Annotated in this window: 74 protein-coding genes (1 of these 74 cut by a window edge); 36 read left to right on the plus strand and 38 right to left on the minus strand. The window is 60.0% G+C overall.

Translation table 11 applies throughout. The features are described 5' to 3' along the window. From ACP15L_RS13270 to ACP15L_RS13280, 3 genes are all read right to left on the minus strand, one after another. A protein-coding gene (locus ACP15L_RS13270) for an ABC transporter substrate-binding protein (RefSeq protein WP_425084518.1) crosses the window boundary here: on the minus strand, window positions 1-535 show its 5' portion. 1205 nt of this gene lie to the left of the window's left edge; the window shows 535 of its 1740 coding nt (coding positions 1-535); its start codon is at window positions 533-535; its stop codon lies beyond the left edge, outside the window. A 172-nt stretch (window positions 536-707) separates the two neighbouring features. Then, the gene (locus tag ACP15L_RS13275; RefSeq protein ID WP_425084519.1) at window positions 708-1418 is read right to left on the minus strand and encodes an aspartate/glutamate racemase family protein; all 711 of its coding nucleotides are present in this window, start codon (window positions 1416-1418) and stop codon (window positions 708-710) included. Window positions 1419-1492: 74 nt separating this feature from the next. Next, on the minus strand, window positions 1493-2419 hold the full coding sequence (locus ACP15L_RS13280) for a LysR family transcriptional regulator (RefSeq protein ID WP_425084520.1): 927 nt from the start codon (window positions 2417-2419) through the stop codon (window positions 1493-1495). A gap of 91 nt (window positions 2420-2510) precedes the next feature. Between ACP15L_RS13280 and ACP15L_RS13285 the strand changes: the two genes are divergently transcribed. From ACP15L_RS13285 to ACP15L_RS13350, 14 genes are all read left to right on the plus strand, one after another. Further along, a complete protein-coding gene (locus ACP15L_RS13285) occupies window positions 2511-3644 on the plus strand; it encodes an enolase C-terminal domain-like protein (protein WP_425084521.1) in 1134 nt (377 codons plus the stop codon). After that, window positions 3641-4891: an NAD(P)/FAD-dependent oxidoreductase gene (locus ACP15L_RS13290; protein WP_425084522.1), complete on the plus strand. Its 1251-nt coding sequence runs from the start codon at window positions 3641-3643 to the stop codon at window positions 4889-4891. The genes ACP15L_RS13285 and ACP15L_RS13290 overlap by 4 nt, the downstream gene beginning before the upstream one ends. Before the next feature lie 50 nt (window positions 4892-4941). Next, on the plus strand, window positions 4942-5922 hold the full coding sequence (locus ACP15L_RS13295) for a TRAP transporter substrate-binding protein (RefSeq protein ID WP_170378565.1): 981 nt from the start codon (window positions 4942-4944) through the stop codon (window positions 5920-5922). 78 nt (window positions 5923-6000) lie between these two features. Next, complete coding sequence (locus ACP15L_RS13300) at window positions 6001-6525, plus strand: TRAP transporter small permease (protein WP_419738744.1); 525 nt, start codon at window positions 6001-6003, stop codon at window positions 6523-6525. A gap of 4 nt (window positions 6526-6529) precedes the next feature. Next, window positions 6530-7843 carry a TRAP transporter large permease gene (locus tag ACP15L_RS13305; protein ID WP_170461618.1) on the plus strand — a complete coding sequence of 438 codons (1314 nt, stop codon included), beginning with the start codon at window positions 6530-6532 and terminating at the stop codon, window positions 7841-7843. Between the two features lie 6 nt (window positions 7844-7849). Further along, complete coding sequence (locus ACP15L_RS13310) at window positions 7850-8782, plus strand: hypothetical protein (RefSeq protein ID WP_425084523.1); 933 nt, start codon at window positions 7850-7852, stop codon at window positions 8780-8782. A gap of 147 nt (window positions 8783-8929) precedes the next feature. Then, complete coding sequence (locus tag ACP15L_RS13315; RefSeq protein WP_170467312.1) at window positions 8930-9514, plus strand: ANTAR domain-containing response regulator; 585 nt, start codon at window positions 8930-8932, stop codon at window positions 9512-9514. After that, window positions 9511-10680: an ABC transporter substrate-binding protein gene (locus ACP15L_RS13320; protein WP_425084524.1), complete on the plus strand. Its 1170-nt coding sequence runs from the start codon at window positions 9511-9513 to the stop codon at window positions 10678-10680. The genes ACP15L_RS13315 and ACP15L_RS13320 overlap by 4 nt, the downstream gene beginning before the upstream one ends. A gap of 270 nt (window positions 10681-10950) precedes the next feature. Continuing rightward, window positions 10951-12315 (plus strand): CmpA/NrtA family ABC transporter substrate-binding protein, encoded by a 1365-nt coding sequence (locus ACP15L_RS13325; RefSeq protein WP_170643261.1) that lies wholly within the window; start codon window positions 10951-10953, stop codon window positions 12313-12315. Between the two features lie 74 nt (window positions 12316-12389). Then, entirely contained in the window at window positions 12390-13472 is a 1083-nt protein-coding gene (locus ACP15L_RS13330; protein ID WP_170378572.1) for an ABC transporter permease, read from the plus strand. Window positions 13473-13477: 5 nt separating this feature from the next. Beyond that, complete coding sequence (locus ACP15L_RS13335; RefSeq protein ID WP_425084525.1) at window positions 13478-15157, plus strand: ABC transporter ATP-binding protein; 1680 nt, start codon at window positions 13478-13480, stop codon at window positions 15155-15157. 4 nt (window positions 15158-15161) lie between these two features. Next, the gene (gene nirB, locus ACP15L_RS13340) at window positions 15162-17597 is read left to right on the plus strand and encodes a nitrite reductase large subunit NirB (RefSeq protein WP_425084526.1); all 2436 of its coding nucleotides are present in this window, start codon (window positions 15162-15164) and stop codon (window positions 17595-17597) included. Then, complete coding sequence (gene nirD / locus ACP15L_RS13345) at window positions 17594-17926, plus strand: nitrite reductase small subunit NirD (RefSeq protein ID WP_425084527.1); 333 nt, start codon at window positions 17594-17596, stop codon at window positions 17924-17926. The genes nirB and nirD overlap by 4 nt, the downstream gene beginning before the upstream one ends. After that, entirely contained in the window at window positions 17926-20565 is a 2640-nt protein-coding gene (locus ACP15L_RS13350; protein WP_425084528.1) for a molybdopterin-dependent oxidoreductase, read from the plus strand. Before nirD ends, ACP15L_RS13350 begins: the two co-directional genes overlap by 1 nt. A 137-nt stretch (window positions 20566-20702) precedes the next feature. Here the strand turns inward: ACP15L_RS13350 and glnT are convergent, their stop codons facing one another. The 12 genes from glnT to ACP15L_RS13410 form a co-directional block, all read right to left on the minus strand. Further along, window positions 20703-22031, minus strand: a complete 1329-nt coding sequence (glnT, locus tag ACP15L_RS13355) for a type III glutamate--ammonia ligase (protein WP_425084529.1) — start codon at window positions 22029-22031, stop codon at window positions 20703-20705. 81 nt (window positions 22032-22112) lie between these two features. Next, window positions 22113-23441, minus strand: a complete 1329-nt coding sequence (locus tag ACP15L_RS13360; RefSeq protein ID WP_425084582.1) for an FMN-binding glutamate synthase family protein — start codon at window positions 23439-23441, stop codon at window positions 22113-22115. A 20-nt stretch (window positions 23442-23461) separates the two neighbouring features. Continuing rightward, entirely contained in the window at window positions 23462-24145 is a 684-nt protein-coding gene (locus ACP15L_RS13365; protein ID WP_425084530.1) for a protein GlxC, read from the minus strand. 1 nt (window position 24146) lies between these two features. Further along, window positions 24147-25070, minus strand: coding sequence for a class II glutamine amidotransferase (locus ACP15L_RS13370; protein WP_425084531.1), 924 nt, complete (start codon window positions 25068-25070; stop codon window positions 24147-24149). 206 nt (window positions 25071-25276) lie between these two features. Beyond that, window positions 25277-25900 (minus strand): helix-turn-helix domain-containing protein, encoded by a 624-nt coding sequence (locus ACP15L_RS13375; protein ID WP_425084532.1) that lies wholly within the window; start codon window positions 25898-25900, stop codon window positions 25277-25279. A 259-nt stretch (window positions 25901-26159) separates the two neighbouring features. Then, the gene (gene mvaD, locus ACP15L_RS13380; protein ID WP_425084533.1) at window positions 26160-27164 is read right to left on the minus strand and encodes a diphosphomevalonate decarboxylase; all 1005 of its coding nucleotides are present in this window, start codon (window positions 27162-27164) and stop codon (window positions 26160-26162) included. Next, entirely contained in the window at window positions 27157-28059 is a 903-nt protein-coding gene (locus tag ACP15L_RS13385) for a mevalonate kinase family protein (RefSeq protein WP_425084534.1), read from the minus strand. Before ACP15L_RS13385 ends, mvaD begins: the two co-directional genes overlap by 8 nt. After that, window positions 28056-29186 carry a mevalonate kinase family protein gene (locus tag ACP15L_RS13390; protein WP_425084535.1) on the minus strand — a complete coding sequence of 377 codons (1131 nt, stop codon included), beginning with the start codon at window positions 29184-29186 and terminating at the stop codon, window positions 28056-28058. Before ACP15L_RS13390 ends, ACP15L_RS13385 begins: the two co-directional genes overlap by 4 nt. After that, entirely contained in the window at window positions 29170-30336 is a 1167-nt protein-coding gene (locus ACP15L_RS13395; RefSeq protein ID WP_425084536.1) for a hydroxymethylglutaryl-CoA synthase, read from the minus strand. The genes ACP15L_RS13390 and ACP15L_RS13395 overlap by 17 nt, the downstream gene beginning before the upstream one ends. Beyond that, window positions 30330-31400 carry a type 2 isopentenyl-diphosphate Delta-isomerase gene (gene fni / locus ACP15L_RS13400; protein ID WP_170720049.1) on the minus strand — a complete coding sequence of 357 codons (1071 nt, stop codon included), beginning with the start codon at window positions 31398-31400 and terminating at the stop codon, window positions 30330-30332. The genes ACP15L_RS13395 and fni overlap by 7 nt, the downstream gene beginning before the upstream one ends. Next, window positions 31397-32431, minus strand: coding sequence for a hydroxymethylglutaryl-CoA reductase (locus ACP15L_RS13405; RefSeq protein WP_425084537.1), 1035 nt, complete (start codon window positions 32429-32431; stop codon window positions 31397-31399). Before ACP15L_RS13405 ends, fni begins: the two co-directional genes overlap by 4 nt. A 174-nt stretch (window positions 32432-32605) precedes the next feature. Next, complete coding sequence (locus ACP15L_RS13410) at window positions 32606-33364, minus strand: NAD(P)-binding domain-containing protein (RefSeq protein ID WP_425084538.1); 759 nt, start codon at window positions 33362-33364, stop codon at window positions 32606-32608. 165 nt (window positions 33365-33529) lie between these two features. Here ACP15L_RS13410 and ACP15L_RS13415 point away from each other — a divergent pair, with 165 nt between their 5' ends. The 8 genes from ACP15L_RS13415 to ACP15L_RS13450 all read left to right on the plus strand — a co-directional run bounded on the left by ACP15L_RS13415 (window position 33530) and on the right by ACP15L_RS13450 (window position 44484). Next, window positions 33530-34432, plus strand: coding sequence for a LysR family transcriptional regulator (locus tag ACP15L_RS13415; RefSeq protein WP_425084539.1), 903 nt, complete (start codon window positions 33530-33532; stop codon window positions 34430-34432). 99 nt (window positions 34433-34531) lie between these two features. Beyond that, window positions 34532-36616, plus strand: a complete 2085-nt coding sequence (locus ACP15L_RS13420) for a hydantoinase/oxoprolinase family protein (RefSeq protein ID WP_425084540.1) — start codon at window positions 34532-34534, stop codon at window positions 36614-36616. Beyond that, the gene (locus ACP15L_RS13425; protein WP_425084541.1) at window positions 36616-38325 is read left to right on the plus strand and encodes a hydantoinase B/oxoprolinase family protein; all 1710 of its coding nucleotides are present in this window, start codon (window positions 36616-36618) and stop codon (window positions 38323-38325) included. Before ACP15L_RS13420 ends, ACP15L_RS13425 begins: the two co-directional genes overlap by 1 nt. Beyond that, window positions 38322-39533 (plus strand): NAD(P)/FAD-dependent oxidoreductase, encoded by a 1212-nt coding sequence (locus ACP15L_RS13430; protein WP_425084542.1) that lies wholly within the window; start codon window positions 38322-38324, stop codon window positions 39531-39533. The genes ACP15L_RS13425 and ACP15L_RS13430 overlap by 4 nt, the downstream gene beginning before the upstream one ends. Further along, the gene (locus tag ACP15L_RS13435; RefSeq protein WP_425084543.1) at window positions 39533-40306 is read left to right on the plus strand and encodes an HpcH/HpaI aldolase family protein; all 774 of its coding nucleotides are present in this window, start codon (window positions 39533-39535) and stop codon (window positions 40304-40306) included. The genes ACP15L_RS13430 and ACP15L_RS13435 overlap by 1 nt, the downstream gene beginning before the upstream one ends. Continuing rightward, complete coding sequence (locus ACP15L_RS13440) at window positions 40303-41517, plus strand: pyridoxal phosphate-dependent aminotransferase (protein ID WP_425084544.1); 1215 nt, start codon at window positions 40303-40305, stop codon at window positions 41515-41517. The genes ACP15L_RS13435 and ACP15L_RS13440 overlap by 4 nt, the downstream gene beginning before the upstream one ends. Further along, window positions 41514-42353, plus strand: coding sequence for an NAD-dependent epimerase/dehydratase family protein (locus ACP15L_RS13445; RefSeq protein ID WP_425084545.1), 840 nt, complete (start codon window positions 41514-41516; stop codon window positions 42351-42353). The genes ACP15L_RS13440 and ACP15L_RS13445 overlap by 4 nt, the downstream gene beginning before the upstream one ends. Window positions 42354-42441: 88 nt before the next feature. Further along, window positions 42442-44484, plus strand: coding sequence for an FAD-dependent oxidoreductase (locus ACP15L_RS13450; RefSeq protein WP_425084546.1), 2043 nt, complete (start codon window positions 42442-42444; stop codon window positions 44482-44484). A gap of 94 nt (window positions 44485-44578) precedes the next feature. On the opposite strand, the gene ACP15L_RS13455 is transcribed toward ACP15L_RS13450, so the two are convergent. The 6 genes from ACP15L_RS13455 to ACP15L_RS13480 all read right to left on the minus strand — a co-directional run bounded on the left by ACP15L_RS13455 (window position 44579) and on the right by ACP15L_RS13480 (window position 52114). Then, the gene (locus tag ACP15L_RS13455) at window positions 44579-45586 is read right to left on the minus strand and encodes an Ldh family oxidoreductase (protein WP_425084547.1); all 1008 of its coding nucleotides are present in this window, start codon (window positions 45584-45586) and stop codon (window positions 44579-44581) included. A gap of 50 nt (window positions 45587-45636) precedes the next feature. Beyond that, window positions 45637-46287 carry a DUF3726 domain-containing protein gene (locus ACP15L_RS13460; RefSeq protein WP_425084548.1) on the minus strand — a complete coding sequence of 217 codons (651 nt, stop codon included), beginning with the start codon at window positions 46285-46287 and terminating at the stop codon, window positions 45637-45639. Continuing rightward, the gene (locus tag ACP15L_RS13465; protein ID WP_425084549.1) at window positions 46284-47975 is read right to left on the minus strand and encodes a hypothetical protein; all 1692 of its coding nucleotides are present in this window, start codon (window positions 47973-47975) and stop codon (window positions 46284-46286) included. The genes ACP15L_RS13460 and ACP15L_RS13465 overlap by 4 nt, the downstream gene beginning before the upstream one ends. A 93-nt stretch (window positions 47976-48068) precedes the next feature. Further along, window positions 48069-49616 (minus strand): BCCT family transporter, encoded by a 1548-nt coding sequence (locus ACP15L_RS13470; RefSeq protein ID WP_425084550.1) that lies wholly within the window; start codon window positions 49614-49616, stop codon window positions 48069-48071. Window positions 49617-49691: 75 nt separating this feature from the next. Next, entirely contained in the window at window positions 49692-50666 is a 975-nt protein-coding gene (locus ACP15L_RS13475; RefSeq protein ID WP_425084551.1) for a membrane dipeptidase, read from the minus strand. Next, window positions 50666-52114: an aldehyde dehydrogenase family protein gene (locus ACP15L_RS13480; protein WP_425084552.1), complete on the minus strand. Its 1449-nt coding sequence runs from the start codon at window positions 52112-52114 to the stop codon at window positions 50666-50668. Before ACP15L_RS13480 ends, ACP15L_RS13475 begins: the two co-directional genes overlap by 1 nt. Window positions 52115-52221: 107 nt before the next feature. On the opposite strand from ACP15L_RS13480, the gene ACP15L_RS13485 reads away from it, so the two are divergent. Both ACP15L_RS13485 and ACP15L_RS13490 read left to right on the plus strand, forming a co-directional pair. Continuing rightward, window positions 52222-53118, plus strand: a complete 897-nt coding sequence (locus ACP15L_RS13485) for a LysR family transcriptional regulator (protein ID WP_425084553.1) — start codon at window positions 52222-52224, stop codon at window positions 53116-53118. Then, entirely contained in the window at window positions 53115-54122 is a 1008-nt protein-coding gene (locus tag ACP15L_RS13490; RefSeq protein ID WP_425084554.1) for a GlxA family transcriptional regulator, read from the plus strand. Before ACP15L_RS13485 ends, ACP15L_RS13490 begins: the two co-directional genes overlap by 4 nt. Window positions 54123-54125: 3 nt before the next feature. Here ACP15L_RS13490 and ACP15L_RS13495 read toward each other — a convergent pair whose 3' ends face one another. Genes ACP15L_RS13495 through ACP15L_RS13515 form a run of 5 tightly spaced genes read right to left on the minus strand, consistent with a single transcriptional unit; the run spans window position 54126 to window position 59664 of the window. Beyond that, complete coding sequence (locus tag ACP15L_RS13495) at window positions 54126-54689, minus strand: sarcosine oxidase subunit gamma (RefSeq protein WP_425084555.1); 564 nt, start codon at window positions 54687-54689, stop codon at window positions 54126-54128. Beyond that, window positions 54682-57636, minus strand: coding sequence for a sarcosine oxidase subunit alpha family protein (locus ACP15L_RS13500; protein ID WP_425084556.1), 2955 nt, complete (start codon window positions 57634-57636; stop codon window positions 54682-54684). Before ACP15L_RS13500 ends, ACP15L_RS13495 begins: the two co-directional genes overlap by 8 nt. Beyond that, entirely contained in the window at window positions 57633-57923 is a 291-nt protein-coding gene (locus ACP15L_RS13505) for a sarcosine oxidase subunit delta (RefSeq protein ID WP_425084557.1), read from the minus strand. The genes ACP15L_RS13500 and ACP15L_RS13505 overlap by 4 nt, the downstream gene beginning before the upstream one ends. Then, window positions 57917-58402, minus strand: a complete 486-nt coding sequence (locus ACP15L_RS13510; RefSeq protein WP_425084558.1) for a pyridoxamine 5'-phosphate oxidase family protein — start codon at window positions 58400-58402, stop codon at window positions 57917-57919. Before ACP15L_RS13510 ends, ACP15L_RS13505 begins: the two co-directional genes overlap by 7 nt. 11 nt (window positions 58403-58413) lie before the next feature. After that, window positions 58414-59664: a sarcosine oxidase subunit beta family protein gene (locus ACP15L_RS13515; RefSeq protein ID WP_425084559.1), complete on the minus strand. Its 1251-nt coding sequence runs from the start codon at window positions 59662-59664 to the stop codon at window positions 58414-58416. 256 nt (window positions 59665-59920) lie between these two features. On the opposite strand from ACP15L_RS13515, the gene glmS reads away from it, so the two are divergent. The 5 genes from glmS to ACP15L_RS13540 are packed head-to-tail and all read left to right on the plus strand — an operon-like array spanning window position 59921 to window position 65146. Continuing rightward, complete coding sequence (gene glmS / locus ACP15L_RS13520; protein WP_425084560.1) at window positions 59921-60412, plus strand: methylaspartate mutase subunit S; 492 nt, start codon at window positions 59921-59923, stop codon at window positions 60410-60412. A 17-nt stretch (window positions 60413-60429) separates the two neighbouring features. Continuing rightward, window positions 60430-61896, plus strand: coding sequence for a methylaspartate mutase subunit E (locus tag ACP15L_RS13525; RefSeq protein WP_425084561.1), 1467 nt, complete (start codon window positions 60430-60432; stop codon window positions 61894-61896). 15 nt (window positions 61897-61911) lie between these two features. Beyond that, on the plus strand, window positions 61912-63159 hold the full coding sequence (locus tag ACP15L_RS13530; protein ID WP_425084562.1) for a methylaspartate ammonia-lyase: 1248 nt from the start codon (window positions 61912-61914) through the stop codon (window positions 63157-63159). Then, window positions 63156-64313: a CaiB/BaiF CoA transferase family protein gene (locus ACP15L_RS13535; protein WP_425084563.1), complete on the plus strand. Its 1158-nt coding sequence runs from the start codon at window positions 63156-63158 to the stop codon at window positions 64311-64313. Before ACP15L_RS13530 ends, ACP15L_RS13535 begins: the two co-directional genes overlap by 4 nt. Next, window positions 64310-65146, plus strand: a complete 837-nt coding sequence (locus ACP15L_RS13540) for an HpcH/HpaI aldolase/citrate lyase family protein (protein WP_425084564.1) — start codon at window positions 64310-64312, stop codon at window positions 65144-65146. The genes ACP15L_RS13535 and ACP15L_RS13540 overlap by 4 nt, the downstream gene beginning before the upstream one ends. On the opposite strand, the gene ACP15L_RS13545 is transcribed toward ACP15L_RS13540, so the two are convergent. The 6 genes from ACP15L_RS13545 to ACP15L_RS13570 all read right to left on the minus strand — a co-directional run bounded on the left by ACP15L_RS13545 (window position 65136) and on the right by ACP15L_RS13570 (window position 73977). Continuing rightward, window positions 65136-66080: a LysR family transcriptional regulator gene (locus ACP15L_RS13545; RefSeq protein WP_425084565.1), complete on the minus strand. Its 945-nt coding sequence runs from the start codon at window positions 66078-66080 to the stop codon at window positions 65136-65138. The two genes, ACP15L_RS13540 and ACP15L_RS13545, sit on opposite strands and share 11 nt — an antisense overlap. 15 nt (window positions 66081-66095) lie before the next feature. Next, window positions 66096-67691, minus strand: coding sequence for a FumA C-terminus/TtdB family hydratase beta subunit (locus ACP15L_RS13550; RefSeq protein ID WP_425084566.1), 1596 nt, complete (start codon window positions 67689-67691; stop codon window positions 66096-66098). A gap of 268 nt (window positions 67692-67959) precedes the next feature. Then, complete coding sequence (locus ACP15L_RS13555; RefSeq protein WP_425084567.1) at window positions 67960-70167, minus strand: PAS-domain containing protein; 2208 nt, start codon at window positions 70165-70167, stop codon at window positions 67960-67962. 3 nt (window positions 70168-70170) lie between these two features. Further along, a complete protein-coding gene (locus ACP15L_RS13560) occupies window positions 70171-71340 on the minus strand; it encodes an FIST N-terminal domain-containing protein (protein ID WP_425084568.1) in 1170 nt (389 codons plus the stop codon). Window positions 71341-71392: 52 nt separating this feature from the next. Continuing rightward, window positions 71393-72070, minus strand: coding sequence for a response regulator (locus ACP15L_RS13565; RefSeq protein ID WP_425084569.1), 678 nt, complete (start codon window positions 72068-72070; stop codon window positions 71393-71395). A 140-nt stretch (window positions 72071-72210) separates the two neighbouring features. After that, window positions 72211-73977 (minus strand): PQQ-dependent methanol/ethanol family dehydrogenase, encoded by a 1767-nt coding sequence (locus ACP15L_RS13570; RefSeq protein ID WP_425084570.1) that lies wholly within the window; start codon window positions 73975-73977, stop codon window positions 72211-72213. Window positions 73978-74150: 173 nt separating this feature from the next. Between ACP15L_RS13570 and ACP15L_RS13575 the strand changes: the two genes are divergently transcribed. Next, on the plus strand, window positions 74151-74708 hold the full coding sequence (locus ACP15L_RS13575) for a hypothetical protein (RefSeq protein WP_425084571.1): 558 nt from the start codon (window positions 74151-74153) through the stop codon (window positions 74706-74708). An 88-nt stretch (window positions 74709-74796) separates the two neighbouring features. On the opposite strand, the gene ACP15L_RS13580 is transcribed toward ACP15L_RS13575, so the two are convergent. The 6 genes from ACP15L_RS13580 to ACP15L_RS13605 form a co-directional block, all read right to left on the minus strand. After that, complete coding sequence (locus tag ACP15L_RS13580) at window positions 74797-75336, minus strand: sel1 repeat family protein (RefSeq protein ID WP_425084572.1); 540 nt, start codon at window positions 75334-75336, stop codon at window positions 74797-74799. Window positions 75337-75411: 75 nt separating this feature from the next. Continuing rightward, window positions 75412-76203: an ABC transporter permease gene (locus tag ACP15L_RS13585; protein ID WP_425084573.1), complete on the minus strand. Its 792-nt coding sequence runs from the start codon at window positions 76201-76203 to the stop codon at window positions 75412-75414. Beyond that, window positions 76200-76919 (minus strand): ABC transporter ATP-binding protein, encoded by a 720-nt coding sequence (locus tag ACP15L_RS13590; protein WP_425084574.1) that lies wholly within the window; start codon window positions 76917-76919, stop codon window positions 76200-76202. Before ACP15L_RS13590 ends, ACP15L_RS13585 begins: the two co-directional genes overlap by 4 nt. Further along, a complete protein-coding gene (locus tag ACP15L_RS13595) occupies window positions 76916-77365 on the minus strand; it encodes a hypothetical protein (protein WP_170675946.1) in 450 nt (149 codons plus the stop codon). Before ACP15L_RS13595 ends, ACP15L_RS13590 begins: the two co-directional genes overlap by 4 nt. Before the next feature lie 22 nt (window positions 77366-77387). After that, entirely contained in the window at window positions 77388-78350 is a 963-nt protein-coding gene (locus ACP15L_RS13600; RefSeq protein ID WP_170675947.1) for a YVTN family beta-propeller repeat protein, read from the minus strand. 5 nt (window positions 78351-78355) lie between these two features. Then, window positions 78356-79522 (minus strand): ABC transporter substrate-binding protein, encoded by a 1167-nt coding sequence (locus ACP15L_RS13605; RefSeq protein ID WP_425084575.1) that lies wholly within the window; start codon window positions 79520-79522, stop codon window positions 78356-78358. Between the two features lie 156 nt (window positions 79523-79678). Between ACP15L_RS13605 and pedF the strand changes: the two genes are divergently transcribed. The 6 genes from pedF to ACP15L_RS13635 all read left to right on the plus strand — a co-directional run bounded on the left by pedF (window position 79679) and on the right by ACP15L_RS13635 (window position 85666). Next, the gene (gene pedF / locus ACP15L_RS13610; RefSeq protein ID WP_170549083.1) at window positions 79679-80359 is read left to right on the plus strand and encodes a cytochrome c-550 PedF; all 681 of its coding nucleotides are present in this window, start codon (window positions 79679-79681) and stop codon (window positions 80357-80359) included. An 18-nt stretch (window positions 80360-80377) separates the two neighbouring features. Further along, window positions 80378-81274: a substrate-binding periplasmic protein gene (locus ACP15L_RS13615; RefSeq protein ID WP_425084576.1), complete on the plus strand. Its 897-nt coding sequence runs from the start codon at window positions 80378-80380 to the stop codon at window positions 81272-81274. Window positions 81275-81343: 69 nt separating this feature from the next. Further along, complete coding sequence (locus ACP15L_RS13620) at window positions 81344-81883, plus strand: CoxG family protein (protein WP_425084577.1); 540 nt, start codon at window positions 81344-81346, stop codon at window positions 81881-81883. A 27-nt stretch (window positions 81884-81910) separates the two neighbouring features. Beyond that, on the plus strand, window positions 81911-82393 hold the full coding sequence (locus tag ACP15L_RS13625) for a (2Fe-2S)-binding protein (RefSeq protein ID WP_425084578.1): 483 nt from the start codon (window positions 81911-81913) through the stop codon (window positions 82391-82393). A gap of 25 nt (window positions 82394-82418) precedes the next feature. Beyond that, window positions 82419-84779, plus strand: a complete 2361-nt coding sequence (locus tag ACP15L_RS13630) for a xanthine dehydrogenase family protein molybdopterin-binding subunit (RefSeq protein ID WP_425082681.1) — start codon at window positions 82419-82421, stop codon at window positions 84777-84779. Between the two features lie 95 nt (window positions 84780-84874). Further along, the gene (locus ACP15L_RS13635) at window positions 84875-85666 is read left to right on the plus strand and encodes an FAD binding domain-containing protein (RefSeq protein ID WP_425082682.1); all 792 of its coding nucleotides are present in this window, start codon (window positions 84875-84877) and stop codon (window positions 85664-85666) included. The last annotated feature ends 55 nt before the right edge of the window (window positions 85667-85721 follow it).

Raw genomic sequence — 85721 nt, forward strand, 5'->3', positions numbered from 1 at the left:
GCAACTGATACAGCTTGCCGTCAGGACCGGTGGTGAACTGAATGCCCATGAAGTCACCCAGATCCAGCGTCGGCGAGGTCGTCGCCGCCCAGTCGCCCGCCATCATGTCGGTCAGCGGATAGGCCAGTTGCAGGCGCGAGTGCGTCCCGATCAGGTCACTGTCATTGACGTAACCGTCATAGAGGTTCCGGCCCGTCTGCAGCTGGGTCTGAACGGCCTGAACCACTTCGCCCTCGCCGAGGATCTGGTGATTGACCTTGATCCCGGTGATCTCTTCGAACGCCTTGGTCAGCACCTCAGATTCATACGAGTGCGTTGGAATGCCTTCTGACAGAACGTTGATTTCCATGCCGGCATAAGGCTGTGCAGCTTCGATGAACCACTTCATCTCGCCCATCTGTTCGTCTTTCGACAGAGTCGATGGCTGGAATTCGTCGTCGATCCAACGTTGTGCTGCGGCTTCGTCGGCCCAAACGGGACCGTGCCCCGCAATGACGGCAGCCGCCGCCACTGCGGAAAGTAGATGTCTCCGCATCTGTTTCCTCCCAAAAACTATGGATTCCGGCGCGAACCGGATGGCAACCAACATCAGCGATTTACCGCGCATCTGTCAAACTAAATTTTTAGTAATTGACGCGAGGGCAGAAATATTTCGCCTTAACAGCTGTTATCGTTGAGTTTTCCCGACATATCGAAGTATCCTGATTTCAGAACCTTGGCGGCAAAAGACCGGATTGGAACCAGGTCACAAAGCTGACAATCGAGAAAACAGGCAGCCCCGTCGCGCTTTGGATATCGGCCGCATAGGGGCACATATTGGTGCATTCCAGAACGATTGCGCCCAGCTCAGGATGGTTTTTTTGCAGCCGCAAAGCCGCCTCGACATTGTCAGCGCGCGCCTTTTCGACATCCAGAGACTCCTCGTTTCCCAGAATCGCGCGCGTGAATTCCTGCCCCCCTTCCGTCGTCCCGATCGGCGTTCCTTCGGGCACCTGCGCTTTCCGCAAATGGTCCTCGGTTAGGGTTGAGGCCGAGATGGTCAGGACCCCAGCACGCTTTCCAGCTGGCAGAATGCGATTAACCATCTCAACCTGCATCAACGACGAGGTCACGACCGGAACCGAAACGGCCTCGGACAATTCTTGCTGGAACAAGGACAGAAAACCACAATTCGTGGTGATGCCGTCCGCGCCATCGCGAACAAGGTCACGGGCCGCATCGACAAACGCGCTCAACATGCCCTCGGCGCCGCGCCGCACAACAAGGTCAGGCGAGGCATCGCGCACGATCCGATACAGCACCGGAAACGGCCAGGTCGTTGCGTTACCCATGTCGCCCGGAATGCGCGGAAACCGCGCATCGAGCATCAAGATACCCACCGACGCCCCGTAGATGGATTTCCCCCCTTGTGCGATCATCTGCCCCTCCTCCTGAGTTCTGAGCGTCGAATTCGCCCGACAGTTTCACATCCTCATGCGACTTGCCAACAGCGTTATCCGATCGCCTGCCTTTCGTCTGGCACAGCGCCCTCGGCAAAGGTCTCAATCGAGGTCATCAACTGCGCCAGAAACGCCTGCCCGATGGCGGAGAGCGGGCGGCCTTTGGCGGTGATAACCGCAAGATCCAGCATCACGGGCGGCTGAAACGGCCGGGTTTGATAACCGGCCTCACCATCAAAAGAGACGGTGAAAGGGTCGATCATAGCCACACCCATGCCTTGTTTGACAAAGCTGAGCAGGTTCTCTGACAGGTGCGTGTGAATCTTGGTCCGCCAGTCGCACCCGGCTTTCTGAAACACCTCGCGCGTCCGACGGTGGGTTTGATGCTCCGGCCCCATCACAATGAAGGGCTCGTTTTCAAGCAGTTCCGGCGTCAGGAGCTCATGCGCGGCCAGAGGGCTGTTTTCGGGAAACGTCGCCAGCGTTTCAAACCGAAAAACCTTGGCGTTCAGGGTGTCGTGCAGAATGGGCATCTCGACGATGCCGATCTCGAACAGGCCCGACGTCACCCATTCCTGAATTTTCGACGAATATTGCGATTGAAAGCTGACAGACAGATTTTGGCGGGATTGAGAGAACCGCGCAATCTCGCGCGGCATGAAGCCGAAGGACAGCATATGCGGGGCGGCGACTTGCAATTGGCCTGGGTGTTTGTTTTGCAAATCCGTAACCGCCTGCGCCACGTGATCCAGCCCGCGCACCACGGTATCGACCTCACGATAGAGAAGCTCGGCCTCGGGCGTGGGCAGCAAGCGTCCTTTGGTGCGTTCGAACAAAGGCAAGCGCGCCTCGCGCTCTAGCTGAGACAGAAGGTTGCTGATGCCCGGCTGTGAAATCCCAAGCACTGACGCGGCGCCGGTGACCGTACCTGTCTCCATGATCGCGTGAAAAGCCTGTAACTGACGAAATCTGAGGGACATTAGATCATCACTTTTTCTGATAGTATAAGCAAGATATAGTATTTGAAATGATATTCCGGTCAAGGCAGGCTGCGTCCTGACCGGAGGTGGGATGTCTGATCTACAACAGAAAATTACGGGCTATGATCTGTGGCACCTTGCGCTGCCGGTGACATCGCGTCGGGATCACGGCATCGGCTCGGTAGAGGGCGCGTGCGAGGTCGTCATCCTCAGATTGACCACTGAGGACGGCACGCAAGGGTTTGGTGAGGCCTCACCCTGGTCGGTGTTTACCGGCACGCCCGAGGCAACGTTTGCCGCGCTGGACCGCTATCTGCGCCCGCTGGTTTTAGGCGCGCGCCTGTCCGACCGGGCCGCGATCATGGCCCAGACCGCCCACGCCGTCGCCCATTGCACCGAGGCCAAGGCCGCGTTGGAGACCGCGCTGCTGGACCTGACTGGCCGCATCTCCTCACTTCCGGTTTGGGCCTTGCTGGGCGGCAAGTGCCGTGATGCGATCCCGTTGAGCTGCTCTATCGCCAATCCTGACTTCGCGCAGGATATCGACCTGTTGGCGCGATTGCGCGACGACGGCGTTCGGATCGTGAAGCTCAAGACAGGGTTCAAGGATCACGCGTTCGACATCATGCGACTTGAATATCTGGCCCAGAACCACCCCGAAATGGCCGTCCGCGTGGACTACAATCAAGGCTTGAGCATCGAGGACGCCCCGGCACAGGTGCGCGACGTGGCACAGTTTCAACCCGACTTCATCGAACAACCCGTGCGGGCGCATCACTTTGGCATGATGGCGCAGTTGAAGCAGATGATCGACGTCCCTCTGCTGGCCGATGAAAGCGTCTTTGGCCCCGAGGATATGGAACGCGCCGCGCGTGAGGGGATTTGCGATGGCGTCTCGGTCAAGATCATGAAATCCGGCGGTTTGACGCGAGGCCAGACGGTCGCCCGCATCGCCGCCACCCATGGGCTGAGCGCTTATGGTGGCGACATGTTCGAAGCAGGCCTGGCCCATCTCGCCGGAACCCACATGATCGCCGCAACGCCCGAGATCACATTGGGCTGCGAATTCTATCAGGCCATCTATTTCCTGACCGAAGATATCCTCGAAACCCCTTTCGAGGTGCGGGACGGTCAAGTCATCGTGCCAGACGCCCCCGGACTGGGCGGGAGGCCGGACGTGACCAAGCTCAACCACTATGCGATTGCGAAATCGGGGGCAGCATGAGCGACAAGAAAACAATTGCCATCATCGGCGCCGGGATTGTCGGCGTCTCGGCCGCGGTCTGGCTGCAGCGGGATGGACATGATGTAATCCTGATTGATAAAGCAGGACCTGCTGAGGGGACGTCTCATGGCAATGGTGGGGTACTTGCCTCCTGCTCGATCGTTCCGGTGACAGTGCCGGGCCTGTTAGGCAAAGCCCCCCGCATGCTGTTCAGCCCATCTGAGCCGCTGTTCATGAAATGGGGCTATTTCCCCAAGCTTGTGCCTTGGCTGACCCGCTACCTGAGCCACGCAAAAGCTGACGAAGTAGACCGGATCGCCGCCGCCCTGACCCCGATCATTGGCGACAGTTTGAACGACCACAAGGCCCTGGCCGAGGGGACAGGGGCTGAAAAGTGGCTGGTGCCGTCGGACTATCTGTTCCTCTACCGCGATCGAGCCCATTTCGAAGGGGACGCCTTTGGGTGGGGCATCCGGCGCAAGCATGGGTTTCACTGGGATGAGCTCGAAGGGCAGGCCTTGCAGGACTATGACCCGGTCTTCAGCCACGACATCTCATTTGCCGCTCGGCTGGCGGATCACGGCCATATCACCGATCCGGGCCGCTATGTGAAAGACCTTGCCGCCCATGTCGAGGCCAATGGCGGGCGCATTCTGCGCGCCGAGGTTGAGGATGTCATCCGAGACGCGGGCAAAGTCACCGGCGTGCGCGCGGGCGGCGAGACCATCGCCTGCGACTCGGCCATCGTCAGCGCGGGCGTCTGGTCCGGGCCTTTGGCCAAACGGCTGGGCATCTCGGTCCCGCTCGAAAGCGAGCGTGGCTATCATCTGGAACTGGTTGGACCATCGGCCATGCCCCGCAGCCCGGTCATGGTGGCCTCTGGTAAATTTGTTGCAACACCGATGGATGGGCGCATACGGTTGGCGGGTATTGTCGAATTTGGCGGGCTGGACGCTCCGCCCTCACGCGCGCCGTTTGAATTGCTGCGCAAGAACGCCCGCGCAGCCTTGCCCGGCGTGACATGGAAGGAGGAAATAGAATGGATGGGGCACCGACCGGCCCCTGCGGACTCGATCCCGATCATCGGTGAGGTTCCCGGTATTTCCGGAGCCTACATGGGCTTTGGCCACCACCATATCGGCCTGACCGGCGGCCCAAAAACCGGCCGTTTGCTGGCTCAGATGATCGCAGGGCGCACGCCAAACACAGATACCAGCGTCTACGCGCCAGCACGGTTCGCAACATGAATAATTCGGCTCAAGAAGCCAGTCCAACGCATAACAATAGGGAGACTATCATGAAGAAACTCACCAGCCTTCTCGCGGCAACCGCATTGACCGCCGCCGCGGCTGCCCCCGCCATGGCCGAGAAATGGGACATGCCGATGGCCTATTCGGCCTCGAATTTCCATTCGGCGACGGGTGCTGAATTTGCCAAATGCGTAACAACCGGAACCGGCGGCGAGATCGAGATCGTGACCCACCCGTCGGGCTCGCTGTTCAAAGGCGCCGACATCAAGCGCGCTATCCAGACCGGGCAGGCTCCGATTGGTGAGCGCCTATTGTCCGGACACCAGAACGAAAATGCGCTGTTCGGCTTCGACTCGATCCCCTTCCTTGCCACGTCCTTCGATGACAGCGCCAAGCTGTGGGAAGCGGCCAAGCCCTCGATCGAGAGCCTGCTGGCCGAGCAAAACCTGACGCTGCTTTACGCCGTGCCTTGGCCGCCGCAGGGGCTGTATTTCAAGAATGAGGTGAACTCGGTCGCCGATATGAAAGGCATCAAGTTCCGGTCCTACAACAACGCCACCTCGCGTCTGGCCGAGCTGACGGGCATGCTGCCGGTGACGATTGAAGCCGCCGAGATCAGCCAGGCCTTTGCAACCGGCGTGGCGGACTCAATGGTGTCCTCCGGGTCGACCGGCTATGACCGCAAGGTCTGGGAAAGCCTGAACTATTTCTACGAAGTCGACGCCTGGCTGCCGCGCAACTACGTGATGGTCAATTCGGACGTCTGGTCGGGTGTGTCTGACGCCAACAAGAACGTCATCAAAGCCTGTGCGGAGCTGGCCGAGTATGCCGGTAACTGGCGCGCCAAGGAATATACCGGCTTCACACTGCAGGGTCTGCGCGACGGTGGCATGACGGTTGGCCCGGCCTCTGACCAGATGGTGGGTGAGCTAAAAGAAATCGGCGTCACCATGACCAACGAATGGCTTGAGGCTGCAGGCGACGAGGGCAAAGCCATCGTCGATGCGTTCAACGCCGCACAGCAATAACGCCAAATCGGGCGGCAGGTCCTTCTGCCGCCTGCACTATCTCAAAAAAACAAACCAAGCGGGGACAGTATGGCGGTTATGCGTGGGCTTCGGTCCGTTCTGGATTTCATTTATCAAGCCGCCGGAGTACTGGCCGCGCTGAGCCTCATCGCCATTTTGCTGCTGATCGTAGTGCAGATGCTGGCCCGCTGGACCGGAGAGGTCTTTCCCGGCGCGCCCGACTATGCCGGCTACGCAATGGCGGCCGCGTCCTTTCTGGCTTTCGCCAATGCACTGAACCGAGGCAGCCATATCCGTGTGTCCATTCTGTTGAATGCTGTTCCAGACGGGTTCAGGCGTGTTCTGGAGATCTGGTGTTTCGCCATCGGCACAGCGGTCATGTGGTATTTCTGCTGGTACGCCTACCGCTTTGTCTATTGGAGTTGGAAATTCAACGATGTCAGTCAGGGGCAGGACAGAACCGCCCTGTGGATTCCTCAGTCCGCCATGCTGATCGGCGCCGTGATCCTCGCCATCGCACTAACCGACCATCTGCTCCACGTGCTGTTCAAGGGGGATCACCGCATCACCCCCGATCTGGCCGACCAAAGCCAGGGGGAATGAGCGCATGGAAAACCTTTCGATCATCATCCTGTTCATCTTCGTCCTCTTCACCCTGCTGGGCACCGGCGTTTGGGTCGGCCTTGCCCTGATGGGCGTCGCCTGGGTCGGGATGGAGCTGTTCACGACCCGCCCCGTCGGCGATGTCATGATAACCACGATCTGGTCAGCGTCCTCATCTTGGACCCTAACCGCCCTGCCCATGTTCATCTGGATGGGGGAAATCCTGTACCGAACGCGATTATCCGAGGATATGTTCAAAGGACTTTCGCCTTGGATGGCCCCTCTGCCCGGCGGGTTGGTGCATACCAATATCGTCGGCTGCACGGTCTTCGCTGCGGTGTCCGGCTCATCTGCGGCCACGCTGACCACTGTGGGCAAAATGTCGATCCCGGAACTGCGCAAGCGCAATTACCCCGAACGTATGATCATCGGCACCCTGACCGGAGCGGCGACACTGGGCCTGATGATCCCGCCCTCACTGACGCTGATCGTTTATGGCGTCACGATCAATGAATCGATCACCAAACTGTTCTTTGCCGGCATCCTGCCCGGCCTCGTTTTAGCCGCGATGTTCATGGGCTATGTCGCGATCTATTCGAAACTAGGCAAGGACTGGCAACCCAACGTCGAAGCCAAGCTGAGCTTCCGCGAGAAAATCCACAACTCTCGCTTCCTGTTGCCGGTGATCCTGCTCATCACGGTGGTGATTGGCTCGATGTATCTGGGCTATGCCACTGCAACCGAAGCCGCCGCATTTGGCGTGATCGGAGGACTATTGCTGGCCGCCGGTCAAGGGTCGCTCAACTGGAAAACCTTCACCGAAAGCCTGATGGGCGCAACGCGCACCAGCGCGATGATTGCCCTGATCCTTGCAGGCGCGGCCTTCCTGTCACTGTCGATGGGCTTCACTGGCCTGCCCCGAGGCCTCGCCGACCTGATCGCCGGGTGGGAACTGACACGGTTCGAGCTGCTGATGGTGCTGCTGGTCTTCTACATCATACTGGGGTGTTTTCTGGACGGCATCTCGTCGGTCGTGTTGACCATGGCCGTGGTCGAGCCGATGATCCGCGATGCAGGGATTGACCTGATCTGGTTCGGCATCTTCATCGTTGTTGTCGTCGAGATGGCCCAGATCACGCCGCCCATCGGCTTCAACCTATTCGTGATGCAGGGCATGACCAACCACGAGATGAGCTATATCGCCCGCGCAGCCATTCCGATGTTCCTGATCATGGTGCTGATGGTCTTTGTTCTGATCTGGTTCCCTGAGCTGGCCACCTGGTTGCCCGAGAACCTGCGTCAGAGCCCCGGCGGGTAGCGCCGCTTGAACCCGCTACATCTGGCGGCTCGCAACGGCCCCATTGTACTGGTCGCGGGGCTGGTTGCCGGTCTGCTCTTGCCCGGCCTTGCCGAGCCGATGCACCCGCTTCTGCCGCCGCTCGTCATGTTGCTGCTGTTCGTGACCGTCCTGAGGATGGAGCCAAAAACACTCATTGGCTCGCTATCAGACCTGCACAGCGTGATCCGCACGATTGCGGCACTGCAACTTGCGGTACCGCTGACGCTTCTGGCCATTGGATACACGGCTGGCTGGATGAGTTCGCCGATCTTCCTGTCACTGCTCATCGTCGCCGCAGCGCCCTCGATTTCCGGCAGCCCGAACATGTGCCTGATGATGGGACACCCGGCAGAACACGCGGTGCGCCTTGTGGTGGTGGGAACCGCGCTTTTGCCCCTGACGGCGCTGCCCGTCTTCTGGCTCATGCCAGAGCTGGAGGATCTTCGCGCCGTCACCGGTGCCTCGGCCCGCTTGTTCCTGACCATCGCCGTTGCGGCCTCCGCTGCGATCGTCTTGCGCCTGACTGTCCTCAGAAACCCGTCCGCGTCCACGCTCAGTAGTCTTGAAGGGCTAGGCGCGATCACCCTGGCGGTCTTTGTCATCGGCCTGATGCCATCACTCAGCGCGACTGCCTTCGAGGCCCCCGGCATAGCGCTGTTTTGGGTCGCTTTTGCCTGCGTGATCAATTTCGGCGCTCAGGTCGTGATGTTCAGTCTATTGCGCAGGCGAAGCGCCGCAGCACAAGCAACGGCTATTTCCTTGATCGCAGGCAATCGCAATATTGCCCTGTTCTTTGTGGCTTTGCCGCCCGAGGTCATCGCCCCGATCATGGTCTTTATCGGAGCCTACCAGATTCCGATGTACCTGACCCCGACCCTGATGCGGCGACTGTATCGAAGGAACGCGTCTGACCCATAGGCTGTGCCAATAGCTGCGCCTGCGATTGCCCGAAGATTACGCACTCAGACGTTGTTCGCCCAAAAATTGATCTAAGATTGCAGTCACTTTGCAAGCGCAGCAATCGATCTGTTGCCAACCCCATGCAGCGCGCCCAACTGACTCCGTATGAGCCAGAACCTGACAGTCGTTGTCGTAGAACAAAACCAAGACCGGGCCTTTGCCATCGTGGATGCGCTGAAGGAGTCCGGCGATGTCGATGTGTTCGTGATCGGCAATGCCTCGGGATTGGCGCGCAAGATTGCCACCCACAGCCCCGATATCGTCCTAATTGATATCGACAATCCGTCGCGCGACATGCTCGAGGAATTGACGGTCGCTTCTGGCCCACTGGAGCGTCCAGTCGCCATGTTTGTGTCCGGAGCAGCCGGAGGTTTGGCAAAAGCCGCAGTTGAGGCAGGTGTCTCGGCCTACGTGGTCGACGGCCTTCAGGCCGAGCGGATCAAGCCGGTGATCGACACGGCCATCGCTCGGTTTCAGGTCCTTCGCCAGATGCGGACGGAACTGGCTGAAACCCGCCGCGCATTGGAAGAACGCAAGGTGATCGACCGCGCCAAGGGATTGCTGATGAAGGCCAAAGGCGTGCCCGAGGATGAGGCCTATGCCCTGCTCCGCAAAACAGCGATGAACCAGAACCGCAGGGTGGCCGAGGTCGCCGAGGCGTTGGTTACGGCCTCGGGGTTGCTGTCATGAGGACCGTCACCCTGCCCGTGGCCTACATGCCGCTGGTCGACGCCGCCCCATTGATCGTCGCGCGCGAGATGGGGTTCGACCACGCCGAGGGCGTTTCGCTGGATCTGCGCCCTGCCCCATCCTGGTCGTCCCTGCGCGACATGCTGGCCTTCGGGCATGTTGATGCCGCGCATCTGCTGTCTCCGGTTCCGGTCGCGATGGCCTTGGGTCTGGGCGGTATCGCAACCCCGCTATCGGCCGTGTCCGTGCTGTCGATGAATGGAACCGTGATTGGAATTGGTACGCAATTGGCCGGACGGCTGGCGCATCAGGGATATGGTTTTGATTTCGCCGATGCCGCCAAAGCCGGCGCAGCATTGGCAAAAGCCGCCGGAGACGTTTTGGTCTTTGGCGTCCCCTTCCCTTTCTCGATGCATGTCGAACTGTTGCGCTACTGGGTGGCGGGAACGCCGCTGGCCTCGAAAAAGGTCGAAATCCGCACCGTACCGCCGCCATTGATGGCGCAGGCCCTCGCCGGTGGAGAGATTGACGCCTTCTGCGTGGGTGAGCCATGGGGATCCTTCGCGGTCGACGACAATGTCGGTACCCTACTTCTACCGGGTCAGGCGATCTGGACTTGCGCACCGGAAAAGGTTCTCGCCGTGCGCAACGACTGGGCTGAGACCGAGCCGCATCTGCTCGGCAGCCTGATGCGGGCCGTGTGGCGCGCCGGGCGTTGGCTATCAAGTGAAAACAGCCGCACAACCGCGTCCGAGATGCTGTCCCGCAAATCCTATCTCAACGTCTCGCCCGAACTGATCGACCGCGCCCTGATGGGAGAGTTCACGATCTCCGCCCGCGGCGAACAGCGCCATGTTGACGGGTTCGTCGAGTTCTTTGATGGGGCCGCCACCTTCCCATGGCGCAGTCAGGCGAAATGGATGGCCCATCAATTGGCGCTGCGAAACGGGCTGGATGTCACAACCGCTGAGCGTCAGGCCGCCAAGGTCTTTCGCAGCGATCTTTATCGTCGTGAACTGCAGGGTTTGGGTGTGGAATCACCGGGCGCCTCGGAGAAACTGGAGGGCGCGCTACCCACCTCGACCGCTGTGGCCTCAACCCATGGCAGCCTGATTCTACCCCCGAATGTCTTTTTCGACCGGCGCATTTTCGAGCCGACCGGTTAAGATTGCCTAATTTTTTTGCAGTGCAGCATTCATCAACGCTGCATTGCAGAAAAAGTACCTCTGAAATGCCAAAAAAGGATGACGGCCCAAGCCCGAAAAGGCTTAATCGGGTCAACGGCAGGCAACGACGCCCACCGTAAGAATTCGCCCGCCGAAATGGGCATCCACCAAGAGCAGAGCCGCTCGACCACCCGCCAATCCTCCCGGCGGTGTGTGTCGGCGGCTTTTTTGTTTGCCCAAAGCGATTGGGCTGAACCGAAAGGGATCGAGATGAAGAAGCTACTTCTGGGCCTTGTTGCGTCTACCGCGCTTGTCTCTCCGGCATTGGCCGAGCTGGAACTGGAAAAAGACGAGCTGACCTTTGGCTTTATCAAGCTGACGGATATGGCCCCGTTGGCCGTCGCCTACGAACAGGGCTATTTCCTGGAAGAGGGCCTGTTCGTGACGTTGGAAGCGCAAGCCAACTGGAAAGTGCTACTGGACGGCGTGATCGGCGGGCAGCTGGACGGCGCGCATATGCTGGCAGGCCAGCCTTTGGCTGCAACTATCGGTTATGGGACCGAGGCGCATATCATCACGCCATTTTCGATGGATCTGAACGGCAACGGCATCACCGTCTCGAACGAGATTTGGGAAGAAATGAAGCCCAATATCCCAAAGATGGATGACGGCCGCCCGCAGCATCCGATCAGCGCCGAGGCGCTTGCGCCGGTTGTTGAGAAATACAAATCCGAAGGCAAGCCGTTCAACATGGGCATGGTCTTCCCGGTTTCGACCCACAACTACGAGCTGCGCTACTGGCTGGCCGCTGGCGGTCTGCATCCGGGATATTACAGCCCCGAAAACGTGACCGGCCAGATCGGGGCGGATGTTTTCCTGTCCGTAACGCCTCCGCCGCAAATGCCCGCCACGTTGGAAGCCGGTACGATCTACGGCTATTGCGTGGGCGAGCCTTGGAACCAGCAGGCCGTGTTCAAAGGTATCGGCGTCCCGGTCATTACCGACTATGAGCTTTGGAAGAACAACCCTGAAAAGGTCTTCGGCATCACAGCCGAGTTCGCCGAAGAGTACCCAAACACCACTCTGGCCGTGACCAAGGCGCTGATCCGCGCGGCACAGTGGCTGGATGAAAACGACAACGCCAACCGCCCCGAGGCGGTCGAGATCCTCAGCCGTCCGGAATATGTGGGCGCGGACTATGACGTTATCGCCAACTCGATGACCGGCACCTTCGAATATGAAAAAGGCGACAAGCGCGAGGTTCCCGATTTCAACGTGTTCTTCCGCTACAATGCGACCTACCCGTTCTACTCGGACGCGGTATGGTACCTGACCCAAATGCGCCGCTGGGGTCAGATCGCCGAGGCCAAGCCCGACAGCTGGTATGACGAAGTCGCCAAGTCAGTCTACAAGCCCGAGATCTACCTTGAAGCCGCGCGCCTGCTGGTTGACGAAGGTCTGGCGAACGAGGCTGATTTCCCCTGGGACAGCGACGGCTACAAAGCCCCGACCCCGGCCGAGGATATCATCGACGGTATCGCCTATGACGGCCGCACCCCCAACGCCTATCTCGAAAGCCTCTCCATCGGTCTGAAGGGCGAGCAGAAGATCGTCGGTTCCGACGTACAAGGCTAATTCCCCAAAACGCCGCGCCCGGCCCTCGTCGGGCGCGGACCCAAAAGTGCCCCGCCATCGCAAGGACACATCAGATGACAACGGTCGATCCCGAATTCAACGCAGACGCTGCCAGAGAGGAACGTCGCGCCCGCCTTTTCACCCGCATCAACGCAGCCGACAAATGGTTTCAGGTGTTGGGCCTTAGCTGGGCCACGCCCGTCCTGAAGGCCGCCGCAGGAGACAACCCACGCGCCCAGATGACCGAGATTTGGCGATTGTTGATCGTTCCCCTGCTGTCGATCTGTGCCTTTCTGCTGCTCTGGGCCACGCTGGCCCCGAAAGTACAGACTTCGCTTGGTGCGGTCCCCGGACCCGCGCAGGTTTGGAGCGAAATGGTCAGCCTGAACGAAGACGCACAGGCCAAGGCCGCCAAACGCGCCAAATTCGAAGCGATGGTCGAAAAGCGCAACCAAAAGTTCATTGATGCCGGTCAGCCCGAAAAGGTGAAGGAAGTCGCCTTTACCGGGGCACCTTCGTACTACCAACAGATCTGGACCTCGATAAAAACGGTGTTTTTCGGCTTTCTGATCGCCACAGTGGTCGCCGTGCCGCTTGGCATTGCCGCTGGTCTTTCCCCGACCGCCAATGCCGCGCTGAACCCGCTGATCCAGATTTTCAAACCGGTGTCTCCGCTGGCTTGGTTGCCGATCGTCACCATGATCGTCTCGGCCGTTTATGTCACCAATGACGGCTGGTTCGCGAAATCCTTCCTGATCTCGGCCATCACCGTGACACTCTGTTCGCTGTGGCCCACGCTGATCAATACATCGCTGGGTGTAGCCTCCATCGACAAGGACCTGGTGAATGTCTCCAAGGTGTTGAAAATGAACACCTATACCAAGATCACCAAACTGGTTTTGCCTTCTGCCCTGCCCCTGATCTTCACAGGCCTGCGCCTGTCGCTGGGCGTCGGCTGGATGGTCCTGATCGCGGCGGAGATGCTGGCGCAGAACCCCGGCTTGGGCAAGTTTGTCTGGGATGAGTTCCAGAACGGCTCGTCCAGCTCGCTCGCAAAGATCATGGTTGCGGTCTTCACCATCGGCATCATCGGTTTCCTGCTGGACCGGGTGATGTACGCACTGCAATCCCTGTTTACCTTCACGAATAACCGGTGATCGAGATGAGCATTCTGAGCTTCAAGAACGCCTCGAAATCCTTCGGTGAAGGCACCGCACGCACCGATGTGTTGAAAGGCATCGATCTGGACGTGCAAGAGGGTGAGTTTCTGGTGATCCTCGGCTTCTCGGGCACCGGCAAGACGACGCTGATCAACCTGATGGCTGGTCTGGATACGCCGACCAAGGGCGAGGTCACGTTCAAAGGCGCTCCGATCAAGGGGCCGGGCCCTGAGCGTGGTGTGATTTTCCAGAACTACTCGCTGATGCCATGGCTGACGGTCAGCGGCAATGTGGGGCTGGCGGTGGATACGGTCTTTCCGGGCCTCAGCAAACTCGAGAAAGCCGAGAAGGTCGCGCATTATGTGAAGATGGTGGGCCTCAGCCATGCCGCAACGCGCCGCCCTGCAGAACTGTCCGGCGGTATGCGCCAGCGAGTCAACGTGGCGCGCGCTTTGTCGATGAACCCCGAAGTTCTGCTGTTGGATGAGCCTTTGTCGGCGCTTGACGCGCTGACCCGCGCCAATCTGGCGGATGAGATCGAACATATTTGGGAGGCCGACAAAAAGACCTGCGTGCTGATCACCAACGATGTCGACGAGGCGATCATTCTGGCTGACCGCATCATTGCGCTGAACCCTGATGGGACTTTGGGACAGGAGTTCCGCGTGTCGATTCCCCGCCCACGCGATCGGGGTGCGATGAACAACGATGAGACCTTCAAACGCCTCAGGGCCGACGTCACCAAGTACCTGATGGATGTGGGGATCGAAGCCAAGGTCGAAGGCTCTCGTATCCTGCCGGATGTCACCCCAATCCACGGTGTTCCAACAGCGGTCGCCGAGGCGCAGAAGGGGATGATCGAGAACCGCTTCCTCGACTTCTCGCAGCTGCACAAAGTGTATCCGACGCCCAAAGGCCCTCTGACCGTGGTCGAGGATTTCGACCTGAAGATCGACAAGGGCGAGTTCATTTCGCTGATCGGCCATTCCGGCTGCGGTAAGTCCACGGTTTTGACTATGGCTGCGGGTCTGAACGACATCTCGAAAGGCGCGATCAAGTTGGATGGCCGTCACGTCGAAGGGGCTGACCCGGAACGCGCGGTGGTGTTCCAATCGCCAAACCTGTTCCCCTGGCTGTCTGCCAAGGAGAACGTCGCGATTGGCGTCGACAAGGTCTATCCCAAGGCCAGCATCGCCGAGCGGCAGGACGTGGTGGAGTACTATCTGGAACGCGTCGGTCTGGCTGACGCGATGGACAAATCCGCCTCCGACCTCTCGAACGGTATGAAGCAACGCGTCGGTATCGCCCGCGCCTTCGCCCTGTCCCCCAAGCTGCTGCTGCTGGACGAACCCTTCGGGATGCTCGACAGCCTTACGCGCTGGGAATTGCAGGAAGTGCTGATGGAGGTCTGGTCCCGCACCAAGGTCACCGCAATTTGCGTCACCCACGACGTGGATGAGGCAATCCTTCTGGCCGACCGCGTGGTGATGATGACCAACGGCCCGCAAGCGACGATCGGTAAGATCACCAAGGTCGACCTGCCGCGCCCGCGCACCCGCAAGGCCCTGTTGGAACATCCGGATTACTACGCCTACCGGCAGGAGGTCCTCGATTTCCTCGAAGAATACGAACATGGCGCCAAGCCAAAAACACCCGCCCCCAAGGCGATCGCAGCGGAGTGAAACTATGAAGCAAAGACTTGTTGTCATCGGCGCAGGGATGGCCTCGGGCCGGGTGCTGGAGCACCTGACCGACGCCGCGCCGGATGCGTTCGACATCACCCTGTTCAACGCCGAGCCGCGCGGGAACTACAACCGAATCATGCTCAGCCCGGTCCTGTCGGGCGAGAAAACCTATGAAGAGATCGTCACCCATGACGACACCTGGTATGCCGAACGCGGCATTTCCTGCCGCTTTGGCGAGCAGGTGGCCAAGATCGACCGTGAGATGAAGGTGGTCGAGGGCGTCAACGGACATGTGCCCTACGACAAGCTGATCATTGCGACAGGGTCAAATCCGTTCATCATCCCGCTACCCGGTCATGATCTGGACGGTGTGATCGCCTATCGCGATCTCGAAGACACCCAGCGGATGATGGGCATGGGTTCGGGCAACAAGGTTGTCGTCATCGGCGGTGGCCTGCTGGGGCTTGAGGCCGCTGCGGGCATGGCCGCGCATGGGGTCGACGTGACCGTGGTTCACATCATGGGTCACCTGATGGAGCGTCAGCTGGACGAAGCCGCAGGCTACCTGCTGAAGAAGTCGCTTGAAGACAAGGGCATCAAGATTTGCCTGCAGGCGAACTCCAAGGAAATCCTCGGGCAAGATGGCAAAGTCCGCGCGCTGCTTCTGGAAGACGGGACCGAATTGCCGTGTGACCTGCTAGTCATGGCCGTAGGGATCCGCCCGAACACGGCGCTGGCGCAAGAGGCTGGTCTGGCCACCGGGCGCGGTATCCATGTGGATGACCAGATGCTGACCTCGGACCCGGATGTCTACGCCGTGGGTGAATGCGTAGAACATGACGGGGCGGTCTTTGGCCTTGTCGCGCCGCTCTATGATCAGGCGAAAGTCGCCGCGCAGGCGCTGTTGGGCGAAGAAGCTACGTTTGTTCAGAAAACCCTTTCAACCAAGTTGAAAGTCACCGGTTGCGATTTGTTCAGCGCGGGTGATTTCGCAGACGCGTCAGGGCGTGAGGATATCGTATTCCGCGACCCCTCGCGCGGGGTCTACAAGCGGCTAGTCATCGAAGAAAATCGTCTGATCGGCGCGGTCATGTATGGCGACACTGCCGATGGCAGCTGGTTCTTCGGGCTGATCAAGGACGGCACCAGTATCGAAGACATGCGCGAGACGCTGATCTTCGGGCCTGCCTATCAGGGGGGCGACACTGCGGACCCTCTTTCAGCCGTTGCAGCATTGCCGCCTGAGGCGGAGATTTGCGGCTGCAACGGCGTATGCAAAGGTGACATTGTCGAAGCGATCAACGCGGGTGCCAGCGATCTGGGCACCGTGCGTGCAAGCACCAAGGCCAGCGCCTCGTGCGGGACATGCACGGGGCTGGTTGAGCAAGTTTTGCAGGTCACTCTGGGTGATGAGTTCCAAATGCCAACGGCGCAACCGATCTGCGGTTGCACCGACCTGACTCACGAGGATGTGCGACGACTGATCAAAGGGCAGGAGCTGAAAAGCCAGGCCGCCGTTTGGCAAGAGCTGGGCTGGACAACGCCGAATGGCTGCCATGTCTGCCGTCCGGCGATCAACTACTACCTGTTGGCCGACTGGCCGCTGGAATACCAAGACGACCCACAAAGCCGGTTCGTGAACGAGCGCAAGCATGCCAATATCCAAAAGGACGGCACATTCAGCGTCGTGCCTCGTATGTGGGGAGGCATCACCACCCCCGATGAATTGCGCGCGATCGCAGATGCGGCTGACAAATACGATGTGCCGACGGTCAAGGTTACGGGCGGTCAACGTATCGACCTGCTGGGCGTAAAGGGTGAGGACCTGCCTGCGATTTGGTCGGATTTGAATGGGGCCGGTCTGGTCTCTGGCCACGCCTATTCAAAGGGCCTCCGGACGGTCAAAACCTGCGTCGGCACCGATCATTGCCGCTTTGGCACGCAAGACAGCACTGGCCTCGGCATCAAGCTTGAGAAAATCCTCTGGGGCTCGTGGACCCCGCACAAGTTGAAATTGGCGGTGTCGGGGTGCCCGCGCAACTGCGCCGAGGCAACCTGCAAGGATATCGGTGTTGTCTGCGTGGACTCGGGCTATCAGATCAGCATCGGCGGGGCCGCAGGTATGGACGTCAAAGAGACCGAATTGCTCTGTCAGGTTCCCACCGAAGACGAAGCGATTGAAGTAGTGATAGCCGTCACTCAGGCCTATCGCGAAGGCGGCAAGTATCTGGACCGCTTGTATAAATGGCTGGGCAAGGTGGGCATGGACTGGGTCAAGGCTCAGGTCGTGGAGGACCGGGAGAACCGCGCCGCTCTGGTCGAACGGTTCGAACTGTCCCAAAGCATCTACCGGAAGGACCCGTGGGCGGAACACGTCAAGGACAAGGCGCAGACCTATGCGCCGATCGCAGATTTCACACTGGAGGCCGCGGAATGAGCTGGATCGACATCGGACATATCGAAGACGTCCCCCTGCGCGGCGCGCGTTTGGTGAAAACGCATATCGGCTGTATCGCGGTCTTCCGCACCGCCGAGGCCGAGGTATTCGCCGCCACCAACACCTGCCCCCACAAAGGCGGGCCGCTGTCCGAGGGCATCGTGCATGGGCAATCGGTCACCTGCCCCCTGCACAACTGGGTTTTCGACCTGAACACCGGCCAGGCACAGGGCGCTGACGAGGGGCAGATCGCCACCTATCCGGTGCGTCTCGAAGGCGGGCGTATCTTGTTGGATGCCAGCACAGTCTCTCACCGGAGCGCCGCCTGATGGACGGCACTGGCCTGCCCGAGGTCCGCTCGACCTGCGCTTATTGCGGGGTCGGCTGTGGCGTCCTGCTGCGCCCCGACGGGGCCGGAGGGCTGGCCGTACGCGGTGACCCGGACCACCCGGCCAATCATGGTCGGCTCTGCTCCAAGGGCTTGGCTTTGGGCGAGACCGTCGGCTTGGATCACCGCCTGCGAAACCCGCGCGTGTTTGGTGAGGATGTCAGCTGGGATGACGCCCTTGAACTGGTTGCGGATCGGTTCTCATCGGCGATCAAGGCGCACGGGCCGGACAGTGTTGCCTTCTACGTCTCGGGGCAATTGCTGACCGAGGACTACTATGTCGCCAACAAGCTGATGAAGGGGTTTATCGGGTCGGCGAATATCGACACCAATTCGCGGCTCTGCATGGCATCCACCGTGGCCGGGCACAAACGCGCTTTTGGCACAGATACCGTGCCCGGAACCTATGAGGATCTAGATCGGGCCGATCTGGTTGTTCTGGTCGGATCGAACCTCGCTTGGTGTCATCCGGTTCTCTATCAACGGCTCATGGCGGCACGTCAGGCGCGTGGGACCCGGATCATTGTGATCGACCCGCGCAGAACGGCGAGTTGCGATCAGGCCGATCTACACCTGCCTCTGGCACCGGGCAGTGACGTGGCCGTGTTCAACCATTTGCTTGGCCGCATTCACGAAACCGGAAAGGTCGACACGGGTTTTCTGAGCCACACGGCAGGGTTCACGGACGCACTTGCCACCGCGCAAAAGGACAACCCGGCGGTGACCGGTCTGGACCACAAAGACCTCGACGCCTTCTGTGACATGTGGATCGGGACGGAACGCGTGGTCACGATCTTCAGCCAGGGAGTCAATCAGTCCTCCAGCGGGACGGACAAGGTCAACGCGATCCTGAATTGCCATCTGGCCGCGGGCCGGATCGGTCGACCCGGCATGGGGCCATTTTCCGTCACCGGGCAGCCGAACGCCATGGGGGGGAGAGAGGTCGGTGGGCTCGCCAATATGCTCGCCTGTCATCTGGACATCGAAAACGAAAGCCACCGCACGGCGGTTCAGAAGTTCTGGGCTGCGCCAAATATGCCCAAGAAACCGGGGCTGAAAGCCGTCGATCTATTTCGAGAGATTGAGAAGGGACAGATCAAAGCCCTCTGGGTGATTCATACCAACCCCGCCGTCACCATGCCCGAGGCCGACCGGGTGCAGGCCGCCATCAAAGCCTGTCCCTTCACGGTTGTCAGCGACCTGACCGAACACACAGACACAGCCCGCGTCGCAGATGTGGTGTTGCCCGCAGCTGGATGGGCCGAGAAAAGCGGCACCGTCACCAATTCGGACCGCACGATCAGCCGCCAGCGCGCCGTCCTGACCCCTCCGGGCCATGCGCGGGCCGATTGGGATATCCTCGCCGAAGTGGGCCGCCGTATGGGATGGAAAGAGGCATTCGACTATACCTCGCCCGCGCAGATTTTCCGCGAATATGCCGCTTTGTCATCCATTGCCAAACCCTTTGGGCGCGATTTCGACATCTCTGGATATGTGGACCTGTCGGACGACGACTATGCCGAGCTGCAACCAACCCGCTGGCCGGTGACGCCGGACGGCACCGGAGGTAGATTCTTTGGCGACGGGCAGTTCTTCCACCCGGACGGCAAAGCCCGCCTGATCGCGGTCAGCCACAGACCACCCGAGGCGAAGACCTCTAAACGCTACCCGTTCCTATTGAACACCGGGCGTACGCGGGACCAATGGCACACCATGACCCGATCTGGCCTGTCACCACGCCTGTCGTCGCACCTTGCTGAGCCTTTCATTGAGGTTCACCCCGAAGATGCGGCTCGTCTCGGGCTAGACCCCGACAGCTTGGTCGAGGTAAAAAGCGCGGTCGGGGCTTGTATCTTCCGGTTAAAGACATCCGATGCCGTCGCGCCCAGACAGGTGTTTGCGCCGATCCACTGGACGGGCGAAACAGCCCCCTCGGCCCGTGTCGATGCATTGATGCCCGGCGTCACTGACCCGGTATCAGGCCAACCCGAAAGCAAAGCCGCCGCAGTGTCCCTGCACCCCATGAAGGCGGGTTGGTATGGTTTTGCAGTCTCCGCAACACCTCCGTCACCATCGGCAGAGTATCGGGCAACGGCGAAAACCGAAAACGGCTATAGAACAGAGCTGGCAGGCTATGAGATGCCCACCGACTGGGAGAAAACGGCCCGAGACTGGTTCCAACTGCCTGACGCCCTGTCCACATCGGTCGAAGACCCCAAGCGCGGGTCGTTCAGGATCGCCCTGTCAGACGGTCCGCGCGTTCTTGCCGTTCTCTATGTATCTCGGGAACCTGTGACCCTGATGAGGGAGTATCTCGCAACCCTGCCTGATGCCGAGGCTCATCAGCTCCTGTCCGGACGATCCGCAAATGGCGTCGAGGATGGCGGGCCAATCGTCTGCTCCTGTTTCGGGGTCGGACTCAATACGATCGTCCGGGCCATCGGTACCCAGAACATCGGTGATGTCGATGAAATCGGCAGGCTACTGCTGGCGGGCACAAACTGCGGCTCATGCCGCCCGGAACTGTCAGGATTGCTTGCCAAGCATTCGGTCCCGATCTTGCAGGACGTCGAACCTTAGGCGCAGGACCTATTCTGGGTCCTGTAATGCCGCCAATTTCTCCACACAGATAAGCATATTTGGCGCGTGGCCCTGTGCGCCAACGCCGTGGCCGAAAAGACCAAGGCCGCAGCATTTGCTGCGGCCTCTTTTTGCTCTCAGATATCGAGAGTATGTTGTTTTTCCCAGTTTGAGAAGTGGGATACAAACGAGTTCCACTCCTGATGCTTCATCTTCAGGAAAGCGCTTGAGAACTCCTGCCCCATCATTTCTTTCAACTCGGCGTCCTTGTCGTATTCGCGCAGGCCATCCAGCATGTTCAACGGCAGTTTGGGCGCGTCGGTGACCTTGTGGCCTTCGGCATACATGTCGATGTCATAGCGCGGTCCCGGATCAGCCTTTTTTCGGATGCCCGAAAGACCGGCGGCGATGATCACAGCCTGCAGCAGATACGGGTTCGCCGCCCCATCGGGCAGGCGCAGTTCGAATCTGCCCGGGCCGGGGACGCGCACCATATGAGTTCGGTTGTTGCCTGTCCATGTCACGGTGTTGGGCGCCCATGTGGCCCCTGACATGGTGCGCGGTGCATTGATGCGCTTGTAGCTGTTCACAGTCGGGTTGGTGATCGCAACCAGCGCGCTGGCATGTTTCATGATGCCGCCGAGGAAATACTTGCCTTGCTCGCCCAGACCGACCTCTCCGGTCGGGCCGTCGCCGTCGCCCGCAAAAACGTTGGTCTTCGCATCCGCGCCCGGCGCGTCCCAAACCGAGATATGGGCGTGGCAGCCATTGCCCGTCAGCCCCTCGACTGGCTTAGGCATAAAGGTGGCGCGTAGCCCATGCTTCTCGGCCACGGATTTGGTCATGAACTTGAAGAAGGAATGTTTGTCGGCGGTTCTGAGAACATCATCGAATTCCCAGTTCATTTCGAACTGGCCATTGGCGTCCTCGTGGTCGTTCTGATACGGCCCCCAGCCTAGTTCCAGCATGTAGTCGCAGATCTCGCGTACCACGTCATAGCGGCGCATCACGGCCTGCTGGTCATAGCAGGGCTTTTCCGCAGTATCGAACGGGTCGCTGATCTGCTCGCCATCGGGGGTCAGCAGGAAGAACTCGGCTTCGATGCCGGTTTTTACATGCAGGCCCATCTCGGCGGCCTCGTCGATCAGGCGGCGTAGTACGTTGCGTGGGGCCTGGGCCACATCCTGCCCCTCCATCACGCAATTACCGGCAACCCAAGCGACTTCGGGCTTCCATGGCAGTTGGATCACCGAGGACGGGTCTGGCACCGCCAGCATGTCGGGATGCGCGGGGGTCATATCCAGCCACGTGGCGAACCCGGCAAAACCGGCGCCCTCTTCCTGCATGTCGGCAATGGCTTGTGCAGGAACCAATTTGGCCCGCTGTCCACCGAACAGGTCGGTGAACGAAATCATGAAATATTTGACGCCTTTTTCTTTGGCGAAAGCTGCCAGATCTGTCGTCATGGTCGGCCTTCCTTTCCCTGTTTATCAATCCCAATAGAAGAAAGGCGCAGCCCCGTGGGGCCGCGCCTTTCGAATGTCAGATCAGAACCCGGCCTTGCCCGGATACCAGTCGGTGCCTGCCAGAGGCACTTTTGCCATCGCAGCCGCCTCCATCGTCAGGGCACATAAGTCCTCGGGTTCGAGGTTGTGCAGATGGTTGTGCCCGCAGGCGCGCGCGATGGTCTGTGCCTCAAGCGTCATGACCTTCAGGTAGTTGCGCAGCCGTCGCCCGGCATCGACCGGGTCAAGACGCGCGGCAAGCTCGGGGTCTTGGGTGGTAATACCCGCCGGGTCCTTGCCTTCGTGCCAGTCGTCATAGGCTCCGGTTGTGGTGCCCAGCTTCTGATACTCGGCTTCCCATTTCGGGTCATTGTCACCAAGGGCAACGAGGGCCGCCGTGCCAATCGCCACTGCGTCCGCGCCAAGCGCCATCGCCTTGGCCACATCCGCCCCGGTGCGGATACCGCCCGAGATCACAAGCTGCACCTCGCGATGCACCCCCAGATCCTGCAGCGCCTGCACGGCGGGTCGGATACAGGCCAGCGTCGGCAGGCCCACATGTTCGATGAACACATCCTGCGTGGCCGCCGTGCCGCCCTGCATCCCGTCCATGACCACAACATCCGCCCCGGCCTTCACCGCCAGCGCGGTGTCGTAATAGGGCCGCGTCGCGCCAACTTTGACATAGATCGGCACCTGCCAGTTGGTGATCTCACGCAGTTCGAGGATCTTGATCTCAAGATCATCCGGCCCGGTCCAATCCGGGTGCCGACAGGCCGAGCGCTGGTCGATCCCTTTGGGCAGGGTCCGCATCTCCGCCACGCGGTCGCTGATCTTCTGACCCAGAAGCATGCCGCCTCCGCCGGGTTTGGCCCCCTGCCCCACCACGATCTCGATCGCGTCGGCCTTGCGCAGGTCGTTGGGGTTCATGCCATAGCGCGAGGGCAGATACTGATAGACCAGCTTGGTCGAGTGGCCGCGTTCCTCGGGCGTCATGCCGCCATCGCCGGTTGTGGTCGAGGTGCCTGCTGCCGAAGCGCCCCGGCCCAAGGCCTCTTTTGCCGGACCGGACAGCGCGCCGAAGCTCATGCCAGCGATGGTGATCGGGATATCCAGCTGGATCGGGTTCTTGGCAAAACGCGTGCCCAGCGTCACCGAGGTATCGCAGCGCTCGCGATACCCCTCCAGCGGATAGCGGCTCACACTTGCCCCCAGAAACAGCAGGTCATCGAAGTGCGGCACCTTGCGTTTGGCGCCTCCACCCCGGATGTCATAGATGCCGGTCGCTGACGCGCGGCGTATCTCGGCGTTGATCGGGTTGGAAAAGGTCGCCGACTGGATCGGCACGGTGCGCGGGGTCTGATCGTCCATATCTTTCATACCCTTCATCCTTAGTAAGCGGCCGAGTTGTCGACGTCGAAGTTATACAGCTGACGCGCCGAGCCATAGCGTTTGAACTCTTCCGGTTTGGCGTCACTGCCTGCGCGGTCCAGCAGGTCCTTCAGGATCTCAAGATGTTCGGGGCGCATTTCTTTCTCGATACAGTCCGCGCCCAGGCTCTTGACCGAGCCGCGCACAAACAGACGCGCCTCGTACAAGGAATCCCCCAGCGCGTCGCCCGCATCGCCGCAGACCACCAGATTGCCCGCCTGCGCCATGAAGGCCGACATATGGCCGATATTGCCATGCACCACGATGTCGATCCCCTTCATCGAGATCCCGCAGCGCGAGCTGGCATTGCCCTTGATCACAAGCAATCCACCATGGCCTGTGGCCCCAGCGTATTGGCTGGCATCGCCATCGACGATGACCTGACCCGACATCATGTTCTCGGCCACGCCCGGCCCGACCGAACCTTCGACCCGCACGGTGGCCTGCTGGTTCATGCCCGCACAATAGTAGCCGGTCGAACCTTTTACCGTCACCTCGATCGGCGCGTCCAACCCGACCGCGATAGCGTGGCTGCCCTTGGGGTTCACCACCTGCCAGCTGGTCTGGTTGGTCTCTTTGCTCTGGTCCTGCAGGGCGGCGTTCAGCCCGCGCAGGCCGTCGGCCTCAAGATCATAGGTCTGCATTTTACGCGGCCTTTTTGTTGGGTGTATTGGTGTGGGACCAGAAGTAGACCGTCGCCGGCTCCGGCTCCCACACGCGGGCGACTTCGATGCCGGGCAGGTTCACCAAGGCTCGGTATTCACTGCCAAAGGCCACATATTGATCGGTTTCCGCCATGACCGCCGGCTTGCAGGCAATCGGGTCACGGACCACGCCGAATCCGTCCTTGGTGCCGACGACAAAGGTGAAGAACCCGTCCAGATCCTCAAGGCTGCTTTCCAGCGCCTCGCCGAGAGACGCGCCGTTCATCATTTTCCACGTCAGATAGGCCGCGCCCACCTCGGTGTCATTCTCGGTCTGGATATGGACGCCCTCACGACGCAGCTTGCGCCGCAGCGAGTTGTGGTTGGACAGCGATCCGTTATGCACCAGACACTGGTCATCCCCGGTGTTGAACGGGTGCGCACCCATCGTGGTCACCGCCGATTCCGTGGCCATACGCGTGTGGCCGATGCCATGCGTGCCGGTCATGCCGCTGAGGTTGAAGCGCGCGGCAACATCTTTGGGCAGACCGACCTCCTTGTAGATCTCAAGGCTCTCCCCTCGGCTCATGATCCGGACCGAGGGGCGGATCTCGGCCAGCGCGGCGCGTGCAACCTCGAATTGATCGCCGGGGATATCTAACACCGCATGGGTATCGTTGATCGTCTGGGTCACGGAGGTATTCAGGCTCTGGCCCAGCTCATCCGCCAGTCCGGCAAAGTCCTGTTCGGGGTTTGCAGACTGAACGGTAACCTTCGTGATGCCCTGAGATGGATCGCCATAGATCGCGATACCAGCGCTGTCGGGGCCACGGTCGGTCATGGTGATCAGCATATCCGTCAGCATCTCACCCAGCTTAGGCGACAGTGACTGGTCTTTAAGGAATAGTCCGACAATTCCGCACATGGCAGACAGCTCTCCTTGCGTGTTTCGTTGCGCGTGTACGCTAGCAACAAAACTCCGGACCCTCAATAACTAGAGGAAATGTTTTTTCCTAGCAGGCAAATTTTGCCCAATTTCTGAGCACTCACTTACAAGCCACGGCAAGAGAGCCCGGCCAACATAGCTGTAGGCTTAGCGAATTGATCATCCGCTTTCTGCTAGAAGTCGGATCAGCTTGTCTGAGGGTAACTGATCACCGAGATATACCGCGCCGGCAGACTGACCAGTCGCTCAGGCCCATGCGGCGCATCCGCGTCGAAGAACAGAGTATCACCGGGTTTCAACGGATAAACCTGCTCCCCATGGCGATAGTCCACCTCGCCCTCCAGCATGTAGATCGTTTCAATCCCACCATGCTGGAAGGTTGGGAAAACATCCGATTCCGCTGTCAGGGTGATCAGATAAGGCTCGACAATTACGCCCGAACCATTGGCGCCTAAATGGCCGAGAAGGTTGTATTGGTGATGTGCCCGCGTACCTTCACGCTCTAATTCGACGCCTTCACCGGCCTTGGTGTGGACAGCGTCGCGACGCTCTTCAAACCGGCGAAAAAAGCTGGTCAGCGGAACCGACAACGCATCGGCCAGCAGTTGCAGCGTGGTTAGCGAAGGCGACGTGTTGCCGTTTTCGATCTTGGACAGCATCCCGATCGACAGGCCGGTTACCTGGGCAAGCTCGGCGACCGTTGTGTTCTGTTGCTTGCGAAAGGCCCGAACCTCGCGACCGATGGCCACTTCCAGAACCTTTTCCCGGTCACCGGACCGGATCGAATGAGGATCCTGCGTGAGTTTCATAATAGAGGCTCTGTCGTTTGGGTTGGCCGTCATATCCACTGCCCTTGCTACAAGTGTTTGAGCCTGTTCGGCAAGGCGCTGAGCCTGCAAGTTGGATAGCGAAGCCTTTGGTTAAAGTCTATCGCCCGCAAAACGGCAGGAAGAGCTGAGGGCATTTCCAAACTCAAACGCTTGGTGATTATGCATTAGATCGCGCGCGGTCACCTTCCAAAGCGCGACACCTAGGCAGCGGCGACCGCTCAATCTTGTGCTGTGGCTTCTATGCCTTTGACCATTCGAACGGACATATCACGCGGGCACCAGGAAACGCTTGCAAGACATCTGCCTCGGCTTTTTTCAGGAAAACCAGCTTGATATTCGCCCCCGCATCCATGGTCGCATAGGCTGCAAGACCATCTGTGCGGGCCTGCCACAGTCGCTGCAGGATCACCCAGCTTTGATCTGAAAGGTAGGTCAGCGCGGGACGTGCGGCTTGCATGGTCGCGTGCATGGCCAACGCATTTGCCTCGGCCGTTTGGCCTAGGGTTTCAAAGTCTCGCTCATTGATCGCTTTCTCGATGGTCTTGCAGTCCCGCTCGGCCATCTCGGGCCAGCTGAGAAACAGAGGGCTGGTATCGACCGTGTGGTTCATTCCATCGCGGGAAGAGTGCAGTTTCGGGCCTGTGTCCACCTCGACAATGGCAATGCGGAACTCCGGCCATACCAGATCCAGCGGCACACCGTGGCTGTCGCCACCGTCATCGCGCACGCCCTTGTCCCAGCGCACAAACCCATGCCAGAGCGAGCGTGTTGCGCTGCCGCTGCCCAATCGGGCGATCAGGCTCATATCCTGTGCTTGCAGGTCCAACCCAAAACTGCCGCATAGAGCGCGAGTCAACGCAGCAAAGCCCGAGGCGGAAGATGCCAAACCGGCCGCCGTCGGGATCGTGTTTCTGGTCGAAATCATCAGTGGCAGCTCTTGGCCACCGCGAAACAAATCCGCAAACGCAAGCGCCTTGCACGCAAAGCCCGAGGTCAGCGGCAGAGGCTGACCGTCCAGCAAGACCTGATCCGACCCGCTCTGGGATGGCTCGACAGTTGTATGAGACCCCCACTCCGCCAAAGAGATCGACAAGGAACTGTTGAGCGGCAGATTCAACGCTCTGCCCCGTTTGCCCCAATATTTCGACAACGCGATATTACTTGGGGCATAAGCGCTAAAGCTTTGTACCTCGCCCGCGTCTCGCATCGCTTGGTCAATGAGGGTCTGAACGGCGTCAGTCATGTATGATCAGTCCTTCGCTGGCCAGTGTCACCGGAGTGAACCCATCAGGCGGCACTCCCAGGGCCAGAACGCAATCGCCCAAGCCGGAGCCCGATATCTTGGCCGCCATGACACCTTCGGCCTGTCGGGCTGATGTGATGATCCGGTTCAGGGTTTCGTCGCTCACGCCCAAATCCTCCATGCGGGTCTGATAGCTTGTCAGGGCGTTCGCGAAGGCCACCCAATCGCGGTCCTTCGCGGCACTGATGGCATGATCGGCCAAGTCGCCCATATCCGTATAAAGTGATTTGAACTCGACTTCTCTTCCGATCATCCGTTCCGAAACCTTTTGCAAGACAACCGCAGTGGGGGTCTTGTAGCCGCAGTATCGCAGGCAGATCGTAGGAGGGTGAGGCAGTGCCACCATCTCTGGATTTGGTGGAGCGCGATAGGCCAGCATACCGCCCTGCAAGCTGGCAGCCAAATCGGCGCCACTGCCGCGGCCCTGAATGTCCTGAATGATCTGGTAGGCCTTAGAGTGAATACCGTTCAACGGCTGACCTGTGATAGTCAGAACGGCCCCCAGAGCGGCAATGGTCACGGCGGCAGATGACCCCAGCCCAAGCGTCGGGTCAATCTCCGACGAGATCGAGATATCCATCCCGACGTCAATCGCATCCCTGTGCATGGCGATTGCGGCGAGGACAAATTTGTAAGGCCCCACTGCCTGCACCTGATCCAAATCTACCGTTTGGGTTTCGGCAATATCTGAGGAAAGACGCACCAATTGATCGGTGCGTGGTCGCAGCGTCACCATTAGTCTTTGTTCAATGGCGGCCACTATCGCTCGGGAGCCGTAGACGACCGCGTGCTCTCCCGTAATCATGACCGATCCCGGTGCGCTGGCCCGTATCATGGACTGGCCTCGTCTGAGCTGTGAATAGGTGCCCTGCCCATCGCTGCACCTGTCGAGGTCAGACGCAACGCAGACCATTGCATCTGAGGATAGCCCGACATGAAATGGGCCATTTTGTTGTGGTCCTCCATATGCACCAGAACCACCCCACCAAAATCACCTCGCACAGACCCCGCGCCGCAGATTTTGGCCGCGCCACCAATGCCTTCGATCTGTCTGATAAACGTTTGGCACAGGTCCGGCACGACGCCGACTATCTCCAGCAATCGCTGGTTTTCGGAAATCGCATCGTCCGGGTCACGCCCCGAGGCGATGGCGGTCAAAAACGCGGTCGTACAGTCCCCGAAACGTTGCCAAAGGGTGTCGTTCTGCGCGTGTTCGACCTTGACCGCGCTGACACATTCGCCGGTGCTGCTTTCGGGCCTTCCGTGCAGGACCCAGTACCAACCGTTCCCCGTCAACAAGCCATGATCCGACGGTAACTCCGGCGCCGCGATACTCGTCTCGCCTGCACGCACAAGGCCACCTCGGACAACTGCCGCGGCATCAATCGGCCCCGCACGCCCATGCTTGAGGCGCTCGCAAAAACGGACCCGTTCATATCTCTCTTCAAGCGTTTTGGGCCGCTCCAACAGGTTTTCAAACAACACCGTTGTTGCCGCGACGATTGCGGCAGACGACCCCATACCCGCGCCAATCGGCAGCTCTGATCGACTGGCCAGCTGTCCGGGGGCCAGTTTGCTGTTCATCGCTCCAATGCCGGGGATCACGGACCCGGGCGCTGCGAGGCTGTCATGCAACAGTGAGGCAAGCGTATAGACCGCCAGATCATCGGGACGCGTGAGGATCTTGTGGACATCCAACTCGCCGCGCGTGAATTGATCAAAGCGCTGATCCAGTGACGCCTTGAACTGAGACAACAGTTTCAGAGGGTAGTATTCGCCTGACGACAGGTTCTCGAACGCGGTTTTCAAACCTTCACCCAAGCCCAGCGGCTGGAAAGACACTTCGGTGTAGCGGGCCACGGCCATTGCCAGTGCAGGCATGCCATACAGAACCGAATGCTCTCCGGACAGGATCAGCTTACCGGGCGCGTGGGCCCAGACTTTATCATGCGGTCCGGTCAACGTAGATGCGCTTGTTGTCGTCAATGCTTGCCAGTCTGTAGCGTCCTTTTGCCTCATCGGGCATGGGCGTATCAGTCCCGTCCTCGCCATTCCTCGCGTGCCAGAGGGCAACATATTCATCATACGAGACGGCGGTCCTGTCCTCCAGAATTTTCCGGTGGCGGGGTGCAAACAGGTGGTCTTGGTAGTCTTCGACAACTTTGGCGTCAAAGAATTCGCCCGTTGCGCCGGACCCATAGGAAAACAGCCCTAAGAATTTGCCCGCCAGATCGCTATCGCTGTTCTCCAACGTGGACAGGATCGCGAGGTACATCGATGCGGTATAGCTGTTCCCGACCTGACGATTGTAGATCATCCCCGGCAAAGCGGCCTGCATATCGGCCTCGGCTCTTGCCTCTTTCGCCAGACGCAGATGCGCCTTCTCGCCCATACGCGAGAATGGCAGGTGATAGCAGAACTGCGCAAACCCATCGTAGGGTAAGCCGCCATTTGCCTGATAATCGCGCCAGGACTCCACCAGCGCCCCAAGATAGCGCAGCGCCGAGTACTTACCGTCAACCAAGGGTGTGCGCCGGTGGTTGGGGCGCCAGAAATCCATGATGTCTTCGGTAAACAGGCCCGAGACAGTGCCGATCTCCAACAGCGTCGGATCAGCCGTGACCAGCATCGCAATGGCCGACGCCCCTTGCGTCGCCTCGCCCGAGCTGTCCAGATCATAGCGCGCGATATCCGAGGCGATCACAAGCACTTTGCGATCCGGTTTGCGCGATACATGAGCGCAGGCCATTTGCACGGCGGCGGTGGCAGAATAGCAGGCCTGCTTCAGTTCCACATTGCGCAGGTTCGAAGGCAGCCTAAGGAGCCGCTGCATATAGATACCCGCCGATTTTGATTGGTCGATCCCTGTTTCCGTTGCAAACAAGATGGTGTCGATCCCGTCTGCTCCGAATTGATCAATGATCGGCTTCGCGGCCTCGGTGGCCATGGTCACCACGTCTTCGTCATGCCCCGGCATGGCGATCTTTTCCTGCCCGATCCCGCGTGAGAACTTGGCAGGGTCGATGCCGTGATGCTGGGCCAGAGTGTCCAGCGAAATATAGCGATGAGGCGTAAAAAAGCTCATCGCGCTGATACCAGTAGAGATTACCAAAACTTTGACCTTGATCGGATCAGTGAGACATTTGCCTTCAGCTGAGATACATCGGCGCAGCCCAAAAGAAACATCGCCGTCTGAAATTCGCGACGTAACTTTTCGATTTGTCGGATGACCTGCGCGCTCGATTCCTGCGCTGCGGCCAAAAACGGCGCGGCCATTCCGCACAGATCTGCGCCAAGAATGATAGATTTGGCCATGTCCACACCGTCTCTTAAACCGCCACTGGCGATGAGTGTTGTTGGATCGGTCTTTTTGACCAAGACGTCCCGAGTTTCAAGCAAACTTTCGACCGTTGTCAGACCCCAATCCTGAAAAACCAGCCCTAGATCGTCCTGCTCGTCTGCGCGGCGGTGATATTCGATCCTGCTCCAGGACGTGCCCCCGCGACCGGCCACGTCGAAATGGCGTATACCGGCGTCATAGGCCAGCTCGACATCAGGGCCGGACAGCCCGGCACCAACCTCTTTGATCAGCACAGGCACCGGCATGTTCGACACCAGATCAGAGATCTTGCCAGACAGGTTGGAAAAGTCGCGATCCCCTTCGACCTGCACGGCCTCTTGCAGCGGGTTTAGGTGCAGGTAAAGCCCGTCGGCCTCAAGCGCCTGAACGGCCTGTTGGCAGTGGTCTGCATCTAGTCCTGCGTTCAGCTGCACGGCACCGATATTGCCGATCAACGGTATACTTGGCGCGGCATCTCGCAGTTGAAAACTGCCCCTCGAGGCAGGATCGGCGAATAACACACGCTGCGAGCCGACGGACATCGCGACCCTTGTCGCCTCGGCCGCCTCAGCAAGGTTGCGATTGATCCTTGCGATCTCGTCCCCGGTTCCACCCGTCATCGACGAAATCAGCAGCGGAAAGCTGAGCAGCTTTTCCAGAAACCGGGTGCCGGTGTCGACCGCATCCAGATCCAGTTCAGGCAAGGCGCGATGGGTCAGAGATATCGTGTCAAACCCGCTGCGCCTGCGTTCGACTTCGGGGTCTTCAAGTACAGCGCGCAGATGGTCCAGTTTGCGCCCGGCCACGCTGCGGTCGGCAGGTTTGGGGTTGGTCATCGCTCCAGTTCCATATGGGTGCGCACCAGCTCTCCGGGATTGGTTTGCGCGGCCATCAAGGACAGCTCACCGCACAACACCGCCCCGGCACAGATGCCAGCCAGCCGACGGGCGTTTTCGCCCGCCTCGCGCTCCTCTTTGCAGCCCATCAGACGCAGGTTTTCTTCGACCTGTTCATTGCCTTTTCCCGCCCCGACCGAACCGACGATCAGGTTCGGCAAGGTGCATGAGAAATACAGGTCTTCACCGCGCGCTTCGCAATGAACGATACCTTGGCTGCCCTCAATGATATTCGCGGCGTCCTGACCGGTGGCCAGATAGAAGGCCAGCAGAATGTTTGCGAAATGCGCATTGGCACTGCGCAGAGATCCCGCGAGATTTCCGCCAATCAGGTTCTTTTCGAGATTGAGCGCAACCATCTGCTCGGGCGTGGTGCGCAGCATGCGCCGCAGCAGTCGACCCGGAATTTCCACTTCGGCAATGACGTATTTGCCCCGCCCCAAAAGCCCGTTCGCAGCGGATGCCTTCTTGTCGGTACACAGGTTGCCCGAGATCGACGCGTAGGCCAATTGCGGCTGGTCATCCAAGACCCAGTTCAGCACCGCCTCGGCCGCCTTGGTCACCATATTGTGACCTGAGGCGTCCCCGGTGGAACACTCAATCCGAATAAACAGCAAGTTCCCAGCGATCTGACGATTCAGCTTGATCAGGCGGGCAAAGCGGCTGGTCGAGGAGATGATCTCGGCCACTTTGTCGGTCTGCGCCTCGATCCGTTGCCAGGCTTGATGCGCCGAGGCCGCATCCTGCGCACGTACGGCGATGGAGCGCGTCATCCGCTCATCAACCAGGGTGACCTGAATGCCGCCTGCATGCCGTGAAACACCTGCACCCCGCGCGGTGGAGGGCCATAAGGGCGTCTCGAACGTCGCCAGAGGGACGCTGACCTCGCCGGACACCAGATCCCCTCTGAACAGAATCGGCCCGACCCATTGGGTTGGAAGCGGGGTCACGAACGTAGATTTGGCGCGCACCTGGGGTCCCTTTTCAGTTTCGGTCGACAAAAGCGTCTGATCCGATGAGGGGTATCACCAGACCAAAGGGCCAATGTCAAACCGCCAAAGCCAAACATCGCGGCCGTCTCGGCGACCCCAATGGGTAAACGCATCCCGCATCAGCGACATGATGTCGTCGCGCGCGCCTAATCGTCAGCCCTCGGACAGGCGGGCCGACAGGACCTCGATCCCTTGGACCAGATCGTCATAGGTGTTGCGATCGGCCATGTACTCTCTCAACTGCTGGTTCAGCCCGCCCGGCGTGTTCAACGAGTCGACAAGATCGGCCATCGCGTTCTCGGTCTCCATCGGTGCGGCCATGATCGACCCTCCGATCAACAGGCGCAGGAATTTCTCAGCCTCATGGGTGCTGCCGGTTTTGTGGCCTAGCCAGTCAATCCCGACGGCCAGCGACTTTGCCACCACCGACAACAGGGCCTGTGCGGCCAGAAACTCGTTGAAATCACTCTCAGACTTCATGGTGATCACGGTGTTTGAACCACCATAGAGCGCCTCAATCGTTGGCGACGCGGGAAATACCAGAACCGGAGACCCGCCCGAGGCAATGGATGGGAACGGGATCATCAGCGTCTCGAACGTGGCCGGTGCAACGAGGGCCTGAACCTGTTCCGGCGAGATACCAACCATGAACGAGACAACCCGCTGGCCTTCGCAAAACCGCAGCGCGGACAGCATCGCCTCGGCCTGTTCGGCGGTCGATCCGACAAAGACCACATCGCTGGCATCCAAAACACCCTGATTGTCAGCCACGGTCACATTGTCAAAACGGGCCGACAGCTCGGATGAGTTGGCCCGGCCTCTTTCGCTGACAACAATGTCATGGCCATCGCTGACCAAACCTTCGGCGCAGGCCCGCGCAATGGTTCCAAACCCAAGATAGCCAAGCCTCATGTTTGCCTCCTGTTTTCCGGCACATGGTCGAGTCGCCCCGTTGATCGCGCTATTCGCCGCCGCACGCAAACCAATTCTCCACCGACCAGACATCAAATGGACGGAACGGACGGCTTCTTGCCCTGAACGATTGACGATCAGTTTCTCTGATGCTCAAAAGCTTGAATGATAAAGAACCAAATCACTCTCAAACAGCTCGAAGCCTTCACCTTCGTAGTCGATATGGGAACCTTCCGCGCCGCAGCGAACGCGCTTGCCACGACGCAGCCCAATATCTCTTCACGTATCGCCACGCTGGAAGATGCGTTGGGCACAAAGCTATTGTATCGCGATGCAGGCTCCGTGCGTCTGACAGCGAAGGGAGAGGCGCTGTTGGAAAAAACCAGAACGGTTCTCCGCGCAACCGAAGCCTTGCTGGAAGAGGCCGACCGACAGGATCTGATTCAGGAGCGGTTGCGTCTTGGCGTCACCGAATTGGTCGCCTGCACATGGCTGCAAGATTTTCTGCGTTGCCTAAAACAGCACTATCCCAATCTGAGCGTCGAGCTTGTGGTAGACCTGTCCAGCACGATTGATGAAAAGCTGCTGGAGGGGCAGCTTGATCTTGCGGTGCAGAACGGGCCATTCAAAACGGAACTGGACGGGACAAGAGAACTGACCGGCGAAGACTATGTGTGGGTGGCCAACACGACACTCGCCTCAGGCTTACCCGACGGGCGCAGCGTCGACCGGTTTTTCGCATTCTCCGTTCTGACCCATGCTCGCCACACAATTGCAGGGCACAGCCTGCACGCCATGGCGCAGGAACGCGGGCTGGACGCGCAAAAAATCGTGCATTCAAACGCTTTGTCCGCTTGTGTTCCGATGGTCTCAGAGGGTCTCGGGATCGCATTGCTGCCGCGCCCTCTGGTCCAGCGTGAGATCGACTCGGGTGCCCTGCTGGAACTCGAATCCGACTGGACAGCCGATCCGCTGCGGTTTTTTGCCCGCTATGATCCAACTCGGGCCGCACGGTTCGTGGAACATGCGGCGGAAATCGCCGCTCAGCTCAGGCCACAAAAAGGATAAATAAAACTGATCAAGGGTAGAAATTAAAGCAATTTGATTTTTCGTCCCGAGCTGGGTTTTAGTCGCGTTTGACAGGTACTCTTTCAAGCGGGCACGGGCATGACATCACATTCTTTCCGACTGGGCGTTGATATCGGCGGCACCTTTACCGATGTGGTTCTGGAAAAGGATGGACAGACATTTTCAACCAAAGTGCTGACAACCTATGCCGCGCCGGAAAACGCGATCATCGACGGGATGCAGCAGGTTTGTGCAAAGGCCGAGATCACTCCGGGCCAGATTGACCAGATCATTCACGGCACCACGCTGGCAACAAATGCACTAATCGAACGCCGGGGGGCGAAGACAGCGCTGATCACGACGGAAGGGTTCCGCGATGTGATCGAAATGCGGACCGAAAGCCGGTTCGAGCAGTACGACCTGAACCTCAAACTGCCTGACCCGCTGCTTCCGCGACACATGCGCTTTACCGTTCCCGGCCGCGTCGATGCGCGCGGCGAGGTTCTGGTTGATCTGACCCGTGCCGATGTCGAAGCCGTGGTGGACAAGATTGCACAAGCCGGGTTTGAATCGGTGGCGGTAGGTTTGATCCACTCCTACCTCAACCCAACGCATGAGCATATGGTGCGCGAGGTTCTGGCCGAGAAACTGCCTGACGTTTCGGTTTCGATCTCGTCCGAGGTTTCGCCTCAGATGCGCGAATATGAGCGGTTCAACACGGTCGTCGCCAACGCCTATATCAAGCCACTGATGGCCTCATACCTGGGTCGGCTCGAGGATCAATTGCGCGCCCAAGGCATAAAATGCCGGATCTTCCTGATGCATTCGGGTGGCGGCATCATCTCAATCCAGAATGCGGCGGAGTTCCCGGTGCGGCTGGTCGAAAGCGGCCCCGCTGGAGGTGCGGTTTTTGCGGCGCATATTGCGGCACGCTACGGTTTGGACAAAGTGCTGAGCTTTGACATGGGCGGCACCACTGCCAAGATCTGCCTGATCAAGAACCAGACGCCCAAAACCAGCCGCGTGTTTGAGGTCGCGCGGACCTATCGGTTCAAGAAAGGCTCGGGCATGCCGATTTCGATCCCGGTGATCGACATGGTAGAGATCGGCGCGGGCGGCGGCAGCCTGGCTCATGTGGACGGGATGCGCCAGATCCGCGTGGGTCCGGAAAGCGCCGGATCCGAGCCAGGCCCGGCCTGCTACGGGCGCGGTGGCACGCGCCCCGGTGTGACGGACGCTGATCTGGTTCTCGGTAAGCTGGACCCGAACAACTTCGCCGGTGGCTCGATCGTTTTGCACCCTGACAACTCCAAATCTGCGCTGACCGACCATGTTGGCAGTACGCTGGACATGGACCCGGTCGAGGCCGCCTTTGGCGTGGCCGAGGTGGTGGACGAAAACATGGCCAACGCCGCACGCGTTCACGCCGTTGAGAATGGTGAAGACCTGAGCGAATACACCATGATCGCTTTTGGGGGCGCGGCCCCTCTGCACGCCGGGCGTCTGTGTGAAAAGCTTGGGGTCGAACGCCTGCTGGTTCCGCCGGGGGCCGGGGTCGGCTCGGCTATCGGCTTCCTGCGCGCGCCTTTTAGTTTCGAGGCCAACCGCTCAGTCTATATGAAGCTCAGCGATTTTGATGTGGGACGGATCAGACAGCTTTTGTCAGATCTGAGAGACGAAACGATGGGCTTCGTGCGAACCTGCGATGCAACAAGCCCGATCCGGACCGATTTCAAAGCCTATATGCGCTATTCCGGTCAGGGATGGGAAATCCCGATCGAACTGACCGAAGAACAGGCAATGAACCCCGACGCCGCCACCTATCAGGCCCGGTTCGAGGAAGGCTATACGAAGCTTTTTGGCCGCCCGGTCGCGGGCATGGATATCGAGATCACGGTCTGGTCGGTCAACGCCAGCACGCCCCCCGAAGAGGTCACGCCGATTGCCGTCACGGGTGCAACAGCCCCGGCCATGTCCGAAGGCACGCGAGAGGTCTTTGACGCTGCATCCGGTCGCTATCTGGACGCTGATACTGTCGACCGCGAAAGTATGCAGAGCGGGCAGCGCGCCCAAGGACCTGCAATCGTGACCGAGGATGAAACAACCATCGTTGTCCCCGCCAGCCGGGATGCCATCCGCCAGCCGGATGGCTGCATCGACGTTGTGACCAAAGGAGCCGCGTGATGAGCAACGAGCAATCCAAAGTCACCTATCAGGTCATGTGGAACCGACTGATCTCGGTTGTTGAGGAACAGGCGCAGGCGTTGGTTCGGACGGCGTTCTCAACCTCGGTCCGCGAGGCCGGGGACCTGTCGGCGGGGGTCTACGACACGCACGGGAACATGCTGGCGCAGGCTGTGACCGGTACGCCGGGCCATGTGAACGCGATGGCAGATGCGGTTGCACATTTCATTCGCCGAATTGGCCGGCAGAACATGCATGAAGGCGACGTCTACATCACCAATGACCCGTGGGAGGGTACAGGCCACCTACATGACATCACTATGGTCACCCCATCCTTTCGCAAGGGCGCATTGGTCGGGTTCTTTGCCTGTACCGCGCATATCGTGGATATCGGCGGGCGCGGCTTCGGGGCGGATGCTCAAAGCGTCTATGAGGAAGGGCTGTACATCCCGATCATGAAGTTTGCCGACCGTGGCGATGTGGATGAAACGCTGGTGCGCCTCATTCGCGGCAATGTGCGCGAGCCGGATCAGCTGATCGGAGACATCTATGCTCTGACCACCTGTAACGAAATCGGCCATCGCCGTCTGATCGAAATGATGGAGGAGTTCGACCTCGAAACCCTCGATGGGATCGCCGCGTTCATCCTCGACAACTCCCGCCGAGCGACGCTGGAGCGTATCGCTGCCCTGCCTCAGAAAACCGCTGAGGGTGAAATGACGATGGACGGGTTTGATACTCCGATCACGTTGAAGGTCAGGATCAGCGTCGAAGGCGACAGGATCGTGACCGATTTCTCCGGCACTTCGGGGGTGGACAAGAAGGGGATCAATTGCCCGCTGGTCTATACCAAAGCCTATGCCTGCTACGCGCTCAAGGTCGCGATTGCGCCCGAGATCCCTAATAACGCGGCATCATTGGCCCCGTTTGAGGTCACCGCACCTGAGAACACCATCGTGAATGCACTGCACCCGGCTCCGGTCGCGCTGCGCCATATCGTGGGCCATTTCGTGCCCGATGCGGTCTATGACGCGTTCGACAAGATTGTTCCCGGCCTTGTCCCCGCCGAAGGTGCGGGCTGTCTGTGCAACTTTCAGGTTAGCCTGCGCCCCCGCACCGATGCTCCGGCCCCTAAAGGCGCCCGCCGGTCCGAAGTGCTGACCTTCAACTCGGGCGGGTCCGGCGCGCGGCCGGAACACGACGGGATGAACGCCACCGCCTTCCCCTCGGGCGTCATGACCATGCCGATTGAGGCCACCGAACATGCGGGTCCCGTTATCATTTGGCGCAAGGAACTCCGCCCGGACAGCGGTGGCGCAGGTAAAACGCGCGGTGGGTTGGGCCAGTATATGGAGGTCGGCGCGCAAGAGGGGTACGAGTTCGACATTCAGGCCATGTTCGACCGCAGCCAATATCCCGCGCGCGGTCGCCGTGGCGGGGGAAATGGCGCGCCTACCACCATTGCCCAGGACGACGGATCCGACATGCGGGTCAAAGGTAAACAGTTTGTACCACACGGACGCAAAGTCGTGATGGCGTTCCCCGGCGGTGCTGGCTACGGTGACCCGTCGGAACGGTCAAAACAGATGGTGAAGCGTGATCTGGCGCTCGGCTATATTTCAGACGAAACAGCATCACGCGACTATGGCTTGACGGCATCCGAGATCTCCGAGATCCACCTTGCCGTTGCAAAAGGAGAATACGAATGAGCAACCAAAGCCCGGCCCGGCAAAGCTATGACGTGGTGATCATAGGCGGCGCGATCATGGGGGCCTCGACCGCTTGGTTCCTGTCGGACAATGCCGATTTCAATGGCTCGGTTCTGGTGATCGAACGCGACATGAGTTTCGCCTCATGTTCAACCGGGCATACAAATTCTTGTATCCGGCAGCAATTCTCGGCCGAGCTGAACGTGCGGATCAGCCAGTTTGCCGCCGACTTCGTCAAGAACCTACGCGGCTATATGGGTGGAGACGACCGGGTGCCCGAGCTTTCGATCCATTCCTTTGGCTACATGTATCTGGCCGACAACGAAGGCTTTGCCAACGTGCTGCGCGAGAACCAGAAAGTGCAGTTGGCGGCAGGTGCGGCAACGCAGCTGATGAACGCGGATGAGATCAAGGCGGCCTACCCGTTCTACAATGTCGATGACATCCTTCTGGGCTCGATCAATCTGGTTGACGAAGGCTATTTCGACGGCGCAGCCCTCGATCACTGGTGGCGGCGGCAAAGCCGCGAGCGTGGAGTCGAATGGGTCCAGAACGAAGTCGTCGAGATCACCCGAAACGCCTCAGGCACCAAGGTCGAAAGCGTCACACTCGCCTCGGGCGAAGTCATTGCGTGCGGACAGGTGGTCAACGCATCCGGCCCTCGGGCGGCCAGAACCGCGCAGATGGCTGGGATTGACGTGCCAGTTGAACCCCGCAAACGCTATTCCTGGATTTTCAAGGCCGAACAGCCGCTAGACCGCGACCTGCCGTTGACCATTGATCCTTCTGGCGTTCATGTCCGCGAGGTCGGGGGCGGCACGTATCAATGCGGCGGACATTCCGACATCGACCCGGCGGTGGATTTCGATGATTTCAACATGGATCACGCCTTCTGGGAAAACCACGTCTGGCCCGTCCTCGCCACGCGTATCCCACAATTCGAAGCGATCAAACTGCAAAGTGAATGGGCCGGGCACTATGCGATGAACACCTTCGATCACAACGCGGTCATGGGTCCTCATACCGAGTTGTCGAACTTCATCTTCCTGAACGGGTTCTCGGGCCACGGGCTGCAGCAGTCTCCTGCGATGGGGCGTGGCACGGCCGAGTGGCTGACCTATGGCGAATACCGCGCGCTTGATCTGACGCCCTTCAACTACGAACGTATCCCGGCCGGGCAACCAATTATCGAAAAGGCAGTGATTTGATGGAGCTAACACCCAACCGTTTCACCCATGCAATCGCAAATGGCGACAAACAAGTTGGTGTGTGGGTCAGCCTGTGCAGCAACACTGCAGCCGAAGTCATAGCCACCGCAGGTTATGATTGGGCGCTGATCGACATGGAGCACAGCGCGAATGACTATCACAGCGTGTTGTCTCAGTTGCAAGCCTTCGAGGCGTATCAGACCACAGCACTAGTCCGCGTCGAATGGAACGATGCGGTCGTGGTCAAACGTCTACTTGATCTCGGCGCGCCGGGGCTTCTGTTTCCGATGATCCAATCGGTGGAAGAAGCCAAACGCGCCGTCGCGGCCACGCGCTATCCCCCGCGCGGCGTTCGTGGGATGGCCGGCGCAAGCCGCGCAACGGGTTTCGGCCGGATCAAGGACTATGTAACGCGCTGCGAAGACGAGCTGACGGTTCTACTGCAAGTGGAATCCCGCGCCGCCTTGGATCAAGCCGAGGCCATCGGCACTGTCGATGGTGTCAGCGGCATCTTCTTCGGTCCGGCGGATATCGCCGCCGATCTTGGGCATGTCGGCAATACCATGCATCCCGAGGTCTGGTCCGAGATCAGAAAAGCCGCGCAAAAACTGATCGCACGCGGGGTTCCCGTTGGCACCCTGGTCACCGACCCGGCCTTTGCGGCGGAGCTTTTGAACGAAGGGTTCACCTTCGTTGCCAATGCCATTGATACGGGCCTTCTGGCGCGCGCAGCTGACACGGCTCTGGCCCAGACGAAAGATCTCCTGAAATGAGCTTTGCCGCCTCGCGCCTTTCATCCGTGCACCCCTCGGCCTCAGCTTGGGTCAGCCAGGCCGCGAAAGAGGCCCGCGCGCGGGGTGAGGATGTCATTGATCTGGGCCTCGGAGAGCCCGACTTCGACACACCCGACCACATCAAGGAAGCCGCGCATCAGGCGGCTCTGGCGGGCGAGACCAAATACCCACCCACCAACGGCACCCTGACCATGCGGCAGGCTGTTGTCGACAAACTGCAGCGCGAGAACGATCTGACCTACGCCCCCGATGAAGTTATCGTGTCGAACGGGGCCAAACAGGTGCTGTTCAACGCTTTCATGGCCACGCTGGAGCCGGGCGACGAAGTCCTCCTCTGCGCGCCTTATTTTGGGCAGTACAAGGACATCGTGCTGATCCTAGGCGGCACGCCTGTAACCATCGAATGCCCGGCTGAGGACGGATTTCGCCTGACCCCCGACAGGCTGGGCGCCGCGATCACAACTAGGACACGCTGGCTGTTGCTGAACCAACCGTCGAACCCCTCGGGCGCGGTCTATTCGGACGCTGAGATCGCGGCCCTTGGCGCGGTTCTGGAACAACACGACCGCATCCTGATCCTGTCCGATGAGATCTACGAACACATCCTGTTCGACAATCGCATCTTCCGGTCTTTCGCAGCCCTGTGCCCGGCCCTGAAAGATAGGACGCTGACGGTAAACGGGGTCTCCAAGGCCTATGCGATGACCGGGTGGCGCATCGGCTATGGCGCAGGCCCGAAAGAGCTGATCGCCGCGATGACCAAGGTACAAAGCCAGATTTCCTCGGGCGCTTGTTCTATCGCGCAGGCCGCAGCGGCGGCTGCTTTGAACGGACCGCAGGATGAAGTGCGCCGTTTCTGTGCCGCGTTCGAGGCTCGCCGCGACCTTGTGGTCGAACGTATCCGCGACACTCCCGGCCTGACGCTCGACCCGCCGGGTGGGGCCTTCTACGGGCTGATCGGCTGCGAGGGCCTGATCGGGGCCACGACGCCCGACGGCGCAACCCTGGCCTCGGATGCCGATGTGACCGCCTATCTTCTCAGCGCAGCCGGTGTGGCGGCTGTTCCCGGCAGCGCCTATGAGCTGTCGCCCTTTTTCCGCATTTCAACCGCCGCGTCCGAAGACGTTCTGAACACGGCCCTGAACCGCATCTCTGATGCCGTTGCCAATCTGAAAGGAGTTCGCCCATGAAGAAACTTGTCCTCACCGGCGCAGCGGGGCGGCTTGGATCATACTTGCGCGGGCCGCTATCGAAACTGTGCGACGAGCTTGTCTCCTCGGACATTGCCGACAGTGTGCCCAACCTTGCACCGAACGAAAGCTACGTCAAAGCCGACCTTGCCGATCTTGAAGCTATGACAGAGCTGCTGAACGGCGCGGATATGGTGGTTCATTTTGGCGCCATCGCGGATGAGGCCCCAATGGATGTGCTTTGGGGCCCGAACTTCTACGGCGCCTATACCGTGTGGGAGGCCGCCCATCGCAACAATCTGCGGCGGGTGGTCTATGCCTCGTCGATCCATGCGGTCGGCATGCACAAAAAGACCGATTTCATCGGCATCGACGCTCCACACAGACCAGACACGTTCTATGGGCTTGCCAAGTGCTTCGCCGAAGACCTCGCCTCGCTATACTGGGACAAGCGCGGGCTCGAGGCCGTCTGCCTGCGCATCCTGTCCTGCGCGCAGGTCACGAACAACCGCGCGGTGGGAACGTGGCTCAGCTATGATGATCTGGTCCATATGGTGGAACAGGCAATCAAAACCCCGGTCACCGGATTCAGCATCGTCTATGGCGTGTCCGACAATGACCGTGCGCCCGTCGACAACTCCAAGGCGCGGCATCTGGGTTTCCGGCCCAAGGACAATGCCGAGCAATTCGCCGATGAGATCTTTGCCAAGAACGGCCCACTTGACCCCCTTGATCCCGCCAACATCCACCACGGTGGCCCATTTGCAGCCGTTGATCTGGGCAGCAGTGGTATGGCGCATCTGAACCTGAACGCAGACGATACGGCGAAGGAGTAACCATTAGTGCCGTCTTCCAAGTCTCTTTCTGTCCAAATCGAACAGGTCCTTTTTCTCTGAATACACCAGTTGCCGTGGGAGCATCGCAATGAGCAACGATCCACTTCTGCAGCCATACCAGTTGAAGCACCTCACCCTGCGCAACCGGATCATGACCACAAGTCATGAACCCGCCTATCCCGAAGACGGTATGCCCAAGGATCGCTACCGCGCCTATCATGCGGAACGCGCCAAGGCCGGTGTTGCGCTGGCGATGACGGCCGGATCGGCCTGTGTGTCCAAAGACAGCCCTCCGGCGTTCAACAACGTTTTGGCTTATCGTGACGAGGTGGTGCCTTGGATCAAAAACCTCACGGACGAGCTGCACGATCACGGCTGCGCAGTGATGATCCAGCTGACCCATCTGGGCCGCCGTACCGGTTGGAGCAAAGGGGATTGGCTGCCCTCGGTCGCACCGACGCATCATCACGAAACCGCGCATCGCTTAAATCCCAAACTCATGGAGGATTGGGACATCGCGCGGGTCATTCAGGACTATGCCGATGCGGCCGAACGCATGAAGGCAGGCGGCATGGATGGACTGGAAATCGAGTGCTACGGTCACCTGCCCGACCAGTTCTGGTCCCCGCTGACGAACGAACTTGAGGGGCCGTATGGCCCACAAACGCTGGAAAGCCGCACCCGTTTCGCACGTGAGGTTCTGGCCCGCATGCGCGACAAGGTGGGTGAAGACTTCCTTCTGGGTGTTCGCTTCTCGATGGACGAAACCACCCCCGGCGGCGTGAGTGAGGAAGAAGGGTTCCGCATCGCGCGTCTTCTCAGGGATGAGGGGCTGGTCGATTTCCTCAACTTGACGCGCGGGCGGATCGACAGTGATGCCGCGCTGTCAAAGGTGATCCCGTTGCAGGGGTCGCCCGCTGCGCCGCATCTGGCTTTCGCGGGCCGGATGCGGGCCGAGATCGGCCTGCCCACCTTCCACGCCGCCCGCATACCGGATGTTGCCACCGCCCGCCATGCCGTGGCCGAGGGGCGTCTGGACATGGTCGGCATGACGCGCGCCCATATGGCCGACCCGCATCTGGTGCAAAAGATCGTCGAGGGGCGCGAGGATGATATCCGGCCCTGCGTCGGGGCCACATACTGCCTCGATCGTATTTACGAAGGCGGCGAGGCGCTGTGTATCCACAACGCCGCAACCGGGCGCGAGCTGACGATGCCGCATCTGATCCCTGTGGCTAAGACCCCGCGCAAGGTTGTGGTCATCGGCACCGGCCCCGGCGGGCTCGAGGCCGCGCGGGTTGCTTCCGCCCGTGGTCATGACGTGACGGTGTTCGAGGCCGCCTCGGACCCCGGTGGGCAGATACGTCTGACCGCACAGTCCCAAAGGCGGCGCGAGATGATTGGGATCATCGACTGGCGCATGGCCCAATGCGCCGCACGGGATGTGCGTTTTCATTTCAACACCTGGGCCGAGGCCGAGGACGTCACCGCCCTGAACCCGGACCTGGTCATCGTGGCCACTGGCGGGCTGCCTCAGATGCGGCTGTATGAACGGATGGAGGATCTGCCACATGTCATCACCTCGTGGGACATTCTGTCGGGTGACGTAAAAGCCTGTGGCGATGTGTTGATCTTTGATGAGGCTGGCGATCACGCCGGGCTGCAAGCCGCCGAGATTGCCGCAGACACAGCGCAGGTCGAAATCATGGCCCCTGACCGCAGCTTTGCCCCCGATGTGATGGGGCTGAACCTCACGCCGTATCTGACCAACCTGCTAGACAAGGACGTGACTCTGACCGTGGCGCGCCGCCTCAAGGGCGTCCGGCGAGACGGGAACAGCCTGATCGCCGAGATCGGATCAGACTACAGCGCAAAATTGCAGGACCGGCCCTATGATCAGATCATTCTGAACTATGGCACATTGCCGAATGCCGACCTGTATTTCGACCTCAAGCCCCTGTCTTCAAATCTGGGACAGGTCGATCATGACGCGTTGATCAACGGCCAGCCGCAAAACCTTGTTGCGAACCCAGAGGGCCGCTTCCAGCTGTTCCGTATCGGAGACGCCATCGCCGCGCGCAACACGCACGCGGCGATCTACGATGCCCTGCGCCTGTTGAAAGACCTCTGACGCAGGACTTCTAGGCCTAGTGGTATCCGATCGACCTTTAGAGTCGCTGCGCACAGCGCGCTCGGGTCAATCTCTGTTCCGCAGCGATGTCACCTCAGAGAAGCGCGCGCACTTTTTCCAGCAGTGCCGCGTTTACGGCAACGCCTTCGGTTGCCGCCCGCTCGCGGCAGGTGTGGCGGCCGTCGCCCGGCAGGCGCGCGCCATCTTGGTCGCGGAACGCGGCAATCAGTTCACCCAGCTTCTCTTGGAATGCTCCGCCCGAGGTCGCCTGCGGGTCAATCGCTATGAAGAACTGCCCTGTTTTAGGCGGGCCACCCGCGGTGCCCGAGAACGGGCTGGCGACCGAACCCAGCGTTGCGCCGGTCATCGCGGCGGCCATCAGTTCAACCGTCAAAGCAATTCCTACGCCTTTGTAGTCGCCCGATGGGACCATGGAGCCCTTTAGGCCAGCCTCAGGGTCTGTGGTGGGCTGGCCGTCCGCGTCCAAAACCCAGCCTTCTGGTACGGGCTTGCCTTCGCGGGCATGTTTCATGACTTCGCTTTTGGCGATGGTGCTGGCGGACTGGTCGATCAGAAGCGCCGCGTTTCCATCCGCATCGGGGGCCGAGATCGAGAACGGGTTGGTGCCGACAACCGGCTTTGCCCCACCCGACGGCGCGATTGAGGCCGGCGCGTTGGTGAAACCGATCCCCATCAGGCCTGCCTGCGCCAGACGCTGGGTATGCACACCCAGAACGCCGCAGTTATACGAGTTGTTGATGGCCAGAACCGCAACACCTTGCTCGCGCGCCAGCGGGATCAGCTTTTCGAACCCCAGATCAATCGCGCTGTGGGCGAACCCGGTGACCGCGTCCACTGTGACGACTGCAGGGCGCGGCTGGGCAACGATAGGCTTGGCGGCTCCGTCAACCTTGCCGCATTCCACGTGCTGCGCATAGATCGGGATGTAGGCCAACCCGTGCGAGGCGACGCCATCCGCTTCAGTCATTGCTGTCGCAACGGCAAGAGGGCGCGCATTTTCCTCGGATGTCCCGGCTTTGACAAGAGCGCGGAAGGCCAGATCTTCGATCTCGGCTAGACTCAGGGTTTCGGTGGCGGTCATTCTTCTTTTCCGTTCGTATCTATGTACCCCTTTTCGCAAGGGGCGAAGTTTCAGTCGTTGTCGCTGAGGCCCGCGCCAGCACCGCGCAAGCGGCTTTCTTCGGTCGCGGGTGCGAATGTGCGGTGGGCAAAGGCGCCGAGCCTGTTCCAGTCAACGTCGGACACCTCGGCGCGCAGGACCGGCTCGCGGCGGCCTGTCATCTCGGCCGGCGCGCTGAAGACCATCTTGTCTGCGTGACGGGTCTCAAGCGCCTCGGGCGTGGCCTGAACACAGATCTGCCGCCCATCCGTCGCCAGACGCGCCCCCTGCCATTCGGCCGCAACCGGAACGCCCAAACGCAGCGCAGCCCCTCCCATGAAGGGAACGGCCAACAAGGGCAGGCTGACATTCTCCATGGTGATCGAGCCGCGATCCATCAGACGAACAGCACAATCGCTAAGTGAGGCCCCGGCGATCAGCGGGCTCATCCGGCGCGTGGGCGCATGCCAAATCTCAGCGCTCAGCGAGACAGGCGAGACATCGATCGACGGGATACGATCGTTCATCTCCAACAGGTCGGCCAGCAATTCGGCGCCCGAAAACCCGAAGGCCGACAGCCAGCGCGTTCCCTTGGCGGCCTCTTCCGCCAAACCCCAGGACAAGCCTGCACCGCGCGCAGCGCGTTTGCTCATGGCCTCGATTTCGTTCAGAGAGTGGCTCATGCAGCGGCCCCTTCAAGTTCCGGGAAAACCCAGAAATCGGCGTTTTCAGATGTCAGTTCATGCGGCAGTGGCGCGTTGCCATACATGCAGATGCGCACCCAACGGTCCGAGCGGGGATCGAACTTGGTCGCCCCGAAGAAGGACAGCTTGCAGCGCAGCATGTCGATAGGCAGCACCCGGTCTGAGATCGTGTTGTCGCGGATTTCGGCATAGGGCGCGCGCCCTACGATCTGAACGCGGCGCAGCACGTGGCGGTGTTCGGGGTGGCGCAACAGGAAATCAGCAACCTGCGCATCATCCGACCAATGGGCCAGCGCCTGAAACAGCTGCGCGGCATCCCGACCGGGGGCCAATGGCTGCTCGTATTCCTCGATCGGTTCCTCGAAACGTTCACCCAGACGCGGCTCCAGCTTTTCTTCCGAGACATACCAGGCGCGCGCTTTGCTGGCGGGTGTCGCCCAATCGGTCTCAATGGCCCAGCCGTAGATATCCTTGAGCAGCGCCCGCAGATCGCCGATCTTCATCGCCCCGGCGATGCGGAACGTGGCGGTATTGTCGGCTGCCATGCCTTCGGCAAAGGCGTCGACCAGTTCCCCATAGGGTTCCAGCATCAGCGAGGCAATCCATTCTTGACCCTCAAGGGTCAGTGACTGCTCGGCCCAGGAATAGAGCGCATCCCAGGGGTGATCCGCGCCAAGATCCGCGCTGGAGAGATAGTCCTGCAGCTTGGCGATATCGTCCCGCAGGGCGGCGAGTTTTTCGATCTGGATCGGGTGTTCGGACTGCCAGGTCTCGACGATCTGCATATTGCGCAGCAGCACATCACGGAACACCGCGATCTCCGCATCGCTGGCCTTCTCAACCCCGCGCACGACCTGAATCGCGCCTTCGCGCGCCGCCATCCAGTTGTTGAACAGCACCGGATGGTTCAGCAAGAACGGCGCCATACCCAGACCGGTCGAGTTTCCAATCCCCATCGAGCGCGCGATCCCGGCATCCAGCTTCGCGGCCTGTGCGCCGTTGGCCGCGGCGCGGGTATCAGCCATATATTGCACCAGATCGGTCACGAACCAGCGGGTCAGGTAGACCGACAGCATCTCAACCTGGAACGGAGCGCGGAATTCCGGACGGTCGGCGATCATTTCACGATCCGCAGCGCCCAGCTTGCCGGACCCGTAAACTGCAGTGGTCCGCATCAGGTAACCCACCGCGTCAATCTTCTCGGTCGAGGGCTGGCGACCCTCAGCCAGTTCGCTCACCACATGCTCCCACAAACGCACGGAGCGGTTGGCGCGGGACACTGACAGTTCAGACCCGGTGACACGCCCAGCTTCCTGAACGGGGATATTGTGCAAAAGACGCTCGATATCCGCGTCGGTCGGCACACCGTCAAACAAGGTGAAGGTAGCATCCCAGGCCTCGGCGATCACCCGATCCGAACGTTTCTCGGGCGGCAGATCATGGGCATAGGCGATTAGGGAATAGGACCGTTCGGGCCCATGCGCGGTGTAGACGGCATGGCCAACGCCGGTGCTGTCAATCTCGAACGCAGTTTTTTCAAACCGCCAGTTTTCCCGAGCCAGTCGTCGCGTCAGGATACGCATGAACGAAAGGCGCGACTGATGCATGGAGCCAAGACGGGCAAGGCGCATCACCATGTTCGGATCACGACGGGAAACGTCTGTCATTCGGTTGTGCCTCCTCAAGTGCTAATATCTGGTCTTCTCCTGAAACCTTCAGGCATTTTGGCGGGCCGGATTGCCCGGCCCAGCCTGGATCGCTTAGCTCTCTTTGCCCTTCGCCAGCGTGATGCGCAGCGCATCCCAAAGCGACGGTAGCAAGATCAGAGACACCGGAACAGCGGTCACCACGATAAAGCTCTGCAGCTTGGACACACCGCCTGATCCAACTGAGATCAGGATGATGGCCATGAGGCCCATCGCGATGCCCCAGAACACGCGCAGCGCTGCGGGTGGGTTGTTCTCGTTGCTCATGGTCGCAGAGATGACATAGCTCATCGAGTCGCCAGTGGTAGCAACAAAAATGGTCGTCAGGATCAGGAACAGGATCGAGATCACGAAGCCCATCGGCAGGTTGTTGGTGATTGCCAGCAGGGCGGCAGGCAGGTTGAAGCCTTCGAACGCGGTGGCGATTGTGCCGGGGTTCTCAAGCTCCATCGATATGCCGGTGCCGCCGATGATGGTGAACCAGAAGTTGGTCACGATCGGCGCGATGATCGACAGCATGATGATGATCGACCGGATCGAACGACCGCGCGACACCCGCGCAATGAACATTGCCATCAGCGGGCCATAGCCCATGAACCAACCCCAGAAGAACACGGTCCACCAGCCCAGCCAGCCGGGTTCGCCGAACAGACCGGCCTCACCCCGATAGAGTGCCATCTGGAAGAAGTTGCCCACGTAAGTGCCAAAGCCCGAGAAGAACGAGCCAAAGATGAACCCGGTCGGCCCTGCGATCAGAACGAACAGCAGCAGGAAAGCCGCCAGGATCACGTTGACCTTGGACAGAACCTGAATTCCACGCGACAGACCGGTCATGGCCGAGATCGTGTAAATCGCAGCCAGCCCGGCAATCACGGTCGCTTGGAGGGCAAATGTATCCGAAAAGCCGAACAGATCGGCCAGACCATAGCTCACCTGCAGACCCAGGAAGCCGATCGGACCAACCGTGCCCGCAACCACAGCGATGATCGAGGACGCATCCGCAATCAGGCCAATCGGCCCGTTGATCGCCTTGTCGCCGAACACCGGGTAGAGCAGCGTGCGCGGTGCCAGCGGCAGGCCCTTTTCATAGTGGTAGTGCATCAGCATGACCGTGGTCAGCGACCCCAGAATGGCCCATGCGAGGAAACCCCAGTGCATGAAGCTCTGGGCGATGGCCGGGTTCACGGCCTCGGCCGTTACACCTTCGACACCATAAAGCGGCGCGGGGTACAGGAAGTGGGCAATCGGCTCACCCGCCGCCCAGAACACGCCGCCACCGGCCAGCAGCGTGCACATGACCATCGAGCCCCACTGGAAGGTGGTGAACTCGGGCGCGGCCAGGCCGCCCATGATGGCGCGCCCACCGGGCAGTACGCACAGCAGCAGGCCGATCAGGAAGGTGGCGAGCAGAAGCACCTGCCAGTAAAGGCCAAAATAGGTGGCCGCGACATTGAATCCCCAATCCACAGCACCCGAAAGGGCGTTCAGATCGACAAGGGCCGCGACACAGAACAGCGCGATAAAACCGCCAGAGATCAGGAAAAGTGGTTTGTTCACCCGGCTTTCCTGTACAGGGGCAGTGTTCAAAGATGCCTCAGACATCTCTCCTCCGTTAATAGTAGTCAGACCGTTTCTTTTTGGAATACGGCCATAGCTTCGTCGTTTAGCTGACCTGCATCAGGTGAGCGGTTTGAAGTTCTCGTCAAAGAAGCGGTACCAGTTGCCTCCCATGATCCCGTCAACCTCATCGTCATTCATGCCGGTGGCACGTAGGCCTGCCCGGATGTTGCCGAAGTCACGGTTGTCATTGAACCAACCCGGCATGGGTGGGAAACCGGGGGCCGAGGCAGAGCCTTCGCCATAGTCGATTTCCTTTGTCCAACGACCTACGCGCATCCATTCCACGATGCTGTCGGGCTGGTCCTGACACAGGTCGGTGCCGATCCCCAGATGCTGCGCACCGTATTTTTCGGCCGTGCGCGCGATCATCTCGCAAAAGCTTTCCAGCGTGCACTCGGACTTGTCTTTCAGGTGGTGCGGGTAAACCGAGAAACCCAGCATGCCGCCGTTTTCCGTCACTGCACGGATCACCGCGTCGCGCTTGTTGCGCAGGGCGGGCGACCAGTCATAGGGGTTCGCATGGGTGATGGCGATGGGACGTTCCGAGATCTCGGCCGCTTCGATGGTCGAGCGGTCGGCCGAGTGGCTCATGTCAATCACAAGGCCCACGCGGTTCATCTCTTTGATGACCTGTTTGCCCATACGGGTGATGCCGGAATCCTCAGCCTCATAGCAGCCGGTCGCCAGCAGCGACTGGTTGTTATAGGTCAGCTGCATGAACCGCGCGCCTAGCGTGTGCAGGATCTCGATCAGGCCGATATCGTCTTCCATCGGGCTTGGGTTTTGGAACCCGAAGAATACTGCTGTCCGGCCGGTTTCCCGAGCTTTGTCGATGTCGCTGGCCCACTGCCCTTTCATGATCAGGTCCGGGTATTGTTCGAACCAGCGGTTCCACTGTTCGAAATTCAATACCGTTTCACGAAAGTTCTCATGATAGGCGATGGTGACGTGGATCGCGTCCACGCCCCCTTCGCGCAACTGGCGGAAGACCTTTTCCGACCAGTTCACATATTGCAAGCAGTCGATCAGCATCAGACGGGGCCTGCGCTGATATAGGCGGTTTTGACCGTGGTGTAGAACTCGGCCGCCGCCTTGCCCTGCTCACGCGGACCGTAGGAGCTGTCGCCACGGCCGCCGAAGGGCACGTGATAATCGGTGCCTGCGGTGGGCAGGTTTACGGTGACAACACCGGTGCGCGCATTGCGGCGGAAATGGGTGGCGCGGGCCAGCGACGTGGTCACGATGCCAGAGGTCAGGCCAAAGTTGGTGTCGTTGACGACGCTTAGCGCTTCGTCATAGCTGCCAACCTTGATGACGCTGGTGAGCGGTGCGAACATTTCCTCGCGGTTTATCGCCATGTCGTTGGTGGTGTTCAGGAACACGCCGGGCGACATGTAGTAGCCGTCATGCGGCATCTCGAGACGCGCACCGCCACAGGCCAGTTCTGCGCCCTCGGATTTGCCCAGATCGACATAGGCGAGGTTCTCGCTCAGTTGCTGTTGGCTGACGACGGGACCCATCTGAACGCCCTCTTCCAGCGCGTGGCCCAATTTCATCGCCTGCGCACCCGCAACGAGCTTTTCGACAAAGGCGTCATGAATGGCAGAGTGGATCACGAGCCGGGATGAGGCCGTGCATTTCTGACCGGTGCCACCGAACGCACCGCCGAGGGCCAGCGTTACCGCCAGATCCAGATCGGCATCGTCCATAACGGCCAGAGCGTTCTTTGATCCCATTTCCATCTGGACTTTGGTCAGGTTCTGGATGGCGGCAGCGGCGATACCCTTACCGACCGGAACCGACCCGGTGAAGGAAATCGCGTTGACCTTTGGGCTTTCCACCAGACGTTGACCGATGGAGCGGCCCGAACCCATGACCAGGCTGAACAGACCCTTGGGGATATCCTGACGGTTGATGATCTCCGTCAGTGCCACAGCCGAGGCCGGGGTGATGTTGGCAGGCTTCCAGACAACCGCGTTGCCATAGCACAGCGCCGGAGCAATCTTCCAAGACGCGGTCGCAGTGGGGAAGTTCCACGGGCTGATGATGGCCACAACGCCCACGGCCTCACGGCGGACATCGACCTCGATATCGGGGCGTACGGAATCCGCGTTCTCACCGATCTGACGCAGGCATTCGGCGGCGTAGTAGGTGAAGAACTGACCGGCGCGGAACACTTCGCCTTTGCCTTCGGCCAGCGGCTTGCCCTCTTCGCGGCTCAGCAGCGTGCCCAGTTCCTCGGCGCGGGCCATCAGCTCATTGCCGATCGCGTTCAGAACGGCCTGCTTGCGCTCCAGCCCATAGGCGGCCCATTCCCGCTGAGCAGCACGCGCCTGATCCAATGTTGCCTCAAGCTGATCCGCGCTGGCCTGTGCAAACATGCCGACCAGATCGCTCAGGTCCGATGGGTTGCGGTTTTCGATCTCATATTCACCGGTGACCCACTCACCAGCAATCAGGTTCTTTTGAATGTCAGCCATAGCCGTTTGCCCCATAGAGAATTTGCTGAGCGGGTATGGACTCTTTTTCGACAATCAATCAAACTAAAATTATTGAAGTTTACTTCAGAAAGTTTGAAGCTTCCAACATGACGCTCAAGATCGAAATGCTTCGCGGCTTTGTCGCGGTTGCCCGCACTGGCAACCTGACCGACGCCGCCGTTGTCCTGAAACGCACCCCGTCGGCGGTATCAATGATGCTCAAGCAGTTTGAGACACATCTAGGCGAACCGCTGTTTGAGACGGACCGCAAGAACAAGCTGACCGCATTGGGTGAGTTCGTGTTCGAGCAATCGCAACTGGAATTACAGCATTTCGACAATACGGTTCGGGCCATCGAAAACTTTGCCGATGCCAGTATGGGACATGTCAGAATTGCGACGGTTCCATCGGTGGCAGGCACGATCATACCACGCGTTTTTTCCAGAAATACAAAGGCTTACGAGAAAGTGAGGGTGGAACTGCGCGACATGGATTCCAAGTCCGTCCTGCACGAGCTGTCGCGGGGGCGCATTGATATCGGCATCGCGACACTGCGCGGGAACGGGTCGGGCCTGCACAGTCAGCTTTTGCTGACCGACAGGTTCGGCGTGCTGCTGACCCCGGACCACCCACTAGCCAGTGAAATGGGCCCCATCGACTGGGACGCGCTTGAGAATGAGCAGCTGATCGCCAACAGCCTGTCCGAAAGCATCCCCGGGCCCGAGGCGGAAAAACTGCACGCGGGCTCTCGGTTTTCGGCACATAACATCACCTCTATTCTGGGCATGGTCCGGGCCGGGATCGGGGTCACACTTCTGCCTGAGATGGCGGCAATTTCGGCCGGGCAATCCGATCTGGTGTTCCGCCCTCTGGCGGATAAGACCGCTAAACGGCAAATTCACCTGATACGCAAGGCTGATTCTGCGCTGTCGCCCGCTGCCCGGAGACTGGAAAATGACATCCTCGAAACTGTCGAGGACCTAGTGAAAGAGCAACGCTCATGAAAGATCAGGTCGAGAAAATTTCGCTGGGCATCCTGATCTTTCCAGGGTTCCCGATGGCATGCCTGACATCCTGCATCGAACCGCTGCGCGCGGCGAATGAGATCTCGGGGCAGGAGGCGTTCAGCTGGCATGTCATTGCGGAGCAAGACCAACCGATCCAATCCTCAGCCGGGGTCACCTTTTTCCCCGACTACACCCTGGCCGACGCCCAATCCCTGACGCATCTGCTGTTTGCCTCAAGCCCGAACAGCGTGTTCGACAACCCCTCCAAGGCGAACGCGGCCCTTCAGCGCCTGATGCGCAACAAAACCCATATCGGCGCAATCAGCGGCGGCGTCTTCCCCCTTGCCCGCACCCGGCTGACAGGTGACAACCCGCTGTCGGTGCATTGGTGCTACGAGGCCGCGTTTCAGGCCGAATTTCCCGAAATCCCGATCCACGGCACGGTGATCTGCGAAGAAGGGGCGTTTAGCACAATCTCGGGCGCCTCTGCCGTGTTCGATCACATGCTGGCCCTAATCGAAAAACGGCTTGGCGGTGATGTCATGGCCGAGGTCGCCTGCTGGTTCCAGCATCCCTTCATTCGCAGCGGGACCGTTACGCAAAAGGTGCCCGCAATCTCAACCGCGCAAAGTCAGGATCTTTTGCCCAAGCAAGTCGCAAAGGCCATTCAGCACTTTGCAGAACATATCGAAAACCCCATCCAGATCAGCGAAGTCGCCGATGCCGTGGGCCTTTCGGCGCGGTCACTGGAGCGGAGCTTCAAAAAGGCGACAGGGCACAGCCCTTTGACCTATTACCGGCGGATGCGAATGAACCAGGCGCGGCAATTGGTGCTGTACACGAACGACCCAATTGCCGAGGTCGCCTATATGGTCGGTTACGCCACGCCCAGCGCCTTCATGCGGCACTATCGTGAGACGTTCGGGGTCACGCCGATCAGCGACCGGCGTGCCAAGAACTCGATGCGGGTGGGCAGCGACGATGTGCTGCCCTCGGGCTAAGCTTCACGTGATAGATTTCGCGGCGGCCAACAGGCCGTGATGAAGCGACGCCGCCGAAGAGCGCGGGCCAAGAACGGCCATGTGATCCTCGGCCAGACGCCAAAGGAAGACACCCAGATGCTCCGCCGTGGTTCGGATCGCCGTGCCCGACCCCATCGTGCGGGCCGGCGCGTTGCTGAGCCGTTCGAACAAATCGCACAGACCCGCGCCCTGCACGTCGAACCGGCACCAGCCATCCGTCTGCTCGGAGACCGATGCGGTGTCACCGACGATCTGCTTCAATTCGGCGGCCAGCAATTCGTGACTGTCATGCGGGGCCATGACCATCCATTGCTCCGGCCCCATCCAGAGCGCGGCATAGGGTGCGGCCTGAGCGGATTGGCCCACCTCGGGCACGCTCAGACCGATCTTGTCGGCCAGCGCCTTTTGCACGGCACCAGCCTGATCGTTGCGGGCCGCGACCGACGCCAGCGCCTGATCCACGACCTCGGTGATCGTGATCGAACCGACCGTATCGACACGCGGCGTGTCGCCGCCCAGCGGGGTGATGGGTTTCAGTTTATGCACGAAGCTTCTCCCCTTCCGGGTCCACGAAATGAGCGCTGACAATCTCGACCATGACCTCTTGGCCTTCCAGCGGGTTCACCAGACGCAGTTTTTCACCCATCCGGTCAGAGCCACCTTTGACAAATGCCAACCCGATCGAGCTTTCCAGGATCGGCGAATAGGCGGCCGAGGTGACATAGCCCTGATCATGGGCTGCATCGACCGGGCCGGTGGCGTTCATCAGATGCCCGCCCGCAGGCACGCTGTCCTTAGCGTCCACCGGTTTGAGACCGACCAGAGCCAGCGCGTCCGGGGCATTCAGCCCTTCCCGACGGCTGAGCGTGTTGCCGATACAGTCCTTCTTGGTGCTGACCATACGCGCCATGCCAAGGTTCAGAGCCGTGGTCGTGCCGTTCAGCTCATTGCCTGTCGCGTGGCCCTTTTCGATCCGCATGACGCCCAAGGCTTCGGTGCCGTAGGGCATCACGTTGAACTCTTCGCCCGCCTCCATCAGCGCGCGCATCAGCCCATCGCCATAGCGCGTGGGCACCGCGATTTCATAGGCCAGCTCGCCCGAGAACGAGATCCGGAACAGCCGTGCCCGCAGGCCACCGCAGACGGTAATCTCGCCACAACCCATGAAGGGGAACGCCTCATTCGAGATGTCAAACTCGGGGTCCACGATCTTTTGCAGCAGTTTGCGACTGTTGGGACCGGCCACGGCATATTGCGCCCAGGCCTCGGTGGTCGAGATCAGCTGCACGTCCATATCCGGGCACAGGCATTGGCGGACGAATTCCATGTTGCGATAGACCAGAACCGCGTTGGCGGTGGTGGTGGTCACGACGAAATGGTCCTCCGCAAACCGCGCGGCGGTGCCGTCGTCATAGGCGATGCCATCCTCGCGCAGCATCAGGCCATAGCGCACCTTGCCCACGGGCAGTTTGGCGAAGGCGTTCGAATAGACCATGTTCAGGAACGCCGCAGCATCCGCGCCCTGCACGTCGATCTTGCCCAGCGTCGTCACATCGCACACACCGACCGAGTTTCGGGTCTGCAGCACCTCGCGATCCACCGATTGGCGCCAATGGGTTTCGCCCTTGCGCGGGAACCATTGGGCGCGCAGCCAGTTGCCGACCTCGACAAACACGGCGCCCTGTTCCTCGGCCCATTTGTGGCTGGGCGTTAGGCGGGTCGGGTGGAAATCCTTGCCCACTGCACGGCCACCAAAGGCCCCCATCGCCACCGGCGTGTAAGGCGGGCGGAAGATGGTTGTGCCAGTGTCCTGAATGGACTTGCCCGTTAGTTCCGCCATCACCGCCAAGGCACCCACGTTCGAGGTCTTACCCTGATCGGTCGCCATGCCCAACGTGGTATAGCGCTTAAGATGCTCGACCGAGGTGAAGTTCTCTTGGTGGGCCAGCTTGACGTCTTTGACGGTCACGTCGTTCTGGTAGTCCAGCCATGCGCGTTTTGCGCCTTTGACGTGCCAGAACGGGCTGATCGAGACCGGCGCATCGGCTGCAGCGGGCAGATCAGCGGGAGATGCCGTGATCCCCAGATCACCCAAAGCGGCCACAGCCGCCGCCGCACCGCCCTGCAGCGCCGCGTCGGTGGTCATCTCACCCTTGGCCGCGCCTGCTACGATCTGACCGACGGGCAGGCCGTCGCCCGGAACAAAGGCGTGGATATCCGCGTTCCAGACAGGGCGACCGCGCTGATGACAGGTCAGGCCCAGGTTGGGGTTCCAGCCGCCGGACATCGCCAACGCCTCGCAATAGATATCCGTTGTATATCCTTTCTCAGTGCGCACCTGGACCGAGGTCAAACCCAAGCGTCCCGAGGTGTTGATGATCTCGGCCCCTTTCAGAACCTCGGTGCCCTCCACATCCGCAGCATCTCGGCGCGTATCAACGATGGCCGGGACCTTAATCCCCTGCGCAATCAGATCGCGTGCCGTCTGGTGCGCGTCGTCATTGTTGGCAAAAACCACAACCGATTGCGCAGGCGTCGCCGCCCAGCGGTTGGCGTAGGACCGAACCGCCCCGGCCAGTAGGATGCCAGGCCGGTCGTTGTTCTCAAAAGCGATGGGGCGTTCGATGGCCCCGGTCGCGATCAGCGCGCGCTTGGAGTAGATGCGCCACAAGGTCTGGCGCGGTTTGTCCGCCTTAGGCGCGATAAGGTGATCCGCATTGCGTTCAACCGCGCCATAGATTCCATGGTCATAGGCCCCAAAGACAGTTGTACGTGGCATGACCCGCACGTTGTTCATCGACGCCAGTTCGGCCAGAGCCTGCGTGACCCAGTCCGCGCCGGAGATGTAGGCCAAAGCGCCAGTCTCAGCGATCAGACGCCCTCCCATGCGGAAGTCTTCATCGGCCAGAATGACCTGAGCGCCCGCTCGTCCTGCGGTCAGCGCCGCCGCCAGACCGGTCGGACCTGCGCCGATGATCAGCAGATCGCAATGCAGGAAGCCCTTGTCATAGAGGTCGGGATCATCCTCACCTGTCAGGCTACCCAGACCGGCGGCCTTGCGGATGATCGGTTCATAAAGCTTTTCCCAGAACGCCTTGGGCCACATGAAGGTCTTGTAGTAAAAACCAGCGGTCAGGAAATTCGAGAACCGGTCATTGATCGCCATGAAGTCGCGTTCCAGCGACGGCCAGCGGTTCTGGGAATTGGCGCTCAGGCCGTCATACAGCTCGGCCAAGGTGGCGCGGGTGTTCGGCTCCTGCCGCCCGCCTGAGCGCAGCTCGACCAAGGCGTTCGGCTCTTCGCTGCCCGCAGTCAGCGGGCCGCGCGGGCGGTGGTATTTGAACGAACGACCCATCAGGCGCACGTCATTGGCCAGCAAGGCCGAAGCCAGCGTGTCGCCCTCATAGCCTTGATAAGATTTGCCGTCGAAGGTGAAGCTGAGGCTGGCGTCGCGGTTGATCAGCCCGCCATTGAGTCGATTGCTCTGAGTCATTGTGCCGCCTTCCCTGCCGCCTTGGCCACGTCACGGGCCAGTTCGACCTTCAGGATTTCGTGGGTCAGCGTGTTGCGTGTGACCACCAGCCACGACCGGTCGCCTTGTTCGTGATACCAAAGCTCACGATGCTCGCCCGCCGGGTTGTCTCGCAGGTAAAGATAGTCGTGAAACGCTTGCGCCGCGTCCTCGGCCTGCCAATCGGGACGATTGATCAGCGAGGCATCGCCCAGATAGGTGAACTCCTGAGCGTCGCGCGGGCCAAGCAAGGGGTGATTGATCAGCATGCTTCGACCTCCGACCCTTTGTGAATGATGTTGATGTCGCGAACGCGTTGCATCCACTTGGCGCGCAGCTCTTCGCTGGTGACGCCCATGTCATAAGCGGGCGTGGCCAGAGGCTTGCACGCCGTTACCTTGATGACCACGAAACCCGAAAACATCGGCTCAAGCTCGGGCCAGCGGTTGGTATAGGCTGGGCGCAGCGACGGGTAGCGCGCATCGTCGCGCGGAACATAGCTGGCCTCACCCTGGATCAGGACGCCCCGACGGGTCAGGATGTCGATGAAGTTGACCTCGACCTGCGGACGCACCGCAATATTGGCCAGAGTGTCCAGAGACCGCATTTCTGCAAAGCTGATCGTGGTATCATCATGGGTCACAAACGTACCCTTGGGCGAGACATTCGGGTTCCCTTCGGCATCCGCTGTGGCGACAAAGCCAAGATGCCAGTTTTCGATCAGATCGCGTGCAAACTTGTTGATCATGGCGATGGTCCTCAGTGCAGGTTCGGCTGGGCGCCCTGCCCTTTTTCGTCGATCATGTTACCGGTCATGAACCGATCCAGCCGGTAGGCCGTAGCGGTTTCATGCGGACGGTCGGTTTTCAAAAGATGCGCAAAGCAATAGCCAGAGGCTGGCGTTGCCTTGAACCCGCCGTAACACCACCCACCATTGAAATAGAGCCCGTCGATATGCGTCTTGTCGATAAACGGAGAGCCATCCATAGACATATCCATGATCCCGCCCCAACTGCGTAGGAGACGCGCACGCCCAAGTGCCGGGATCAGCGCCATGCCGCTTTCGATCACATCCTCGACCACGGGCAGGTTCCCGCGTTGGGCGTAAGTGTTGTACATGTCGATGTCGCCACCAAAGACCAGACCACCCTTGTCGGACTGGCTGCAGTAGAAGTGCCCCGCCCCATAGGTGATGACGCCGTCGATGAATGGCTTCAGTCCCTCGGACACGAAAGCTTGCAACACATGGCTCTCAATCGGCAGGCGCATTCCTGCCTTCTCCATCACACGGCTGGAACTGCCCGCAACAGAGACACCGACCTTTTTGGCCCCAATGAAGCCACGGGTAGTCTCGACCCCCAGAACCTTGCCGTTTTCAATACGGAAACCCGTCACCTCGCAGTTCTGAATGATATCCACGCCGCGCATATCCGCGCCGCGTGCGTATCCCCACGCCACCGCGTCGTGGCGCACCGTGCCGCCGCGACGGTGTAGCAGGCCACCTTTGATCGGGAACCGGGCGTCATCGAAATTCAAGAAAGGGTACATGGCCCGGACGCCTGCGGTATCCAGCAGCTCGGCATCCGATCCGTTCAGGATCATCGCATTGCCCCGCCGCCGCGCCGCGTCCCGCTGCGCATCGGTGTGGACCAGGTTCAAAATACCGCGCTGGCTGACCATGGCGTTGTAGTTGAAGTCCTGTTCGAGGTTTTCCCACAGCTTCAGCGAGAACTCGTAGAATGGCTCATTCCCGTCCAGCAGGTAGTTTGAGCGGATGATCGTCGTGTTCCGACCCACATTACCGCCGCCGATCCAGCCTTTTTCCAGTACCGCGATACGCGCGGCACCGAATTCCTTGGCCAGATAGTAGGCCGTGGCCAGTCCGTGGCCGCCGCCGCCCACGATCACATAGTCATAAGCATCCGCAGGCTCAGGGTCGCGCCATTGCGGACCCCAGCCCTTGTGGCCGGTCAGGGCCTCTTTGAAAAGTCGCAGCGCCGAGAATCGCATGTAGGCTCCTATTCGTTGCAGCTTACTTTATGCACCCAGGTTGCCCCCGTTTTCAGTGTCGATTTCGGACAGAAGCTATCTCAGATGCGACAGATGCCATCAGAGTGTTGCCGTTTTGACGTTTCAAGCTCTAACAGTGGCCTGATGCACATTAGGTAACTTTTACTTAACTGTTTTTTATTGTTCATCATTATTCTTTACCGTTTTTAGAATCACGGCTACGACACCCCAAAGCGCGACACAGGAGGAGCGAGACATGTTCGACGCCAGCACCACGCATAAAGTCGTTTTGGGAGTGATCGGTGCAGATTGCCACGCCGTAGGCAACAAGATCCTCGATAGCCTGCTGACACGGGCCGGGATCGAGGTCGCTAACCTCGGCGTCATGGTCAGCCAGAGCGAATTCGTCGCCGCGGCCCTAGCTGAAAAAGCCGATGCGATCCTTGTCTCATCCATCTACGGGCACGGTGAGATCGACTGCCAGGGCCTGCGCGACCGGTGCGAGGCTGCTGGGATCGGGAACATCCTACTCTATGTCGGTGGCAACCTCGTAATCGGCAAACAGGATTTCGCGACCGTAGTCACCCGTTTCAAAGAGATGGGCTATGACCGCGTCTTCCCAGCCTCGGCCAATATCGACGAGGTCGTGGCGCTGCTGAAAGACGACATCGACATGAACCGCCTTCCAAACCTCGGCCACAACTCGGGCGCTTTCGCATCTGGGTTCTCCGACTGGGCCGCAATCTAGCAAAGGCAAATGGTGACATGACCGGTACGCTAGAAATCACGAATTCCAAGCTGCCTGATTCCGTTTTCGACGCCGAGCGTGAGGGCGTTTTGCAATCCTGGCACACCGGTGCCGACGTGGATTTTGAGGCGGGCCTTGCCCGTCAGCATGCGCTGCCCTCGGAAAAGCGGTTCTCGGCAGCCTTGGCGGATGCGGATGAAACCGGCAAGACTCTGCTGCAACCCCGTGCGGGCGTTGCGCTGCAGCGCGAACACACCGCGCTGATGGAGGGGCTGGCCCCCTATTGCGATGTGCTGCCCACCACCATTGACGCCTATACGCGCCACAACCGCTATGACGAGGCGCAGGATGGCATCGACCGGTCCCGCGCGGCGGGCACCTCGCTGCTGAACGGATTTCCGGCGGTTAACCATGGCGTTGAAGGCTGCACACGGCTGGTCGAGACCGTCTCAAAACCCATTCAGGTCCGTCACGGCACACCGGATGCGCGCCTGCTGGCTGAGGTCACGCTCAGCTCGGGTTTTTCGTCCTATGAGGGCGGCGGCATTTCTTATAACATCCCCTATGCAAAGAACATTCCGCTGGAGCAATCGATCCGCCATTGGCAATATTGCGACCGCTTGGTGGGCCGGTTCGAAGAACACGGTATCCGCATCAACCGCGAACCGTTTGGCCCTTTGACCGGGACGCTGGTACCGCCTTTTGTCTCGCATGTGGTTGCCATCATCGAAGGTCTGCTGGCGCTGGAACAAGGCGTGCGCTGTATCACGCTGGGCTACGGTCAGGCGGGCAATCTGGTGCAAGACGTCGCCGCGCTGCGGTCACTGCGGCGGCTGGGGCACCACTATTTCCAGAACGCGGGCTATGACGACTACCAGCTGACCACTGTGTTCCATCAGTGGATGGGCGGCTTCCCTGAGGATGAGGCCAAGGCCACCGCCGTAATCTGTCTGGGTGCACTGGCCGCGAAGCAGGCGCGGGCCACCAAGATCATCGTGAAGACACCGCATGAGGCCAGTGGCATCCCCTCGCTTGAGGCGAACCAGGCTGGGCTCAAGGCGACCCGCCAGATGGTGAACATGATCGCGGACCAGAACCGCAATGACGGCAACGAAATCCTGACCGAGGTCGAGGTGATCGAGGCCGAGGTTCACGCCGTCATGCGCGCCGTTCTGAAACTGGGCAAAGGCGACATCGCGCGCGGAGCTGTTCTGGCCTTTGAATCCGGCGTCATGGATATCCCCTTCGCCCCCGCCATCGGGAACGCGGGCAAACTGACACCGGTACGCGACAACCACGGCGCGCTGCGGATTTTCGAGACCGGAAATGTGCCGCTGCCCAAGGACGTCATGGCCTTTCACCGGGACCGCATCGCGGAACGCGCAAGGTCCGAGGGGCGCGAGGTGTCCTTTGACATGGTGGTCGACGACGTCCGCGCCATCTCGGCCAGTAAACTCATCGGTCGGCCCTCGGTTGCCGCTTAACGCACAGAGAGTGTCATGAAGATCAAGAACGTTGTTTTCGCGCCGGGGCTGGCCTCGTACTATTTCGACGATCAGGCGGCGATCAAACAGGGGGCCAAGCAGGACGGGTTCGTTTATTGCGGGCAGGCCCTGACCGACGGCTTTGCCCGCGTCCGGCAATATGGGGAAAGCGTCTCGATCCTGCTGGAGCTGGAAAACGGCCAGATCGCCGAGGGCGACTGCGCGGCCGTGCAATATTCCGGGGCCGCCGGGCGCGATCCGCTGTTTCTGACCTCCTCTGTCATTCCTTTCCTGCAGGAACATCTGACGCCGCAGTTGATCGGGCATGATGTGCGCAGCTTCCGTGAAAGCGCGGAGTTCTTCGACGCGCTGATTGTGGACGGCCAACCTTTGCACACCGCTGTTCGCTATGGCCTGTCGCAGGCTTTGTTGTCGGCGGCCTCGATTGCCAAAGGCAAGATGAAATTCGAGGTCATCTGCGACGAATGGGGGCTTGAACCCATCGCAGCCCCTCTGCGCCTGTTCGGGCAGAGCGGCGACAACCGCTATGAGGCCGTTGACAAGATGGTGCTGAAACAGGTCGACGCCCTGCCCCACGGCCTGATCAACAACATCCCTCAGAAACTGGGCCAGACGGGCGGGAAACTGGCCGAATATGTCACATGGCTGTCGCGCCGCATTCAGGATCTGCGCACAGTTGAGAGCTATCATCCGGTGCTGCATATCGATGTCTACGGCACGGTCGGCATGATCTTTGACAACGACGCGGTGAAAATCGCCAACTATCTGGCAACGCTGGAACAACGCGCCGCCCCGTTTGATCTGTATATCGAAGGGCCTGCGGATGCGGGTTCAAAAGACTGGCAGATCACCCTGCTGCGCGACATCCGTGCCTCGCTGCGGGCGCTTGGCAGCAACGTGAAAATCGTGGCAGACGAATGGTGCAACACCTATCAGGACGTAGTCGATTTCGTCGACGCCGATTGCTGTGACATGGTTCAGATCAAGACCCCCGATCTGGGATCGCTGCACAATACGGTCGACGCGGTTCTCTACTGCAAAGCCAACGGTGTCGCCGCGTATCAGGGCGGCACCTGTAACGAGACCGACATCTCGGCCCGCGCCTGTCTGCACGCCGCCATGGCCACCCGCCCCGACCGCGTGCTGGTCAAACCCGGCATGGGCTTTGATGAAGGCATGACCATCGTCGCCAACGAAATGCACCGCACCCTTGCGCTTTTGAACACACGAGCTGCCGCATGACCGATACCCAACTCAAACCCTACGAAGGCCTACTGGTCGTATCTCTGGAACAGGCCGTCGCTGCCCCCCTCGCGTCGTGCCACTTTGCCCAAGGCGGCGCGCGCGTCATCAAGATAGAGCGTGACACCGGTGATTTCGCCCGCAAGTACGATGGCGCAGTGAAAGGCTCGGCGTCCTATTTCGTCTGGGCCAATCACGGTAAGGAAAGCCTGTGTCTGGACATCAAGAACCCCGAGGATGCCGCTCTGCTGCACCGTATTCTGGACGAGGCGGATGTGTTCATCCAGAACCTCGCCCCCGGCGCCATCGCCCGCGCCGGGTTTGGCGAGGATGTCCTGCGCAAACGCAACCCCCGCCTGATCACCTGCGATATCAGCGGATATGGCGAGGATGGGCGTTATAGCGACATGAAGGCCTATGACTTTCTGGTGCAATGCGAAAGCGGGCTGGTCTCTGTCAACGGCGCGCCCGGTCATCCCGGTCGGATTGGCGTTTCGGTCTGCGATATCGGTGCCAGCATGAACGCGATCATCGGCATACAGAAAGCTCTGATCGCGCGCAGCATCAGCGGCAAAGGCAGCGCGGTGAAGCTGTCCCTTTTCGACACTGCAGCCGATTGGATGACCGTGCCTTTAATGCATACGGTTTATGCGGGCAAAGCGCCTCAGCCGGTCGGTCTGCATCACCCGTCCATCGCGCCTTATGGTGGGTTTACCACCAAGGATGATGAGGTTCTGGCGATCTCGATCCAGAACGAACGCGAGTGGAAACGCCTCTGCGCCGATGTCATCGGACAGCCCGATCTGGCAACCGATCCCCGGTTCTGCGACGCGGCCCAACGGGTCTCCAACCGTGCCGAACTGGATGCCATCGTCGCCGGGTTCTTTGCCCTCCACAGCCGGGACGAGCTGGAAGGCAAGCTGTTCGCAGCAGCCATCGCCTATGGGGCCGTGAACTCGGTTGGCACCTTTGCCATACATCCGCAGCTGCGCCGAACGCCGGTCACACTGGAAAACGGGGATGAAGCGCATCTGGTCGCCGCCCCTGTGCGCCACAGCTTCGATCCGGAAAAACCGCGCTTTGGCCGTGTGCCCGCGCTTGGCGAACATACCGATACCATTCGGTCCGAATTCGCCGAGACGGCCGCCGCATGATCCGGTCCTATCTGTTCACACCTGCGCACCGACCTGAACTGGTGGCCCGCGCGCATGAGCGGGGGGCAGATGCGATCCTGCTGGATCTGGAAGACAGCGTGCCGCGCGACCACAAACAGGCCGCACGCGATGGGCTGGCTGACGCCGTTGGCGCGCTGAAACAGCATGGCATGACAGTCGCAATCCGGGTGAACGCAGATTTGGGCGAATGCGTCCGCGATCTTGAAGCCGCAATCCTGCCGGGCGTCGAGGCGATCATGCTGCCCAAGGTCATCGGGGCCGATCATCTGCGTCTGGTGGATGACTACCTGTCGATGCTGGAACGCCAGGCGAAAATGCCCGACGGCCAGATCAAGCTGATTGCCCTGATCGAAACAGCGCAGGCCCTGCAAAACGGGGCGGACATCGCCAAAGCAACTCCCCGCCTGACCGCGCTGGCCTTCGGGACCGAGGATTTTTCAACCGATTGCGGCCATGCGCCGTCGGTCGAGGCGCTGCAAGCACCGGCTCAAACACTTGTTCTTGAGGCCAAAAGCGCCGGTCTACGCGCGATTGGCCTGCCCGGCAGCATCGCAGAGATCAAGGACATGGACGCCTTTGGTGACAGCGTCACCCTGGGCCGCGCCATCGGTTTCGACGCCGTGATGTGCATCCATCCCCGGCAGGTAAGCATGGTGAATGCCGCCTTTACCCCCAGCGCTACGGACATTGACCATGCGACCCGTGTGAGTCAGGCGTTTGATGCGGCTGTGGCACAGGGACTTGGCGCAGTGATGCTGGACGGCAAGATGATCGACCCGCCCATCGTGGCGCGCGCGCAGGCTATGTTGTAATCCCGGCGTCTTTGAAGAAATCGGCCATGAAGGCAGGGCCTTTCTGATCCACAAAATCCCGAAACGCCCGCGCCGCCGGGCGCAGAGGTTTGTACCGCATGTGCAGAACGAACCAGTCACGGAATTCGGGCATGCCCTCGACGTTCAGAATCTTCAGCTTTCCGGCCATCGCCTCGAGCGCAATCGTGTGCGCCGAGATAAAGGCCAGCCCCATATTCGCCATCACCGCCTGTTTGATATTGGCGTTGCTATCCATTTCCTGCGCCTTCGGCTGCGGAAGGCCGGAGTCCGAGAAAAAGAACTCGTGCACCATCCGCGTGCCCGATCCGCGTTCGCGCACGAGGAACTGATGGGCGGGCAAGTCTGAGCGGCGAATGCGGCTGGAGCGCACCAGCGGATGATCCGGGTGGCCGATCAACACATAGGGGTGCTTGGCGAATTGATGCGCCGTCGTCTCCAACCGGCGCGGCGGGCGCCCCATGAGCGCAAGGTCGATCTGATCGGTATCCAGCATCTCGATCACGCTGCGCCGGTTGGCGATTTTGAACTGTAGATCGCATTCCGGGTGTTCCTGCTGAAACTGCGCTAGCAGATGTGGGCCGAAATTGCGCGCAGTGGTCACCATGGCCACCCGAACCCGGTGGTCTAGCTTGCCCTGCATGATCTGCACAACATCTACCGCCTCGGCCAGCGTTTCGGTCATGCGCTCAGCGTAGGGCACCAAAGCGGTGGCAACCTCAGTCGGGATCACCGAGCGGCCAGATTTCTCGAACAGCGGCGCGCCGAATTCCTCGCTCAACCGGCTCATCTGCATCGACACTGCAGGCGGGGTCAGTGACAGGCGCTCAGCCGCTCGCACAAAGCTACGCGTCTCGATCGCCACCAGAAATATCTGCAACTGGCGCAGGGTGATCTTGTCCGAAGTCGGCGGCATTGCGGCTCCTGTGCGCTAGAAGGCTGGTTTGCGGGTAAAGAAGTCTCCTCCTTTGTCGTCAATAATCACAAATGCCGGGAAATCCACGACTTTTATGCGAAAGACGGCCTCCATCCCAAAGTTGGGAAAATCCAGCGTTTCGATGTTTTTGATGACGTCCTTGCCCAAAACCGCCGCCGCCCCGCCGACCGAGCCCAGAAAGAACCCGCCATGCTCCTTGCAGCTTTGCACGACCGAGGGCGCGCGGTTGCCCTTGGCAATCATCACGCGGGACGCGCCCAGCGCCTGCAGTTCCGGCACATAAGGGTCCATCCGCGCGGCTGTGGTTGGCCCGAACGAGCCCGAGGCATACCCTTCTGGCGTCTTGGCCGGGCCCGCGTAGTAGACCGGGTGGTCGCGGATGTAGTCCGGCAGTTCCTGACCCTCTCGGATCATCCGGGCCAGTTCGGCATGCACCAGATCGCGCGCGACAATCATGGTGCCGGACAGCAAAACCGGGCTGGAGACGGACAGTTTGGACAATTCAGCACAGATATCATCCATCGGCTGGTCCAAGTTAATCCGGGTTGCGGATTGCGCCGCGACATCCTGCGCGGGCAGGAACCGAGCCGGATCATGCTCCAACTGCTCGACCCAGATCCCATCCCGGTCGATCCGCCCCTTGATCTGGCGATCCGCCGAGCAGCTAACACCCATGCCAACCGGCAGGCTTCCTCCGTGTCGCGGCAGTCGAATGACGCGCACGTCATGACAGAAGTATTTCCCGCCGAACTGAGCGCCCAGTGACATGTTGCGGGTCAGCTCAAGTATCTGCGCCTCAAGCTTCAGATCACGAAAGGCGCGCCCATCAGGGCTACCGGTTGTGGGTAGGTCATCCAATTCCTTGGCCGAGGCTTTCTTGACCGTTTTCAGACAGTGTTCAGCCGACAGTCCCCCGACAACAATCGCCAGATGATATGGCGGGCAAGCCGTCGTACCCAAAGTCCGTATCTTTTCGTCGAAGAATGCCAGTATCCGCTCGGGTTCCAGCAGTCGCCTTGTTTCCTGAAACAAAAACGTCTTGTTGGCCGAGCCACCCCCTTTGGCCATGAACAGGAACTCCAGAGCATCCCCGCTGAGCGCCTCGATGTCGATCTGCGCAGGCAGGTTGGTGCCGGTGTTCTGTTCGCGGTACATACTGAGAGGGGCCATTTGCGAAAAGCGCAAGTTGCGCGACTCCCAGGTGTCCTTGACCCCCTGCTCGACCGCCGCATGCAGATCACCTTGCACCAGAACGTTCTGGCCTTTCTTACCGTGAATGATTGCCGTTCCGGTGTCCTGACAACTCGGGAATTCTCGCTCGGCCGAGATCACGGCGTTCTTCAGCAACTCCAGCGCCACGTAGTGATCGTTGGCCGAGGCATCCGTGTCATCGAGAATCTCGCGCAGCTGGGCAAGATGGCTGGTGCGCAACAGATGCGAGACATCTGCAAAGGCGGTTGAGGTCAAATTGCTGACAGCCTCGGACGACACCCACAGGAAGGTTTCATCATCGAACCGGACGGTTTCCAGCCCTTCATTACCGAGATGGCGATAGCAGGTTGTGCCGATTGTTTTCGTTGTCTGTGTCATGGCGCGCACCCTAGTGAGATACCCAGAAACACTCAATAGTTCTTAACTTAAATACCATTTTATTCACCAAAAATTACCAAAAGAGAATCGCGCCAGAATACGCGATTTCAGCAACCGCCGTTTCACACCACGCAACGCATCACTCCCCATAAACGAACCGGCTCAGCATTCGGAGACTCAACAGCCCTTCGTTCAGCGCGGGTCGATCTTGAGCAACATCAATGCCAAGATCTAGCTGTTACGGTCCGCGCGCAGACCCGTGCAAAGATTAACGCAAAATCAAGCTGACCAACTGGTGTCTAAGCTCTTTGGCGTCGATGGGTTTGTGTATTAACTCCAACCCGTTCGCCTTGCATTCTTCCGCCGTTTCAGGCGACCGGTTGGCCGAGATGATGCAGGCGGGAACATCACTGAACTCCGTTTTGATCCGACGCACAGCCTCAATCCCGGTTTTCCCGTGATCCAGCTGGTAGTCCGCGACGATCGCATCGGGTGCGATACCGATCTCGCGCAGCAGGTCCACGGCCTGTTCCTCACCGCAACATTCCAGCACATGAACGCCCCAGGACTCGAGTGTCAGCGTTAGCGCATTTCTGAGATTCGCGTCATTTTCAATCAGCAAAACGATCATGTCGGCCAGTTGACCCGTTTTCCTGTCAGCAGCAGCGGGACGGCCTTCACTGAACTGCCCCTGGTCCTGTACCACAGGGACTTCGACGGAGAACACTGTGCCTTTTCCCAACTCGGAGCGCAGATGAATCGGGTGGTTGAGCAACCCGCAGGCGCGCTCGACAATAGCAAGACCAAGGCCCATACCTTCGGCAGCGCTCGCGTCGGATTGTACCCGCTTGAATTCCTGAAAAACCATATCGCGCTGGTCGGCGGCGATGCCCATTCCGGTATCCAGAACCTCGATCGACACGCGGGTTTTGCGCCGCTTCACCCCGACCAGAACCCTACCGGTGTCGGTATAACGGATTGCGTTGGACAGCAGGTTCTGAAGGATGCGCCGCAAGTAGCTGGCATCACTGGACACAAGCGCGCTGGTCGGCACCACCCGTAACTCCAATCCTTTGGCATGTGCAACCGGCCGGAAAGCATCCTCCATCTGTTTGAACATGTCGCCAACCGACACGGTCGAGAGGTGGACTGTCGCGCTGCCAGAATCCAATTTCGAAATATCCAGTAGAGCCTCAAGGATATGCTCCACGCTGTTGAGCGCACTTTCCGCCTTTGTGGCCACATCATGCGTTTCCGCCTGATCCAACCCGTTTTTCAGCGAAGCCACATAAAGCTTGGCGGCGGACAGAGGTTGCAGCAGATCATGACTGGCGGCGGCAACAAAGCGGGACTTTGACGCATTGGCCCGTTCCGCCTCGCCCAGCGCGTCGGCCAGTTCAACGGTGCGCGCTTCAACGCGTTTTTCCAGAAGTTCCTTGGCGTCCTGCAATGCCTGCGCCGATTTTCGTTCCGCCGTCACATCGGTAAATGAAATCACATAGCCCTTGTCGGGCATTTCCTGCGCAAAGACAGACAGGATTTTCGACCGCCCCCGATGCAGCAGAAACCGCAAGGGCCGCCGAGAGGTGGCCCGCTTGGTCCAGTCGGACAAATCACCCCAGCTCATCCCCGGTTGGAAACTCATATTCGAACCGAGCCGGTCATAGAGCGTTTCAAACTGCGTGCCCATCTGGAATTGCCCGACCGGGATCGCCAGCAACTCACTGGCTCGGTTGTTCCAGCCAATCAATCGGTGCTTGTTGTCGAAGATACAGACACCCTGGTCGATGTGTTCCAGCGTGGCGCGGATCAGGCGCGATTTGTCATCCAGAATGCGGTCGCGTTCTAGCCGCTCGACCCGCATGATATCGGTCACATCCGTCTGCAGGATAACTGTGCCCGCGTCCTTTGTGCGATGTTCCGAGACCTGCATCCAGCGATTTCCGCTCAATCCCACATTGAACACCACATGGTCGTCCGCATGACGCGTGAGCCGAAGCTCGGCCCAGTCCACAGGTGCAACCCCTTCCGGCAGCAACAGAGAGCTCGACCGGCTGACGAGCTCGACATATTCGGTAAAACGCAGACCTGGTTTCAGCCGACCCTTGATATCGGGCATGTGCAACCCAAAGCGACTGTTGCACAGCACCAGTTTTTCATCGCGCCCAAACAAGGCAAAACCATCCTGCACCGCCTCAATCGCATTCGCCAAATTGGCCCGAGCAGCTTCGGTTTCCTCATTGGCCTTGGCCAATTGCGCGTTGGACGCGTTCAGCAGGTCGAGAGCGCGCTCCAGATCATCCGTGCGGGTGCGAATCTCTTGTTCCAACACGGCGGCGCGCTGGAATTGCGCATAGGCAGCACCCGAGGCATCGGTAGATTCCTCGACCCGGCGCATCAGCGCCTCGACGATCTTCAGCAGTTTTTCATTCTGGCGTTCGATCGGATCCAGCGGGTCGGTCAGATGCTCGATCATCCGCTAGTCGTCCCCGGGTGGATAGATCGCCACCCCGGTCATCGTCTGATTGACGTGGATCGAGTTGAACTGCTCACCATACGTCGAAAATCCGACCACATGATTGTCCGACAGGATGCGCGAAATTTCGTGCGTTTTCTGTTTCTCCTGCGCCTCGAGCCGCCGCAGGATACAGTCGCAGGCCAGGATTGTATCGGGCTTCTGCTTTTCGTTCAGCGCTGCGATCTCTTCCTGCAGATGCACCGTCATGTCGCGCGGCTCGGCCAGGGTCAGAACCAGCCCCTCATCAATGGCCGAAAAGAACACCAGATCGCCATTGCCCGCGACCTGCTGAATGGCCCGTACATGATGCTGACCTCCGATCTGAACGACGACAGGATGGGCCGCGAAGGTAAAGGGGGTCAGCTGTTCAGGGTCTTTGCCAAGGATGCGCGCATATTCCCGCGCTGCGGGTTCCGCGTTGATTTCCTGAACGATGCGGTTGGCGGGGTCGGCTTTGGTCACGACCATACGCTGTGCGGCGGGAACAAGATGATCTGTCTTGAACACCTTGATCGGGCACGAGGTTCGCACCTGCACCAAAATGGCTGCGTTCTCCAGCGCCTGTGATCCATGCAGAACATAGGTGTGGCCGAACTCGGTCCCGTCGCCTGCCGATCCACCGAACAGAGGCACCGGCCCCAAACCCATCGCCAGCTCGGATGTCAGCTCGTCTTCTTTGGTGGACAGGCCGTCGATCATCAAGAAGGTGAATTCGTATTCCCAAGCGGGAAAGCTGCGCGTCATTGCGGTTCGGTTATGGATCATTTCGGCAATGATATCTTGCGCACAGAAATCATTCAGGTCCGGCAACAGAATGGTGCGCGTTTCAAAATGCGAGCACGGCAAGGCAAGCGCGACGATCTGATCCTCGTTATAGCCACCTTCGGCAAGCTCTCCGGCGGTGGTGCATCCGACCACCATCGTGGGCGCAAATTCCTGTTCAGCCTCGGCGATCACCGCCGCGGCATCGGCATTGGGGCTAACAAACAGAATGATCAGCGCCATGGGGTCATCCCCCAGCGACCTGAACAGATCCCTGACTGCGTTGTCGGCGCTGCATTCCGCAAATGCCGTCTTTACGATGCCTGGCCTGACGGACTGGGCACTGGCCCATCCGAATGCTTGGTTCATCGCGACTCCTCCCTAAAGCCCGACGATTACTGAGAGGTTAGAGTATCTGACCCTATTCTTGCAATACGCTGGCAAAGGATGCTTTCTTGGCAATCAGAACCGCCTGAGTGCGGCTTTGAACGCCAAGTTTCCGCATGATTGCAGTGACATGCGCCTTAACCGTGGTTTCGGCAATCGACAGGTCATAGGCGATCTGCTTGTTCAACTTACCCTCGCAGATCAGTTGAAGGATGCGGCCCTGTTGATTGGTCAACGCGGCAAGCCGGTTGACCGCATCGCTATGTTCATCCTCTTCCGCATCTTCGATCAGAACGCAGCCGTCGGGGACAAAGATTCCCCCCGCATGCACCGTCTCGAACGCGGTGCGGAACACATCGCGCTGGCTGTGCTTGGGCACATATCCCGATGCCCCTGCCTTGATCACTTGACTGATCACACGGTTGTCGGTCAACGAGGACACAACAATCACCGGCGCATCCGCCGCGGATTTCAAGCGCACCAGACCATCCAGGCCATCCACATCCGGCAGGTTCAGGTCCAGCATCACCGCATCCGGCTTCAGCCCTTTAGCCACCAGCTCCATCGCGTTTTCCAGACGGTCTGCTGTGTGAATTTCGCCGATCTCGGCCACGCTGCGCAGGGTCATCGACAAGGCGTCGCAGAAAAGCGGATGATCGTCGACAATCAGAACATTCTCAAAATCAGTTTGTCTGGCGGGTTCTGCAAGCATGAAGGTCGCCTTTGCATTGAAACTCTCTTTGTTCCGAGCTTAGCAACACCGTTGGCATACGCCTACTGGCGGAAGGTCGTAGACCAAAGAAAACGCGCGCCCGGATGCCGAGCGCGCGATCTTTGGGGTCAGAACCCGCCTCAGTTCGCCGAGGCCAGCTCTTTCGGCAGGCGGAAGGTCCACAAGGTACCGCCCTGGTTCAGGTAGTTGACCTTCTTGGCCACTTCACCGCCCCACAGCGGAACCGCACCGCCCCAGCCGGAGATGATCGAGACATATTGCTCGCCATCCTGTTCCCAGGTTACAGGCTGACCGACGATGCCGGAGCCGGTCTGGAACGACCACAGTTTCTCGCCGGTTTCGTCATCGAGCGCGATGAACTCGCCCTCGGGGGTGCCGAAGAACACCAGGCCACCAGCCGTGGTCATCACGCCCGACCACAGCGGAGCGTCGTTCTTGTATTCCCACTTCCACTCGCCGGTATCGGGGTCGATAGCCTTGAGCGAGCCGATGTGATCTTCGTAGTTCGGCTTGATGGTAAAACCCGCGCCCAGATAGGCGGCGCCTTTCTTGTAGGTGATTGGCTCATTCCAGATATCCATGCCCCATTCGTTCGAAGGCACGTAGAAATTGCCGGTGTTCTGCGAGAAGGCCATTGGCATCCAGTTCTTGCCACCCAGGAAGGACGGCGAGGCAAAGATGACCTCACCCTTGTTGCCATCAGCCGCAGCGGCCGGATCACCGGGACGGTTGTTCTCGACAAAGATCGGACGTCCGGTTTCATCAATTCCGTCGGCCCATGTGATATCCTTGACGAAAGGTGTCGCCGAGACGAACTCACCATCCTCACGGTTCAGGACATAGAAATACCCGTTCCGGTCGGCAGTGGCGTAGCGCTGGTTGCCCTCGCGGTCGGTATAGGCAACCACTTCGTTCACACCGTCATAGTCCCAGCCTTCCCGCGGGGTGGTCTGGAAATGCCACTTGATCTCGCCGGTTTTGGGGTCGATCCCGATGCGACTGGCGGCATAGAGGTTGTCGCCCTTGTTGCCTTCGGTGGGGGTGCCCGCATTGCGCAGCCAGCTGTTCCACGGCGCCGGGTTGCCTGCGCCAAAGACCAGCGTGTCGGTGTCAGCATCGTAAGAGCCGCCCAACCAGGTCGCGCCGCCGCCGGTTTTCCACATGTCACCGGGCCAGGTTGCGTTCAGCTCACCCGTCATGGTGCTTTCTTCGCCATTCAGCGTGCCCATGTGGCCTTCGATCACGGGGCGTTCCCAAACCAGATCGCCGGTATTGACGTCCCGCGCCTGTACCGCACCAACGATACCGAACTCACCGCCCGAGTTGCCGGTGATGACCAGACCGTCGACGATCAGCGGGGCAGCCGTATAGGAATAGCCCGCCTTGTAGTCTGCAATCTTGTCGCGCCAGACCACATCGCCCGTGTCCTTGTTCAGCGCTACGATCCGCGCGTCCAGCGTACCGAAAATGACCTTGTCGCCATAGATGGCAGCACCTCGGTTGACCACGTCACAGCAGGGCAGAATGCCTTCGGGCAGGCGGGCATCGTACTGCCAGACCTCTTTGCCGGTCTCCAGATCAATTGCATAGAGGCGTGAATACGACCCGGTGATATACATCATCCCGTCATAGATCAGCGGCTGGGTTTCCTGCCCGCGCTGCTTTTCTCCGCCAAGACTGAAGGCCCAGGCCGGAAGCAGGTTCTTGACGTTGTCCTTGTTCAGCATGTCCAGCGGGCTGTAGCGCTGCAAATGCCGCCCCATTCCATTGGTCACAACCTGAGTGGTGATCGTTTGGTCATTGGCCAGATCGTCTTCGGTAACTTCTGCATAGGCTGCGCCGGTTGCGACAATGCTCGCAGCGGCGGCCATGATAAACCGGTTCATCGGTATCCTCCCTAGACTTATGTCTTTCCTCCACGCCGAATCTCCGACGCGTCGGGATTGTTGGCGAGAGTATTATTCGCAGGCAGGCACCGGTGTTGGAATTGCACATTGGTCGTAGGGCGCAAACAGCCGATTTCAACTAGGTTGGGCCATCTTTTTTGATGTGCGAGGCAATGATGCGGCGGCTTTTCACTTGGTTTATTCCTGCGGTTTTGATCTGCGCGCAGCCTGCGCTGGCCGATCCTCTGTCGGGGCAGAAGGCCATTTCTCTGGTCGATGGAGAAGGCAACAAGCTGTTGATCGGAAACGTGACTTTCGAACCCAAGGGCGACGCCACAGCCTATCAAATAGACCTGAGTGCGGGCCCCTTCGCAGACCATTTCCTGTCCATGCGCCCGTTTCGCTGTCTTGAGGGGGCGGACAAACACTGGTGCCATGTCCCCTACCCTTATGCTCTGCGGCGCGAGGTCTCGGACGGCGATCTGACCGATCTGGAATACGACCTGCTGTTTATCCACAAGGGCGCCACCGAATACGGCATTGATATGTGGAACGGGGTCTACTATCGCCTGCAGCGCGATGGCGACCGCCTGATCGGACAGTTGCACGAAATGGATATGGGCATCATTTCAGCCCCACCCGAAGACGGAGATCTGAGGCCCGTATCCGAGGCAGACATCCACGAGGTCGATCCCGATAGCCACTGGTTGCCTCAGGTCATGATCGACTGATCAGAGGTTTGGCGTCGGCTTGGGAAACCCCGCTCCATCGGGCGCCCGCGCCTCTTTCCAAGTGTTCGGCTACGTCAGCGGGCCCAGCTCAAAACAAGGGCGCGTATTTCCACTCATCTGCATCCGGCGTGACCTCATTCGGATCATAGCCAGACTCTTGCAGACGTTTGGCGATTTTCAGGCCGTCGCTTGCGGCTTCATCCACATAGGCTCGGCCCAGTTCCGGGTCTTGCGCCACCCCGTGGCCGCGCAGCAGGTTGAGGCCGTAGTTAAACTTGCCCACTGGATCGCCCAGATCAGCGGCGCGTTTGTCCCAAGCGGCGGCGGCATCGGGATCGTAGTCTCCGCCCAGACCGTTATTGTCGAGCTGCCCCATCCAAGTCATCGCGCCGGTATACCCGGCATTGGCGCAGCTTTCGAACAGCTTGCGCGCCATCTCATGCCGACCGGATTTGGTGATGTAGTAGCCCGTCGCGCAGGTCGTCATATCGGTGACGCCATTGTCAATATTGCTCATGACGCGGCCAAAGCCCGTGTCCTGCGGGTTGAGCGTGCCGTACTCATCCTCGACCGTCTGAGCCGAGGCGGCCGTGCCCAGAAAAAGTAATGCAATTGCGATACGGATCATGAAAGAACCCTCCGTTTGAAAGGTATCCTAGCGCATCGACGGGTACATTTCACGTCTGCCATGGTCGTAGACGGCCTAGCGACCGGGGCGTTTGATCCCGCGGGCCGGGTCGTAGCCCCACAGCGCGAGGCCCAGAAAGGCCAGTCCGGCAAGGATAGTCCAGCCAAGGGCCGGGCCGTTGAACTGACCATAAAGCGCAAAACGGATCAGCTCAACGGCGTGGGTAAAGGGGTTGAGCGCGCAGATATCACGCAACAGGGCCGAGCTTTCGGCCATCTTCCAAAGCGGGTAAAGCGCCGAGGACAGGAAGAACATTGGAAAGATGACAAAATTCATCACCCCGGCAAAATTCTCAAGCTGCTTGATGGCCGAGGACAAAGCCAGACCCAGAGCGCCCAGCATCAGCCCGGCAATGATCAGCGCGGGAAAGACGCACAGATATCCGTACCACGGCATATCAATCCCGTAGATCGCGGCCACCACCAGAAACGTATAGACCTGCAGGATCGAGATCGTGATGCTGGCCAGCAGGCGGCAGAACAACAGCCACCATCGCGGCAGAGGGCTGGTCAGCAGCAACCGCATCGACCCCATCTCGCGGTCATAGACAAGGCTGAGGGAGCTTTGCATGCCATTGAACAGCATGATCATGCCGCACAGGCCCGGTACGATGTAGATCTCATAGGTGATATAGGTCTGATAGGGCGGCGTGATTGACAGGCCCAAGGCCGCGCGGAACCCGGCGGCGAAGACGATCAGCCAGACCAGTGGGCGTACCAAAGCAGCGATGAACCGGCTGCGCTGTCGGACAAAGCGCAGCGCCTCGCGGATCAGGATCGCGCGCAGGGCGATCAGCGCGCCGGTCATACCGAGGCTCCGGTCATCGACAGGAACACCTGTTGCAGCGGTTGGTCGCCGGTGATGTCGCGGCAGGTGCCTTGTGTCAGCATCTTCCCTCGATGCAGGATGGCAAGCTGATCGTCAGGGTTGATCTCATCGGTCAGATGGGTCGCCCATAACACGGTCAGCCCATCCTGCGCCGACAGATCATGCACATGTTGGGTGATCGCGCTGCGGGCTGCCGCGTCCAGCCCCACCGTCGGTTCGTCCAGCAACAGAACCGAGGGCGCATGGATGAGGCAGCGCGCAATCTCCAGACGTCTGCGGTGGCCGCCATTCAGATCGCGGGTGCGTTCGCTTGCGCGTTCGGCCATATCCAGACGGTTCAGCGCGGCGGCGATGCGAGTCTCGGCTGTGCGACCCGACAAGCCATGCAAGGCGGCGAAGTAGCTGAGGTTGCGATGAACAGTGAGGTCCAGATCCAGCGTCGGCTGCTGAAACACGACCCCGATCTGCGCCAAGGCCTGACGGGGCTGTTTCGAGATATCGAACCCCGCCACCTCAATCACCCCCTGCGCGGTGGTGAACAGGCGGGTCAACAAGGAAAACAGCGTCGATTTCCCCGCGCCATTAGGCCCCAGCAACGCGCAAAACGCGCCCTGCGGGACGTGAAAGCTCACGTCATCAAGGGCGCGTTTGTCGCCATAGGCGTAGCTGACATTGCGGACCGAAAACCCTGTCACTTAATGGTAATCTCCAGCCGCTGCGTTTCGCCGGTGCTGCCCGGTACTTTCAGATAGTAGCTGCCCGGCTTGATCGCGACAAAGCCTATTTCCATCTCGCCCGCCTCGTCAAACTCAACGGAATCGACACCCAGAGGTCTGATTTCCAACCCTTCGACAACGATCTCATCCACCCAGATCGCGCGGAAGAACTCAGGCCCGACCAGAGCCAGTTCCTGACTGCCGTCGCCCTGAATTTCGAACTCATAATAGGTGCCGGATTTCAGCTCCCACGGGGCCTCGGCCAAGGGGACACCGGCGGAGAGAATGATCGGAGGCAGGTCTTCCTTGTTCTTGGCCGACAGGATACCGGCCAGACCAAAGCCGTCGTCATCATCATCGTCGGCCAAAGCCGCAGCGGGCAAAGCCATAGCCAACATCGCGGCCGCGCATATCAGTCGCTTCATCTCTTAAGTCTCCTCAATCGTGTCAGTTGGTCGGACGGAAGGCCGCGCCCCAGGGGAAACGCCCAACCTTGATCGTCTTGATCGGTTCGCGCTTGGCCACATCAATCACGGTCACATCGCCAGACACGCCATTGGTGGTAAACAGCAGCGACTTGTCGGCGTTGAAATCCATGTGCCAGACGCGGCGACCCACGAGGATGTAATCCTCGACCTCATAGGTTTCGGCATTCACAGCCGCCACGTGGTTCGACGGTCCCAGCGCGACAAAGGCGGTCTCATCGCCGTTGGACAGCTCAAATCCCACGGGCTGCACCCGGTCGGGGTGGACGCCTTCGACCTCGAACTCGATCTTGGCCTTTTCGGTCTGGGTTTCCACGTCGAACACGGTGATGGTGCCGCCGATTTCTGAGCTGACCCAAAGCTCGGTCCCGTCCTTCAGGAATTCGGCATGGCGCGGGCGAGAATCGACCAGAGTGTTGGCGAACAGCTCTTGCGTCTCGGTGTCGATCCAATGCGCCATATTGGTGGTCTCGGACGTGGTGATGGCAATCTTGCCATCGGGCGACACGGCCATCCCTTCGGGTTCGATCCCCACGTCGATCTGCGCAATCACCGTGCGCGATTCCGTATCGACCACCGTGGTGATCGCGTCGTCTTCGTTGGCGATATAAAGATGCTTGTCATTGGGGTGCAGCACAAACTGCTCGGGGTCCTCGCCCGAGGGCAGGTCATGGAGAATTTCGCCCGTCTCGGGGTCCATCACCTGCACCGAGTCACTGTCGGACGCGCAGATATAGAGAACTGAGTAGTCCTTGGAAAACGTGATCCCGCGTGGGCGCTCGCCGGTCTCAATGGTGCGGATCACCTCAAGCGTTTCGATGTCGATCACGCTGAGCGTGTCGTCCTTTTCATTGCTGATCCAGATTTCATCCGCAATGGCCGGAGCGCAGAGCGCGGTCGCTGCCAGAAGTGCTGCTAGTCTCATCGCTGTCACTCCTTAAATGCCTGACACTGGCTTTCGGCTTCATCAATGCCCAGCGTGTCCAGTTCGGTGCGTTGATGCAAAAACCCCTCGAGCGGAGCCATCGCCACCACGGCGCGATCCGTGACCAGAGGGATGGGTTGCCGCAACTGGCCGTTCCAGGCACGGAAATTCATCGCGCGGCCTTTGAAGCCCGCCAGTTCGAAATCATCCGACAGGATATAGTCGCGCAGAACCGCTGGATCATCTGATTGAGTACGCGTCACCGCCTCGCCCAACGCCCGGTAGGCCGCCCATGCGGCGTAATCCTTGGGGCGCATCGCCCGCCCTGCCTGATCTGCAAACCGGTTCTGCATCTGCACGGCGCCCCATTGTTCGACCACGCGCGACCAAGTGACGGGCTGCAAGCCCTCTGACCCAGCAACGGGGCGCGGCTCCCATGTGTTGAAGGGGATGTAGCGGCCGAAATCGTCCAGCTCATCAGCGACTAGCAGCACGTCATAATCGCCGAAGTCCTGCGTAAACAGTGGCACCTCTTGCGCTGCGTTGCGCCGAAGATCGGCATCGAAAACCCATGTCTTTTCCGCTTGTAGCTTCAGCCGGAACTTTTGCAGCGAGTATTTCAGCGCCTCGGCAAAGGCCTGATCCCCCGGATGTTCACCCGCGACCAGGACAATCTCGTCCCACCGGCGTTTGACCAGGAACTGCGCCAGAGCGTCAGTGCGCATCACGTCTGACGGCAAGGTGTGCAACAGGTTGGCGCGGCACTCGGCCTCGCGCAGCGATACATCGGGGGCCGAGGCGTTAAACAGCACTGCACCCGCCGCTTCGGGCAGATCGGCGACCTCAAGCTGCGCTTGCGCAGGCGCGTCCAGAATGACAAAGGGACCATTGGCCAAGGCCTGCCGCGCGGCTTGCGCCCAGTCCCCACTTTCGGGCACCGTGGTCACCGTCAGATCATATTTGTGACCCAGAAACTTGGCCGTTGTCAGGTTGTCGGCCAAGCCCAGCTCAGCACCTGCCATCCCTAAGTCTTCTGGAATAGGGTCGAGGTTGGACAGAACCGGAGGGCGCTCAACCTCTTGCTGCAGGTAGGTCACTGAAATCGCGACCTCGGCCTGCGTAGCGCCAGATGCCAGCGCCAAGGCTGCAAGAACAAAAGAAAACCTGAACATTCTGCGCCTCCTCCCCGGCCCTAAAAGTAAAAGCTGGTCGAAAATGGGAAAGCCATTCGACCTTAGTCGCAGATTTTGCCCATCTGCAACCAAGGTCGAATGTCGCGATGAATTTGCCTGCGCTATGACCGGGGAAAGCTTCAATAGGAGGATGAGATGCGTCTTGGTTTTTACAGCGCGGCGCTTGCGGCAACGGTGACAGCGGGAATGGCGCTGGCACACGGAGATGTCGCGCCCCAGCCGGTAAATACGGATGCCCTTCCCGACGTGAGCGAGGAATGGCTGATCGAGAACCCCTATCGCGATCAGGGCGAAGAGGTCTGGCAAGCTGCAATCGAAATCGGCGATTCCGGCTATAACCAGAACTGCGCGCGCTGCCACGGTTTGGGCGTCGTATCGGGCGGCCTGGCCCCCGACCTGCGATACCTCGAGGCCGAAGAATACGGCGATGAGTGGTATATCGAACGCTTCCGCGAGGGCTATACCCAGAACGGTATCACCAAGATGCCCGCCTTTGGCGATCTGCTGGGCCAAAAGGCCGCCTGGGCCATTCGTACCTATATCGAGACCCGCCCTGACGACGGCGCGTTGGATGATCATTCGGACCGGTTGAAGGAAATCCGCGACGAGCTGGCTGCTATGGCCGAGGGTGCGGATGGGGACACAGCCGCCCTGCAATCCGAACTGACCGAGATCGCGGGTACAATCGAAACCGGCTCGGGCGCGCCTGTTGCCGACTCGGTGGCTCTGCGCGCTGCGGTGCTGATCTCGGGCGAGGCCCCGGATTTCGCACAAGCGGCGGAGCAGCTGACTATCGGATTGTCTGCCGCGCAATAGAACGGCAGACTGGGGCACATGATCGGACGCCATTTCATTTTCTCCCTGTTGGTCGCCGCCCTGTCCGCCGGGTCGGCTCTGGCCAGGTGTGAAGACCATGTGCCCCAACCCAAACCCCAGAATGCCAGCCGCGACATCGTGGGCGCTGACCTCGATACCATTGTCGAGCGCGGTTATATCGAGTTCGCGGCCTACGAAGACTTCGCGCCCTGGTCCTTTGAGAAGGACGGCAAGATACAGGGCGTGGACATCGAAATCGGCAAGCTGATCGCGCAGGATCTGGGGGTCGAGCCCCGGTTCAATCTGGTCGCGGCGGGAGAAAACCTTGAGGCCGATCTGCGCAACTGGATCTGGAAAGGTCCTCTGATCAACGGGCGCGTGGCCAATGTCATGCTGCACATTCCCTATGACAGCGAATTTGCCTGCCGGGTCGAACAGGTGGTGTTCACCGGTCAGTATCATGACGAGGAAATCGCCATCGCCTTTCGCCGCGATGCCTATCCCGAAGACCCTCCGGTTCCGGCCTATTTCCGCTTTGACACCGTCGCTGTTGAAAACGATTCGATTGCCGATTTCTACCTGTCGTCTTTTCCCGGCGGGCAACTGTCGCAGAATGTCAGCCGGTTCCCAACCGCAGATCAGGCGATGGAAGCTCTGGCCGCAGGTGAAACGATGGCCGCAATGGGGCCCCGCGCCCAGTTAGAGGCCGGGCTGACTCCGGATCTGGATATCCACACCCCTCCGCTGCCTGGCTTTGCTGTCAGCACCTGGACCAGCGGAGTGGCCGTGCATTTTGCCTATCGCGGCCTCAGCTATGCGGTCGATGACGCGATCTATGCAGCGCTTCAGAATGGCCGCATCGCCAAAATCTTCGAGGATTATGGGCTGACGCACACCCCTCCGGAACTGCGCTGACTACGCCCAAGGTCGCATATGCTTTGCGGCCTCGAGGCCCTAGGTTGGAAAAAACTCTGGAGGAGTGACATGGAGTTACATGACAGCCGCACAATAGCCGCGCCACGATCCGAGGTCTGGGATGCCCTGCTGTCGGCAGATGTTCTGCGCGAATGCGTCCCTGGTTGCCAGGAGATGACCGGCACAGCCGAGGACGGGTTCGATGCCACCGTGGTGCAGAAAGTCGGCCCCGTCAAAGCCACGTTCAAAGGGAAAGTGACCCTGTCCGACATGGTGTCCGAGGAAAGCCTGAAACTGTCGGGCGAAGGCAAGGGCGGCGCTGCTGGTTTTGCCAAGGGCGCGGCCGATGTCACGCTGTCCGACGTTCCCGAAGGCACTTTGCTGACCTACAACGTAGACGCGCGCGTGGGCGGCAAGCTGGCCCAACTGGGTGGTCGTGTCGTGGACGGGTTCGCCAAGAAAATGGCGGATCAATTTTTTCAGAATTTCCAAAGCGCGGTCGAGGTCGAGCCAGAGGCCCCTGCCAGCGAAGCGGCAGCTGAACCTGAAAAACAAGCGGAAGAGGCAACCGAAAAGAAAGGCTGGCTCAAGCGCGTATTGGGCGGTTGAGCTACGGATTTAAGGGAGGAAAATGTGATGAAAATATCGCTGACTGTGAATGGCATGTCTGTGAGCGGTGATGTTGAGGGTCGGACGTTATTGTCTGGTTTTTTGCGGGATCATTTGTCTTTGACGGGGACGCATGTTGGCTGTGATACGGCGCAATGTGGGGCCTGTGTGGTGCATGTGAACGGCGAGGCCGTGAAGTCGTGCAACATGCTGGCGGTTGAGGCCGACGGTGCCGAGGTCGGCACGATCGAGGGTCAGGCGGCCGAGGATGGGACGCTCAATGCGATCCAGCAGGCGTTTCAGGATCACCACGGGCTGCAATGCGGCTTCTGCACACCGGGCATGGTGATGAGCGCGGCGGCCTTGCTGAAGGACAATCCCCGCCCGTCCGAGGCCGAGATTCGCAAGTATCTGGAAGGCAACCTGTGCCGCTGCACAGGCTATCACAACATCGTCAAGGCGATCATGGCCGCTTCGGGCCAGGACGTCAGCAGCATCGCCGCCGAATAAGCGGCCCGAGGGAGGAGAACAAGCAATGCCCAAAGACAGTGGCATCGGAGCCAGTTCCAAGCGGCGCGAGGACGTGCGCTTTCTGACCGGAGCAGGCAATTACACCGACGACATCAACGTGGCCGGACAGGCCTATGTTCATTTCCTGCGCTCGGATATCGCGCATGGCCGGATCACCAGCCTTGATACCTCGGCGGCCGAGGCCATGCCGGGCGTGGTCAAGGTGTTCACCGGCAAGGATTTCGAAGGCGTGGGCGGCATGCCCTGCGGCTGGGAGGTGACGGACAAGCACGGCGCGCCCATGCAGGAGCCTGCGCATCCCATTCTGGCCCAGGGCAAGGTGCGCCATGTGGGCGATCCCATCGCCGCCATCGTGGCCGACAGCCTGGAGCAGGCGCGTGACGCGGCCGAGGCGATTGACCTCGAGATCGAGGAACTGCCCGCCGTGATCGACATGAAGGCCGCAGCGCAAGAGGGCGCGACGCTGGTCCATGACGATCTGAAGAACAACATCTGCTATGACTGGCAGCTGGGCGAGACTGACGATGCAAAGGTCAATGAGGTCTTCGCCAATGCGGCCCATGTGACCACGCTGGATCTGGTCAACAACCGCCTGGTCGCCAACCCGATGGAACCACGCGTGGCGGTTGGTGAGTATAAGCGGGGCACGGATGAGTACACGCTCTATACCACGTCGCAGAACCCGCATGTGATCCGCCTGCTGATGTGCGCCTTTGTGCTGGGCCTGCCCGAGCATAAGGTCCGCGTGGTGGCCCCGGATGTGGGCGGCGGTTTTGGCACCAAGATATTCCACTATGCGGAAGAGGCGTTCTGTACCTTCGCCGCCAAGGCCTGCAACCGCCCGGTCAAGTGGACCTCCAGCCGGTCCGAGGCGTTCATGTCGGACGCCCATGGCCGGGATCATGTCAGCAAAATCGAACTGGCGCTGGATGCAGACAATAACTTCATCGGGTTGCGGACCAACACCTACGCGAACCTTGGAGCGTATCTGTCGACCTTCTCCAGCTCGGTGCCCACATGGCTGCACGGCACGTTGATGGCGGGCAATTACAAGACGCCGGTCATTCAGGTGAATGTGAAGGCGATGTTCACCAACACAGTGCCGGTGGATGCCTATCGCGGCGCGGGCCGGCCCGAGGCGACGTTCCAGTTGGAACGCGTGGTGGATAAAGCTGCGCGCGAGCTGGGAGTCGATCCGATTGCCCTGCGCCGTCAGAACTTCATCACCCAGTTCCCCTATGACACGCCGGTCGCTCTGACCTATGACACTGGGGATTACAACGGGACCATGGACAAGCTGGAAGCTGCGGCTGATCTGGCAGGCTTTGCCGCGCGCCGTGCGGCAAGCGAGGCCAAGGGCAAGCTGCGGGGTCTGGGCATCAACTGCTATATCGAAGCGTGCGGCATTGCGCCCTCGAACATCGTTGGCATGCTGGGGGCCCGAGCGGGTCTTTATGACGCGGCGACCGTGCGGGTGAATGCCACCGGCTCGATCAGCGTCATGGTTGGCGCGCACAGCCACGGGCAGGGGCATGAGACCGCCTTCCCGCAGGTTGTGGCCGACATGATCGGCATTGATGAATCGATGGTCGAGATCGTGCATGGCGACACCTCAAAAATCCCGTTCGGCATGGGCACCTATGGCTCGCGCTCTCTGGCGGTCTGTGGCTCGGCCATGGTGAAGGCCACCGAGAAGGTGATCGACAAGGCCAAGAAGATCGCAGCCCACCTGCTGGAGGCGTCTGAGGCCGATATTGAGCTGAAGGACGGTCAGTTCAGCGTCGCGGGCACCGACAAGTCGGTGGCCTGGGGCGACGTGACCCTGACAGCTTATGTGCCGCATAACTTCCCGCTGGAGGTTGAGCCGGGGCTGGAGGAGACCGCGTTCTATGACCCGGCCAACTTCACCTTCCCCTCGGGCGCTTATGCCTGCGAGGTTGAGGTCGACCCCGAGACCGGTCAGGTCAGTATCGAGGCCTTCACCGCGGCGGATGACTTTGGCAACATTGTCAATCCGATGATCGTGGATGGTCAGGTGCATGGCGGCATTGGCCAGGGTATCGGCCAGGCTCTGCTGGAGAACTGCGCCTATGATGAGAATGGCCAGCTGTTGAGCGCGTCCTTCATGGATTACGCCATGCCGCGCGCCGATGATGTGCCCTTCTACGGCGTGGATCATTCCAGCCAGACGCCCTGTACGCATAACCCGCTGGGTGTGAAGGGCTGTGGTGAGGCCGGGGCGATTGGCTCTCCGCCGGCTGTGGTCAATGCCGTTCTGGATGCGATGAATTCGGGCGGCAAGGCGGTGGATCACATCGACATGCCAGTAAGCCCGTCGCGCGTCTGGGCGGCGATGAACAGCTGAGTTGAGAGGGCGGACCGGGGGCCAGCCCCCGGACCCCCGAGGTATTTTTAGCCAGATGAAGAGCGGATCTGCGCTCTTCGGAAAGGAAAAGCGGAATGTACAGTTTCGAGTTTGAGAAGCCTTCGAGCATTGCCGACGCGGTTGCTGCGTTGGGGGCCGAGGATGCGCAGCCATTGGGCGGGGGTCAGACGCTGATCCCGACGCTGAAGCAGCGCCTGGCGGCCCCTTCGGTGCTGGTCAGCATGGGTGGGATTGCCGAGATGCAGGGTGTCTGTGTCGAGGATGACGGCTCGGTCGTCATTGGCGGGGCGACGCCCCATGCCACGGTGGCGCGTGAGGCGGCGGGGTCGTATCCGGCGCTGGCGGCTTTGGCGGGTCAGATCGGCGACCCGGCGGTGCGCAACCGCGGCACCATTGGCGGGTCGGTGGCCAACAATGATCCGGCGGCCTGTTATCCGGCGGGTGTGCTGGGCTCAGGCGCGACCATCGTGACCAACGCGCGGCAGATCGCGGCGGACGACTTCTTTCAGGGCATGTTTGCCACCGCGCTGGATGAGGGTGAGATCATCACCTCGGTCCGGTTCCCTGTGCCGCAGGCGGCGAGCTATCAGAAGTTCCTGCAGCCCGCGTCCCGGTTTGCATTGGTCGGTGTCTACGTGGCGCGGTTCGCGGATGGTGTCCGCGTGGCCGTGACCGGCGCCAGCGAAGACGGCGTGTTCCGGTGGGCAGAGGCCGAAGAGGCCTTGAACAAATCCTTCAGCGCCGAGGCATTGATGGGGCTGAGCGTCAACCCGATGAACATGATCGCCGACCTGCATGGCAGCAAAACCTACCGCGCGCATTTGGTTGGGGTGATGACGAAACGCGCCGTCCAAGACTGCGTGTAACCACAAAAACAACAAACCCAAAAGCCCCGGGCAAAACCCCGGGGCTTTTGCTATG

This window comes from Ruegeria profundi (genome assembly GCF_049800715.1).
GTDB lineage: Bacteria > Pseudomonadota > Alphaproteobacteria > Rhodobacterales > Rhodobacteraceae > Ruegeria > Ruegeria profundi_A.

What these genes read in the sequence shown, in the direction of transcription:
- ACP15L_RS13275 (WP_425084519.1), bottom strand. Translation starts at nt 1,418, where the DNA reads ATGATCGCACAAGGGGGGAAATCCATCTACGGGGCGTCGGTGGGTATC.
- ACP15L_RS13280 (WP_425084520.1), bottom strand. Translation starts at nt 2,419, where the DNA reads ATGTCCCTCAGATTTCGTCAGTTACAGGCTTTTCACGCGATCATGGAG.
- ACP15L_RS13285 (WP_425084521.1), top strand. Translation starts at nt 2,511, where the DNA reads ATGTCTGATCTACAACAGAAAATTACGGGCTATGATCTGTGGCACCTT.
- ACP15L_RS13290 (WP_425084522.1), top strand. Translation starts at nt 3,641, where the DNA reads ATGAGCGACAAGAAAACAATTGCCATCATCGGCGCCGGGATTGTCGGC.
- ACP15L_RS13295 (WP_170378565.1), top strand. Translation starts at nt 4,942, where the DNA reads ATGAAGAAACTCACCAGCCTTCTCGCGGCAACCGCATTGACCGCCGCC.
- ACP15L_RS13300 (WP_419738744.1), top strand. Translation starts at nt 6,001, where the DNA reads ATGCGTGGGCTTCGGTCCGTTCTGGATTTCATTTATCAAGCCGCCGGA.
- ACP15L_RS13305 (WP_170461618.1), top strand. Translation starts at nt 6,530, where the DNA reads ATGGAAAACCTTTCGATCATCATCCTGTTCATCTTCGTCCTCTTCACC.
- ACP15L_RS13315 (WP_170467312.1), top strand. Translation starts at nt 8,930, where the DNA reads ATGAGCCAGAACCTGACAGTCGTTGTCGTAGAACAAAACCAAGACCGG.
- ACP15L_RS13320 (WP_425084524.1), top strand. Translation starts at nt 9,511, where the DNA reads ATGAGGACCGTCACCCTGCCCGTGGCCTACATGCCGCTGGTCGACGCC.
- ACP15L_RS13325 (WP_170643261.1), top strand. Translation starts at nt 10,951, where the DNA reads ATGAAGAAGCTACTTCTGGGCCTTGTTGCGTCTACCGCGCTTGTCTCT.
- ACP15L_RS13330 (WP_170378572.1), top strand. Translation starts at nt 12,390, where the DNA reads ATGACAACGGTCGATCCCGAATTCAACGCAGACGCTGCCAGAGAGGAA.
- ACP15L_RS13335 (WP_425084525.1), top strand. Translation starts at nt 13,478, where the DNA reads ATGAGCATTCTGAGCTTCAAGAACGCCTCGAAATCCTTCGGTGAAGGC.
- nirB (WP_425084526.1), top strand. Translation starts at nt 15,162, where the DNA reads ATGAAGCAAAGACTTGTTGTCATCGGCGCAGGGATGGCCTCGGGCCGG.
- nirD (WP_425084527.1), top strand. Translation starts at nt 17,594, where the DNA reads ATGAGCTGGATCGACATCGGACATATCGAAGACGTCCCCCTGCGCGGC.
- ACP15L_RS13350 (WP_425084528.1), top strand. Translation starts at nt 17,926, where the DNA reads ATGGACGGCACTGGCCTGCCCGAGGTCCGCTCGACCTGCGCTTATTGC.
- glnT (WP_425084529.1), bottom strand. Translation starts at nt 22,031, where the DNA reads ATGACGACAGATCTGGCAGCTTTCGCCAAAGAAAAAGGCGTCAAATAT.
- ACP15L_RS13360 (WP_425084582.1), bottom strand. Translation starts at nt 23,441, where the DNA reads ATGGACGATCAGACCCCGCGCACCGTGCCGATCCAGTCGGCGACCTTT.
- ACP15L_RS13365 (WP_425084530.1), bottom strand. Translation starts at nt 24,145, where the DNA reads ATGCAGACCTATGATCTTGAGGCCGACGGCCTGCGCGGGCTGAACGCC.
- ACP15L_RS13370 (WP_425084531.1), bottom strand. Translation starts at nt 25,070, where the DNA reads ATGTGCGGAATTGTCGGACTATTCCTTAAAGACCAGTCACTGTCGCCT.
- ACP15L_RS13375 (WP_425084532.1), bottom strand. Translation starts at nt 25,900, where the DNA reads ATGAAACTCACGCAGGATCCTCATTCGATCCGGTCCGGTGACCGGGAA.
- mvaD (WP_425084533.1), bottom strand. Translation starts at nt 27,164, where the DNA reads ATGACTGACGCCGTTCAGACCCTCATTGACCAAGCGATGCGAGACGCG.
- ACP15L_RS13385 (WP_425084534.1), bottom strand. Translation starts at nt 28,059, where the DNA reads ATGATACGGGCCAGCGCACCGGGATCGGTCATGATTACGGGAGAGCAC.
- fni (WP_170720049.1), bottom strand. Translation starts at nt 31,400, where the DNA reads ATGACCAACCCCAAACCTGCCGACCGCAGCGTGGCCGGGCGCAAACTG.
- ACP15L_RS13410 (WP_425084538.1), bottom strand. Translation starts at nt 33,364, where the DNA reads ATGAGGCTTGGCTATCTTGGGTTTGGAACCATTGCGCGGGCCTGCGCC.
- ACP15L_RS13415 (WP_425084539.1), top strand. Translation starts at nt 33,530, where the DNA reads ATGATAAAGAACCAAATCACTCTCAAACAGCTCGAAGCCTTCACCTTC.
- ACP15L_RS13420 (WP_425084540.1), top strand. Translation starts at nt 34,532, where the DNA reads ATGACATCACATTCTTTCCGACTGGGCGTTGATATCGGCGGCACCTTT.
- ACP15L_RS13425 (WP_425084541.1), top strand. Translation starts at nt 36,616, where the DNA reads ATGAGCAACGAGCAATCCAAAGTCACCTATCAGGTCATGTGGAACCGA.
- ACP15L_RS13430 (WP_425084542.1), top strand. Translation starts at nt 38,322, where the DNA reads ATGAGCAACCAAAGCCCGGCCCGGCAAAGCTATGACGTGGTGATCATA.
- ACP15L_RS13435 (WP_425084543.1), top strand. Translation starts at nt 39,533, where the DNA reads ATGGAGCTAACACCCAACCGTTTCACCCATGCAATCGCAAATGGCGAC.
- ACP15L_RS13440 (WP_425084544.1), top strand. Translation starts at nt 40,303, where the DNA reads ATGAGCTTTGCCGCCTCGCGCCTTTCATCCGTGCACCCCTCGGCCTCA.
- ACP15L_RS13445 (WP_425084545.1), top strand. Translation starts at nt 41,514, where the DNA reads ATGAAGAAACTTGTCCTCACCGGCGCAGCGGGGCGGCTTGGATCATAC.
- ACP15L_RS13450 (WP_425084546.1), top strand. Translation starts at nt 42,442, where the DNA reads ATGAGCAACGATCCACTTCTGCAGCCATACCAGTTGAAGCACCTCACC.
- ACP15L_RS13455 (WP_425084547.1), bottom strand. Translation starts at nt 45,586, where the DNA reads ATGACCGCCACCGAAACCCTGAGTCTAGCCGAGATCGAAGATCTGGCC.
- ACP15L_RS13460 (WP_425084548.1), bottom strand. Translation starts at nt 46,287, where the DNA reads ATGAGCCACTCTCTGAACGAAATCGAGGCCATGAGCAAACGCGCTGCG.
- ACP15L_RS13465 (WP_425084549.1), bottom strand. Translation starts at nt 47,975, where the DNA reads ATGACAGACGTTTCCCGTCGTGATCCGAACATGGTGATGCGCCTTGCC.
- ACP15L_RS13470 (WP_425084550.1), bottom strand. Translation starts at nt 49,616, where the DNA reads ATGTCTGAGGCATCTTTGAACACTGCCCCTGTACAGGAAAGCCGGGTG.
- ACP15L_RS13475 (WP_425084551.1), bottom strand. Translation starts at nt 50,666, where the DNA reads ATGCTGATCGACTGCTTGCAATATGTGAACTGGTCGGAAAAGGTCTTC.
- ACP15L_RS13480 (WP_425084552.1), bottom strand. Translation starts at nt 52,114, where the DNA reads ATGGCTGACATTCAAAAGAACCTGATTGCTGGTGAGTGGGTCACCGGT.
- ACP15L_RS13485 (WP_425084553.1), top strand. Translation starts at nt 52,222, where the DNA reads ATGACGCTCAAGATCGAAATGCTTCGCGGCTTTGTCGCGGTTGCCCGC.
- ACP15L_RS13490 (WP_425084554.1), top strand. Translation starts at nt 53,115, where the DNA reads ATGAAAGATCAGGTCGAGAAAATTTCGCTGGGCATCCTGATCTTTCCA.
- ACP15L_RS13500 (WP_425084556.1), bottom strand. Translation starts at nt 57,636, where the DNA reads ATGACTCAGAGCAATCGACTCAATGGCGGGCTGATCAACCGCGACGCC.
- ACP15L_RS13505 (WP_425084557.1), bottom strand. Translation starts at nt 57,923, where the DNA reads ATGCTGATCAATCACCCCTTGCTTGGCCCGCGCGACGCTCAGGAGTTC.
- ACP15L_RS13510 (WP_425084558.1), bottom strand. Translation starts at nt 58,402, where the DNA reads ATGATCAACAAGTTTGCACGCGATCTGATCGAAAACTGGCATCTTGGC.
- ACP15L_RS13515 (WP_425084559.1), bottom strand. Translation starts at nt 59,664, where the DNA reads ATGCGATTCTCGGCGCTGCGACTTTTCAAAGAGGCCCTGACCGGCCAC.
- glmS (WP_425084560.1), top strand. Translation starts at nt 59,921, where the DNA reads ATGTTCGACGCCAGCACCACGCATAAAGTCGTTTTGGGAGTGATCGGT.
- ACP15L_RS13525 (WP_425084561.1), top strand. Translation starts at nt 60,430, where the DNA reads ATGACCGGTACGCTAGAAATCACGAATTCCAAGCTGCCTGATTCCGTT.
- ACP15L_RS13530 (WP_425084562.1), top strand. Translation starts at nt 61,912, where the DNA reads ATGAAGATCAAGAACGTTGTTTTCGCGCCGGGGCTGGCCTCGTACTAT.
- ACP15L_RS13535 (WP_425084563.1), top strand. Translation starts at nt 63,156, where the DNA reads ATGACCGATACCCAACTCAAACCCTACGAAGGCCTACTGGTCGTATCT.
- ACP15L_RS13540 (WP_425084564.1), top strand. Translation starts at nt 64,310, where the DNA reads ATGATCCGGTCCTATCTGTTCACACCTGCGCACCGACCTGAACTGGTG.
- ACP15L_RS13545 (WP_425084565.1), bottom strand. Translation starts at nt 66,080, where the DNA reads ATGCCGCCGACTTCGGACAAGATCACCCTGCGCCAGTTGCAGATATTT.
- ACP15L_RS13550 (WP_425084566.1), bottom strand. Translation starts at nt 67,691, where the DNA reads ATGACACAGACAACGAAAACAATCGGCACAACCTGCTATCGCCATCTC.
- ACP15L_RS13555 (WP_425084567.1), bottom strand. Translation starts at nt 70,167, where the DNA reads ATGATCGAGCATCTGACCGACCCGCTGGATCCGATCGAACGCCAGAAT.
- ACP15L_RS13560 (WP_425084568.1), bottom strand. Translation starts at nt 71,340, where the DNA reads ATGAACCAAGCATTCGGATGGGCCAGTGCCCAGTCCGTCAGGCCAGGC.
- ACP15L_RS13565 (WP_425084569.1), bottom strand. Translation starts at nt 72,070, where the DNA reads ATGCTTGCAGAACCCGCCAGACAAACTGATTTTGAGAATGTTCTGATT.
- ACP15L_RS13570 (WP_425084570.1), bottom strand. Translation starts at nt 73,977, where the DNA reads ATGAACCGGTTTATCATGGCCGCCGCTGCGAGCATTGTCGCAACCGGC.
- ACP15L_RS13575 (WP_425084571.1), top strand. Translation starts at nt 74,151, where the DNA reads ATGATGCGGCGGCTTTTCACTTGGTTTATTCCTGCGGTTTTGATCTGC.
- ACP15L_RS13580 (WP_425084572.1), bottom strand. Translation starts at nt 75,336, where the DNA reads ATGATCCGTATCGCAATTGCATTACTTTTTCTGGGCACGGCCGCCTCG.
- ACP15L_RS13585 (WP_425084573.1), bottom strand. Translation starts at nt 76,203, where the DNA reads ATGACCGGCGCGCTGATCGCCCTGCGCGCGATCCTGATCCGCGAGGCG.
- ACP15L_RS13595 (WP_170675946.1), bottom strand. Translation starts at nt 77,365, where the DNA reads ATGAAGCGACTGATATGCGCGGCCGCGATGTTGGCTATGGCTTTGCCC.
- ACP15L_RS13600 (WP_170675947.1), bottom strand. Translation starts at nt 78,350, where the DNA reads ATGAGACTAGCAGCACTTCTGGCAGCGACCGCGCTCTGCGCTCCGGCC.
- ACP15L_RS13605 (WP_425084575.1), bottom strand. Translation starts at nt 79,522, where the DNA reads ATGTTCAGGTTTTCTTTTGTTCTTGCAGCCTTGGCGCTGGCATCTGGC.
- pedF (WP_170549083.1), top strand. Translation starts at nt 79,679, where the DNA reads ATGCGTCTTGGTTTTTACAGCGCGGCGCTTGCGGCAACGGTGACAGCG.
- ACP15L_RS13615 (WP_425084576.1), top strand. Translation starts at nt 80,378, where the DNA reads ATGATCGGACGCCATTTCATTTTCTCCCTGTTGGTCGCCGCCCTGTCC.
- ACP15L_RS13620 (WP_425084577.1), top strand. Translation starts at nt 81,344, where the DNA reads ATGGAGTTACATGACAGCCGCACAATAGCCGCGCCACGATCCGAGGTC.
- ACP15L_RS13625 (WP_425084578.1), top strand. Translation starts at nt 81,911, where the DNA reads ATGAAAATATCGCTGACTGTGAATGGCATGTCTGTGAGCGGTGATGTT.
- ACP15L_RS13630 (WP_425082681.1), top strand. Translation starts at nt 82,419, where the DNA reads ATGCCCAAAGACAGTGGCATCGGAGCCAGTTCCAAGCGGCGCGAGGAC.
- ACP15L_RS13635 (WP_425082682.1), top strand. Translation starts at nt 84,875, where the DNA reads ATGTACAGTTTCGAGTTTGAGAAGCCTTCGAGCATTGCCGACGCGGTT.